At 63.7% G+C, this 114,441-nt stretch carries 109 protein-coding genes (1 of these 109 only partly in view); 85 read left to right on the top strand and 24 right to left on the bottom strand.

Going from position 1 to position 114,441, the window contains the following annotated elements:
* The 27 genes from EN874_RS19560 to EN874_RS19430 all read left to right on the top strand — a co-directional run.
* On the top strand, nt 1-31 hold the 3' portion of the coding sequence (locus tag EN874_RS19560; protein WP_127426646.1) for a hypothetical protein. Its footprint begins 404 nt before the window's first position; the window shows 31 of its 435 coding nt (coding positions 405-435); the start codon falls outside the window, past its left edge; its stop codon occupies nt 29-31.
* Complete coding sequence (locus EN874_RS19555; RefSeq protein ID WP_128261492.1) at nt 28-693, top strand: DUF6362 family protein; 666 nt, start codon at nt 28-30, stop codon at nt 691-693. The genes EN874_RS19560 and EN874_RS19555 overlap by 4 nt, the downstream gene beginning before the upstream one ends.
* Nucleotides 694-1,333: 640 nt before the next feature.
* Entirely contained in the window at nt 1,334-1,567 is a 234-nt protein-coding gene (locus EN874_RS19545; protein ID WP_127426649.1) for a hypothetical protein, read from the top strand.
* Nucleotides 1,568-1,711: 144 nt separating this feature from the next.
* Nucleotides 1,712-2,170, top strand: coding sequence for a hypothetical protein (locus tag EN874_RS19540; RefSeq protein ID WP_127426650.1), 459 nt, complete (start codon nt 1,712-1,714; stop codon nt 2,168-2,170).
* Nucleotides 2,170-3,870, top strand: coding sequence for a terminase large subunit (locus EN874_RS19535; protein WP_127426651.1), 1,701 nt, complete (start codon nt 2,170-2,172; stop codon nt 3,868-3,870). Before EN874_RS19540 ends, EN874_RS19535 begins: the two co-directional genes overlap by 1 nt.
* Before the next feature lie 13 nt (nt 3,871-3,883).
* Nucleotides 3,884-5,653: a phage portal protein gene (locus EN874_RS19530; protein WP_127426652.1), complete on the top strand. Its 1,770-nt coding sequence runs from the start codon at nt 3,884-3,886 to the stop codon at nt 5,651-5,653.
* Nucleotides 5,654-5,659: 6 nt separating this feature from the next.
* Nucleotides 5,660-6,385 (top strand): HK97 family phage prohead protease, encoded by a 726-nt coding sequence (locus EN874_RS19525; RefSeq protein WP_127426653.1) that lies wholly within the window; start codon nt 5,660-5,662, stop codon nt 6,383-6,385.
* Between the two features lie 12 nt (nt 6,386-6,397).
* Nucleotides 6,398-7,693: a phage major capsid protein gene (locus EN874_RS19520; RefSeq protein WP_127426654.1), complete on the top strand. Its 1,296-nt coding sequence runs from the start codon at nt 6,398-6,400 to the stop codon at nt 7,691-7,693.
* Between the two features lie 366 nt (nt 7,694-8,059).
* The gene (locus EN874_RS19515) at nt 8,060-9,418 is read left to right on the top strand and encodes an SGNH/GDSL hydrolase family protein (protein WP_145971766.1); all 1,359 of its coding nucleotides are present in this window, start codon (nt 8,060-8,062) and stop codon (nt 9,416-9,418) included.
* 122 nt (nt 9,419-9,540) lie between these two features.
* Nucleotides 9,541-9,966, top strand: coding sequence for a hypothetical protein (locus EN874_RS33745; protein ID WP_168247685.1), 426 nt, complete (start codon nt 9,541-9,543; stop codon nt 9,964-9,966).
* A 68-nt stretch (nt 9,967-10,034) separates the two neighbouring features.
* Complete coding sequence (locus EN874_RS33740) at nt 10,035-11,420, top strand: class I SAM-dependent methyltransferase (protein ID WP_168247686.1); 1,386 nt, start codon at nt 10,035-10,037, stop codon at nt 11,418-11,420.
* Between the two features lie 2 nt (nt 11,421-11,422).
* A complete protein-coding gene (locus tag EN874_RS19505) occupies nt 11,423-12,094 on the top strand; it encodes a hypothetical protein (protein WP_127426657.1) in 672 nt (223 codons plus the stop codon).
* A 15-nt stretch (nt 12,095-12,109) separates the two neighbouring features.
* Nucleotides 12,110-12,613 (top strand): hypothetical protein, encoded by a 504-nt coding sequence (locus EN874_RS19500; protein WP_127426658.1) that lies wholly within the window; start codon nt 12,110-12,112, stop codon nt 12,611-12,613.
* Nucleotides 12,614-12,622: 9 nt separating this feature from the next.
* The gene (locus EN874_RS19495) at nt 12,623-13,267 is read left to right on the top strand and encodes a hypothetical protein (protein WP_127426659.1); all 645 of its coding nucleotides are present in this window, start codon (nt 12,623-12,625) and stop codon (nt 13,265-13,267) included.
* A gap of 2 nt (nt 13,268-13,269) precedes the next feature.
* Nucleotides 13,270-13,611 carry a hypothetical protein gene (locus tag EN874_RS19490; RefSeq protein WP_127426660.1) on the top strand — a complete coding sequence of 114 codons (342 nt, stop codon included), beginning with the start codon at nt 13,270-13,272 and terminating at the stop codon, nt 13,609-13,611.
* Complete coding sequence (locus EN874_RS19485) at nt 13,611-14,282, top strand: hypothetical protein (protein ID WP_245513800.1); 672 nt, start codon at nt 13,611-13,613, stop codon at nt 14,280-14,282. The genes EN874_RS19490 and EN874_RS19485 overlap by 1 nt, the downstream gene beginning before the upstream one ends.
* Nucleotides 14,282-14,698: a phage tail terminator-like protein gene (locus tag EN874_RS19480; protein ID WP_127426662.1), complete on the top strand. Its 417-nt coding sequence runs from the start codon at nt 14,282-14,284 to the stop codon at nt 14,696-14,698. The genes EN874_RS19485 and EN874_RS19480 overlap by 1 nt, the downstream gene beginning before the upstream one ends.
* The gene (locus EN874_RS19475) at nt 14,695-14,886 is read left to right on the top strand and encodes a hypothetical protein (RefSeq protein ID WP_127426663.1); all 192 of its coding nucleotides are present in this window, start codon (nt 14,695-14,697) and stop codon (nt 14,884-14,886) included. Before EN874_RS19480 ends, EN874_RS19475 begins: the two co-directional genes overlap by 4 nt.
* Entirely contained in the window at nt 14,879-16,345 is a 1,467-nt protein-coding gene (locus EN874_RS19470; RefSeq protein ID WP_127426664.1) for a phage tail tube protein, read from the top strand. The genes EN874_RS19475 and EN874_RS19470 overlap by 8 nt, the downstream gene beginning before the upstream one ends.
* Before the next feature lie 94 nt (nt 16,346-16,439).
* The gene (locus EN874_RS19465; RefSeq protein ID WP_127426665.1) at nt 16,440-16,859 is read left to right on the top strand and encodes a hypothetical protein; all 420 of its coding nucleotides are present in this window, start codon (nt 16,440-16,442) and stop codon (nt 16,857-16,859) included.
* Nucleotides 16,856-17,179 carry a hypothetical protein gene (locus EN874_RS19460; RefSeq protein ID WP_127426666.1) on the top strand — a complete coding sequence of 108 codons (324 nt, stop codon included), beginning with the start codon at nt 16,856-16,858 and terminating at the stop codon, nt 17,177-17,179. The genes EN874_RS19465 and EN874_RS19460 overlap by 4 nt, the downstream gene beginning before the upstream one ends.
* Entirely contained in the window at nt 17,176-20,922 is a 3,747-nt protein-coding gene (locus EN874_RS19455) for a phage tail tip lysozyme (RefSeq protein ID WP_127426667.1), read from the top strand. Before EN874_RS19460 ends, EN874_RS19455 begins: the two co-directional genes overlap by 4 nt.
* A complete protein-coding gene (locus EN874_RS19450; RefSeq protein ID WP_127426668.1) occupies nt 20,923-21,294 on the top strand; it encodes a hypothetical protein in 372 nt (123 codons plus the stop codon).
* Nucleotides 21,294-22,574, top strand: a complete 1,281-nt coding sequence (locus tag EN874_RS19445) for a hypothetical protein (protein ID WP_127426669.1) — start codon at nt 21,294-21,296, stop codon at nt 22,572-22,574. Before EN874_RS19450 ends, EN874_RS19445 begins: the two co-directional genes overlap by 1 nt.
* Nucleotides 22,571-23,389, top strand: coding sequence for a DUF2163 domain-containing protein (locus EN874_RS19440; protein WP_127426670.1), 819 nt, complete (start codon nt 22,571-22,573; stop codon nt 23,387-23,389). Before EN874_RS19445 ends, EN874_RS19440 begins: the two co-directional genes overlap by 4 nt.
* Before the next feature lie 13 nt (nt 23,390-23,402).
* Nucleotides 23,403-23,816, top strand: coding sequence for a hypothetical protein (locus EN874_RS19435; RefSeq protein WP_127426671.1), 414 nt, complete (start codon nt 23,403-23,405; stop codon nt 23,814-23,816).
* Between the two features lie 33 nt (nt 23,817-23,849).
* Nucleotides 23,850-27,872, top strand: coding sequence for a VWA domain-containing protein (locus EN874_RS19430; RefSeq protein ID WP_168247687.1), 4,023 nt, complete (start codon nt 23,850-23,852; stop codon nt 27,870-27,872).
* Nucleotides 27,873-27,999: 127 nt separating this feature from the next.
* Here the strand turns inward: EN874_RS19430 and EN874_RS19425 are convergent, their stop codons facing one another.
* Entirely contained in the window at nt 28,000-28,260 is a 261-nt protein-coding gene (locus EN874_RS19425) for a Flp family type IVb pilin (RefSeq protein WP_245513802.1), read from the bottom strand.
* 243 nt (nt 28,261-28,503) lie between these two features.
* Here EN874_RS19425 and EN874_RS19420 point away from each other — a divergent pair, with 243 nt between their 5' ends.
* The 5 genes from EN874_RS19420 (at nt 28,504) to EN874_RS19400 (ending at nt 30,843) form a co-directional block, all read left to right on the top strand.
* The gene (locus tag EN874_RS19420) at nt 28,504-28,737 is read left to right on the top strand and encodes a hypothetical protein (protein WP_127426673.1); all 234 of its coding nucleotides are present in this window, start codon (nt 28,504-28,506) and stop codon (nt 28,735-28,737) included.
* Entirely contained in the window at nt 28,724-29,308 is a 585-nt protein-coding gene (locus EN874_RS19415) for a lysozyme (protein ID WP_127426674.1), read from the top strand. Before EN874_RS19420 ends, EN874_RS19415 begins: the two co-directional genes overlap by 14 nt.
* Entirely contained in the window at nt 29,308-29,640 is a 333-nt protein-coding gene (locus tag EN874_RS19410) for a DUF6527 family protein (RefSeq protein ID WP_127426675.1), read from the top strand. The genes EN874_RS19415 and EN874_RS19410 overlap by 1 nt, the downstream gene beginning before the upstream one ends.
* 109 nt (nt 29,641-29,749) lie before the next feature.
* The gene (locus EN874_RS19405; RefSeq protein ID WP_127426676.1) at nt 29,750-30,265 is read left to right on the top strand and encodes a hypothetical protein; all 516 of its coding nucleotides are present in this window, start codon (nt 29,750-29,752) and stop codon (nt 30,263-30,265) included.
* Nucleotides 30,266-30,495: 230 nt separating this feature from the next.
* Complete coding sequence (locus EN874_RS19400; protein WP_245513804.1) at nt 30,496-30,843, top strand: hypothetical protein; 348 nt, start codon at nt 30,496-30,498, stop codon at nt 30,841-30,843.
* 190 nt (nt 30,844-31,033) lie between these two features.
* Here EN874_RS19400 and EN874_RS19395 read toward each other — a convergent pair whose 3' ends face one another.
* Complete coding sequence (locus EN874_RS19395) at nt 31,034-31,321, bottom strand: hypothetical protein (RefSeq protein ID WP_127426678.1); 288 nt, start codon at nt 31,319-31,321, stop codon at nt 31,034-31,036.
* A gap of 46 nt (nt 31,322-31,367) precedes the next feature.
* On the opposite strand from EN874_RS19395, the gene EN874_RS19390 reads away from it, so the two are divergent.
* The 3 genes from EN874_RS19390 to fixJ all read left to right on the top strand — a co-directional run bounded on the left by EN874_RS19390 (nt 31,368) and on the right by fixJ (nt 34,539).
* The gene (locus tag EN874_RS19390; RefSeq protein WP_127426679.1) at nt 31,368-31,703 is read left to right on the top strand and encodes a hypothetical protein; all 336 of its coding nucleotides are present in this window, start codon (nt 31,368-31,370) and stop codon (nt 31,701-31,703) included.
* A 753-nt stretch (nt 31,704-32,456) separates the two neighbouring features.
* Nucleotides 32,457-33,944, top strand: coding sequence for a PAS domain-containing sensor histidine kinase (locus EN874_RS19385; RefSeq protein ID WP_127426752.1), 1,488 nt, complete (start codon nt 32,457-32,459; stop codon nt 33,942-33,944).
* Nucleotides 33,934-34,539, top strand: a complete 606-nt coding sequence (gene fixJ, locus EN874_RS19380) for a response regulator FixJ (protein ID WP_126085865.1) — start codon at nt 33,934-33,936, stop codon at nt 34,537-34,539. Before EN874_RS19385 ends, fixJ begins: the two co-directional genes overlap by 11 nt.
* A gap of 36 nt (nt 34,540-34,575) precedes the next feature.
* Here fixJ and EN874_RS19375 read toward each other — a convergent pair whose 3' ends face one another.
* Nucleotides 34,576-34,890: a hypothetical protein gene (locus tag EN874_RS19375; RefSeq protein WP_348631755.1), complete on the bottom strand. Its 315-nt coding sequence runs from the start codon at nt 34,888-34,890 to the stop codon at nt 34,576-34,578.
* A gap of 103 nt (nt 34,891-34,993) precedes the next feature.
* Between EN874_RS19375 and hemA (EN874_RS19370) the strand changes: the two genes are divergently transcribed.
* From hemA (EN874_RS19370) to EN874_RS19350, 5 genes are all read left to right on the top strand, one after another.
* Nucleotides 34,994-36,271, top strand: a complete 1,278-nt coding sequence (hemA, locus tag EN874_RS19370; RefSeq protein WP_127426680.1) for a 5-aminolevulinate synthase — start codon at nt 34,994-34,996, stop codon at nt 36,269-36,271.
* A gap of 169 nt (nt 36,272-36,440) precedes the next feature.
* A complete protein-coding gene (locus EN874_RS19365) occupies nt 36,441-36,827 on the top strand; it encodes a hypothetical protein (protein ID WP_127426681.1) in 387 nt (128 codons plus the stop codon).
* Between the two features lie 33 nt (nt 36,828-36,860).
* A complete protein-coding gene (locus EN874_RS19360) occupies nt 36,861-37,412 on the top strand; it encodes an NAD(P)H-dependent oxidoreductase (protein ID WP_127426682.1) in 552 nt (183 codons plus the stop codon).
* Nucleotides 37,413-37,674: 262 nt separating this feature from the next.
* Nucleotides 37,675-38,322 (top strand): helix-turn-helix domain-containing protein, encoded by a 648-nt coding sequence (locus EN874_RS19355; RefSeq protein ID WP_127426683.1) that lies wholly within the window; start codon nt 37,675-37,677, stop codon nt 38,320-38,322.
* A 49-nt stretch (nt 38,323-38,371) separates the two neighbouring features.
* A complete protein-coding gene (locus EN874_RS19350; protein WP_127426684.1) occupies nt 38,372-38,887 on the top strand; it encodes a GNAT family N-acetyltransferase in 516 nt (171 codons plus the stop codon).
* A gap of 23 nt (nt 38,888-38,910) precedes the next feature.
* On the opposite strand, the gene EN874_RS19345 is transcribed toward EN874_RS19350, so the two are convergent.
* Entirely contained in the window at nt 38,911-40,086 is a 1,176-nt protein-coding gene (locus EN874_RS19345) for an acetate/propionate family kinase (RefSeq protein ID WP_127426685.1), read from the bottom strand.
* A gap of 62 nt (nt 40,087-40,148) precedes the next feature.
* Nucleotides 40,149-42,530 (bottom strand): phosphoketolase family protein, encoded by a 2,382-nt coding sequence (locus tag EN874_RS19340; RefSeq protein WP_127426686.1) that lies wholly within the window; start codon nt 42,528-42,530, stop codon nt 40,149-40,151.
* Between the two features lie 293 nt (nt 42,531-42,823).
* Here EN874_RS19340 and EN874_RS19335 point away from each other — a divergent pair, with 293 nt between their 5' ends.
* A complete protein-coding gene (locus EN874_RS19335) occupies nt 42,824-43,039 on the top strand; it encodes a DUF1858 domain-containing protein (RefSeq protein ID WP_127426687.1) in 216 nt (71 codons plus the stop codon).
* 98 nt (nt 43,040-43,137) lie between these two features.
* Here EN874_RS19335 and EN874_RS19330 read toward each other — a convergent pair whose 3' ends face one another.
* On the bottom strand, nt 43,138-43,842 hold the full coding sequence (locus tag EN874_RS19330; RefSeq protein WP_127426688.1) for a Crp/Fnr family transcriptional regulator: 705 nt from the start codon (nt 43,840-43,842) through the stop codon (nt 43,138-43,140).
* 201 nt (nt 43,843-44,043) lie between these two features.
* Between EN874_RS19330 and EN874_RS19325 the strand changes: the two genes are divergently transcribed.
* The 6 genes from EN874_RS19325 (at nt 44,044) to EN874_RS19300 (ending at nt 49,100) form a co-directional block, all read left to right on the top strand.
* Complete coding sequence (locus tag EN874_RS19325) at nt 44,044-45,243, top strand: NnrS family protein (protein WP_127426689.1); 1,200 nt, start codon at nt 44,044-44,046, stop codon at nt 45,241-45,243.
* Between the two features lie 127 nt (nt 45,244-45,370).
* Complete coding sequence (locus tag EN874_RS19320) at nt 45,371-45,817, top strand: pseudoazurin (protein ID WP_127426690.1); 447 nt, start codon at nt 45,371-45,373, stop codon at nt 45,815-45,817.
* A gap of 257 nt (nt 45,818-46,074) precedes the next feature.
* Complete coding sequence (nirK, locus tag EN874_RS19315; RefSeq protein WP_127426691.1) at nt 46,075-47,178, top strand: copper-containing nitrite reductase; 1,104 nt, start codon at nt 46,075-46,077, stop codon at nt 47,176-47,178.
* Nucleotides 47,179-47,249: 71 nt separating this feature from the next.
* Entirely contained in the window at nt 47,250-48,116 is an 867-nt protein-coding gene (locus EN874_RS19310; protein ID WP_127426692.1) for an SUMF1/EgtB/PvdO family nonheme iron enzyme, read from the top strand.
* Nucleotides 48,117-48,332: 216 nt separating this feature from the next.
* Nucleotides 48,333-48,590: a group III truncated hemoglobin gene (locus EN874_RS34935; RefSeq protein WP_348631754.1), complete on the top strand. Its 258-nt coding sequence runs from the start codon at nt 48,333-48,335 to the stop codon at nt 48,588-48,590.
* Nucleotides 48,591-48,668: 78 nt separating this feature from the next.
* Nucleotides 48,669-49,100, top strand: a complete 432-nt coding sequence (locus tag EN874_RS19300; RefSeq protein ID WP_126085879.1) for a potassium channel family protein — start codon at nt 48,669-48,671, stop codon at nt 49,098-49,100.
* A 21-nt stretch (nt 49,101-49,121) separates the two neighbouring features.
* Here EN874_RS19300 and hemN read toward each other — a convergent pair whose 3' ends face one another.
* Nucleotides 49,122-50,501: an oxygen-independent coproporphyrinogen III oxidase gene (gene hemN / locus EN874_RS19295; RefSeq protein ID WP_127426694.1), complete on the bottom strand. Its 1,380-nt coding sequence runs from the start codon at nt 50,499-50,501 to the stop codon at nt 49,122-49,124.
* A gap of 108 nt (nt 50,502-50,609) precedes the next feature.
* Here hemN and EN874_RS19290 point away from each other — a divergent pair, with 108 nt between their 5' ends.
* The 19 genes from EN874_RS19290 (at nt 50,610) to EN874_RS19200 (ending at nt 70,208) form a co-directional block, all read left to right on the top strand.
* A complete protein-coding gene (locus EN874_RS19290; protein ID WP_127426695.1) occupies nt 50,610-51,323 on the top strand; it encodes a Crp/Fnr family transcriptional regulator in 714 nt (237 codons plus the stop codon).
* Nucleotides 51,324-51,570: 247 nt separating this feature from the next.
* Nucleotides 51,571-53,178 (top strand): cytochrome-c oxidase, cbb3-type subunit I, encoded by a 1,608-nt coding sequence (gene ccoN / locus EN874_RS19285; protein WP_126085882.1) that lies wholly within the window; start codon nt 51,571-51,573, stop codon nt 53,176-53,178.
* Between the two features lie 10 nt (nt 53,179-53,188).
* Nucleotides 53,189-53,920 (top strand): cytochrome-c oxidase, cbb3-type subunit II, encoded by a 732-nt coding sequence (gene ccoO, locus EN874_RS19280; protein ID WP_127426696.1) that lies wholly within the window; start codon nt 53,189-53,191, stop codon nt 53,918-53,920.
* Nucleotides 53,921-53,932: 12 nt separating this feature from the next.
* Nucleotides 53,933-54,082, top strand: coding sequence for a cbb3-type cytochrome c oxidase subunit 3 (locus EN874_RS19275; RefSeq protein WP_127426697.1), 150 nt, complete (start codon nt 53,933-53,935; stop codon nt 54,080-54,082).
* Nucleotides 54,083-54,084: 2 nt separating this feature from the next.
* Nucleotides 54,085-54,948, top strand: coding sequence for a cytochrome-c oxidase, cbb3-type subunit III (gene ccoP / locus EN874_RS19270; protein WP_127426698.1), 864 nt, complete (start codon nt 54,085-54,087; stop codon nt 54,946-54,948).
* A gap of 171 nt (nt 54,949-55,119) precedes the next feature.
* Nucleotides 55,120-56,679, top strand: a complete 1,560-nt coding sequence (gene ccoG / locus EN874_RS19265) for a cytochrome c oxidase accessory protein CcoG (RefSeq protein WP_127426699.1) — start codon at nt 55,120-55,122, stop codon at nt 56,677-56,679.
* The gene (locus tag EN874_RS19260) at nt 56,676-57,191 is read left to right on the top strand and encodes a FixH family protein (RefSeq protein ID WP_127426700.1); all 516 of its coding nucleotides are present in this window, start codon (nt 56,676-56,678) and stop codon (nt 57,189-57,191) included. The genes ccoG and EN874_RS19260 overlap by 4 nt, the downstream gene beginning before the upstream one ends.
* Nucleotides 57,188-59,473: a cation-translocating P-type ATPase gene (locus tag EN874_RS19255; RefSeq protein ID WP_127426701.1), complete on the top strand. Its 2,286-nt coding sequence runs from the start codon at nt 57,188-57,190 to the stop codon at nt 59,471-59,473. The genes EN874_RS19260 and EN874_RS19255 overlap by 4 nt, the downstream gene beginning before the upstream one ends.
* On the top strand, nt 59,470-59,640 hold the full coding sequence (gene ccoS / locus EN874_RS19250; protein WP_126085889.1) for a cbb3-type cytochrome oxidase assembly protein CcoS: 171 nt from the start codon (nt 59,470-59,472) through the stop codon (nt 59,638-59,640). Before EN874_RS19255 ends, ccoS begins: the two co-directional genes overlap by 4 nt.
* A gap of 61 nt (nt 59,641-59,701) precedes the next feature.
* A complete protein-coding gene (locus EN874_RS19245; RefSeq protein ID WP_127426702.1) occupies nt 59,702-60,400 on the top strand; it encodes a CBS domain-containing protein in 699 nt (232 codons plus the stop codon).
* Nucleotides 60,401-60,647: 247 nt separating this feature from the next.
* Entirely contained in the window at nt 60,648-61,616 is a 969-nt protein-coding gene (locus tag EN874_RS19240; RefSeq protein ID WP_127426703.1) for a hypothetical protein, read from the top strand.
* A gap of 66 nt (nt 61,617-61,682) precedes the next feature.
* Entirely contained in the window at nt 61,683-62,657 is a 975-nt protein-coding gene (gene nadA, locus EN874_RS19235; protein ID WP_127426704.1) for a quinolinate synthase NadA, read from the top strand.
* On the top strand, nt 62,654-64,195 hold the full coding sequence (locus EN874_RS19230) for an L-aspartate oxidase (RefSeq protein WP_127426705.1): 1,542 nt from the start codon (nt 62,654-62,656) through the stop codon (nt 64,193-64,195). Before nadA ends, EN874_RS19230 begins: the two co-directional genes overlap by 4 nt.
* 2 nt (nt 64,196-64,197) lie before the next feature.
* On the top strand, nt 64,198-65,046 hold the full coding sequence (gene nadC / locus EN874_RS19225) for a carboxylating nicotinate-nucleotide diphosphorylase (RefSeq protein WP_127426706.1): 849 nt from the start codon (nt 64,198-64,200) through the stop codon (nt 65,044-65,046).
* A gap of 141 nt (nt 65,047-65,187) precedes the next feature.
* Nucleotides 65,188-66,180: a biotin synthase BioB gene (bioB, locus tag EN874_RS19220; RefSeq protein WP_127426707.1), complete on the top strand. Its 993-nt coding sequence runs from the start codon at nt 65,188-65,190 to the stop codon at nt 66,178-66,180.
* Between the two features lie 8 nt (nt 66,181-66,188).
* Nucleotides 66,189-67,331 carry an 8-amino-7-oxononanoate synthase gene (locus tag EN874_RS19215; protein ID WP_127426753.1) on the top strand — a complete coding sequence of 381 codons (1,143 nt, stop codon included), beginning with the start codon at nt 66,189-66,191 and terminating at the stop codon, nt 67,329-67,331.
* A complete protein-coding gene (gene bioD / locus EN874_RS19210) occupies nt 67,328-67,966 on the top strand; it encodes a dethiobiotin synthase (RefSeq protein WP_127426708.1) in 639 nt (212 codons plus the stop codon). Before EN874_RS19215 ends, bioD begins: the two co-directional genes overlap by 4 nt.
* On the top strand, nt 67,963-69,228 hold the full coding sequence (locus EN874_RS19205; RefSeq protein ID WP_127426709.1) for an adenosylmethionine--8-amino-7-oxononanoate transaminase: 1,266 nt from the start codon (nt 67,963-67,965) through the stop codon (nt 69,226-69,228). Before bioD ends, EN874_RS19205 begins: the two co-directional genes overlap by 4 nt.
* Nucleotides 69,225-70,208: a beta-ketoacyl-ACP synthase III gene (locus tag EN874_RS19200; RefSeq protein WP_127426710.1), complete on the top strand. Its 984-nt coding sequence runs from the start codon at nt 69,225-69,227 to the stop codon at nt 70,206-70,208. Before EN874_RS19205 ends, EN874_RS19200 begins: the two co-directional genes overlap by 4 nt.
* A gap of 408 nt (nt 70,209-70,616) precedes the next feature.
* Here EN874_RS19200 and EN874_RS19195 read toward each other — a convergent pair whose 3' ends face one another.
* The 3 genes from EN874_RS19195 to EN874_RS19185 form a co-directional block, all read right to left on the bottom strand.
* A complete protein-coding gene (locus tag EN874_RS19195) occupies nt 70,617-71,525 on the bottom strand; it encodes a formylglycine-generating enzyme family protein (RefSeq protein ID WP_127426754.1) in 909 nt (302 codons plus the stop codon).
* An 80-nt stretch (nt 71,526-71,605) separates the two neighbouring features.
* On the bottom strand, nt 71,606-73,111 hold the full coding sequence (locus EN874_RS19190; RefSeq protein ID WP_127426711.1) for an arylsulfatase: 1,506 nt from the start codon (nt 73,109-73,111) through the stop codon (nt 71,606-71,608).
* Between the two features lie 646 nt (nt 73,112-73,757).
* On the bottom strand, nt 73,758-74,546 hold the full coding sequence (locus EN874_RS19185) for a hypothetical protein (protein WP_127426712.1): 789 nt from the start codon (nt 74,544-74,546) through the stop codon (nt 73,758-73,760).
* A gap of 310 nt (nt 74,547-74,856) precedes the next feature.
* On the opposite strand from EN874_RS19185, the gene EN874_RS19180 reads away from it, so the two are divergent.
* From EN874_RS19180 to EN874_RS19160, 4 genes are all read left to right on the top strand, one after another.
* Nucleotides 74,857-75,747: a helix-turn-helix domain-containing protein gene (locus tag EN874_RS19180; RefSeq protein ID WP_127426713.1), complete on the top strand. Its 891-nt coding sequence runs from the start codon at nt 74,857-74,859 to the stop codon at nt 75,745-75,747.
* Nucleotides 75,748-76,030: 283 nt separating this feature from the next.
* Entirely contained in the window at nt 76,031-76,294 is a 264-nt protein-coding gene (locus tag EN874_RS19175; RefSeq protein ID WP_245468298.1) for a hypothetical protein, read from the top strand.
* Nucleotides 76,295-76,316: 22 nt separating this feature from the next.
* On the top strand, nt 76,317-78,398 hold the full coding sequence (locus EN874_RS19170; protein WP_127426714.1) for a mechanosensitive ion channel family protein: 2,082 nt from the start codon (nt 76,317-76,319) through the stop codon (nt 78,396-78,398).
* Nucleotides 78,399-78,784: 386 nt separating this feature from the next.
* Entirely contained in the window at nt 78,785-79,846 is a 1,062-nt protein-coding gene (locus EN874_RS19160) for a maleylacetate reductase (RefSeq protein WP_127426716.1), read from the top strand.
* A gap of 194 nt (nt 79,847-80,040) precedes the next feature.
* Here EN874_RS19160 and EN874_RS19150 read toward each other — a convergent pair whose 3' ends face one another.
* From EN874_RS19150 to EN874_RS19125, 6 genes are all read right to left on the bottom strand, one after another.
* Nucleotides 80,041-80,622 carry a TetR/AcrR family transcriptional regulator gene (locus EN874_RS19150; RefSeq protein ID WP_245513754.1) on the bottom strand — a complete coding sequence of 194 codons (582 nt, stop codon included), beginning with the start codon at nt 80,620-80,622 and terminating at the stop codon, nt 80,041-80,043.
* Nucleotides 80,623-80,755: 133 nt separating this feature from the next.
* Complete coding sequence (locus EN874_RS19145; RefSeq protein ID WP_127426719.1) at nt 80,756-81,280, bottom strand: hypothetical protein; 525 nt, start codon at nt 81,278-81,280, stop codon at nt 80,756-80,758.
* Nucleotides 81,273-84,155, bottom strand: coding sequence for a sarcosine oxidase subunit alpha family protein (locus EN874_RS19140; protein WP_127426720.1), 2,883 nt, complete (start codon nt 84,153-84,155; stop codon nt 81,273-81,275). The genes EN874_RS19145 and EN874_RS19140 overlap by 8 nt, the downstream gene beginning before the upstream one ends.
* Nucleotides 84,152-84,418 carry a sarcosine oxidase subunit delta gene (locus EN874_RS19135; RefSeq protein WP_127426721.1) on the bottom strand — a complete coding sequence of 89 codons (267 nt, stop codon included), beginning with the start codon at nt 84,416-84,418 and terminating at the stop codon, nt 84,152-84,154. Before EN874_RS19135 ends, EN874_RS19140 begins: the two co-directional genes overlap by 4 nt.
* Nucleotides 84,419-84,432: 14 nt before the next feature.
* Nucleotides 84,433-85,686, bottom strand: coding sequence for a sarcosine oxidase subunit beta family protein (locus EN874_RS19130; protein WP_127426722.1), 1,254 nt, complete (start codon nt 85,684-85,686; stop codon nt 84,433-84,435).
* Nucleotides 85,687-85,968: 282 nt separating this feature from the next.
* Nucleotides 85,969-87,132, bottom strand: a complete 1,164-nt coding sequence (locus EN874_RS19125; protein ID WP_245513752.1) for a helix-turn-helix transcriptional regulator — start codon at nt 87,130-87,132, stop codon at nt 85,969-85,971.
* Between the two features lie 138 nt (nt 87,133-87,270).
* Between EN874_RS19125 and EN874_RS19120 the strand changes: the two genes are divergently transcribed.
* The 3 genes from EN874_RS19120 (at nt 87,271) to EN874_RS19110 (ending at nt 89,338) form a co-directional block, all read left to right on the top strand.
* A complete protein-coding gene (locus EN874_RS19120; protein WP_126085906.1) occupies nt 87,271-87,711 on the top strand; it encodes a hypothetical protein in 441 nt (146 codons plus the stop codon).
* 108 nt (nt 87,712-87,819) lie between these two features.
* Complete coding sequence (locus tag EN874_RS19115) at nt 87,820-88,305, top strand: hypothetical protein (RefSeq protein WP_245513750.1); 486 nt, start codon at nt 87,820-87,822, stop codon at nt 88,303-88,305.
* 271 nt (nt 88,306-88,576) lie between these two features.
* Nucleotides 88,577-89,338 (top strand): pseudouridine synthase, encoded by a 762-nt coding sequence (locus EN874_RS19110; RefSeq protein ID WP_127426724.1) that lies wholly within the window; start codon nt 88,577-88,579, stop codon nt 89,336-89,338.
* 16 nt (nt 89,339-89,354) lie between these two features.
* Here the strand turns inward: EN874_RS19110 and EN874_RS19105 are convergent, their stop codons facing one another.
* Together EN874_RS19105 and EN874_RS19100 are read right to left on the bottom strand one after the other, a co-directional pair.
* Nucleotides 89,355-89,936: a histidine phosphatase family protein gene (locus EN874_RS19105; protein WP_127426725.1), complete on the bottom strand. Its 582-nt coding sequence runs from the start codon at nt 89,934-89,936 to the stop codon at nt 89,355-89,357.
* Nucleotides 89,937-90,113: 177 nt separating this feature from the next.
* Entirely contained in the window at nt 90,114-91,451 is a 1,338-nt protein-coding gene (locus EN874_RS19100) for a dicarboxylate/amino acid:cation symporter (protein WP_126085909.1), read from the bottom strand.
* Between the two features lie 234 nt (nt 91,452-91,685).
* On the opposite strand from EN874_RS19100, the gene EN874_RS19095 reads away from it, so the two are divergent.
* The 3 genes from EN874_RS19095 to EN874_RS19085 all read left to right on the top strand — a co-directional run bounded on the left by EN874_RS19095 (nt 91,686) and on the right by EN874_RS19085 (nt 95,403).
* Nucleotides 91,686-93,551, top strand: coding sequence for a sensor histidine kinase (locus EN874_RS19095; RefSeq protein WP_127426726.1), 1,866 nt, complete (start codon nt 91,686-91,688; stop codon nt 93,549-93,551).
* Nucleotides 93,548-94,897, top strand: a complete 1,350-nt coding sequence (locus EN874_RS19090) for a sigma-54 dependent transcriptional regulator (protein ID WP_127426727.1) — start codon at nt 93,548-93,550, stop codon at nt 94,895-94,897. Before EN874_RS19095 ends, EN874_RS19090 begins: the two co-directional genes overlap by 4 nt.
* A 158-nt stretch (nt 94,898-95,055) precedes the next feature.
* A complete protein-coding gene (locus tag EN874_RS19085; RefSeq protein ID WP_168247663.1) occupies nt 95,056-95,403 on the top strand; it encodes a hypothetical protein in 348 nt (115 codons plus the stop codon).
* A 190-nt stretch (nt 95,404-95,593) separates the two neighbouring features.
* Here the strand turns inward: EN874_RS19085 and ggt are convergent, their stop codons facing one another.
* Together ggt and EN874_RS19075 are read right to left on the bottom strand one after the other, a co-directional pair.
* Nucleotides 95,594-97,333 carry a gamma-glutamyltransferase gene (gene ggt / locus EN874_RS19080; protein WP_127426728.1) on the bottom strand — a complete coding sequence of 580 codons (1,740 nt, stop codon included), beginning with the start codon at nt 97,331-97,333 and terminating at the stop codon, nt 95,594-95,596.
* A gap of 140 nt (nt 97,334-97,473) precedes the next feature.
* Nucleotides 97,474-98,175 carry an alpha/beta hydrolase gene (locus EN874_RS19075; protein WP_127426729.1) on the bottom strand — a complete coding sequence of 234 codons (702 nt, stop codon included), beginning with the start codon at nt 98,173-98,175 and terminating at the stop codon, nt 97,474-97,476.
* Between the two features lie 107 nt (nt 98,176-98,282).
* Here EN874_RS19075 and EN874_RS19070 point away from each other — a divergent pair, with 107 nt between their 5' ends.
* On the top strand, nt 98,283-99,209 hold the full coding sequence (locus EN874_RS19070; protein WP_127426730.1) for a LysR family transcriptional regulator: 927 nt from the start codon (nt 98,283-98,285) through the stop codon (nt 99,207-99,209).
* Between the two features lie 210 nt (nt 99,210-99,419).
* Here EN874_RS19070 and rhaI read toward each other — a convergent pair whose 3' ends face one another.
* Together rhaI and EN874_RS19060 are read right to left on the bottom strand one after the other, a co-directional pair.
* On the bottom strand, nt 99,420-100,712 hold the full coding sequence (gene rhaI, locus EN874_RS19065; RefSeq protein WP_127426731.1) for an L-rhamnose catabolism isomerase: 1,293 nt from the start codon (nt 100,710-100,712) through the stop codon (nt 99,420-99,422).
* Nucleotides 100,713-100,798: 86 nt separating this feature from the next.
* The gene (locus EN874_RS19060; protein ID WP_127426732.1) at nt 100,799-102,901 is read right to left on the bottom strand and encodes a bifunctional rhamnulose-1-phosphate aldolase/short-chain dehydrogenase; all 2,103 of its coding nucleotides are present in this window, start codon (nt 102,899-102,901) and stop codon (nt 100,799-100,801) included.
* A 185-nt stretch (nt 102,902-103,086) separates the two neighbouring features.
* Here EN874_RS19060 and EN874_RS19055 point away from each other — a divergent pair, with 185 nt between their 5' ends.
* The 7 genes from EN874_RS19055 to EN874_RS19025 all read left to right on the top strand — a co-directional run bounded on the left by EN874_RS19055 (nt 103,087) and on the right by EN874_RS19025 (nt 110,232).
* Nucleotides 103,087-103,896 (top strand): DeoR/GlpR family DNA-binding transcription regulator, encoded by an 810-nt coding sequence (locus EN874_RS19055; RefSeq protein ID WP_126085918.1) that lies wholly within the window; start codon nt 103,087-103,089, stop codon nt 103,894-103,896.
* 55 nt (nt 103,897-103,951) lie between these two features.
* Complete coding sequence (gene rhaS, locus EN874_RS19050; protein ID WP_124996133.1) at nt 103,952-104,947, top strand: rhamnose ABC transporter substrate-binding protein; 996 nt, start codon at nt 103,952-103,954, stop codon at nt 104,945-104,947.
* An 84-nt stretch (nt 104,948-105,031) separates the two neighbouring features.
* Nucleotides 105,032-106,591: a sugar ABC transporter ATP-binding protein gene (locus EN874_RS19045; RefSeq protein ID WP_127426733.1), complete on the top strand. Its 1,560-nt coding sequence runs from the start codon at nt 105,032-105,034 to the stop codon at nt 106,589-106,591.
* Nucleotides 106,588-107,565 carry an ABC transporter permease gene (locus EN874_RS19040; RefSeq protein WP_127426734.1) on the top strand — a complete coding sequence of 326 codons (978 nt, stop codon included), beginning with the start codon at nt 106,588-106,590 and terminating at the stop codon, nt 107,563-107,565. Before EN874_RS19045 ends, EN874_RS19040 begins: the two co-directional genes overlap by 4 nt.
* Nucleotides 107,562-108,563, top strand: coding sequence for an ABC transporter permease (locus tag EN874_RS19035; protein WP_127426735.1), 1,002 nt, complete (start codon nt 107,562-107,564; stop codon nt 108,561-108,563). Before EN874_RS19040 ends, EN874_RS19035 begins: the two co-directional genes overlap by 4 nt.
* Nucleotides 108,563-108,877, top strand: a complete 315-nt coding sequence (gene rhaM / locus EN874_RS19030; protein WP_189394145.1) for an L-rhamnose mutarotase — start codon at nt 108,563-108,565, stop codon at nt 108,875-108,877. The genes EN874_RS19035 and rhaM overlap by 1 nt, the downstream gene beginning before the upstream one ends.
* A complete protein-coding gene (locus tag EN874_RS19025; protein ID WP_127426737.1) occupies nt 108,874-110,232 on the top strand; it encodes an FGGY-family carbohydrate kinase in 1,359 nt (452 codons plus the stop codon). The genes rhaM and EN874_RS19025 overlap by 4 nt, the downstream gene beginning before the upstream one ends.
* A gap of 222 nt (nt 110,233-110,454) precedes the next feature.
* Here the strand turns inward: EN874_RS19025 and EN874_RS19015 are convergent, their stop codons facing one another.
* Together EN874_RS19015 and galE are read right to left on the bottom strand one after the other, a co-directional pair.
* Nucleotides 110,455-111,711, bottom strand: a complete 1,257-nt coding sequence (locus EN874_RS19015) for a D-amino acid dehydrogenase (RefSeq protein ID WP_127426738.1) — start codon at nt 111,709-111,711, stop codon at nt 110,455-110,457.
* Between the two features lie 215 nt (nt 111,712-111,926).
* Nucleotides 111,927-112,922 (bottom strand): UDP-glucose 4-epimerase GalE, encoded by a 996-nt coding sequence (gene galE / locus EN874_RS19010; protein ID WP_127426739.1) that lies wholly within the window; start codon nt 112,920-112,922, stop codon nt 111,927-111,929.
* A 335-nt stretch (nt 112,923-113,257) separates the two neighbouring features.
* On the opposite strand from galE, the gene hemA (EN874_RS19005) reads away from it, so the two are divergent.
* A partial coding sequence (gene hemA / locus EN874_RS19005) for a 5-aminolevulinate synthase (protein WP_127426756.1) occupies nt 113,258-114,441 on the top strand: 1,184 nt, incomplete at its 3' end.

Raw genomic sequence — 114,441 nt, 5'->3', positions numbered from 1 at the left:
TATTGCACGGGATCGGGGTTCGGCGGCATGACGGTAGCAGCAGAGGCGTGGTGGACAGCGAAGACGGTTGAGCTCAGGGTGCTCGAAGCCGCCGAAACACTGATGCTTTGCCCGAACCACCGCGGAGGTGGCAGCACCTTCTGGCCCGATGTCGTGCAATCGAGAGAGGATGCTTACGGCTACACCGATGCCCGCTACAAGCGCATGCCGTCGCCCGGCGCGATATCCAGGATGACGACGACATGGGGTTGGATCAACGCGCATCCGATTGAATCGGAGCGCAAGCTGCTTTACGCCTGGGCCTGGCAGAAGACCAAAAAGGGTCGTTTTCTCAACGATTTCGCCTCCCGTGAGGGTATCAATTCCCGAACGCTTCGGCGCGCCATAACCGCGATCTGCCAAGCCATTGCGGATCGGCTAAACCAGCAGAAAGTTGCATGGCTGGGCGACCGCGTTGACGCGGTGTCCGAAATCGAGCCAGAAATCGCGCCAATCAAGGTACCTTCGCAGAAGCATGCCAGCCACTTCATGGAGCTTGGTGCGAAGCCTCGGTACCCCACTCCGGCCGAGATCAAGGCGCTGAAGAAGCGGCTGGAAAAGGCGAACCGGAAGCGGGCGCAGCGCAAGGTGAAGCCGTCCGAATCAAGCCAAGAACCGGCACAGGCGAAGAAGCCGTCAAGGAAAACCGGCTGATCGCTGCGGGACGTCGGCGGGACGAAGCCGGGACAGATCTCCTCGCGGACCGCGCAAAACCGCTGTCCCCTCGGGACATCCGCCACAGTGAAAAACTTGTGATTTGCGCATCGACGCAGATTTCGTGTTCTCTTCGCGTCTTCCCTCCTCGCGTAGACGCCAAGTTCTGATAAGCGCAGACCACGAAGGCGAGCCCAAGCGAGCATTCGCCTTCGTAGAGCTCTACGACTGCAGGTTAGCACTATATCCTGAAACCTCCAGAATCGAGATCGCTCGCTTTGACAGCGAGCTCTCGTCGGTACGCTCCTCATATGGCGAAGCAGATCAGACCAGGGCTCCGCACCGTCGATCTCAGAGCAGCTCGACCGATAGAGAAGAAGGCGGATCCAGAGCTGCTCACACCAGAGCATCGAGCATGGCGTGACCGTGTCCTGCAGCGTGCTGGCTATCGGTGCCAGGCCGTTGATGATGGTCGGCGCTGTGCCGTCTCATATCCATCACGTCTCTTCGCCGACCACATCGTGGAACGAAAGGATGGTGGTGCACCACTCGACCTCGACAACGGCCAATGCCTCTGCGGAAAGCACCACACCCTCAAGACGGCCGCTGCTCGAGCCGAACGGATGAGACAGGCGTTCTGATGAAGAACACATTCAAGATCAAGGTTGGTGAGACGCCAGCCCTGTGCAGCATCGAGATGAACGGTGCTCCGCTCCAAGGCGTCACCCGCGTCTCCTTCGACCTCGATGGTCAGAGGAAACCAAACGTTCTCCGACTCGAGATCATCGGCGAGATCCAGGTCGAAGGCGAATTCCATGACCGTGTCATCGCGTCGACTGAACCTCACGATCCAGAGCAGTCTGGCCCACGCTGAACCGGGGGGGGTCTCGATCTCTGGGGCGAACCGGGGGTCGAACCGCCCGGGGCTCATGTTCACAAAATTTTTTAGCCACCCTGAAAAACGGGATTGTGGCGCTCAAAACCCGAAAATAATCGGCGGTTTGTCGATCGAGCCAGCATGAAGACACCCAAGCGCGGCCGCGGTCGGCCGGCGTTCCAGCCAACCGCCGCGATGCGCCGCACCGTCGAACTGATGGTCTCCTGTGGCGACAGCAAAGAGACGGTGGCCCGGGCGATCGGTTGCTCCGTTCCAACGCTCGAGCTCCATTTCGACGAGGAGCTGAAGAACGGTTACGCCAAGAAGCGCCGCGAGATCCTGACCTGGATGGAGCGCGGCGCCCGGAAGGGCAACGCCACGCTGATCAAGCGGCTCGAGGAGATGACCAGGGTCACCGGCGCCGCGGCGGACTTCGAAGCCCAGCAGAAGGATGGTGCCTCACCAGCGCCTGTCGCTGGACCGGCGCGCGCGGCGAAGCGAGGCAAGAAGGAAGTTCAGCGCGAGGACGCCTTCAACGCCGGCGTGAATTCTGAATGGGGTGACGATCTCGCGCCGCTGCCGGGCACGAAGCCGAACTGATGCAAGGCTGGTCGACGGCTTGCTTAGACTGGGAGGCCCGCATCATCGCCGGCCGCAGTCTGATCCCAGATGGCCTGCCGATCGACCGCGCCCGCGCCGAGAAAGCGCTGCGCATCTTCAAGCGGCTGAAGGTGAAGGACATCATCGGCAAGCCGACGCTCGGCGAGGTCTGCCCGCAATGGATCTTCGATCTCGTCTGGGTGGTGTTCGGCGCCCATGACAGCGCGGCGAAACGACAGCTGATCCGGGAATTTCTCGTCCTGATCAGCAAGAAGAACGCGAAGTCGACCATCGCGGCTGGCATCATGGTGACGGCGCTCATCATGAACCAGCGCGCCATGGGCGAATATCTGATCCTGGCGCCGACGAAGGACGTCGCCGACAACAGCTTTCTGCCCGCCCACGGGATGATCACCGAGGACAACGCCCTCTTCAAGCGGTTCAAGCCGAGCGACACCACGCGCGAGATCATCAATCGGCTCGATGATAGCGTGCTGGCGGTGAAATCGGCAGACGCCGATGTCGTCGGCGGCCAGAAGGCGATCTGCTCCTTCATCGACGAGCTCTGGCTCTTCGGTAAGAAGGCGTCCTCGGCGAACGTGCTTTCCGAGGTCACCGGATCGCAGGCGTCGCGGCCGGAAGGATTCACGATTTACGCGACGACGCAGAGTGACGATCCGCCGACCGGCGTCTTCGCGCAGAAGCTGCTCTATCACCGCGGCGTCCGCGACGGGAAGATCGAGGATCCCACCTCCCTTCCCCTGATCTATGAATATCCGCCGCAAATGGCGAAGGACCAGGCGTGGCGCGATCCGAAGACCTGGCACATCCCGAATCCGAGCATCGGACATTCGGTCGACGTGCAGTGGCTGACGACCGAGCTCCGCAAGAAGGAGCTCGAGGGCACCGCATCGCTCAGCCTGTTCGTCTCGAAGCACTTCAACATCGAGGCGGGCCTCGGGCTCAAGTCGGGCAGCTGGGCCGGCGCTGAATTCTGGCTTGGCAATCCGAAGACCGGCGCTTCCAATGTCGATCGAACGCTGACGCTGAAGGAAGTGATCCGTCGATCCGACGTCATCGTGATCGGGATCGATGGCGGCGGCCTCGACGACCTGCTCGGCCTTGCCGTCCTCGGCCGCGAGGAACCCACGGGCAAGCTCCTACTGTGGTCACACGCCTGGGCGCACGAGATCGTGAAGGAGCGCCGCACCGATATCGCCTCGAAACTCGAGGAGCTTTCGGATCTCGGCGAGCTCACCTTCGTCGACCTCCCCGGCGAGGACGTCGAGCAGCTCGCCGAGATCGTCTTCGAGATCGAGGCCTCCGGCAAGCTTGCCGCGGAGAACTCCATCGGCGTCGATTCCTTCGGTGTCGCCGCGATCACCAAGGCCCTTACTGGCGAGGAAAGCCCGATCGAGAAGGACCGCATCGTCGGGATCTCGCAGGGCTGGAAGCTCAACGGCGCAATCAAGGACACCGAGCGGGATCTCGCCGGCGGCGTCATCGAACATGACGGCGGCGCGTTGATGAGATTTGCCGTCGGGAACGCCAAGGTGGTGCCGCGCGGCAACGCGATCTCGATCGACAAGCAGGAATCCGGTTCCGCCAAGATCGACCCGCTCATGGCCGCCCTTCACGCCAAGGTCCTGATGGGCCTCAATCCGGAGGCCGCCGGAACAGCTGAAATCCTCGCAATCTGAGAGGCGCGACTATATGCGATCGGTACCGCTGGTCCCGCGCCGGAAGGACGCGGCGCCCGTCTCTGCTGGCGAAGATGAAGCCAAGGCGGTGGATTTCTCGCCGGAACTGTGGGCGGCAATAAACGGGGGCTGGGGCCTGCCGACGAAGTCGGGCGTTCAGGTCTCGACATCGGCGGCGCTTCAGGTAACCCCGTTTCATCGGGGCATCCTGGTCATAGCCGAGGGCATCGCCCAGCTGCCGATCGAGATCCATAAGCGGAGCTCGAAAGGAACGGAGCCGGCCATCGACCATCCGGCTTATGACGTCCTACTGCATCGCGCCAACAACCTGCAGGACGCCTTCCAGTTCTGGCGCACCACTCTGATGCATGCCGCCGGCGCGGGCGACGGCATCTCCTACAAGGTGATGGTAGGCGGCCAGCTGAAGGAGCTGATCCCGATCCGGCCGGAATGCGCCGCGGTCAACCTGCCCAACCAGTATAATTTCGTGACCTATGACCTCACCTTCGAGGGAGGCGGGTTCGCGACGGTTGGTTCCGACCAGGTCCTGCACATCAAGGGCCCGTCGTGGTCGACCTACAAGGGGCTCGATCCGGCCGTCATCGGTCGCGAAGCGATCGGGCTCGCGAAGTCGACAGAGGAAACCCACGCCCAGTTGCATCGCAACGGGGCGAGACCGAGCGGCGCGCTGGAATCCGACCAGAAGCTGACCAAAGCGCAAATCGACAACCTTCGCTCGCAGTGGCAGGAAAGCTTCGGAGGCGTCGCCAACACCGGGAAGACGCCGGTTCTCTCCGGCGGCTTGAAGTGGCACCAGATCACCCAATCCGGTGTCGATGCCGAGCACATCGACACCCGCAAGCTCCAGATCGAGGAAATCGCCCGGTTGCTCGGCGTTTTCCCGATCATGCTGGGGCATGCCGGCGACCAGTCACCGACTTTCGCCAGCGCTGATGCATTCCTCGAGGCGCACGTCCGTTACACGCTGCAGCCGTGGATCAAATCGGTGCGCTCCGCGGTGGAGACACAGATCCTCACCAAGGAGGAGCGTGCCGCCGGCTATTACTGTCGCTGCGACACCTCGGAGCTGCTGCGCGGTTCGTTGAAGGACCGCACCGAGTATTACAAGGCGGCCCTGGGAACCAATTCGTCCCCTGGCTGGCTGCGGCCGAATGAAGTCCGCGAGGATGACGGCTGGAATCCGGACGACGAACCGAAGATGGACGAGGTTTGGCAGCCCGCCACGATGGCGCCGGCCGGCCAGGAGCCGAAGCCCGGTCAGGCTGAGACGAAGGCGACGCCGCGCTCGCTCTATGTCTGCCGCAAGCTGCTCAACACCGACGCGTTCCTGAAATGGGCGCATGGTCAGGGCTTCAAGAACACGCTTCCGGCCGACGAGCTGCACGTCACGATCGCTTACAGCCGAGCCCGGATCGATTGGCTGACCGTGGGCGAGAACTGGGTGCAGAACCCAAAGGGGACGCTGACCATCGCGCCTGGCGGCCCGCGTGTCGTTGAAGCTCTCGGCAAGGATGGCGCCGCGATCGCGCTGCTCTTCGCGTCGACGGATCTGTCCTGGAGGCACATGGCAATTCGTGAGGCCGGGGCGTCATGGGATTGGCCGGAATACCAGCCTCACGTGACGATCACGATGGATGCGGCCGGCGTCGATCTCGACAAGGTTGAACCCTACCGCGGCGAGCTCGTCTTCGGCCCTGAAATCTTCGAGGAAGTCGACCCAAACCCGCAAGACCGCGCCGACAGCGGCTCAGCTACGGAGTGATCTGACATGAAAATCGGCTGCATCGGCGCGCCGTTCGAATTCAAGTTCGCGGACAACGGCAGCGCTCCTCGCGGATCCTTTGAGGGATACGGCGCGGTTTTCGGCAACATCGATAGCCACGGCGATGTCATTGAGCCAGGCGCCTTCGCGAAGTCACTCCTCGACCGCCAGCGCGAGGGCCGTCCGTTGCCGCCGATGTACAAGATGCACGGCGCCATGACCGGAAACCGCCAGGAGCCGGTCGGGGTCTGGGACGCGATGTCCGAAGATGCGAATGGCCTGCATGTGAAGGGCCGCCTCATCGGCTTGGATACCGAACAAGGCAAGTGGAATGAGGCCCAGGCGCGCGAAGGCGGCTTGAAAGGGCTCTCCATCGGCTATCGCGTACCGCCGAACGGCTCCAGGAAGGGAAGTGACCGGCCAGGGGAGGCGAAACGCTTCATCAAGACCGCAACGTTGCGTGAAGTCTCACTCGTCGACGATCCTTCAAATGCGCTCGCCAGGATCTACGCCATGAAGGCGGCTGCCGGCGAGGACAACTTCGCCGACGAGATCAAGACCATTCGTGAATTCGAGGACTTCCTACGGGATGTAGGCGGTTTCTCGCATGCTGCCGCCAAAGCGATCGCCGCTGGCGGCTTCAAGGCAAAGCCGGACCCTCGGGATGAGGACGGGATTGGCGATCACATCCGGGCGCGCCTCGGCGAGCTCGCAAACCTCATCCGCAAATAGGAGTGTTCCGCAATGGAACTGACCGAAATCAAGACTGAGATCGACAAGGCGATCGAGCCTGTCATGACCGCCTGGACGCAGTTCCAGGCGACCAACGATGCCCGTTTGAAGGAAATCGAAAAGAAGGGCTCTGCCGACGTTCTGCTCGGCGAAAAGCTCGGGAAGATCGAGACCACCCTTCAGCAGTACGAAGGCATCAACCAGAAGCTGACCCTCGCCGAGCAGCAGGCAAAGGCCGCCAAGGATGCTGCGGAGCGCGTCGAGATCGCCCTCGCCCGCATCCCCAACGACGCCCGCGCCCGCAAGGACAAAGACGAAGCCAAGGTGATGTTCAACAACTGGGCCAAGGCTGTCGTCCGCGCCCACGCTGTTGGTGTCGTCAACCTCAGCGCCGACGAACAGAAGATCCTGTCCGACGTCACCAATGAGGCGAAGGCGCTCAACGTCTCGACCGACACCGCCGGCGGTTATCTCGCTCCGACGGAGTACGTCGCCGAGATCATCAAGGCGGTCACGCTCTCCAGCCCGGCCCGCGGCATCGTCCGCATTCGCAACACCGCGAACAAGGCGATCCAGATCCCGAAGCGCACGGGCCAGTTCGCTGCCCGCCGCGTCACGGAAAACGGCACCAAGAGCGAGACCACCGGTCTCACCTACGGCCTCGAGGAACTCAACGCTCCCGAGATGTATGCCCTCATCGACATCTCCAATCAGATGCTCGAGGACGCCGCCTTCGACATGGAGGCGGAGATCCGCGAGGAATCCGCGGAGCAATTCGCCGTCAAGGAAGGCGCCGAGTTTGTCTCCGGCACCGGCGTCGGCGAATACGAAGGCATTCTGACCAACGGCTCCGTCGCTGAGACGGTGTCGGGTACCGCGGCCACGATCGCTGACGCGGACGGCCAAGCCAACGGCCTGCTCACCCTGAAGCACGCCATCAAGACGGCCTATGCCGCGAACGCGACCTGGATCTTGAACCGCACCACCATCGGCGCGGTCCGCAAGCTGAAGGACGCCCAGAAGAACTACATCTGGATGCCGGGCATCGCCATGGGCAAGCCGAACACGATCGACGGCGACCCCTATGCGGAGTTCCCCGACATGCCTTCCGAGGGCGCCGGCCTCTACCCAATCGCCTATGGCGACTTCCGCCGGGCATTCACCATCGTCGACCGCGTCGCGATGGAAATGCTGCGCGATCCGTACACCCAGGCAACCAGCGGCAACATCCGCTTCATCTTCCGTCGGCGCACCGGCGGCCGCGTCGTCCTCGCCGAGGCGATCCGCAAGCTGAAGTGCTCGACCTGATCCTAGTCACTGGCGGGCGGCCCTTTGTGGCCGCCCATCATTTTTGGCCGCGAGCTGATGGCCGGGGACGATCATGGCAACTCAAAAGGACGACGCGGGCGCCTACAATGTTGTAGGTTCCCTGACTTCTACAGCGCCGTCGCTTTTGATTTCCGCGCCTGGCACTTACCGCTTCTCTCGCGTTGCTGGTGCTGCGTGCGGAGTGTTCAGTGGCTAGGCTGTTTGATCGGCTCTTCGGGCCGCTGACACAGCCTGCTCTGGCTGGCGGAGGCGCGATCCCAGAGGCGGCCGGAGCAGATCTCGTATTGCCCGCGCCTGGCGCAGGCGGCGCTATCTACTCGACCAACGCCATCTCAGGTTCAGCGCTTGCCTGCTGCCGCATCGTGCAGCACCTCCGACAGCGCCGAGATGGACATCGGCTTCCGCACCATCAGCCGCAAGATCGACATCGCCACCGCCATGGCGTTCAAGCAGTCGGCGTCCGATACCATCTTGGTCAAAACATGGTACGACCAGAGCGGCAACGGAAACCACGCGACGCAGACCACGCAAGCCAATATGCCGCGGCTGCTGGCGGGCCGCAACGCCATAGTCGCCGGCACGCGCCGCGCCGACAATACGCAAGCCAACGCAATTCCGCGGTACTTCAATATCCCTGCCGGCGTTGCATTCGATCGCCTTGGCAATACCAAGCTCATGGTGTTCGCCTCCTCGGTGTCGCTCCAAGGCATGACGCCCTACGAGTTCCCGAACAACGCTCAGTCCGACGCGCTGCTGCTCTCACAAAGCAACGCAATGTCGATTCGCTGGTATCCTGGCGCGGTCAACGACAAGACGCCGGCGGCCAAGGACGTGCTCGAGTTCTACGGCATGGGGACCGGCGCAACCGGATCCGGCATCTTCCGCACCACCGGCAGCAAGAGCACCATCACCGCGCCGACGACGCTGGCTATCGCAGGCGGATATCTCGGGTTCAGCTCTGTCGCGAGCGCCTGGAACAAGGCGGCGCGGCAGGATTATTGCCTATTCGCCATCTACCCGTCGCAGTTGACTGACACGCAGATCACGGATGCCCGCACGGCAGCGATTGCCGCTTTCGGCATTCCGACGTCGTTCGACAACAACCTGGTCTTCGTCGGCGACAGCATCACCGAAGGCGTCTACACCGACGACTGCAAGACTTTGCCGCGCCTTGCGTCTGCTGCCGTCTCGGCTTCGAATAAGCAGATATGGAATCTCGGCATTGCCGGTCAAACCATGGCGACGATCGCCACCAATCAGGCCGCCAGGGAGGGGACGCTCTACAGCGGTTCGATTAGCGGCAAGAATGTCTTCCATTTGTGGGCCGGTACCAATGACATCCTCGCCGGCACGGGCGTCGCATCGACCATCATGGGCCAGATCCAGACATGGGTTGCCAACCGGAAAGCGCAGGGCTCAAGTGTGCGCTGTGTGGTGGGTACGTGTTTGCCAAGAACTGGTTTTGGTGCCGCAGGAAGCGCAAAAGACCTAGACCGGCAAGACCTGAATACGCAGATACGCAATAATGCTTCCGTAAACGGGTACACCGTGGCCGATTTTGCTGCGGATGCCGTACTGGGCCTGGTCGCCACGACTGCGGACACGTCCATTTATCCAGACGGCACACACCTCTCGACTGCAGCCTACGAGCAATACGCAGCACCAATCAGCGCCGCGGCAATCATCGCCGCGCTGGCAGCCTAATCAACCTAACCTAATGGAGGTCGCATTTGGCCGATCTCGCCTGAACCGACCTTTGGCGGGGCCCGATCGCGGGCTCCGCGCTCAGCTCACCCTTCCCTGCAACCCAACTACGGGAGACCGAAATGGACGACCTTTATTCCAGCTACAACGTGCAGCGGGCGATTTCCCCCGTTGCCGTCGGCACCACCGGCACCGGCCAGACCGGCAAGATCATCGACCGCAAGGGCTATATCGGCCCGGTCCTGTTCGACATCGGCTACGGTTCCATCACCGCGACCAACGCGACGCTGACCGTCACCGTGAAGGAAGGCGACGTCACCGGCACGATGACCTCCGCAGCCGACGCCGATTTGATCGGCACAGAAACGGCCGCCGGCGTCGCCGCAGCGGCAACCCGCACCTCCGGCACGTCGAAAAACGTGTCGAAGAAGATCGGCTACAAGGGCGGCAAGCGCTACGTGCAGTGCAACGTCAAATCGACGGTTACCGCGGGCACGCTGATCTCCGCCAACGCGATCCAGCGCGCTGCGTCGCAGCCCGCCTCGTAAGCTTTTTCTGGCGCGCCGGCCTTCGACAAGCCGGCGCGTACTCTCCTGCTCGACAACAGGAAGCCCTCATGAACATGCATATCTATCCGGAGCTCGACAACGGAGAGCGCCAGGTGGCGCCGACGATCGGCGGCATCCGCCGTGATCATGTGGCGCGGTACGAATTCGCGGCGAAGCTGCTCGGCAAGCGCAAGAAGCGCGTCGTCGATCTCGCCTGCGGCATCGGATATGGGGGCGCCGTGCTCGCTGACGCCGGCCACGACGTCATCGGCATCGATCGTAGCGCAGCCGCCATAGATTATGGCAAGGCGCATTTCGGGCGCCGCAAGGTCGCGCTGCGCGCCGGCGATGTCATGGAAATCGCCGGGTACGAGCGCGGCGCCTTCGACGCCGCGGTCTGCTTCGAGACCATCGAGCACCTCGCGGATCCGCTGCCGATGCTGCGCGAGCTGCGCAAGGTCGCCGGCATCCTGATCGCCAGCGTGCCGAACGAGGCGGTGTTCCCCTTCAAGGGATACCGGTTCCACCACCGCCATTACACCCGGGTCCAGTTCGCCGCCCTGCTCCAGGAAGCCGGCTTCGAGGTCACAGGCTGGTATGGGCAGCTCGGGCCAGATTCCGAGGTGGAACCAAACGTTGAGGGTCGCACCCTCGTGGTGACAGCGAAGCGGTCGAACCGCTCGGTGAAGCCTATCACCGCGGCCGCACCGCCGCCGGCCGTCGAAACGGCGCCGGCGCACGTCTGCATTCTCGGCCTCGGTCCCTCGCTCGAGGCCTATGTCGACATCGTGAAGCGGCTGGGCGGCCGTCACGCTTTCTGCGACGAGGTCTGGGGCATCAACGGTGTCGCCGGCGTCGTGCAGTGCGACCGCGTCTTCCATATGGATGACGTCCGCGTCCAGGAGGTCCGCGCCGCAGCCCGTCCGGACAGCAACATCGCCCGGATGCTGGAATGGATGCGCAAGCACCCCGGCCCGATCTACACCAGCCAGGCGCACCCCGGCTACCCGGGCCTGGTCGCATATCCCCTCGAGGAGGTAATCAACTCCTGCGGTTGGGCATACTTCAACAGCACGGCGGCCTATGCCGTGGCCTACGCCGTGCACATCGGGGTGAAGAAGATCAGCTGCTGGGGCTTCGACTTCACCTATGCGAATTCGCACCTCGCCGAGAAGGGCCGCGCCTGCGTCGAATTCCATCTCGGCATCGCGGCGGAGCGAGGGATCGAGATTGGGTTCCCGGCGGTGAGCTCGCTGATGGATGCCAACGCCCCGATCCGCGACCGCCTCTATGGCTACGACATGGTCGACCTCGCCTTCCAGGACACCGGGGAACGCCACGTCGTCACGATGACGCCGCACGCCAGGCTCCCCACCGCTGACGAGATCGAGGGGCGTTACGACCATTCGAAACCAACTGTGCCAGCAAATCTCCTGGCAAGGTCGGCGGGCTGATTATGGGACGCCCGATAGTCGACCTGACCGGAGAGCGCTTCGGTTCGCTCATCGCGGTGGAAGTGCAGGCTCGATCAGGCCGCCGGCCAAGCTGGAAGTGCCGGTGCGATTGCGGCGAGTTCACATTCGCAACCAACGGAGAGCTTCGCAGCGGGCGCAAGCCTAGTTGCGGCGCCTGTGCAGCCATTCGGGTGAAGGCGGCACAAGAATCGCACGGTTTTGGCGTCAAGGGCGAGGCCTGCGTAAACCATAAACATGGCCACGCCGCACGCGGTTGCCATACGAAAGAATATCGAGCTTGGGCCTCTATGATCGCGCGATGCGAATTGCCGTCGCAGAGGAGCTATCCCGAATATGGCGGACGCGGGATCCGAGTTTGCGACCGTTGGCACGCCAGCTTCGAAGCTTTCCTCGACGATGTCGGGCCAGCTCCTAGCTCTGGCCACACCATGGATAGGCGCGACAACGACAAGGGTTATGAGCCCGGCAACGTTCGTTGGGCGACGGCATCGGCGCAAGCCAACAACAAACGCGGATCAGTGAAGATTTCGTACGACGGCGAAACCAAGACCGTCGCGGAATGGGCCCAAGCGATCGGCGTAAAATACGCAACTCTCTGGGCACGCATCTTTGTCCACGAGTGGCCACTCGACCGAGCGCTCGCATTACCCTGAAAAAGGAGAAATCCCATGAGCATGAAGGCAGTCAACGTTCTGCAGACCGTCCGCGTCGCCGACGGCGGCAATATCCACGGCCGCGAGATCGTCAAGGGCACCGAAGATGAGGTTCCGGAGGAGCTCTTCGAAGGCCTGGAGAAGGCCGGATACGTCGAGGCTGTCGGCCGGAAGAAGGGCAAGGCCGCGCTGCCGGATGACGGCCCGACCATCGCTGAATATATCGCTGCCGGGTATCCTGCATCGAGCTATCCGCCCGCAGGCTACACTTCGCGCAGCACGGAAGAGGAAATCGCGACGGCCGTGAAGGCAGAAGAGGACGCGGCCGCCAAGGCAAAGGCCGACGAAAAGGCGGCGAAAGCTCTGGCGAAGAAGCGCGACGCCATGCTCGCCGACCTCGCCGTGCTGTCCGACGACGACCTCGCCAAGATCGTCGAGACCGAGAAGGTCGCAGTCGATGCCGCCGACGGCCGCGACATCATCATCGGCAAAATCGCCGACGCCCGTCTCGCCGCATAAGGCCGCCCCTTGCGCTCCTTCCTGACGGTCACCACCCCTGCCAGTGACCGCACACTCCTCACGATCGAGGAGATGCGGGCCGCCGCCGGCGTCACTGGCGGCGCCTCTGACTCTGATCTGCAGGCGATGGAGGCGCAGAACGCGGCCTCGATCATGACGGAGTGCAATATTGCCGTCGGCGCTGGAGCGCCGCCGACGCTGAAAAAAGAGACCCTGACGGAAACGATCTATCAGGCCTACGGCGAGAACCTGATCCTCTCCCGCCGGCATGAGATCAATGTCGCCAGCCTCGTCGAGGATGGCGTCACGCTTCTCAACACCGATTTCCAGGTCGACCCGGAATCGGCGATCGTCATCAAGCTCTGCGACGATTACCCGGTCTGCTGGTCGGCGAAGAAGATCGTCGTCGTCTACGAAGCCGGTTTTGCCACAGTGCCCGGCGATCTCAAAAAGGTGGCAACCGACTTTCTGCGTTCGACCTGGCTGGAGAAGTCCCGCGATCCGCTGGTGAAGAGCGAGCGCGTCAAGGTCGAAGGCGTCGACGAGACGGAGAAGCAATTCTGGGTCGGGTCGGTGCCCGGTCAGTCCAATGAAGGTGCCGTTCCCGACATCGTTGCGGGCCAGCTCACGCGGTTCCGAAACTACCAGGTGTGACGGTGGCCGATCTCTCCGATACCCCGGCCGGGATGATCTCCAGGCTGGACGAATCGCTGCAGAAGCACGGTGAGGACGCCACGCTGAAGCGCGGCGCCACCAGCGTGGCGGTTCGCGCCTCGGTGCGTCCGATCCGGCCGGAACAGCTCGCCGGTGACATCGACGAGACCTTCAACAATGTCATCCTGAGCCCGACGCAGCTGAACGCGGCGGCGTGGACGTTCCCGGTGAAGAAGGGCGATAAGTTCGTCGAGGCCTCCGGCAAGGAGCGCAACGTCGAGTTCCCGAAGCATATTCGCGTCGGCAACACGCTGGTGCGGATCGAGCTCCTCGTCGGCGGCTGATGCCATTCGAGACCTTCGAGCGCGATCTGCGGCTCGCCACCGCCGGCCTCCAGCCGGCCGAGATCGACAAGATGCTCGCCGCCTTCGCGCGCAGCGAGCTCGCCGAGGTCATCGCCTCCGGAGAAGGCACGAAGAACTACGATCGTTTCGTCAATGGCCGCAGAGGCGCGGCCGAGGAGACCGTGCGGGCACCGGGCCCGATCCTCTACGTCTTCAATTGGTGGGACGACGTCATCAATGCCGCTTTCGAGGAGCTCGAAAAGCGGTCACCCCGCAAGACTGGCAGATATGCGGGATCATTCATCGTGATCAGCAACGGCCAGCTCGTCACCGACTACTCTGGCCTACGCGGCGACACCGAGGTCATCATCACCAACTTCCAGCCTTACGTCCGCAAGATCGAGGCGCGGGACAAGAAGGTATTCGCCGGTGCGAAGCTCGCGTTGGCGCGCCGCTTCGGCAACTCATACCGCGTCGAGATCCGCTTCTTGAGCATCGCTGCCGGTGTTCACCCGTCGATCCCGTATATTCTGAAGGGCGAATACGCCCGCCTGCGGAATGCCCGCATCGCCAATCCCGCTCGTTTTCCTGGCCAGAGCTTCCCTCGCCGCAAGGACCAGGAGCCCGGCCAACCGATCACCTATCCCGCCCTCATCATAAACGCGCTCTGATGTCATCCGTCGCCGCCTTCGACACCATTTCGCAGCGTCTGACTGCAAATTGGACGTCGACTCCGCTCGTTTTCGAAAACGATCACTATGACCTGCCGAATGCGGCGGCGGCGTTCGTCTATGTCGAGATCTGGGCGATCCCCGGCGGGTTCGATCAGGCGTCGATCGGTGCCGGTGCCCGCGACGACAATCTCTGGCGCGAACACGGCACGCTCGACATGCACGTCATGGTGCCGAAGGGGACCGGAAGCCGAGACGGTCGCGACAAAGCTGGACAGCTGATCGACCTGTTCAGAGGGCAAGACCTTAGCGGCCTCACCTTTCTCGAGGCTTCAATCGGAGAAGGCCAACCCGGGCGGCCCTTCGCCAACTACTGGGCAATGACAGCATCCATCTCTTGGAGACGCGACCAATGATCACCGTGAAGAAGCCGTTCAACACCCCTCTGCGGCGCTGGAAAGAAGGCGACACCTTTGAAGCCGGCGAGGTCGATCTCGCCCCTCACACGCTCGATTCCCTGAAGGCCGGCCAGTTCATCGCCGTCCCTGCAACCAAGGCAAAGGCGGACGCCGCGCCTGCACTTCCGGAGAACAGCAATGACTGACGCAAATCGCCTCCGCCTCTCGCATGTGCGCGAGGTGACGCTGGGCACCACGCCCGGTACTCCGCGTATGCGAAAGGCGCGCATCACCGGCGAGAACATCCGCTTTGCGCCGACCTATGTGAGCTCGCTGGAACTGCGGTCAGACCGCATGAACAGCGACCCGATCGAGGTCAACATCACCAATCAGGGCGCGATCAACGGCGAGCTCTCCTTCCCGGTCGACGATTCGCCGTTCTCTGACTGGCTGGAAAGCCTGTTCTACAACTCGTGGAGCAATCAGCCCTTCCGCGACAATGACGGCGCCGCTGACAGCGTCATCACGGCGGTGACGACAACCAACACGGAAGTGACGCACACCACTGGCGCCGCCTTCGTCGCCAGCCAGCTGGTGCGCTTCACCGGTTTTGGCGTCGCCAACAACAACGGCGTGTTCAAGTGCACGACCGGCGGCACCACGACCTCTCGCTATGTCGGTTCCGGCATCACCGATGAGGCCGCCCCAGCCGCTGCGGCACGCATGAAGGTCGTCGGCTTCCAGGGTTCCTCCGGCGACATCACGGCGACTTCGACGGGGATCGGTTCGACCACTCTCGATTTCACCACGCTCGGCCTCACCGTCGGCCAATGGATCAAGATCGGCGGTATCGCGGCCGGCGAGCAGTTTGCTACCGCGGCGCTGAACACCTTCGCCCGCATCACCGCCATCGCCGCCAATGCTCTCACGCTCGACAATCTGCCGGCGGCATGGACCACCGATACCGGCACCGGCAAGACCCTCTCGGTCTGGGTCGGAGATCAGCTGAAGAACGGCACCACCCAGCTCGGCCAGACGCTGGAGCGCGGCTTCCTCGGCCAGGACACCCCGAACTACCTGATCTCGCGCGGCATGGTCGCCGGCCAGGCCACCTTCAACTTCGTCACCGAGCAGATCGCCACCTGGTCAATCACCTTCCAGGGTCTCACCGGCGAGCAGACCACGACGTCGCTCGATGCCTCGCCCGACGACGAGACCACCAACGCCATCATGGCGGCGGCGGTAAATGTCGGCCGCATCGCGGAAAACGGCGTCATCATCGCCAACAAGAACTACATCCGCTCCTGCACCTTCACGATCAATAACAACCTCCGCAACATTGGCGGCATCCGCTCCGACGGCCTCGTCGGGCCGGAGGCGATCGGAACCGGATCCTGCGATGTCGGCGTCGCGATCGAGACCTATTTCGGTTCCAGCACGCTGCTGACGAAGCTTTTCAACAACACGGCAACCAACATCAATGTCCGCATCGCCAAGAACAGCCAGGCCATGATCTGGGCGGTGCCGCGTGTCACCTTCACCGACGGTTCCCCGAACGCCACGGCGAAGAATACGGACGTCATGCTCTCGCTGCAGAGCCAGGCGTCGAAGGACACGTTGACCGCGGCCCACGTCCTCCTCGACCGGTTCGAATACTACCAGTGATCCGAGTTCCCGCGCCGACACGCGGGCTGAGTTCGTGCACGAAACGTGGGCGCGGTTTGTCGGGCCGCGCCCACACCCCGACAAAGGTTCCGACATGACCGTCAAACTCTCCTCCCTGAAGGCCGACCTCGCCCGCGAAACCAAGGGCGACTGGGTGCCTTCCCTCGACATCCCTGGTGTCGAATTCAACGTCTCCTCCCTCCTTTTGCCGGCCTTCCGCACCGACCGCAGCCTTATGGAACAGCGGCTGGCCCGCCAGCACAAAGGCAAGCCAGTTCCATCCGATATTGTCGACGTGGAGGTAGGAAAACTCCTCCACAAGCACATCCTGCACGACTGGAAGGGGTTCGACGTGCCATACAGCCGCGCCGCGGCCGAGGAGATGCTTTGCCAGCCCGAGGGACGGCCGTTCATCTCGGCGGTCCAGAATGCCGCGGCTACGCTCGCCATCCCGGACATCGAATTCGTCGAGGAACAGGAAAAAAACTCCGAGCGGCCTTCCGGTGGCGATTGAGCCATCAGGACGGCCTTTCCGGCTTCAAGCAGAAACTCGCCGACGAAAACCCTGAAGACGGGATAGAACTCGACGAGCGCCCTGACGAGGCAGAGCCTCAACCCTGGCAAGAGTTCTATTTCGAGGCATGGGACGCGCTTCGATACGATCGGCTCTACGTCATGGGCGGCGAGATGCCGATCCCGTACACCGCGATGAGCCGCTACGCCCACGACCACGACATCACCGGCGAAGATTTCGACATCTTCCAGCAGATGCTGAGCGCCATCGACGCCGAATGGCTCGATCACGTCGTCAAGAGAAAGGAGGCTGAGAAATGACCGTTCAACTTTCCAGCCTCCGCGTCTCTGCCGAGATGGACGCCAGCAAGTATGTCGCCGGAGCGCAGCAGAAGGTAGCCGCCGATCAGGCGATGACCGCGTCGTCGCAAGGCGTCGGCAACGCCGTCACGGTCAGCCAGCAGAAGATCAGCCAGTCCGGTGACGTGCTCGCGCGCCTCTCCCGTCAGTACATCGACGGTTATGCCGCCGCACAGCGCATGGAGAGCGCGCTCAACCAGCTTTCGCGCGGTGTCGATGCCGGCAAGATCAAGATGGAGCAGGCCGCGGCCATCCTCGACGGCATCTACCGCAAGTACAACATGGCGGCCGATGCCTCGATGTTCCTCGCGCGCGGCCAGAACGAGCTCGCCGCAGCGGTGACCAATGCCAACGCGAAGCTGGCGCAGCAGCGCGTGCCGGCCGCAAATCAGAATGCTCGTCTCTCGGGCGGCCAGCTGCAGGGCCTCGGCTATCAGGCCAACGACATCGTCACCATGGCATTGCTCGGCGCGTCACCGGGTCAGATCGCGTTCTCTCAGGGCGGCCAGATCCTGCAAACCCTGCAGATGGGCGAAGGCGGTATCGCCGGCTCGCTCAATGCCATCAAGGGCAGCGCGGCAGCAGCCGGGACGGCACTCGTCGGCACGCTCGGCACGGTCGGGTTGATCGCGACTGGGTTCGGCGTTGCCGCGGTGGCGGCCGGTGCCTTCTACCTTCTGACAAGAGAGAAAACCAAGGACCTCAACGATTCCCTGAAGGAACAGCGGCAGGCCATTCTTGATGTGGCGAGCGCCTATGATCTCGCAAAGATCAGCGCTGACAACTACAACAAGTCGCGCGGCATCTATGCGGGTGCCGCCGCTCGGCAAGGTCAGCGCGATCTTGGCACGGCTGCACGTTCCGAAGACATCGACGTCCTTAATGACCTCGCCCGCTTCGTTGTGCCCGGCTACCATCAGGCCGGCTTTTACCAGGCTCGCTCGCAGTTTTCAGCCTTCAATGGTCCTATCAGCGCGTTCTCGAAGGACTTCGACTACGACGAATTGGCGAAGGGCGTACGCGATATCACGGCGCAGAACCCGGCTCTGCAGGAAACCGGCGACAAGATCCTCAATCTAGCGAAGGTAGGCCATGAGGCGGCGGCGGCTTTCAGGGAGGGTGCCGACAACCTTGCGCGCATCAATGCTCGCGCCCCGAGCCTTACCGACGCTCAGCTTGGACAGGCTTACCGCGACCAGAACGACGCTACGCTCTTCTGGCTGCGGCAGCAGCGCGATGCCGCAATGGGGGGAATTGGCGCGCTATCGCCGTCTCAGCGCAGTGAAGCTGCTAAGGCAGCGGAGCGCGCGCGTCCCAGCGCCGAGGGAGAGAGTGCGGACGTCAAGGACTTCCGGGTCGAAACCGCCGGTGCCCTCGCCTACGCGCAGGCCATCCATGCGATCACCGAAGCGAACGAGCAGCGCCGCCGCTCGATGGAGCAGACGCTCGACTCGGCTCGTCTTGACGTTGCTCTCGTTGGACAATCCGCGGCAGCGGTCCAGACCGCGAGGATGGAAAACCAGCAACTCGCCCAAGTGCGTGAGGAAGCCGCGCGCAATGGCATCAAGGATGAGGCCGAGTTTCAGCGTGTCTATGGCCAGACGATTGCCCTCATCAAGCAGCAATCGGCTGAGTACGGTAAACAGATCGCGCTGGAACAGGCCCGCACCGCAATCCACGGCCTCGACCAGAACCTTGAATTGTTGCAGGCAGAGGTCGGGCTCGTCGGCAAGAGCCGCCTTGAACATGATCGCGCCATCGCCTCGATCAAGGTCGAGCAGCAAATTCGCGAGATGGGCATCCCGCTGTATGGCAAGGAAGCCGAGTTGCTGCGCCAGAAGACGGCTCAGCAGGCCGCCTACAATGAGGTTCTTGCCAAGGCCAAGGTCCAAGAAGACCTTCTGTTCGATCTCCGGCAGATGGGGCGATCTCAGGCCGATCAGTCGGTAGCTTCACAGCTTCGTTCCGCCGGTCTTCCCGACGACCTCGATTCCGACATCGCCAAGGTCATCAAGATGCGGGATGAAGTCGCCCGCATGAAGGACACCTGGGAAGAGGTGTTTCAGACCGCGCGCGATGGCATCGACGGCGTGGTCGACGCGCTGTTCTCCGGCGGCTCGATCGAGGATGCGCTGAAGAAGGCTGGCCAACAGCTCGCCCGCACGATGTTCGATCTGGCGGTGACCAACCCGCTGAAGAACTGGCTCACCGGATCGAACCTCAACACCATCGCCGATCTCGGCATTTTCGGCAACGGAGCGACCAGCGGGCGCGGTGGCGGCTTCGGTGGCGTGCTGGGCAATCTGCTTGGAGCCCAGAAGGCCGTCGCCTCGATGCAAGTGCAGGCGGCAAGCGTCTTCATCAATGGCGCACCGCTGGGTGTTCCGGGCATCCCCGGTCTTCCAGGGCTTTCAAACCCGCTGGCCAATGACAATTTCGCGCCGAACACGACGCTCACCGACGTCCTGACTGGCGGCGATGTCAATTCGAGCCAAGGCTATATCTCGCAGCGCATCAATTCCGCATTTGGCACGCTCTTCAGCCAGGATCAAATCCAGTCTCGGATTTCGTCGGCGTTCGGCGATGCAGCCGGTCTCGGCGGCATCTTCACTCCGGCGGGCGGCTTTGCCAATGTGCTCGGCGGCAGCGGCGCCAGCATGGCACGCGGCGGTGGTGTCGCCGGCCAGATCTGGAACTTCTTCGCGGGCAAGGGCCTCGCGCCGCACCAGATCGCCGGCATCCTGGGCAACGTCAGCGCGGAGAGCGCATTCAATCCTTTGGCGGTTGGTGATCGGGGCAACGCCCTCGGCCTTTTCCAGTGGAATGACCGCGCTCCGTCGATGCTCAGCGCCATCGGCGGTCGCGGCAACCTTGGCGATGTCGGATCGCAGTTGAATTTCGCATGGAAGGAGCTCCAGACCTCGGAAAGCGGGGTATTGAAGCGGCTTCTGGGAACGACCGACGTTCGCGGTGCGACGGCAGCATTTGCCGGTTTCGAGCGTCCAGAGGGCTTTAGCTGGGCCAACCCCGAGGGCGCACATAACTTCCTCGGCCGTCTCAGCGGCGCGCAGGACGCGCTGTCGAAATTCGGCAGTACGGCCAGCAACGCCACCAGCGCGGTTGGTCAACTCGGCGGTGCATCGTCCAGTGCGCTTTCGAGCCTTGTCTCGTCGACTGGCAACGCGGCCGGCGGTCTCAACGCTCTCGGCTCAGGCGCGGGCAAGCTTGGCAGCATGCTCGGTCAGTTCCCTGCCGCTCCTGGCGGTGGCGGTGGCGGCGGTTTCGGCGGCCTCTTCAATATGTTCGGCAGCCTGTTCGGCGGAGGCGGTCTCAACCCAGCCTTCTCCGGCACGGCGGCTTACAGCTTCCTCTCGGCGAACCCTGGCGGCTTCATCGGCCTCTATGCCGACGGCACGGAAAGCGCGCCTCCCGGCTGGGCATGGGTCGGTGAGAAGGGCCCGGAGCTCCGCAAGCTGCGGGCCGGAGACGTCATCCGCAGCAACCCGCGCTCCGTCGAGATGATGAAGCAGGCCTCGGCCGGCTCCAATGACAATTTCGAGGGTACGCTTCGGAAGCTGGCGCCGCTTTTCCGGAGCAACAACAAGATCATCAACGTCTTCGACCCGTCGGTCGTCGGCGACTATCTCCGCACCGAGGAAGGCCAGCAGGTGCTCATCAACGAGATGCGCAGGAACGGGAAATAGATGGCCGCCTACCTCAACGACCGCGTGCTCGACAACGGGCTCTCCGTCCTCGATACCGAGGCGAACGTGCTGCACTATTGCTCGAGCCTGCCGACCGACTATGCCACCACGTTGACGGCCTCCCTCGGCAGCAAGACGGGCCTTTCGGTAGGCTCGCCGGCCGCGCGCTCACCATCCGGGCGCAAGGTGACGGTCGCGGCGGTCACCAATGGCGCCGCCACAGCCAATGGTACCATCACGCATTACGCGCTGGTCGACAGCGTCAATTCGCGTCTCCTGGCCGCGCAGACGGTCGCCGTGTCCAAGGTGGTGAACAATGGCGACACCATCACCTCGCCGGCCTTCGATATCGGAATACCTGGGCCTGCCTGATGGCAACGGTCGACGTCTCGCCGGATGGGTTCGCTGCCGGCGCGCCGGTGCTGGATAGCCCGGCGATCGTGCTCATTGTCAACATCGTGCCGAACCCGCTGGTAATGGGTGCTCCCGTCTTGGCGAGCCCCGATCTGCTGATCCTCTACCAGCTTTGGCCGTTCCGCCCGGAGATCCCGGCGCAGGAAACGCTGGAGTGGTTCACCGACATTCTGAGCAGCCGCACCGGCGAGCAGCGCATCGCCCTCCGCTCGGCGCCGCGACAGATTTTCGCCTATTCGTTCAGGCTGAAGCCGCCGATGCTTGGAAAGGCCAAGGCATTCGCGCAGCGCCGGATCGGGGCGCCGCTCAGTATTCCGGTCTGGATCGAGCAGCAGGATGTCGGCGACATCGGCAGCGCCGATACAACGATCGCCTGCGACACCACATGGGGCGACTGGCGCGTCGGTGTCGGCGTCATGATCTGGTCGGACTATGAGACCTTCACCACGGCCATCATCACGGGGATGACCGACAACCAGTTGACGCTGCTCGGCCCGGTCGGGCAGTCGTTCACCAAGCCGGTAATTGCGCCGATCCGCACGGCGCTGGCGATCGAAGGCTTTCAGGTCCGCCGCGACACCACCTATGCGGACGCCTCGGCGAAGTTCCAGTCGCAGGACAACATTTTCTTGGATGGCGATGCCGGCTACCCGACCTACCTCGGCCTCGATGTCCTCACCGAAACACCGAAGCTGATTGCCGACATCTCGGAATCCATCGTCCGCGCCGCCGAGTATGTCGACAACGGGTACGGCCCGGTCGCGGTCGAGACGCTGTTCACCTATGCCGATTTCGGCCAGACGCTCGGTTTCCACGAGAACCGCGGCGCCAGGCTGTGGCGCCGGCGTGTCTGGCTGCACTCGCTCATGGGCAAGCAGAAGGCTTTCTGGCTGCCCAGCTTCAACATGGATCTCGCCCTACAGGCCACCATTGGCGCATCGGATACCGTCGTCACCGTGAAAAGCCTCGGCCCGCCGAGCTTCTACGCGGGCAAGCAGATCGCGATCTTTCTGAAGAATGGCACGACGCTTTTCCGCCAGATCAACAGCGCTGTGGTGAACGGTGCTAACGACGATCTGACCATTTCCTCGAGCCTCGGCCAGTCAGTCGCGGCCTCCGATATCGGAGTGTTCTGTTTCATGTCGAAGGTCCGGCTCAATGCGGATGCCGTGACCCTCGATCATCAGTTTGAGGACGCCTCGACGGTGTCGGTTGCGGTTACCGAGGTGCCGGCATGAGCTACGACACACCGGAAAGCTCGGTTGACCAGGGCCAGCCGTATTTTCTCTACCTGCTCGACAATGGCGTGTCGCCTGTGCGGCTCACCTCCGATCCGGACTTCCTGACCCGCATGGGCGAGGTCTGGACGCCGTCGCCGATCGCCCACGCCGACATCGAGCAGACCGGCAACATCGAAAAGAACTCAGTCGAGCTCACCTTCCCGCTCTCCGACATCTATGCCAAGACGCTGCTGACGCCAGCGAACGAAGTGACCACGGTCACGGTCTGGCGCGGGCATCACACCGACCTCTCGGAAGAACTGCGCGTCGTCTGGAAAGGCCGCGTCGTCGATGCGAAATCGGCCAAGCAGAACATCAAGGTTTCGGTCGAAAGCGTCTTCACCTCGATGCGCCGGCCGGGATGTCGGGCGCGCTACCAGCGCACCTGCAGGCACGCGCTATACTTCCCCGGCTGCAACATCGATGTCGACGACTTCAAGGTCGCTGGCACCGTCACCGCGGTCTCCGGGCTTGCCCTGACGGTCGCCGAAGCCGCCTTGCAGACCGACCAGTATTACAAGGCCGGGCTCGTCATCTTCAATGATCTCTTCGGCTGGATCGGCGATCATATCGGCAGCACGCTCACGCTCATCGGGGCGATCGACGGACTTGCGGAGTACGTCACCGCCCACGGCTCAGCCTCGGTCTTCATCGCGCCTGGTTGCGATCTCTCCACCGGTCCCAACGGCTGCGCCAAGTTCAGCAATTTCCTGAACATGGGGGGCTTTGAGTTCATGTCGGACAACAACCCCTTCTCCCAAAGCATCACCTGAAAGGCATCTGAGCATGGCCGCTTTCAACAAGTTCCAATCCTTCGTCGAGGCGCTGGCGGAGAAGATTCACAATCTCGGTTCCGACCAGATCAAGGTCGCCCTCTGCGCCGCCGCCAACGCGCCGGTCAACACCAACACGCAACTCTCGAACCTTACCGAGATCAGCTACACGAATTGCTCCTCGCGCAACGTCACGACGACGAGCTCGGCCCAAACCAGCGGCACCTACAAGCTTGTCCTCGCCGATCTGGTGCTCACGGCCTCCGGTACCGTCGGCCCGTTCCGCTATGTCGTCCTCTACAACGACACCGCCACGAACAAAGAGCTGATCGGCTGGTACGACTACGGCTCCGATCTGACGATGGCGAGCGGCAACACCTTCACCATCGACTTCGATGGCTCCGCCGGCGCGCTTACCATCGCCTGATCTCCCTTCATTTCTCAGTCCTGACAGGCCGCGATGTTCTGGAACATCATCATCGGCATTTTGTCGTATGCGCTGCAGATCGCGCTTACGCCAAAGCCGCAGAACGCCAAGGCCAAGAGTCTCGAGGACTTTCAGGCTCCGACGGCCGAGGAAGGCCGCGAGATCCCGGTCGTCTTCGGCACCGCGGATATCGCCGATCCGAATGTCACCTGGTATGGCGACCTTAAGCGCAGCGCCATCAAGGGACCGCGCCGCTACGGTTTGTTCGGCCCGCGCCAGATCCTCGGGTACAAATATTCACTCGGCATGCAGATGGCGCTCTGCCATGGACCGGCCGACGATCTCATGCGGATCACTGTCGGCGACAAGATGGCCTGGAAAGGTCATGCCGCCGATACCCGGATCACCATCAACAAGCCAAAGCTGTTCGGCGGCGATCAGAGCGAAGGCGGCATCAAGGGCGACGTCGACGTCTGCATGGGTGCCCCGACCCAGTTGCAGAACGATTACCTGGTAGCGAAGCTCGACGCCAACATCTCGGCCTTCCGCGGCATCGTCACCATTGTTCTGCGGCAGGTCTATCTCGGTACATCGAACTACATCAAGCCGTGGGAGTTCCGCCTTCAGCGCATCCTTAAGCGCTCAGACGGTTCTGACCAGTGGTATCCCGAGAAGGCCAAGATCCAGGCCGAGGCGACGTCAACCGACGATCTCGCGTTCTATGTGGCTCTCGATACCTCGTCCTCCATCGTCGGCTCGCGTTTGCAGGCGGTCAAGGCCGCAGCGCTCTTCATCACCGACTGGATGCGCACCAACACCGACGTCAAGTATGACGTGCGCTTCGTCTCTTGGTCCGACTCGGTCAAGTCGAGCAAGCAGTATCGCAAGGTCACGTCCGACAACATCGATTCGCTCGAGGTGTGGATCGGCGATCTTACGTCCGGTGGATTGTCGACGAACTTCGGCGCCGCGCTCTCGCAGGCCGAGGCCTTCTTCGAAGGCACCGACCCGAAGAAGACGCAGGTCATCATCGTCGTTTCGGACAACGCAAACACGCTGGCCGACCCGATCTCTGGCGTGTCCGATGCGGTCGACACCATCGACGCGCTCGGCGACGTGCAGGTGTTCTGCTATCGCGCCTTCGGCGTTGGCGGCTCTGCATGGACCAACGCGCTCGAGCAGCTCGACAACACGCCGCAGGACAACCACGCGTCAGGGTCGGCCGGCGACGACACGCCGGGCGAGGTGCCGATCGTCCACTTCGGAAGCGCCGACCTGAGCGCGGCGATGACGCCCAGCGCGGTTATCCGCTACTACGACATGAACCCCGCCCACATCATCAGGGAATGCCTGACCGATGCGGTCTGGGGTATGGGCTACAACGACAGCGACATCGATGACATCGCCTTCACGGCTTGCGCCGACACCTTTTACACCGAGGGTTTCGGCCTGTCGCTGCGCTGGAGCCGAGAGGAGGAAATTCAGGAGTTCGTCTCGACGGTCCTTGCCCACATCGACGCCTATCTCTATGTCTCCCGCTCTACCGGCAAGTTCGTCCTGAAGGCGATCCGCAACGACTACGACATCGACACCATCCCGGTCCTGACCGAAGATGACGTCGTCGAATGGACAGAGGTCAGCCACCGCCAGCCCTCGGAAGCGGTAAGCTCGGTCCTCGTGACCTTCTATCTGCGGGAAAAGCGGAAGCAGGGCGCGCACCGCGTTACCAACATCGCGCAGTCGATGCAGGCGACGAAGGTGCTGTCTGCCTCGCGAGACTATCCTGGTATCACGCAGAGCGCGCTGGCGATCCGCGTGGCCACCAGGGACGTGATCGCGCTCGGGTCAGGCTTGACCTCCGGCCGCTTCGTGGCGAAGCGGACCATCGAAAGCATGAACCCTGGCGATCCCTTCCGGCTCGTCTCGTCGCGACATGAGCTTTCGGGCGAGGTCATGCGCGTTGCCGATCTTGGCTTCGGCGACGGCCGGCAAAACAAGATCGGCATGAAGTTCTTCCAGGATGTCTTCAACCTGGATGCCGCGGTTCTGGTTGACGACAGCGAAAGCCCGTGGGAGCCGCCGTCGAGCGATCCTGAGGTGGTGAGCCCGCGCCTGGTCTGGGAGATGCCCTACCGCGAGGCTCGCCAGATGATCGGTGATGCCGATCTGGCCACCACGCTTGCGGGTGATGCCGGGGCCGGTCTGCTTCAGGTCGCCGGCGCGTCACCAACGCCTGATGCGGTGAATGCCGATCTCAAGGTCGACGCAGGCTCCGGCTTCGATGGCACGGAGCTGATGGACTTCGCGCCTGGCGGCTTCCTGAACGATGATCTGGCGATCGATGCGACGACGGTGACGCTACTGACCGGCAGCGGCATCGACGACACGGCGATCGGCTTGCTTGCTACGATAGGAGATGGCTCGCGCACCGGCACCGAGGTGGTACGCATCGATGGCGTCACCGGAGACGTGCTGACGATCGCACGCGGCTTTCTCGATACCGTTCCGCTGGCGCACGCCGATGGTGCCTCGTTCGTCCTGTTTGACGATCTCTCGATCAGCGACTTCGAGCAATACACCGACGCGCATAGCATCGACGTCAAGCTCCTGACCAACACTGGCGCCGGCCAGTTGGACGAGGCGGCGGCACCCACCGACACGGTTGTGTTCGCCAGTCGCTGGTCCCGTCCTTATCGGCCGGCCGACGTGCGCGTGAACATCATCCCTTTCGGGCTTGTCACGAGCGATGGCGTCACCGCTCTCGCCACCTCTTGGGCGCAGCGCAACCGTCTGACCGAGAGCGTCGATGCGCCGCTGACCTGGACCGATGCCGACCAGACGCCTGAGAGTGGTCAGACCACCATCATCGAGGTGCTCGATCCGACGGCGACGACTGTCGTCACTACGCATAGCGGCTTGACGGGAACGTCCTTCAATGTCCCGGCGGCTTCCTTCGGCGGCAACTCGTCGGGCTGGGTACGGGTCGGTTCCGAGCGCGACGGCTACCGCGAATGGAAGGCCCACAAGATCCAGGTCGTCTTCACGCTGCTCCAATCGGCAGGCTATATCCTGACCGGCAACGCGGCGAACATCGGTCCGAAGGTCGATGCCGGCACCGGCGCATTCTCGCTCTCCGCCTCGCCTGTCGTCATGGGCCTCTCGTTCGGCCTCGGCACCGGCGCCTTCACGCTGACTGGCGTCGATGTCGCGCTTGTCCTGGCAAACGGTTTTGCGGCCGATCCCGGCTCTTTCGCGCTGACTGGCAACGCCGCGCACCTGAACGTCTCGATGCCGGCCGATGCTGGCTCGTTCGTGCTCACCGGCAACAGCGTCATCTTTGGGGAAGGCATCGCGCCGGCCGTTGGGGCGTTCACGCTGACCGGCAATGCTGCGACCCTGACGTTCAACTCGGGCATGGTTTACAGCTACGAAGGCGCGACCGTCGATAACTCGAACGCCTCGTCCTACACCTTCACCAACAAGAATATCGGCGCCGCCGGTGCAGGTCGCGTGATCGCGGTCGGCGTGGCAGTGAACGTCTCCAACGTAGGCACGCCTCGAAGCATAACTGGCGTCACGGCCAATGGCACGGCAATGACGGCCGGCGCCTCCCTCACAGGAGGCTCTACGGGTCACGGTTCGGTTGCGTGGTTCTACCTAACGATAGCATCAGGAACGACGGCAACGTTCGTCGTCACCACATCCAGCGGCGTCACGAACTGCACAATCGTCACCTACAGGCTGTTCCCCGTCAGCAGCTCCCACATCGATACTGTTGCGTCGTCAGATGCAGGTAACTCTGCAGTCGTAACGGACCTTGAGGTGAAGACCGGCGGTTTGGCCCTGATTGTTTCAAACGATACGACCGGGACGCCGACATCCGGCGCTTGGACCGGTGTCGATACACCAGTGCACGATGAGACAGATCTGACGAACGATCGACCCGGCCCGACAAACGCTTGGTCGATACCAACCACCGAAAACGACACGACGCGGGACTTCACCGTCACTCAGACGGGGTCGACGATCCGAGCGGTCGGCATCTCGTTCCAATAGAAAAAGGAGCCGGTGCGACGAACACCGGCTCCCGTAGGCCGACAATACCCCCCTCAAGCAAAGCTCATGAAAAACCCGAGGCGTTTACTGCCGCATTGCGCCGTGGGTTCTTCGGCGCGCGTGGATATTAGCTGCCGGAACCTGAAACGCAAGTGCCGCCGCCCTGGCCATTCAGTGCCGAGCAAAGACCAGCGAAACGGCCCGTGACCCAGCCGCCGATGCCGATGATGAACCCGATGGCGGTGACTGCGATGATGCCGATGAGGATCGAGTACTCGACCATGGCAGCGCCGTTCTCATCGTCGCGGAACTGTTCATAAAGCTTCTTCATGAGGATTTCCCCTGTTACCCAATACCCGGACAGAGGTGCTCCTGAAAGAATGCTCATCCCCCGGTCCCAGAGTGATCCTGTTACCGGCAGGCTGTTGATGTCAAAGGAATTTTAGGAACTTGTTAACTGCGATGTACTTTGGCTGCAGCGCTTTAAAGGTTCAAGTGCCTGATCGATAAGGCGAATCGTCGAAATTAACTATTCCACGAACATCTTGGCCACCCGGTCCAGTGATGACCGCCGAAGGTCTGATCGCAATATATCCCGTTATTCATCACACATATCGGAGCGTGCATTCCCATGCGTCTCGTCGACAACTGGCGGGCGGTGCTCAAGCACGCCTGGACGGTGCGGATCGCCATCTTTGCAGCGCTGCTCAACGGCATCGCGGTCACCGTCGCCATCATCACCGGTGCGATGCCGTTCCCTCCGATCTGGCTGGCGATCGTCAACGGCGTGCTGACCGCGGCGGTGCCGATCGTGCGCCTCATTCCACAAAAACCGATCTCAGGAGATCCTGATGCCGATGAATAAGATCCGGCCGACCGGCCGGGCTGGGAAGGCTATTGCGGCCGTTCTGGCGATGGTGGCCGTCACCATCGGTGGCGTGCGTTACATCAACGGCACACCGGATGACGTCGTGCTGGCCTCGGACTATCTCGTCAACCCGTGGGAAGGCGAAGTGCTGAAGGCCTATCTCGATCGCGTCGCGGATCCACCGATCTGGACCATCTGCGCCGGCGACACTCAGAACGTGAAGCCCGGCATGGTCGAGACGCCAGCCGGCTGCAAGGCCAGGCTGGAGCGACGGATGACGAAGGAATTTCGCCCGGCGCTGGTGAAATGCATTCCCGGCTTCAACGGCAAGCCGATCTCGTGGCGCGCCATGATGGACAGCCTAGCTTGGAACATCGGTTCCCGGGCGGCGTGCAATTCGCGGGCTGCCGCCTTCGGTGCCGCCGGCAAGTACCATGAGAGCTGCATCGCCGCGACAGCGTTCAACAAGGCTGGCGGCCGGGTCATCATCGGCCTGGTGAAGCGCCGGGAGATGGGCGACGCCAGCCGAATCGGGGAGGCCGAGCTCTGCGTCTCGGGGCTGGACTGATGGCGGCGCGCGGCGTTCTCAGAACCGTCGAAGGCGGTCGGCTGATGTTCTGGTGCCCAGGCTGCGACGAAGCTCACGTCGTCGGCCCGAGCTGGACCTTCAACGGCGACTACGATCGACCAACCTTCCAACCGTCGGTCTTGGTGACCGGCGTCCAGAAGCTCACCGAAGACGAGTACGAACGCGTCATGGCGGGCGAGAAGATCGAGCCGCGCCCGCTGAGGTGCCACTCCTTCGTCACGGACGGCCAGATCCAGTTTCTGTCGGACTGCACACATGCGCTTGCCGGGCAGACCGTCGCGCTGCACGTCTTCGACGAGGAGGCCGAGTGATGGAAGGCCTTTCCAGTGTCGTGACCGCTTGGCTGCGCGAGGCGTGGCGCCGCTCATGGCCCTACGCACTCATCCTGGCCGTGATGCTGCTTATTTGGATGGTGCGCTGATGATCGCCCTCCTCGCCCCGCTGCTGGCTCCCCTCGCCCCGGTTCTCGTCATCCTTGGCCCGATCTGGCAGTTCGCGACCTCACGCGTCGGGCTTCCCATCGTCGTCGCCGGCGCCGTCATCCTCTTCTACGAGGGCGTCCCACTCGGCCCGGTGCGCGACATCCCCTATGTCGGGCCCGCGCTGTCCGGCATCGTCGATGGCCGCGTCGATCGAGAATACGCGGCAGGGCAGCTCAACGAGCGCCTCGTCTGGCAGGAGAAGCAGTGGCGCGCCGAGATCGCCAACGCCGCCAAGGTGAAGGCCCAGCAAGTCGACATCGACGCCGCGGCGCAGCAGCTCGCCGACAACAAGCGCGCCGACACGCTCCGCATCGCCGATCTCGAGGACCGCATCAGGCAACAGAAGGACGAAGACAATGATCCGAAAGCGGCTGGTGACGCTCCTGGCGCTTGCAAACCTCGCCACGGCATTCCTGCAAGGCTGTCAGTCGGCATCGACGCCGTGGGCCGGTGATCCGCTGAAACCGCACGTCGATCCCAGTGTGATGAGCGAGTGTGGCGACCTCGTCGATGTCCCTCACCGCTTCGTCCCGGCCGACGAGGCAAGTCGCCTTTGGGCGCAGGATCGATCCAATTTCGGTGACTGCCGACGGCTCAACCATGCCAAGGGCGCCACGATCAGGGCGCTCGTGAAATAGCAGCAGTGCATGAAAGGGTGACGGGGCAGAAATGGCGGAAGAAAGCATGGACGTTCAGATTGTGCGCCTCGAGGAGAGGCTGAAATCGATCGAGGGAATGCTGACAGCGATAGCCGACGAACAGAAAGCGGCCTCGGAAGGGCGCCGGCGCGGGTATGAAGCCCAGGAACGCGCGGAACGCGAGATGATCGGCATCAATTTCCGCCTCAGTGCCGTTGAGAAGTCCGTCGAAGCGATCCGGCCGACGACGGCGGAACTGGAGAAGGTGCGTGATCGCGTCGTGTTCGCCGGCTCTCTGGGTCGGGTGCTGTGGGGTGTCGGCAAAGCGCTGATCTCTGCGGCCGCTGGCGCCGCCGCGGTCTACTATTCGATGACCGGCAGGCCGCCGCCCTGACGGTTTTCCACAGCCACGACCTCGATCGGTAAAAGTCGATCGATCCGATTAATCTCCCGGTCAGCAGCGGCCTCGCACGATCGCCCCGTTGCCTAGAGAGGCGAATCGGTAGCTGCACCGCTTTGCCTCGCCCATCCCGTCGCTGCCCCGCTGGCTTCGCGCCGGCGGGGCTTTTTTGCTTGTTGCGCCGTCAATCCGGGATATCGACCGGCGGTTTGTAGGCGGTGACCACCCTGACCCTGTCGGCGTTAACGGTCACCGGGACGCCAAGATCGATTGTCACCCTGCCCTCATCGATATGGGTGACATCGCCGGTCAACTCAACCGGCTGGCCCCGCTTCACCTTCGAAGTTCGGTCGACGATCGAATGCGGGAAGCCGTAGGTCGGGATCGAGACGCTGACACGGTCTTCGGTGACGCGCCGACGCACCGTCGCGGTGATCGCGACCTCGTCGCCGACCTTGATGCCCCTTGCCATCTCCCGATTCTGGCGCGCTGTTGGCGGCCGTCAAGCCGCTGCTTATATGCGCTTGATGTTCAGGCTGCCCGAGATCACCTACCCTCTGACGATCGACACCATCGGCAAGATGCTGGCGTTGGGTCACGAAATGACGGCGCATTGCCTCAACATCGGGTGCGGTCAGCACAGCCGCGTCAACCTGATCGCGCTAGGCCACCGCGTCGGCTTCGAGCACTCCTGCCTGGAGCAGGATCTGCGGCGCCACTTCTATTGCCCGAAATGTCGCGCCGCCGGGCGCGACGACAAGCGCGTCGGCTTCACCCACCATACCCAGACGGATCCATATTCGGAGTGGCCGCGCGAGCGTGAGACCGCCCGGAGGCGGGTCGGCCGGCGGTGAGCCGTTTTCACGGCTGGACACTTTTCCAAAAAACCTAATGATTACGTGGGAAGCAAAAGTGTCCAGAGATTCGGCAAGCCTCTGATTTCGCTCACTTCATGCAGTCCGCCTCTGGGCACCATCCCCTCTTGGTCCGTTCCGGACACATAGGTTACCATGTGATGGTGTCAACGCCGGAGACTCCCTTCGGCGGCGTCAACGAATAGGGCTAGGGGTCGGAGTCCGGGATCAAGGGGTTGGACGCCTGTCTGCGGACCAAATTTGTCGCGGAGATGTAGGGGCGCTGCGCGACGGATGATCGGTGACGCAGCGCCTTGGGTTTGACCCTGAGCGCGGCTGGTTCGGGTCGGATGCGGACATGCAGTTTCTGCTCACGAATCTTCAAGCGTGGACGACACGCTTTGAAGTGCTGCGCGAGTCCCGCCGCGAGCTCCTCATATTGGGCCGGAATCTGCGTTCACGGCAGCGTCGACGGCGAGTGCCTTGTAAGGACACGCGCCCTTCGCTCGGAAGGCTGGAATGCTCGCATCGCATTGTTCAGGCCCGCGACGTCTTGCTGCCGGTCAAAAATCATCGCGGCGACCGTTTGGTGCCCAGAGGGATGAATGCTAAATCAGCAACCACCCTTGGTCCTGCGCCCAGGGGCCTGCTCGGAGCTGGAAGAGGCGAGCCTTGTCGGATTCTGTTGCCAAGACGCCGCACGGTGGCGTGATCGAGCGGGACCACTTGGCCGAATATGAGCTTTTGGCGCTGATGTTCGAGCAGGCTCCGGGCTTCATGACCCTGCTCGGCGAGCCGGGCCATGTTTTCCAATTGACCAATGCCGCCTATCAGAAGCTGATCGGCGAGCGGCCGGTGATCGGCAAATCGGTTCGGCAGGCCTTGCCGGAACTGGAGGGCCAGGAATTCTTCGAACGGCTGGACCGTGTCTACGAAACCGGCGAGCCCTATGTGGGCCGAGGCGTAAAAGTCATCTACCGCAACGCCGAATCCGGAGCGGCGGAGGAACATATCCTCGACTTCGTCTATCAGCCGATCAGGGCGAAGGACGGCCGGATCACGGGCATATTCGTGCAAGGCACGGATGTCAGCGATCTGTCTTTCGCCAACGCCTCGCTGCAATTGCGCGAGGATCATCTGCGCTCGATCCTGGCGACTGTTCCCGACGCGATGATCGTCATCGACGAGAGCGGTCTTATCCAATCCTTCAGCGCGGCGGCCGAGACCCTGTTTGGCTACAAGTCCGCCGAGGTCATCGGCCAGAACGTCAAGCTTCTGATGCCTTCGCCGTACCGGCAGGAGCACGACAACTACATGCAGCGCTACCTGACGACGGGAGAGCGCCGCATCATCGGCCTTGGCCGCACCGTCACTGGGATGCGCAAGGATGGCTCGACCTTCCCGATGGAACTCGCGGTCGGCGAGATGCACCCCGGAACGGGCCGCTTCTTCACCGGCTTCTGCCGCGATCTGACCGAGCGCCACCGAACCGAAGCCAGGATGCAGGAGCAGCAGCAGGAACTGCTGCATATGGCGCGGTTCACCGCGCTCGGCGAGATGGCCTCGACATTGGCGCATGAGATAAACCAGCCGCTGACCGCCATCACCAACTATCTCAAAGGCAGCCGGCGCCTGCTGGAGAAGAGCCAGGACGAAAATGCCGTCATCCTGCGCGAAGCCGTCGAAAAGGCGGCCGATCAAGCCTTGCGCGCCGGCGATGTCATCCGTCGGCTGCGGGATTTCGTCGCCAGGGGCGAGAGCGAGCGTCAGGTGGAACGCCTCCCGACCCTCATCGAGGACGCCTCCTCGCTCGCACTGGTCGGCGCCAGGGAAGCGGATGTGCGCGTCACATATGAGCTCGACCCGGCAGCCGAACTGGTACTCACCGACCGCATCCAGATCCAGCAGGTGTTGCTGAACCTGATGAGGAACGCAGTTGAGGCCATGCAGGGCCAGCCCCGCCGCGAGTTGCGCATCGCCACCGCGGCGCGGCACGATGGCATGGCGGAGGTCAGTGTCGTGGACACCGGCCCGGGGTTGGCCCCCGAAGTGTCCGCGCAGCTGTTCCAGCCGTTTGTCACGACCAAGAAACAGGGGATGGGCGTCGGCTTGTCCATTTGTCGCACTATCATTGAATCGCATGGCGGTCATATCTGGGCAGAGCCTGCGCTCGGCGGAGGAACCTCGTTTCGCTTCACCTTGCGTGCCGTGGAAAAGGAAGAGGTCGCCAGTGGCCGGTGATGTCGTGCATGTGGTCGACGACGATGTCGATGTTCGCAAGTCGCTGGGCTTCCTTCTGGCGACCGCGGATTTTGCCATACGCCTGCATGAATCGGCCACCGCGTTCCTGGCGGCGCAGTCCAAGGAAGTCGAAGGCTGTATCGTCACGGACGTGCGCATGCCCGGCATCGACGGCATCGAATTCCTGAGGCAATTGAGGTCCCGCGGTCTCAGGGTGCCGGTGATCGTAATGACGGGGCACGCGGACGTCGCCCTGGCTGTCCAGGCGATGAAGGAGGGTGCCGTCGATTTCATCGAAAAGCCGTTCGACGATCAGCTCCTCATCGACGCAATCCGTTCCGCCCTGGACAACCGCACGCAGGCGATCACCACACACCCGCAGTCGAGCGAGATCCGCAAGAACCTTGCCACGCTGTCGGAACGGGAGCGTCAGGTGCTCGACGGGCTCGTCTCCGGCTTGCCGAACAAAACCATCGCCTATGATCTTGGGATCAGCCCGCGCACGGTCGAAATCCATCGCGCCAACGTGATGAGCAAGATGGGCGCCGGCAGCCTGTCGCATCTTGTGCGCATGGCATTGATCGCCGACCATTGAGACCTTGGAACCGGTCCAGGTGATGCGCCACAAGCGTCAAGACAGATCTTGAAGCAGGCCCGCCTGATCCTTTTGGAGCTCCCAGTCCCGCCAGTGGGTCGGCCTGATGTCGATACGCAATCCGCTGACGGCGTGCAGCCAGCCTTCCCGGCTCTTCTCGCAGGGAAATACAAGCGCATGCAGGCCATCCTCGTCCAGAACGGCTAGTTCGAGGTTTCGGCCAAACGGAGCGCTTGCAATCGGATTCCACATCCGATCAGCGTGTGCCGAAAAGTTATCCGGCGCTTTGATTTGAATCAGTTTTGGACGGTTTGCGCCGAAAGCCTGTCCGCCGGGAAACGCTGCAGGCATCCTGCAATTTGACATAGCTCAAAGCAGCGCCCGTGCCCGGTCCGTAAGTTGCCTCCAGCCGCCGCAACCTGCGGCGCCGCTTCTTGGAACAGGAAACTTCGACATGAATTACCAGCGGTTCTTCGAAGACGCGATCGACCAGCTCCATGCGGAGCGGCGCTACCGCGTTTTCGCCGACCTCGAGCGCATGGTGGGCAAGTTCCCGCGCGCCATCTGGCGCTCAGGCGGCCGCGCCCAGGAAATCACCGTCTGGTGCTCCAACGACTATCTCGGCATGGGCCAGAACCCGGACGTGATTGCCGCCTTGCAGACCGCGGCCGGCAAGATGGGCTCGGGCGCCGGTGGCACCCGCAACATCTCCGGCACCTCCAACCCGCTGGTCGAGCTCGAGCATGAGCTGGCCGACCTGCACGACAAGGAAGCAGCGCTTGTCTTCACCTCCGGCTTCGTCTCCAACGAGGCCTCGATCTCGACCATCGCCAGGCTGTTGCCCAACTGCCTGGTGCTCTCGGACGAATTGAACCACGCCTCGATGATCGAGGGCGTGCGGCGCTCGGGCGCCGAAAAGAAGATCTTCCGCCACAACGACGTCGCGCATCTGGAAAGCCTGCTGCAGGCGGCGGGGCGCGAGCGCGCCAAGCTGATCGTCTTCGAAAGCGTCTATTCGATGGACGGCGACATCGCGCCGATCAGGCAGATCGTCGAGCTCGCCGAGCGCTACAACGCCATGACCTATATCGACGAGGTGCATGCGGTGGGCATGTACGGCGCGCGCGGCGGCGGCATCACCGAGCGCGAAGGGCTGGCCGACCGCATCGACATCATCGAGGGCACCTTGGCCAAGGCCTTCGGCACGCTGGGCGGCTACATCACCGGCGCCAGCGCCGTGATCGACGCGGTGCGCTCCTACGCGCCGGGCTTCATCTTCACCACCGCGCTGCCGCCGGCGATCGCGGCGGCCGCCACCACCTCGATCCGGCATCTGAAGCGCTCGCAGGCCGAGCGCGAGGCGCAGCAGCGCCAGGCGGCCAGGACCAAGCAGGTGCTTGCCGCGGCCGGCCTGCCGGTGATGGAATCGGCCACCCATATCGTGCCGGTGCTGGTCGGCGATCCCGAGCTTTGCAAGATGGCCAGCGACCGCCTGCTCGGCGTCCACGGCATCTACATCCAGCCGATCAACTATCCGACGGTGCCGCGCGGCACCGAGCGGCTGCGCATCACGCCGACGCCGTTCCATTCCGACGCGCTGATCGCCGAACTGCAGGATGCGCTGGTCGAGACCTGGGACGCGCTCGGCATCCCCTATGCCACCTCCGGTCGGCCGGCCGTCGCCAAGAGCGACCGCATCATTCCCCTACTGGTGCAACAGGCGGGCGGATAAAAAGCCGGCGCGGTGCGCGCATGTCGGGCGCGCCCAGCAGATCGTCAGCTGGTTCGTGGCAACCTGCCGGCAGACGCGAGCTGAGTCTCCCGCCGAGCCGGGACTCGTTTGACTCTGATCAAGGCCGCACCCGAGCGCCGCGCTAGGAATGGCGGCGAAGGAGTTTGCCATGATCAGCTTGCACGACCTCACACCGAAATTCAGGAGCATCCGCCTGCTTCTCGCTCGCGAGAAAGGTCATCCGGAAGGAGACCGGGAAGAAGGCTATGATGTGCTGGCGCCACTCACCGACGAGGGACGGCTGGATGCGGAGGAATGGAAAACGCACCGGGCCGTCTGTCGCGTCCGCCGTTTTCGCACCGGCGAAGAGGACCTCGTCGGTCGCCTGCGCCGCAAACCTGGCGGACAATGGTTTTTCGACTACGCCGAGGGCGACCGTGACGACGAGGTGGGGTTTCATCTCGGTGAGGAGCGTTTTGTGACCGGTGAATATGTCTCCATAAAACGCAATGGGGCCATGCACACCTATCAGGTCGCCCGCGTCGAACAGCCGTAGCAAATCTTGTCGAAAGCGGGTCGGAGCCAGGCGATGCCACGCCGCATACTCATTGTCATCGGCCATCCCGACCCTTCTCCCGAGCGACTCTGCCGCGCCTTGGCCGCCTCCTATGCCGAAGGCGCGGAACGGGCTGGCCATGCCGTGCGCAAGATCGACCTGGCCTTGCTGGAGTTTCCGATGCTTCGAACAATGCAGGAGTTCGAGCACGGGGCGATCCCCGACAATCTCAAGGAAGCGGCCGAGGCGGTCGTCTGGGCAGAGCATATCGTGTTTGTCTTTCCGCTTTGGCTGGGGACCGTGCCGGCCATGCTCAAGGCATTCCTGGAGCAGGTCATGCGGCCGGGCACGGCATTCGCCTACCCGCAAAAGGGTGAGGGTTTCGCCAAATCCTTGCTGCGCGGCCGCTCCGCGCGCCTGGTCGTGACGATGGGCATGCCCGCGCCGGTCTATCGGCTCTGGTTCCTCGGCCATGGGCTTGCCGGCATGCGGCGCAGCATCCTTAACTTCGTCGGCATCAAGCCGGTGCGCGAGACCTTGTTCGGCATGGTCGCGACCGCCAGCGACGCGAAACGAATTGGCTGACTCAAGCAGATCCAACGGTTGGGCGAACGCGCGATCTAGTCGCCGAGGCCCTCACGGCTGCAGGACGGCGGCGCCGCTCAGCCTGCGATCGGCAAATAGTCGAGCCCCTGGTTGCCGGCCTTGATCGCGGTCAATCGCGCAAGCGGCGCGCTCGGGCGATTTCGGCTCTGCTCTAAGTAGTTTCCCGTAGGGACATAACCGAATTTCGGCATGGCGGGATTTGGGCGACTGCTGTTGTCACGGATCAACCGGGACCCCAGCCATGTACGCTCAAGCTACCGCCAAGATCGAACTGCCGTCCTATCTCCCTCAGCAGAGCCCCTCGCCGGTATTCGAAGGGGCGGCGGTGCAGCCGGTCAGCTTTTTCCCGGCAGGCGCCGAGATCTACGCTCAAGGCGAAAAGGCGGGCGCCCTCTACCAGGTCGAATTCGGCGCGGTCCGCATCTACCGCCTACTTGCCGACGGGCGCAGACAGATCAGCGCATTCCATCTGGCGGGAGAGACATTCGGCTTCGAGGCCGACGCTACCCATCATTTCTTCGCCGAAGCGATCAACGCAACCGGCGTCCGGGTCTATCGCACTCCCTCGGGCATGGACGTGTCCCGCCAGCTCCTGCCTCTCGCCCTGAAAGGCCTGACCCGGGCGCAGGAACATCTTCTGGTGCTTGGCCGCCAGAACGCGATCGAGCGCGTCGCGGCCTTCCTGGTCGAGATGTCGGACCGTCAGGGCGGGTTGCGGCAGGTGGAACTGCCGATGTCGCGGATCGACATCGGCGACTATCTCGGCCTCACCATCGAAACCGTGTCGCGCGTCTTCACCCGCCTGAAGGAGAAGGGCGTCATCCGCCTGCTCAGCCTGCGCAGCATCGAAATCCTCAAGCGAGACACGCTGCTGGCGATGGGAGAATGAGGCCCATTGCGAGCCAATCACCGCTCCCAATCTGCCGGAAGGAACGACAATGAAAAGCACGCTTACCACGCACACCGGATTTCGTTTCGAAGTGCGCCGCGCGCGCGCCGAAGATGAACCGATCGTCGCCGAGTTCTTCACCCATGTGACACCGCAGGATCTGCGCTTCCGCTTCCTCGGATCCGTGAAGGATGTTTCGCATGAGCGGCTGGTAGCGATGACCCGCTCCGACGACCCGCACATCCATAACTTCCTCGCCTTCTCGACCGAGGGAATGCTGATCGCGGTGGCGACGCTTGCCAACGACCCGGCCGACCGGCGTGGCGAAGTCGCCATCTGCATTCGCGAGGACCGCAAGCATCTCGGCGTCAGCTGGGAGTTTCTAGGCTATATCGCACGATATGCCGACGAGCACGGTATCGAGACGATCGAGTCGATCGAGAGCCGCGAAAATCGCGCAGCGATCGAGCTCGAGCGCGATATGGGCTTCACCGTCGCGACGGACCCCGACGACCCGACGCTGGTCCTGGTTCGGCGCAAGCTCGGCGCTAAATTGCCAGGCTAAACCCTGCCCTGCCACGGCGCAGATCAGGCCGTTTCGAGGTCGAGGAGTTCCGTGGCCACCGCGCGTTCCTCGTCGGCCGGAATGACGAGAACGTCGGCGCGGGAATCCGGGGCGCTGACCAGTGCTTCACCGCCGTCGTTCAAACCGTTTTCGAGAACGACGCCCAGCCACGCGGCGGCCTCGCAGATCCTTTGCCGGATTTGCGGCGCATGCTCGCCGATGCCCGCGGTGAACACCAGCGTGTCGAGGCCTCCCAGTGCTGCGGCAAGAGAGCCGATCTCGCGCCCGACACGGTAGACGAAGAGATCGACGGCGCGGGCCGCCGCCGGCTCGCTCGAGCCAAGCAGCGTCTGCATGTCCCCGGAAATGCCGGATACGCCGAGCAGGCCGGATTGCTCGTAGAGCAATTCGGTCAATCGATCGGCCGGCAGCTTGCGGTCCTGCAGAAGATAAAGGATCACGCCAGGATCGATGGCGCCGCAACGCGTGCTCATGAGAAGACCATCGAGCGTCGAGAAGCCCATGGTGGTGGCCTGACTAACGCCAGCCTTCATCGCGCACAGGCTCGCGCCGCTGCCAAGATGGGCGACAATCGTTCGGCCGCCGGCACCGTCGCCGTAACGCTCGCGGAGCTTCGCGGCGATATGGCTGTAGGAAAGCCCGTGGAAGCCATAGGAGACGATGCCCTGCTCCGACATCTCGCGCGGCAAGCCATAGAGCCTGGCGAGTTCCGGCCGCGCCATGTGAAAGGCCGTGTCGAAGCAGCCGACCTGTCGGGCTTCGGGCAAAAGCCGACCGGCCAGGTGGACGATCTCAAGGTTGATCGCCTGATGGATCGGGGCGAGCGGCTCTAGCCGATGCAGTGCATCGAGCGCACGCTTGTCGAGCAGGGTCGCATGGGCGAATTCCTGCCCGCCATGGACGACGCGGTGCCCGACCGCGCCGATCCGGCGCAAAAGAGCGCTGTCGGCAAGATGGGACGCGACGGCTTCGAATGCCTTGGCGATATCGATCGGCCCGTCCCCCAGGCTCCTGTCGATTTCGGGCGAGAAAGCCGAAGGCGCGATGTGCAATCGCGGAGAGTGCCCGATCGACGAGACGCTGCCACGCACCGAAAGGTGAAGCTCGTCGCGCTGCTGAAACACGGCGAACTTCAGGCTCGAGGAGCCGCCGTTGAGGACGAGGATCGCGTCGGTCATGGCCGGCCGGTCCCGGCCACTTTTGCGGCGTTTGTCCGCGCAGCCCGGCGCTTCCGCATCGGCTATTGCTCCCATTTCCAGCCGAGGATCTCCGGCATGTCCTGCCCGTGCTCGCGGATATAGGCCCGGTGCTCGATCAGCTTGCCTTCCATGGCCTGTTTCAGCTGGATGTGCGCACCTGCTGGCTCGGGAATACGGTCGAGCACGCCGAGCACGAGATGGTAGCGGTCAAGCCCGTTGAGCACGGTCATGTCGAAGGGCGTCGTTGTCGTCCCTTCCTCGTTGTAGCCGCGCACGTGGATGTTGTCGTGATTGGTCCGCCGGTAGGTCAGGCGATGGATGGTCCATGGATAGCCATGGTAGGCGAAGATGACGGGCTTGTCCTTGGTGAACAGCGCATCGAACTCGCGATCCGACAGGCCGTGCGGATGGTGTTCCTTTGGCTGCAGGGTCATCAGGTCGACGATGTTGACCAGCCGGATCTTGAGGTCTGGACTATGGCGTTTCAGAATTTGGACGGCGGCCAGCGTCTCGAGCGTCGGCACGTCGCCGGCGCAGGCCATCACCACATCCGGCTCGGCGGCGCGGTCGGTCGATGCCCACTCCCATATGCCGATGCCGGCGTTGCAGTGGATCTTCGCCTCGTCGACGGACAGCCACTGCCAGGAATTGGCTTTGCCGGCGACGATGACGTTGATGCGGTTCCAAGTCCGCAGGACATGGTCGGTCACGCAAAGCAGGCTGTTGGCATCCGCCGGCAGGTAGACGCGCACGACATCCGCCTTCTTGTTCAGAGCCACGTCGATGAAGCCTGGATCCTGATGGCTGAAGCCGTTGTGCTCCTGCTGCCAGACGTGGCTGGACAACAGATAGTTCAGCGACGCGATCGGCCGCCGCCACGGCAACTTGCGGCAGGCGTCCAGCCATTTCGCATGTTGGTTGAACATGGAATCGACGATATGCGTGAAGGCCTCGTAGCAGGAGAACAGGCCGTGGCGGCCGGTAAGAAGATAGCCTTCCAGCCAGCCCTGACAGGTATGTTCGGACAGGATCTCCAGAACCCTGCCTTCGCGGCCGAGATGCACGTCCTCGGGCAGGATCTCCTCCATCCAGGCACGCTCCGTCACCTCGAAGACATCCTGCAGCCGGTTCGATGCCGTTTCGTCGGGACCGACGATGCGGAAATTTCGGGAGCTCTGGTTAAGCGCCATGACATCGCGCAGGAAGGCGCCCATGGCTCTGGTCGATTCGGCCTTCACTTGTCCCGGGCGCTCGACCGGAATCGCGTGCTCATTCAGGTCCGGCAGGTCGAGAGACCGTCGCAGCAAGCCGCCATTGGCATGCGGGTTGGCGCTCATGCGCCTGACGCCTTTCGGCGCGGTGGCTCGGATCGTGGACGAAGGCGCGCCCGCTGCATCGAAGAGTTCTTCGGGCCGGTAGCTCCTCAGCCATTCCTCGAGCATCTTGAGATGCGCAGGGTTTTCGGCGAGGCCGGAGAGCGGAACCTGATGGGCGCGCCAGAACCCCTCCGTCTTCAGCCCGTCGACCTCCTTGGGGCCTGTCCAGCCCTTCGGGCTTCGCAGTATGATCATCGGCCACTTCGGACGGGGCTGCGCGGTCTTCGCGCCGCAGCGCGCCGCCTGCTGAATCGCCCGGATGCGGTCCAGCGCATCGTCGAGCACTGTCGCCATCCGCTCATGCATCAAGACCGGATCATCACCCTCGACCAACAGCGGCTCGTAGCCATAGCCGACAAACAGCGCGCGCAGTTCTTCTTCAGGGATGCGGGCGAGAATGGTGGGATTGGCGATCTTGTAGCCGTTGAGATGGAGGATCGGCAGCACCGCGCCGTCATGGGTCGGGTTCAGGAACTTGCTGGAGTGCCAGGACGTTGCCAGCGGCCCGGTTTCCGCCTCGCCGTCGCCGACGACGCAGGCGACGATCAGATCCGGGTTGTCGAAGGCCGCGCCAAAGGCATGCGAGAGCGCGTAGCCGAGCTCGCCACCTTCGTGGATCGAGCCGGGCACATCGGGAGCGGCATGGCTTGGGATGCCGCCCGGGAAGGAAAACTGCCGGAAGAGCTTCTTCATTCCGGCCTCGTCCAGCGAGACATCCGGATTGATCTCGCTGTAGGTGCCCTCGAGGTAGGTGTTGGCGACCATGGCAGGTCCGCCGTGGCCAGGGCCGCAGACATAGATGACGTTGGCATCGCGCAGCCTGATCGCGCGGTTGAGATGCGCGTAGATGAAGCTGAGCCCCGGCGAGGTTCCCCAATGGCCGAGCAGCCTGGGCTTGACGTGCTCCAGCCGAAGCGGCTCGCGAAGCAGCGGATTGTCGAGCAGGTAGATCTGCCCGATGGTCAGGTAGTTGGCGGCACGCCAGTAGGCGTCGATGTCGCGCAGTTCCTGCGCGGACAGGCGATTGGTGCTGGAATGCTCGGTCATTTCCGACTCCTTCGCTGGTTCCAAACCGACCCGGCTGAGACACAACGCATGGACGCTGCCACCGGTTCATGACCGGTCGGTGTCAAGACCGGCGGCCATCGATCTACCCGGCGATGAACGGTCGAGCTTTGATCCATCGCAAATGCCAGGCCAGGGTGCAGGCCAGTTCCAAAACACCGGGGCAGGCTGCGGCTTCGGCCGAGGAGCAAGAGAGAGCGCCGTCTTTGCTTCAGAGCAACGAACGCGACGGAAAGGTCAGGCAGGATATCTGTTAGCAAATGCGGACAAAAAGCATGAAACGCAAATTGAACGACGACACGACGATGGACCAGATCATGCGCGAGACGCCGCCGGCGATCCGCGTCGTTCTCCAGCATGGGATGCTCTGCGTCGGCTGCCCGATCGCTTCCTTTCACACGATTTCTGAAGCCGCGCGCGAGCATGACCTTGACGAGGACCAGCTCCGCCGTGACCTGCAGGCGGCTATCGACGAGGGCGGCGCGGACTAGAACGTTTCAGCGATTCATAGAATCGCCGAACCGCTCTAAGTATCTGTTTTTACGCAATTCCGGACGAAAAACCGTTATACACTTTTCCTGGAATCGCTCTAGCTCTTTGCCGCGCGGCCTTCGGCAATGACAAGCAGCCGATGCGGCTCGACCACGACGACCCTCTGGCGTCCGCTCTTGACCAGCCCTTGGTCCTCCCAGGCCGAAAGCAGCCGGCTTACGGTGTGGAGCGTGGTGCCCGTCATTTCCGCGACGTCCTGGCGTGAGATCGGGAAGTCGATCAGAATCCCTTCCTCGGTCTTTTTCCCCGACTGCTTGATCAGCTTGAGCAACGCATGCGCGACGCGCTGCTCGACCTGCTCCGTGGACATCTCGATGACGCGCGTGTGCGCGTCCTGCAGCCTGGTTCCCACGGTCTTGTAGGTGTTGGAGCCGAAGGTTGGAAAGCTCGTCGCGAATGTGGGCCAGAGCTGGCTTGGCCAGGCAAGCACCACGCAATCGACGGCCGCGATTGCATTTGCAGGATAGGTCGTCCGGCCCAGCGCGCTGGCGATCCCCATCAACTCGCCCGGACTGATGTATCGCACGGTCACCTCCTGCCCGTCCGGGGTCGATTTCACCACGCGCACATGGCCGTCGAGCAGTAGGAAAAAGGAATGGGCCTCCTGTTCCTGCTCGAAGACCGGCTGATCCTTCGCGATCCGAACAGACCTCGCCTGCCCGACAATGCGGTCGAGATCCGCGGCGGCGATCCCCTCGAAAAGGGACAGCCCGGCAATCAGTGATCGATCAAGGCTTGCCAACCGCCTTCCTCCCCAACTTCAACGGTGCAAACGCGCTCAGTTCCCCTGACCGGACTGTGTCACGGACGACCGCCTGTCGACAAGTGAAGCCTCTGGCGCTGTCAATCACTCGCTTGTTTGCGCTGAGGCAAATTCCATCCGTCAGCGCCGGGATAAAAGAGCCCAAACGGGCAACCTGCCCGGTTTCCAATGAGGCATGTCATGGCAATTCCACGGACGCGGCCAAGCGCCTATCCGGCAATTCTCTCCTACGGGTTTCGACCCTTCTTCCTGCTTGGCTCGCTGCAAGCCGCTACCGCGATACTTTTGTGGCTGCCTCTCTATTATGGCAAGCTTGGAACCTTCAGCACATTCCTGCCCGTAGACTGGCATATCCACGAATTGCTCTTTGGTTATCTGCCGGCGGTCGTGACGGGCTTTCTGCTGACCGCAATTCCGAATTGGACCGGGCGGCTGCCGGTTCAGGATTTTCGTCTGCTGGCGCTGGTGCTGCTCTGGATCGCGGGCCGGGTGGTCGTGTTCTTTTCGGCGGAAACAGGCTGGCTCCCGACTGCTGTCATAGACTGCTCCTTGCTTCTCGCGGTCGTGGCCGCGGCCGCAACGGAAATCGTTGCCGGGCGAAACTGGCGAAACCTCAAAGTACTCCTGCCGGTCGCGACGCTCTTTGCGGCAAACGTCACGTTTCATGCGGAAGCGCATTACCAGGGCGTCTCCGACATGAGCCGGCGCCTGGGTCTCGGGGCGATTGTCGTCCTCATCATGATCATCGGCGGGCGCATAATTCCGAGCTTCACCCGCAATTGGCTGGTCCGCGAGAAGCCGGGGCGGCTCCCGGCATCGTTCGGCAGGTTCGACATCGGGACGATCGCGCTGTCCGCTGTCGGACTCGCTGCGTGGACCTTCTTCCCCGACGCCGTTGCAACCGGCGTGTTGCTGATCACCGCCGCGGTCTTCAATGCCGCCCGGCTTGGTCGCTGGGCCGGCGACCGAACGCTCTCCGATCCGTTGGTCTTGATCCTGCATGTTGCATTCGCCTTCGTGCCGCTCGGCCTGCTGCTTGCCGGACTCGCCATCTTCGCTCCAGGAGGAATCCCACCGGCTGCCGGCGTTCACGCCTTTGCAGTGGGAGCGATCGCCTGCATGACACTTGCCGTCATGACACGGGCCACCCTCGGTCACACTGGCCGCGAGTTGAAGGCAAGCGCCGGAACATGTGCGGTTTTCGTTGCGATCCTCGTTGCCGCCGTTCTGCGCGTGGCCGCCGCAATCGCGCCGGCCGAGGCAATTCTCCTCCACATGTCGGCGGCGTTCTGGATTACCGCTTTCGCCGGCTATGCGGTGCTGTTTGGCGGGTTTCTCACGCGCCCCCGCCTGCGCGCACGTGCCGCCAATCCTTCCTAAAGAACGGGCGGGCGCAGCCGCTCATTTTCGTCGGGCAATTTGCGCCAGCGCAAATCGCCAGCTGGTGCGGCGATCTACAAGGACGCAACGGTTGATGCCGTGGTGAAACAAAGAAAGGAACTCTCCAATGAAACTGCCCCTGATTGCCGCGGCTGTCGCCCTGCTCTCAATTGCCGGCGCTGCAAATGCCGAAGAACATGTTGTCCAGATGCTGAACAAGGGCGAGAAAGGCGCGATGGTCTTTCAGCCCGACTTCGTCCGGGCCGCACCCGGCGACACCATCAAGTTCGTGCCGACCGACAAGAGCCACAATGCAGAGATCATCAAGGGAATGATCCCGGATGGCGCTCAAGCCTTCAAAGGCAAGCCGAGCGAGGAGATCACGGTCGCCCTTACCAAAGAGGGCGTCTACGGAGTGAAGTGCACGCCCCACTACGGCATGGGCATGGTGGCCCTGATCGTCGTCGGCAAGCCTGTCAACCTGGAAGCGGCGGAAGCCGTCAAGCAGATCGGCAAGGCAAAGCCTGTCTTTGCCGAGCTGTTCGCCGAAGCGACCAAGACCGCTTCGAACTGATCAGGCAGCTTGTGAGACTGCCTCCGGCGATGGCGAGCCGGAAGCAATGGCCGGACAGACCTGGGGAGAGGTCTGATCCGGCCATTTTCATTTTGCGATTTGGCCACCGCCACAATCATTATCTCGCGACGCGGGTGCTTTCGGAAAATCCCTGCCGAAGTCAAAATTCAATGATTCTGATTTGCGCAAACGCAAAGACGCTCCGCGCAAAGATATTATCCTGGTTTCATCGAGACGTTGAAGTCTAGGAGATGAAAATGCTAACGAGACGTGAAGCATTGCTCGGTTCTGTTCTTACCGCCGCCGCCGTTGCCACCATCGGCTCGGCACCGGTGATAGCGGCCGCGAAGGACGTGGCCGGACTGCCGCGCGAAAAGGTGACCCTGATCGCGCCGCCTTTCGTGCACGCTCACGAACAGGCGGCCAAGGACGGCCCCAAGGTGGTCGAGTTCACCATGAAGATCGAAGAAAAGCCGATGGTCATCGATGCCGACGGCACGCAGCTCAACGCCATGACCTACAACGGCTCCATCCCGGGTCCCCTGATGGTCGTGCATGAAGGCGACTATCTCGAGCTGACGCTCGTCAATCCCGATACCAACACGCTCGCTCACAACATCGACTTCCATGCGGCGACCGGCGCGCTGGGCGGCGGCGGGCTGACGCTGGTCAATCCGGGCGAGCAGGTGACGCTGCGCTTCAAGGCGACCCGGCCGGGGACGTTCGTCTACCACTGCGCGCCCGGCGGAGCGATGATCCCCTGGCATGTCGTGTCGGGGATGAGCGGCGCGGTGATGGTGCTGCCGCGTGACGGCCTGAAGGACGAGAAGGGCAAGCCCGTCCGCTATGACCGCATCTTCTATATCGGCGAGAACGACTTCTACATCCCGCGCGACGAGCAGGGAAAGTTCAAGAAGTACGATTCTGCCGGCGACAATTACGACGACACCGTGAAGGTGATGCGCGGCCTGATCCCGACCCATGTCGTGTTCAACGGCAAGGCAGGATCGCTGACCGGCGAGAACGCCATGAAGGCGAAGGTCGGCGAAACGATCCTGATCGTCCATTCCCAGGCCAACCGCGACACCCGCCCGCATCTGATCGGTGGCCATGGCGATTTCGTCTGGGAAGGCGGCAAGTTCGCGAACCCGCCCGCCAAGGACATGGAGACCTGGTTCATCCGCGGCGGATCGGCGGGTGCGGCGCTCTATAGGTTCCGGCAGCCGGGGATCTACGCCTACGTCAATCACAATCTGATCGAAGCAGTCGAGCTCGGCGCGACCGCGCATTTCATGGTCGACGGAAGCTGGGACGACGATCTGATGATGCAGATCGAAGCTCCCAAGGCAATCGCTTCGTAGGCGGGGAGGCGGATCGCATTGCAACCCGCCGACGGTGTCGACGGGTTGCCTCGGCGGTCGGGGTTTTCGGCATGTCCTTCGATCCTGTCTTCACATTTGGAGCCGTCGGTGCTGCCGTCCTCATCGGACTAGGCGTCAGCCATGCGCTGGATGGTATGTCCTTGCGCGCTGGAAACTCATCTGTGGTGAGCGAGTTGGTGACGCTGCCACCCGGCTCATTCGACCACGCCCAGCCCGGCGAATTCCTCAGGGACAACCATCCCGCGCCGGCACCTATAGTGAGGGAAACGATCGACACGCCGCTGGAAATCATGAAGTTCCAGGTGACCGCATCGGACTACGACCGTTGCGTCTCTGATGGCGCCTGCAAGCCCGCCGACTCGCGCCTTGCCGGCAACGTTCCGGCGACGGGCGTCAGCTTCCTCGATGCGCAGGCCTATGCGAGCTGGCTGTCGGCGAAGACAGGTGAAGCGTGGCGGCTGCCGACCGATGTGGAATGGGCTTACGCCGCGGGTGAGCGATTTCGGGCCGACATAGAAGGCGGCGAAGGCGATCCGGCCGATCCTGCCAAGCGATGGCTCACGCAGTACCGCAACGAGACCGCGCTCGGTCGCAAACCAGATCCGGAACCGAGAGCATGCGGGTCGTTTGGCCTCAACTCAAAGGGTGTTGCGGATATTGCCGGCAATGTCTGGGAGTGGACCTCGACCTGCTATGCGCACGCGACGATGTCCGGCGGCGGCGTCGCCAGCTCGATCGGCAATTGCGGCGTGCATGTTGTGGAGGGTTTCCACAGGACCTACATGTCGAACTTCATCCGCGACGGCAAAAGCGGCGGTTGCGCGGTCGGCACGCCGCCCGACAATCTTGGCTTCCGCCTCGTCCACGACCGCGGTGGCTTCCTGCAGGCCGCGCTTCGTCGCCTGGGCCTGACCTGATCGCCTAGACAACAAGGAATATGAATGATCTCGAAGTCAGTCTTGCCTGATAGGATTCGTCCTGCCGCCGAACAGCCCCTGATCCGCCCTGGCGTCGATCGGACATCGATCGGGGTGCTGGTCCGCAAATTCTATTCCAGGGTGAGAAAAGATGAGCGCCTCGGCCCCATTTTCGCTCGCGAGATCACCGGTGATTGGGATCCTCACCTGGAGAAGATGACGGACTTCTGGTGCTCCGTCATACTGAAAAGCGGCGTCTATCAGGGACGGCCGGTGCCGGCGCATTTGAAGCTCGAGGACCTCACCGAAGCCGACTTCGAGATCTGGCTGGCGCTCTTTCGCGAGACAGCGGCGGAGCTGTTCGCGCCGGAAACCGCGGCGGTGTTCGTCGAGCGGGCGGAACGAATAGCAGCGAGCCTGAAGCTCGCCATGTTCTTTCGCCTCGACCGTGCCGCGCCCGCGGGCGGCCGATAAGGCGCGCCTTCAGAACAGCCAATCGGCAGGTTTGATCTTGCGCAAGGAATACGGTTCTTCGGGCCGTAGTGTCCCGGGATGATCCTCAATCTTTTCGTCGGCACGATCGTCATCAGCCTGACGGTCCTGATCCACACTTTCGGCCTTATCGCCGTCACGCATGCGATGACACGCCTTGTGGCGCTCTTCCGCATGCACGGCCGCCGCAGCCGGGTCCTCGCCATGATCACGGTCGTGATGGGCCTGTTTGCGGTCATGACGGCGGAGGTCTGGCTATGGGCGGGAATGTACACGCTGCTCGGAGTTCTTAACGACTTCGAGACCGCGCTTTACTTTTCGACCATCACTTTTTCGACGGTCGGCTACGGAGACGTGGTGCCCGCCCATCGGTGGCGCGTGCTGGCGGCTCTGGAAGGCGTCAACGGGTTCCTGCTGATCGGCTGGTCGACCGCTTACCTGATCGCCGCCGGCACCCGGGTCGGCCCGTTCCGGGTCGGCGAACACTTCTGATCCCCGGCTTCGGGTGGTCGCTCAGACCGCTGCCGAATGCCTGGCGGTTCCGCTCCTGAGGTATTTGTCGAATTTCGCCGCCACCGTCCTGACCAGCGGGCGGCTTGCCTCCGGCACGACGAAGTTTTCGGCTTCGAGCCGCAGAAGCCGGCCAGCATCGCCGATTGCGAGCCGGCTCGCCTCGCAGAGTATCCTTTGGCCGACATTCCCAAAACGTTCGACAAGCTCTATCGCCGAGAACGCGAAGTTGCACATCAGACGCTCGATGACCCAGCCCCGCGCCTGATCGTCAACACTGAACTCGATGCCGCGCGCTATCGCCAACTGTCCGGAATTGACGGCCCGCTCATACTCGCCGGTGGCAACGATGTTCTGGGCGTAGCCCTGGCGGTACCGACTGATCGAGGACGGGCCAAGACCGATCAAGGTCTCGCACTGGTCCTCGGTGTAGCCCTGGAAATTGCGGCGGATCTTGCCAGCGCGCGCAGCGACCGCCAGGGCATCCTGCGGCTTTGCGAAATGATCCAAACCCAAGGCCTCATAGCCGGCGCCGACAATCGTTCGCGCGGCAAGCTGCGATTGCGCCAGGCGTGCGGTGGAGTCGGGCAGCCAGGCCTCATCGATCATCGTTTGGTGCTTCTTGAACCATGGCACATGCGCATAGCCAAAAATCGCAAGCCTGTCCGGCGCCAGCGTCAGCGCCTGGCCGACAGTCGCCGCAACGCTCTCGCAGGTCTGATGCGGCAAGCCATAGAGGAGGTCCAGGTTGACGGAAGCGACGCCCCGCGCGCGCACCGCATCGACGATGCTTTTGGTCAGCGCGAAACTCTGCTCGCGATTGATCGCCTTCTGAACCTTGGGATCGAAGTCCTGGACGCCGAGGCTCGCTCTCGTCATGCCGATCGCGGCGAAGGCATCGAGCCGGCCCTCGTCCATGTCGTTGGGGTCGATTTCGACGCTGAGACTGGCATTGTCGAGGACGTCGAATCGATCCCGCAACGCTTTTCCAAGCAAGAGGATGTCGTCGGGCTTCAGCATTGTCGGGGAACCGCCGCCGAAATGAATGGCGCGGACCCTGCCCCGGCCGCTCAGCAGCCCGCCGACCGTTTCGATTTCCCTGTGCAGCGAGCGCAGGAAGGCGGCCACGGGCGCGTAGTGCCGGGTCTGCTTGGTATGGCAGGCGCAGAACCAGCACAGCCTGTCGCAATAGGGGATGTGCAGGTACAGCGATATCTCGTCATCGCCCTCCAACGCATCGATCCAACCGCGAACCGTTACCGCGTCGACGCCCGGGTGAAAGTGCGGCGCCGTCGGATAGCTCGTATAGCGAGGCACGCTATCACCAAGGCCTGCGCTGGGCGTTGGGCGCGTTTCGCGGATGGTGGCGGTTGCGTTGCTCATGGCAAGCAAACTGCCGAAACTACCCCGGCCAAGCCTTGATTTCGATCAAGGCGGCACGGGCCGCAACCGGCGCAAATTGCGTCCCCTATTCTTGTTGCGAGCATCGTGATGGCCGTCAAACTGGATGCCGAACGGGCCGACGTTCCCGCGACTTGCGGATCCTGCGAGGCGCGGCGAGGCGGATTGTGCGGCGCCCTCGACACCGGCCAACTCGCCGAGCTGGCGAAGGCCTCGTCAAGGCATGAGGTTCTGGCGGAGACGGAACTGTCCGACGATGAAACCTACTCGAACGTGCTTTCCGGCGTTGTCAAGCTGACGAGAAACCTGTCGGACGGTCGTCAGCAGATTGTCGGCTTCCATTTCGCGCCCGACTTTCTGGGCCGGCCGTTCGAGGCAAAATGGCCGATCAAGGCCGAAGCCTTGACGAAGGTGGCGCTCTGCTCGTTTCCAAGCACACTCATCGAGCGAATGACGAACGATGCCCCGGAGCTTGGCCACAGGCTGCTCGAGCACGCGCTGAACGAGCTCGACGAGGCGCGCGACTGGATGGCGGCGCTGGGCCGCAAGACTGCGTCCGAAAAAGTCGCAAGCTTCCTTCTCATGGTCGCCAGAAACATCGATCGTGCCAACCATCCGGCTGGCCCGACGAGCTTCGACCTGCCGCTCACGCGCGCCGATATCGCGGATTTTCTTGGGCTGACCATCGAGACGGTTAGCCGCGAATTGTCCAGGCTGCGATCGGAGGGCGTAATCCAGATTGTCAACAAGCGGCATGTCAGCCTTGCAAGCCCGAGTGAGCTCGAGGAACGTTGCGGGGACTGAATAGCGACCGGCATTCTGCCAAACAGTATCGAGCTTGGCCTCGCCGAACCGGTCACGTGTCGGCCCGCTTCTTTGCGGTCTCTGCATGTCGCCCCGCCGCGCGCGCACTCGTGGCGACACGAATGCCTCCCAACAAAAAGCAATATGCGTTTGACCTGAATCAAGGCCCGAGAATCGAAAATCCCGAAATGGTGCCGCGAGCGGTGAGCTTCCGCGGAAATTTTCGAGACGAGATCGGGGACTTGCGATGAGATTTGGCACGGAGATCGTCCTTCTAAGCCTGTTTGCCTTTGCCGCCCTCGTGGCGGCCGGCTTCGGCGCAGATGAACCTTTTCGCCAGCATATGTGGGTTTTGTTCTTCGCCGTGGCCGGCTTCACCGCGATCCTGCTGCGCAACACGGATTTCAAGCCGGCAGCGCCGATAGACCCCACCGCCTACATGGATGGCCCGGTCCGCTACGGAGCCATCGCCACGGTATTCTGGGGCGTCGTCGGCATGCTGGTTGGCGTTATCATCGCTCTCCAGCTCGCCTACCCCGACCTCAATATCGGGCCCTGGCTCAATTTCGGCCGGCTGCGGCCTGTCCATACCTCCGGCGTCGTCTTTGCCTTTGGCGGCAACGCCCTGCTTTGCACATCCCTGTACGTCGTCCAGCGCACATGCAGGGCGCGGCTTTTTGGCGGCAATCTCGCCTGGTTCGTGTTCTGGGGATATCAGCTTTTCATCGTCATGGCCGCGACAGGCTATCTGCTGGGCATCACCGAGAGCCGCGAATATGCCGAGCCGGAATGGTATGTCGACCTCTGGCTGACGATCGTCTGGGTCGCCTACCTGATCCTCTTCCTCGGCACCATCCTGAAGCGCAAGGAACCGCACATCTACGTCGCCAACTGGTTCTACCTGTCCTTCATCGTGACCATTGCGATGCTGCACGTGGTCAACAACCTGTCGATGCCCACGTCATTGCTCGGCTCGAAAAGCTACTCCGCCTTCTCAGGCGTTCAGGATGCGCTGACGCAGTGGTGGTACGGGCACAATGCCGTGGGCTTCTTCCTGACGGCCGGCTTCCTCGGCATGATGTACTATTTCGTGCCGAAACAGGTGAACCGCCCGGTCTACTCCTACCGCCTTTCAATCATCCACTTCTGGGCCCTCATCTTCCTCTACATCTGGGCGGGGCCGCATCACCTTCACTACACCGCCCTGCCCGACTGGGCACAAACGCTCGGCATGGTGTTCTCGGTGATGCTGTGGATGCCTTCCTGGGGCGGCATGATCAACGGCCTCATGACGCTTTCGGGTGCCTGGGACAAGATCCGCACGGATCCGATCGTCCGGATGATGGTCGCCGCCATCGCCTTCTACGGCATGTCAACCTTCGAAGGCCCGATGATGTCGATCAAAACCGTCAACTCGCTGTCCCACTACACCGACTGGACCATCGGCCATGTCCATTCGGGCGCGCTCGGCTGGGTCGGCCTGATCACCTTCGGCGCGATCTACTACATGGTGCCGAAGCTTTGGAACCGTCAACGGCTCTATTCGCTGCGGCTCGTCACCTGGCACTTCTGGCTGGCAACCCTCGGCATCGTCGTCTACGCGGCGGTGATGTGGGTCTCGGGCATCATGCAGGGGCTCATGTGGCGCGAGTACGACGAGCAGGGATTCCTCGTCTACTCCTTCGCCGAAACCGTCGCCGCCATGCATCCCTACTACATCATGCGCGCCGCGGGCGGCGCCATGTACCTCGCCGGCATGCTGATCATGGCCTTCAATGTCGCCATGACCATTCTCGGCTACCAGCGCGAGGAAGAGTCCTCGCCGGCCGCGCCCGCGTTCCAGCCCGCCGAATAAGGAGCCAGACATGGGTTTGATGGATAAACACGCGCTCATCGAGAGGAACGCCACGCTGCTGCTCGTCGGGTCGCTGCTGGTCGTGACAGTCGGCGGCATCGTCGAGATCGCGCCGCTCTTCTATCTCGACAACACGATCGAGAAGGTCGAGGGCATGCGCCCCTACTCGCCGCTGGAGCTCGCCGGGCGCAACATCTATGTGCGCGAGGGATGCTATCTCTGCCACAGCCAGATGATCAGGCCGTTCCGCGACGAGGTGGAACGCTATGGCCATTACAGCCTGGCGGCCGAGTCGATGTACGACCATCCGTTCCAATGGGGATCCAAGCGCACAGGCCCCGATCTCGCCCGCGTCGGCGACCGCTACTCCAACAGCTGGCACGTCCAGCATCTTACCGACCCGCGTTCCGTCGTGCCGGAAACCATCATGCCGAGCTATGCCTTCCTGAAGGACACGCCGATCGAGGTGAAGGACTTCTCGACGCACCTCGTCGCCAATCGACGTGTCGGCGTCCCTTACTCAGATGACATGATCGCCAATGCCAACGCCGATCTGATGGCGCAGGCCGACCCCAATGCCGACACGTCTGGCCTGGAAAAGCGCTATCCGAAGGCCAAAGTCGGCGACTTCGACGGCAATCCGCAACAAGTCACCGAGATGGATGCCCTCGTGGCCTATCTCCAGATGCTCGGCACGCTGGTCGATTTCAAGAACTACGACGAAGCCGCCGGCTATCGCTGAGGAGGGCAAACGATGGACTACAACCTGATGCGCGAGTTCGCGGACAGCTGGGGGCTGCTTGCCATGGCCCTGTTCTTCGTCGGCTGCGTGGCCTTCGCGCTTCGCCCTGGCGGCAGGGCGCATGCCGACCAGGCTGCACAGATCCCACTCAAGGACGATTGATCATGAGCAACGAGCATATCGACGAAATCTCGGGCGTCACGACGACCGGCCATGAATGGGATGGGATCAAGGAGCTCAACAACCCCCTGCCGCGCTGGTGGGTGATCACCTTCTACGTCACCATAGCATGGGCGCTCGCCTACACGATCGCCTACCCTGCCTGGCCGATGCTGAGCTCGGCCACCAGCGGCGTCCTGGGCTTTTCCAGTCGCAACGACGTCAAGAACGAACTGGCTGCCGCGGAAGCCGCCAGGGCCAAGTATGTCGCCGCCATACAGTCCAAGAGCGTTGCCGAAATCGCCGGCGACGACGCGCTGCGCGAGTTTGCCGTCGCGGCCGGCGGCGCGGCATTCAAGGTCAACTGCGTGCAATGCCACGGATCCGGTGCATTGGGGTCGAAAGGATTCCCGAACCTCAACGATGACGATTGGCTCTGGGGTGGAAAGACGGAGGAGATTCATCAGACCATCACCCACGGAATTCGTTTTGCCGCGGATGCCGATACCCGCCAGTCGGAGATGACTGCTTTCGTCGACGTGCTTAAGCCGGAGCAGATCGCCCAGGTCAGCGCCTATGTGGCGAGCCTTTCCGGACCGGTGCAAGACAAAAGCCTGATCGAGCCCGGCGCCAAGGTTTTTGCGGACAATTGCGCCGCCTGCCATGGCGAGAACGCAAAAGGCAACAGGGAACTCGGGGCTCCCGACTTGACCGACGCGATCTGGCTCTACGGCTCCGGCGAGGCGGCAATCGCCGCACAGGTACGTGGCCCGAAGAACGGGGTGATGCCCGCCTGGGGCGGCCGCCTCGGCGAGACGACGGTCAAGGAGCTGGCTGTCTATGTCCATTCGCTTGGCGGCGGAGAATAGGAAGCGGGGCCTATTCTCGGCCCTCGGCCGTTCAAGCGACGAGGCCCGGCCCTGCCGGGCCTCGATTTGTTTTTGATGGCTCAATTTGACCTGCATCAACGCGGTGCGGCGTGAGTGATTGCAAGACTGCCGGACAGAGGCGGCAGCACTTCGCCGCGATTGGAGACCATCGTGCTGGATCAGATGCAGGTAGAACGGCTCGAGGCCGAGGCGGTCAACTCCGCCAAGACGCGACAGCCGCTCTACGCGGCTCGCAAGAAGATCTTTCCGAAGCGTGCCTCGGGCCGTTTCCGCCAGTTCAAATGGCTGGTGATGGCGATCACGCTCGGCATCTATTATCTGACGCCCTGGCTGCGCTGGGATCGCGGAGCCTTCGCACCCGACCAGGCTGTGCTCCTCGATCTGGCGAACCGGCGCTTCTATTGCTTTTTCGTCGAGATCTGGCCGCAGGAATTCTACTACGTTGCCGGCCTGCTCATGATGGCGGGCGTCGGTCTATTCCTGATCACATCGACGGTCGGGCGCGCCTGGTGCGGTTATGCCTGCCCACAAACCGTCTGGGTCGACCTCTTCCTTGTCGTGGAACGCGCGATCGAAGGCGACCGCAATGCCCGCATCAAGCTCGACGCCGCTCCCTGGAGCGCTCGCAAGCTGTTCTTGCGCGTATCCAAGCATGCCATCTGGATCGCCATCGCGGTTGCCACGGGCGGCGCCTGGATCTTCTATTTCGCCGATGCGCCGACGTTGCTCGGCGAAGTCGTCACCGGCGCGGCGGCGCCCGTCGCCTATGTCACGGTTCTTGTCCTGACCGGCACCACCTACGTTTTCGGCGGACTGATGCGCGAGCAGGTCTGCACTTACATGTGCCCGTGGCCGCGCATCCAGGCCGCGATGCTCGACGAGAATTCGTTGACGGTGACGTATAACGACTGGCGCGGCGAACCGCGGTCACGGCATGCCAAGAAGGCCACGGCCGCCGGGCAATCGGTCGGCGACTGCGTCGACTGCAACGCCTGCGTCGCCGTCTGCCCGATGGGGATCGATATCCGTGACGGCCAGCAGCTGGAATGCATCACCTGCGCGCTCTGCATCGACGCTTGCGACAGCGTCATGGACAAGCTCGGCCGCGAACGCGGGCTGATCTCCTATGCAACGCTGGCCGACTACAACGCCAACATGGCGGTGGCGACTTCGGGCGGCACCAGCCCGGTCGATCCGGCGCGCGTGAGAACGGCGAGCGGCAACTTCGTCGATGGCCTGGCACATTTCCACCTGGGCAAGATCTTCCGGCTGCGGACCTACATCTATCTCGGCGTATGGTCGGCGATCGGACTGGTGCTCGTCTATTCGCTGCTGACGCGCGAGAGGCTGGAGCTGAATGTCCTGCATGACAGAAATCCGCAATTCGTGACGCTTTCGGACGGCTCGATCCGCAACGGCTACACCGTCAAGCTGCTCAACATGATCCCCGAGCCGAGAACGATCGAGGTGAGGCTGGAGGGTCTCGACGGCGGTGAGATGAGCGTCGTCGGCATCGACCAGCCTCCGAGCCGCTCGTTTCCCATTTCGGTCGAACCTGACCGGCTGAAGACGCTGAAGGTCTTCGTCCGGCAGCCCGCGGGCCAGATCAAGAAGCCGATTCAAAGCTTCGAATTCCGCATCGCCGACCGGGCGGGTTCCGAATCCGCCGCCTACACCGCCAGTTTCAACGCGCCGGAGAACAGCAAATGAGCACCGATACGCAAAAGCCGCGCGAGTTCACCGGCAGGCACATGCTGATCTCCATCCTCGCCTTCTTCGCGGTGGTGATCGGGGTCAACGTCACCATGGCCACGCTCGCGCGCAGGAGTTGGACCGGCCTCGTCGTCGAGAACACCTATGTTGCCAGCCAGCAGTTCAACGAAGAAGCAAGGAAAGGAAGGGCGCAGGCGGCGCTCGGCTGGACGGGCAAGCTGATCATCGCCTCCGGTGTGGTCCATTACAGCCTTGTCGACAGCCGGGGCAAACCGGTGCCGCTGGACGGCGTCAGAATGCTGTTCCGCCACCCGGCCTACCAGGCCGAGGATGAAGCGGTGACGCTCGCCGCGGCCGTCGGCACCTCTCCCGGCAATACGCAGGAGTTTGCCGCCCGGCACACACCGAAGGACGGCGTATGGATCGTGGAGATCGATGCCGATGCCGGACTGACGCTGCCGTTCCGCGATGTTCGTCGCATCATGATCGCGAAGGGAACCCTGCAATGAGCTGCTGCGCGCCGGGTGCCGAAATGGCGTTGGAGGTCGCCGCCACGGTGTCCGCTACGCCGTCGAGCGATGAGATCAAGCTCGCCAGCCGCAGCCTGGGCGGCGACCTTCACCAGACCGAGTTGTCGGTGCCGATGGTTCATTGCGGCGCCTGCATTCAGGCGATCGAGGCTGCGCTCGGCAAGGTCGAGAACGTTGAAGCCGCTCGCGTCAACCTGTCGACGAAGCGCGTGTCGATTCGCTGGCACGGAGACAGCGTCCCGCCATTCTTTGCCGTGCTCGGTCGGCTGGGCTACCAGGCGCATCTGTTCGACCCGGAAATTCACGAGAAGGACAAGACGCTTTCGGAGTTGATCCGCGCCGTCGCTGTGGCAGGCTTCGCGGCCGGCAACATCATGCTGCTGTCGGTGTCGGTCTGGTCGGGCGCCGAAGGTCCGACGCGGGATCTGTTTCATTGGCTGTCCGCGCTGATCGCCATTCCGGCTCTCGCCTTTGCCGGCGGCATCTATTTCCGCTCCGCGGCGAACGCATTGCGCCATGGCCGGATGAACATGGACGTGCCGATCGCGGTGGGCGTCTCCCTGGCTTACGCCATGAGCCTCTATGAGACCGTCAATCACGGTGAGCATGCCTATTTCGATGCCTCGGTATCGCTGCTCTTCTTCCTGCTGATCGGCCGCACGCTGGACCATGTCATGCGCGAGCGGGCCCGGACAGCCGTCAACGGCCTTTCGCGACTTGCGGCGCGTGGGGCGGTGGTTCTGCGGGACGACGGCACGCGCGAATACGTGCCCGTCGCCGAACTCATGCCGGGAATGCGCCTGCTCATCGCGGCCGGAGAACGGATACCGGTCGACGGAGACATAACCAGCGGGAATTCCGACCTCGACTGCTCGATCGTCTCCGGCGAGAGCGCGCCCAAGGCCGTGAGCGCCGGAACATACGTCCAGGCCGGCATACTCAACCTCACGGGCCCGCTGACGATGCGGGCAACCGCCGCCGCGAAGGACTCCTTCCTGGCGGAAATGGTTCGCCTGATGGAAGCCGCGGAAGGCGGCCGCTCGCACTATCGGCGCATCGCCGACCGGGTATCGGCGCTCTACGCGCCCGTGGTCCACCTGGCGGCCTTTGTGGCATTCCTCGGCTGGATGGTCGCGTCCGGCGATTGGCACCGGGCTATGACCATCGCCATCGCCGTGCTCATCATCACATGTCCCTGCGCGCTCGGCCTCGCTGTGCCGATCGTCCAGGTGGTGGCGGCCCGGCGCCTGTTCGAAGCCGGCGTCATGGTCAAGGACGGCTCGGCGATGGAGCGTCTCGCGGCGATCGACACGGCTGTGTTCGACAAGACCGGAACGCTGACCATGGGGCAGCCGAGGCTCATCAACGCGTCCGAGATCGATCCGACCATGCTCGCGATGGCGGCTGACATGGCAGCCCATTCGCGGCACCCGTTTTCAAAGGCCATTGCCGCCTATGCGGGCTTTGCCGGTGAGCCCAAGCTCGACTTCGTGCGCGAAGAACCCGGCTTCGGCATCGAAGCGACCGCCGGGGATGACATTTGGCGCCTGGGCCGGCGCGGATGGGCCGGGTGGAAGGCTCGCACCGGCGGCGAGGGCAAGATCGGCGGCTATGGCGGCACGGTGCTTTCGAAGAATGGGAGCATCGTCGCATGCTTCGCCTTCGAGGACGCGCCCCGATCGGACGCCAGGGCGGCTATCCGGCAATTGAAGGACGCCGGCGTGTCGGTCGATATGTTGTCCGGCGATACCGAGAAGGCTTGCAGTGAAGTTGCCGGCACATTGGGGATCGAGAATTTCGTGCCGGCGGTGCTGCCCTCGGGCAAGGTTGAGTGGATCGAATCGCTGACGCGTGCGGGGCATAAGGTGCTGATGGTGGGCGACGGTCTCAACGACACGCCGGCGCTGCGCGCGGCGCATGTCTCGATCGCTCCGGCAAGCGCGGCCGACATTGGCCGCAAGGCCGCGGACTTCGTCTTCCTGCGCGAAAGCCTCCTCGCGGTCCCTCTTGCCATGGAAGTTTCGCGCAAGGCCGGCCGGCTCATTCGCCAGAACATCGCCATCGCGATCGTCTACAACGCTTTTGCCGTTCCGATCGCCATCCTCGGACATGTGACCCCGCTCATCGCCGCGGTCGCCATGTCCGCTTCATCGTTGATCGTGATCGCAAATGCGATGCGCCTGCAGGCCACGGCGAATGCGATTCCCGAAGTAACTCCGACGAGGCGCCGTTCCGATGTGGTGGGAGTGGCCCGCCCATGACCACGCTCGTCTATCTCATTCCCGTCGCCCTGTTCCTGGGAGCGCTCGGCCTGTCGGGCTTCCTTTGGGCGCTGCGCAGCGGCCAATACGAGGATCTCGATGGAGCCGCCGAGCGGATACTGATCGATCAGGACGACACCGGGAAGGATATCGGGCGCCGAAAATGAGCCAGGTCAGGGCGCGGCGGCCGGAGTATCTCATAAACATCCGAGAAGGGTGGAGGCGGACATGCAGGCCAGTGCCATAATGACGACCCCGGTGATCACGATCGATGCGGCTGCCTCGATCGCCGATGCGGTCGAACTGATGTTGTCGATGAAGATCGGCTGCCTGCCGGTCACGCGCGCCGATGGCACGATGGCCGGCATCCTCAGCGAGGGTGATTTCCTGCGGCGGGCGGAGCTCGGCACGGAGCTTACGCGACCGCGCTGGCTCGAATTCCTGGCCGGCCCCGGCAAGATCGCCGACGAATATGCTCGCGCCAACGGCCGGCGGGTCGACGAGGTGATGACGACCGAAGTCGTGTCTGCGCCGCCCGCCGCTTCGCTGCCCGAGATTGTCGCTTTGATGGCCCGCCACGACATCAAGAACGTGCCGATCGTCGAGGCGGAGAAGCCTGTCGGCATCATCGCCCGAACCGACCTGCTGCGCGCCCTGCTGCGGATGATCCCGAAATCCAGCGCGACGACCTGCGACGACGAACTGATCCGCGATACCATCCTGACCGAGCTTCGGAGCCAGCCGTGGAGCGGCGGCGATTTGATCGGCGTCGTCGTCGACAACGGGGTTGTCGAATTGACCGGCGCGATCTTCGACGAACGTCAGCGAAAGGCGGCGATTGTCGCCGCCGAGAACGTCGCCAGCGTCAGGAAAGTGATCGACAAGCTCTTCTGCGCCGGACCGTTCTCGGTCGTGCTCGTGTCCTAGAGCGTTTCACCGTTTCACGGAAACGGCGAAACGCACTATCTCCTTGTTTTTACGCAATTCCGGACGGAAAACCGCTCACACTTTTCCTGGAATTGCTCTCGAGACCTGGCCGCGTTCTTCCGGCCTTGCAAATCCCATGCCCGGTGCGGACTCCCCGGCGCCGTTGACGGGTGAGCGGCCGCAGTCCACCTTCGCAGCAATCCGATTCAGCTTCCAAAATCGTCTCTGATCGACGCGCTCGTGAATCATGCAGGACCAAGCAGCAGCAACCAACAGAGGACGACCTTCAAGCAACGTCCAGGACGCCAGCGTGGATCTGATCGCAGTGGTCGTGGCGGTCACCGATCAGGGGCCGAGCGTTCTGACCGTCGGGCCAGGTAGTGGCCTGCCCTCGGGCCCCTTCGAGCTCGGCCATCGGTCCCTGCAGTCCGGCCTCAGGGCATGGGTGGAACAGCAGACCGGCCACCAGCTCGGCTATATCGAGCAACTCTACACTTTTGCCGACAGCGACCGGATCGGCGAGCGACGTCAGCAGCGCGTGATCTCGATCAGCTATCTCGCCCTGACCCGCGTCGAACCAGCCGCTGGATCGGGCAAGCGGGCCTGGCGGGGCTGGTACGACTACTTCCCTTGGGAAGATCACCGCTCCGGCGTGCCCTCGATCGCGACGGACATTCTGCAGCCGCGCCTGCTCGCCTGGGCGGACGGCGCCGGCCAAGACCAGATGAAGCGCGAGCGCCGGCAGCGCGCCGCAATCGCCTTTGGCTTCGACGGCCGCGACTGGAATGAAGAGCTTGTCCTGCAGCGCTATGAGCTGCTCTACGAGGCGGCCCTGATCGAGGAAGCGATTCGCGGGCCGCGGCCTGGCGCATCCCCGCCTGTCCCCGGCGTCCCGATGACAGCCGACCATCGGCGCATCCTGGCCACGGGGATCGCGCGGCTGCGCTCCAAGATCAAATACCGGCCTGTCGTGTTCGAGCTGATGCCGCCGGTCTTTACCCTGCTTCAGCTGCAACGCACCGTGGAGGCGCTGTCCGGAAGGCTGCTCCACAAGCCGAACTTCCGGCGTCTCATCGAGCAGCAGGAACTGGTCGAGGAGACGGGAGAGACAACCGCCGACACGGTCGGCCGGCCGGCGAAACTCTTCCGCTTCCGCCACGCCGTCCTGGACGAGCGGGTTGTCGCGGGGACGAAATTGCCACTATCGCGCCCTTGACAACCATTATTCTCAAAGTAAGTATATATCCAGATTATACTCACATAGAGAATAATTTGAGCGCCGATGCCAACCCCGCTTTCGACCGCCGCGTCCCTTTACGATCGTGTCCGCCGCGTGATCCCGCCGATCGAATGGCCGATCTTCGCCGACGACATCGAAGCCATCCTGGCGCTGAAGCGAAAGCGCAATGCCGTCATCCTGGCGCACAACTACCAGACGCCCGAGATCTTCCATTGCGTGGCCGACATCGTCGGTGACAGCCTTGCGCTCGCCCGCAAGGCGATGACCGTCGATGCCGACGTCATCGTGCTCGCCGGCGTGCATTTCATGGCCGAGACGGCCAAGCTCCTCAACCCGGGCAAGACCGTACTCATTCCGGACCTCGGCGCCGGCTGCTCGCTGGCCGATTCCATCACCGCATCCGACGTGCGCCTGATGCGGCAGCGCTATCCCGGCGTGCCGGTCGTGACCTACGTCAACACCTCTGCGGCGGTGAAGGCAGAATCCGACATCTGCTGCACCTCGGGCAATGCGCTAGCGGTGGTGGAATCGCTCGGCGGGCCACGGGTGATCATGCTACCCGACGAATATCTGGCGAAGAACGTCGCGGCGCAGACGAAGGTCGAGATCATCGCCTGGAAGGGCCATTGCGAGGTGCACGAGCGCTTCAGCCCCGCTGACATACGCGAACTGCGCGAGGCCCATCCCGGGGTGACGGTGCTTGCCCATCCCGAGTGCCCGCCGGAGGTTGTCGCGGAAGCGGACTTCGCCGGCTCGACGGCGGCGATGTCCGACTATGTCGGGCGCCACAAGCCAGCGCGCGTCGTGCTGATGACCGAATGCTCGATGAGCGACAACGTCGCCGTCGAGCATCCTGATGTCGACTTCGTGCGCCCCTGCAACCTCTGCCCGCACATGAAGCGCATCACGCTTCCCAACATCCGCGCGGCACTCGAGGAGAACCGCCACGTCGTCACCATCGACCCGGATGTCGCTGACCGCGCGCGCCGGGCGGTGGAGCGGATGCTCGCCGTATGACCATGCACCACCTCCACGGAATGCCTGTCATCATCGGCGGCGGCATTGCCGGCCTGGCGACGGCGCTCCATCTCGCCCCTGAGCCGGTTGTCATCATCTCCAAAACCTATCTTGGGGACGAAGCCTCCAGCCTACTTGCACAAGGTGGGATTGCAGCGAGCCTCGGCAGCGATGATAGCCCGGACCTGCATCTTGCCGACACGCTCGCGGCCGGCGACGGACTTTGCGATGAGAAGGCGGCAAGGCGCGTCGTCGAGGCGGCACCGCGAGCGATCGAACATCTCGAGCAGCTGGGCGTCCGCTTCGACCGTGCGCCCGACGGCGCGTTGCTGCTCGGGCTCGAAGCCGCGCATTCGCGCCGGCGCATCGTCCATGCCGGCGGCGATGCCACCGGCCGGGAACTGGTTCGCACGCTCGCAGCCGCCGCGCGGCGCACACCTTCGATAGCGATCCTCGAAGGCGTCGAAGCCCGGCGCCTGTTCGTCGAGGACGGCGAAATCACGGGCGTGCTGGTGGTTGGAGACGGCGACGCGATCTCGCTTCCCACTGGCCGCGTGGTGCTCGCGACCGGCGGCTTTGGCGGGCTGTTCGATCACACGACCAACCCGCTTGGCTCGTTCGGCCAGGGCCTGGCGCTGGCTGCGCGCGCCGGCGCGGAGCTCGCCGATCTCGAATTCGTCCAGTTCCATCCGACCGCGCTCGACGGCGCGCGCCAGCCGATGCCGCTGGTCAGCGAGGCGGTACGTGGCGAAGGCGCGGTGCTCGTCGACGAGCACGGCCGGCGCTTCCTTGGCGACACACCGGGCGGCGAGCTCGCGCCGCGCGATGTCGTGGCACGCGGCGTGTGGCGCGAGCTTCGCGCGGGGCATCGCGTCTTCCTCGATGCCCGACAGTGTCTCGGGCCGAGATTCGCCGAACGCTTTCCGGCGATCGCATCGCTTTGCCGCGAGGCCGGCATCGATCCTGCCTTGCAGCCGATCCCCGTGCGTCCCGCCGCCCACTATCACATGGGCGGCGTGGCGGTGGATGCCGGGGGCCGAACCTCGCTGCGCGGCCTATGGGCCTGTGGCGAGGTCGCCCGGACCGGCCTGCACGGCGCCAACCGGCTTGCCAGCAACTCGCTCGTCGAAGCGGTGGTCTGCGCCGCCTGGGTCGCGGCAAGCGTCGCCGCCGCCTCTCCGGGCATGCCGAGACGACTGAAGCCCGCGATTGTTCCGCCGCGAGCCGATGCTTCGCGCATCCGCCCGATCGTCTCGCACGCGCTCGGCATCGAGCGTGACGGCAAAACGCTGCGCGAAGCGGCGAGGATACTGGGGCCGATTGCCGAGGGTCGCGATTGCGCGTCCGATCCCGCGCTGGTTGCGCTGATGATCACAATCTCCGCCCTTCGTCGCGAGGAAAGCCGGGGGGCGCACTTCCGCAGCGATTTTCCCCGTCGCGATGCTCAATCGAAATCGCTGCGGTTGACGCTCGACCAGGCGCTTGCGGCGGCAGCATCCCTTTCCGACGCCGCCGCACCGCTCGGCAGAAGGGCCTGATCATGACGCTGACACCGCTGCCGCGCGTGATGGTGGAGCCGCTAGTACGCTCGGTCCTGCTCGAGGATGTGGGACGCGCCGGCGATCTCACCACCGATGCGATTGTTCCAGCGGACGCCATCGCGACGATGGTGCTCGCTGCAAGACAGCCTGGCGTGATCGCCGGCATCGAAGTCGCCGCTCTCGCCTTCGAGCTGATCGACCCGAGAGTCAAAGTCACCGTGATCCATCCGGACGGCGCCGCCGTCTCGGCCGGCGATGCGATCGCGACCGTGCATGGACCCGCCCGCGCGCTGCTGACGGCCGAACGGACGGCGCTCAACTTGCTCTGCCATCTGAGCGGCATCGCCACGCAGACCGCGGCGGTCGTCGATGCCGTGCGGAACCACAAAGCCACGATCGTGTGCACGCGCAAGACGACGCCTGGCCTTCGCGCGCTGGAGAAATATGCCGTACGCGCCGGCGGCGGCGCCAATCACCGCTTCGGCCTCGACGACGCCGTGCTCATCAAGGACAACCACATCGCGATCGCCGGTGACATCCGTACCGCCATCGAGCGGGCGCGGGCGCGTGCCGGCCACATGGTGAAGATCGAGGTCGAGGTCGACACGCTCGAGCAACTCGACCTGGCGCTCGCGGCCGGGGTCGACGCGGTCCTCTTGGACAACATGTCGGTCGAGCAGCTCACCGAGGCGGTGGCGATGGTCGGCGGCCGCGCCATCACCGAGGCATCCGGCCGCGTGACCGCGCAGACGGCGCGCGTGATCGCGGCAATCGGCGTGGACCTGATTTCGGTCGGCTGGATCACACATAGCGCGCCGATCCTTGATATTGGGCTGGATTGCCGGTAGCGAAGCGTGTCGTTGATCAACGCGCGTGACCTTTGAACAGAAACCGGCGCTCATGAGCCGGCATAAATGTCCAGTTTGGCCAATAGAAGCTCCGTTCACCGGAATTCGGTCGCGAATGAACATCCAAACGATGGAGATGGCATGAACGTCGAACTGAATGCCGCCTTGGGCTCGACTCAAGGAGCGTCCAGCCAGTGGGGCCGAGAAGCGGCACAGGCAGTCTACGATCTGCCGTTCAACGACCTGCTGTTCCGAGCCCAGATGATCCATCGCCAGAATTTCGATCCCAACCGGGTGCAGCTGTCGCGCCTGCTTTCGATCAAGACCGGCGGATGTCCGGAGGATTGCGGCTACTGCAGCCAGTCCTCGCATCATCAGTCCGGGCTCAAGGCCTCGAAGCTGATGGAGGTCAAACGCGTCATCGCCGAGGCGACGAAGGCACGCGACGCAGGCGCCACGCGCTACTGCATGGGGGCCGCCTGGCGCAGCCCCAAGGAACGCGACATGGACGCCGTGGTCGCCATGGTCGAGGGCGTGAAGGCGCTTGGTATGGAAACCTGCATGACGCTCGGCATGCTCGACGTCGGCCAGGCACAGCGGCTCAAGCAGGCCGGCCTCGACTACTACAACCACAACATCGACACTTCCGAGCGCTACTATAGCGAGGTCATCTCGACGCGGACCTTCGCAGACCGGCTGGATACGCTGGCCAATGTCCGCGACAGCGGCATCAAGGTCTGCTGCGGCGGCATCGTCGGGATGGGCGAGGAGAAGGCAGACCGCATCGACATGCTGGTCACGCTGGCCAACCTGCCGGAGCCGCCCGACAGCGTGCCGATCAATATGCTGATCCCCATCGAGGGCACGCCGCTCGGCGAGGCCGAGCCGATCGAGCCGATCGAATTCGTGCGCACGATCGCGCTTGCCCGCATCATGATGCCGAAATCGCATGTGCGGCTTTCGGCCGGCCGCACGGCGATGAGCGACGAGATGCAGGCGCTGTGCTTCTTCGCCGGCGCCAATTCCATCTTCGTCGGCGACACCTTGCTGACCGCAGAGAACCCCGGAGAGGACAAGGACAGCGCTTTGTTCCGCCGGCTGGGCATCAAGCCGATGGAGCGCGACGCCCAGTGAACGGGCGGGTGAACGGCCGAGCGCTGCTCGACCGCTACGAGGCCAGCTTGCGCGGGCTGGCCCGCAAGGACCGCTTGCGGAACCTCAGCGCCCGTGCGGGCACCGACTTGGCCTCCAACGACTATCTCGGCCTCGCGCGCTCCAGCCGCCTGGCTGATGCGGTTGCTGCTGCGCTAGCCGCCGGCACCCCCGTCGGGGCGACCGGCTCGCGGCTGCTGCGCGGCAATGACCCGGAACACGAGGCGCTCGAAGCCAAGGCAGCCGGCTTCTTCGGCGCCGAGCGCGCCCTTTTCTTCGGCGGCGGCTATGTCGCCAATTTCGCGGTGCTCACGACCTTGCCCCAGAAGGGTGACCTGGTGGTGCTGGACGAGCTCATCCATGCCAGCGCCCATGAGGGGGCGCGGGCCGGTCGCGCCGAAGTGGCGGAAGCCGCGCACAACGACGCGAATGCCGTGGACGATGCAATCCGAACCTGGCGCGCGAGAGGCGGCGCCGGCCGACCCTGGATCGTGGTCGAGAGCCTCTACAGCATGGATGGCGACCGGGCGCCGCTCGCTGAACTGATCGCGGTCGCGGACCACCACGATGCATTCCTGTTTGTCGACGAGGCGCATGCCACCGGCGTCCACGGCGCGGACGGGCGCGGGCTCGCGCACGACTTCGAAGGCCGCGACAATGTCGTGGTGCTGCACACCTGCGGCAAGGCGCTGGGCGCGTCCGGCGCGCTGGTCACCGCTCCGGCGGTGCTGTGCGACTATCTCGTAAACCGCTGCCGTCCCTTCATCTACGCCACGGCGCCCTCGCCGCTTATGGCGGTGGCAGCGGCGGCGGCCCTCGACATCGTCGCCCAGGAGCCCGATCGTCGCGAGCGTTTGGCCCAGTTGGTCACGCTTGCGGGCAAGAGGACCGAGGAGCTCGGCTTGCCTGCGAGCGGCTCGCAGATCCTGCCGATCATCGTCGGCGACAACGCGCGCGCCATGGCGCTGGCTGAGGCCTTGCAGTCGCGCGGCTTCGATGTGCGCGGCATCCGCCCGCCAACCGTGCCCGAGGGCACGGCGAGGCTGCGCATCTCGTTGACGTTGAATGTCGGCGAGGCCGATGTTTCGGCACTGTTCGATGCTCTTGCCGAGGAATGGGAGCGCTGGCAATGACGGCACGGATCGTCGTGACCGGCACCGACACCGGTGTCGGCAAGACTGTTTTTTCGGCTGGCCTCGCGGGCCTGCTCGACGGCTTCTATTGGAAGCCGGTTCAATCGGGTCTCGACGAGGAGACCGACAGCGAAGTCGTTGCCCGCCTCTCCGGCTTGCCCGCGGGGCGTGTCGTGCCGGAAGTGTACCGTCTGAAGATGCCTCTATCGCCACATCGGTCGGCCGAAATTGACGGCGTCGCGATCGAGGCGGCAAAGCTCTCGCTTCCAGAATTGCCGGGCACGCTCATCATCGAAGGTGCCGGCGGGCTGATGGTGCCGCTCAATCGGCAGACGAGGTTCATCGATATTTTCCGGGACTGGCAACTGCCCGTCATTCTTTGCGCGCGCACGGCGCTCGGCACCATCAACCACACCCTGCTTTCGTTGGAAGGTCTGCGTGCCCGCTCCATACCGCTGCTCGGCATCGCATTCATCGGCGACGAGATGGCCGATACGCAAAAGACGATCGCCGAGATGGGCAAGGTGCGCATTCTCGGTCGCCTGCCCCGCGTCGACCCGCTGACGTCGGAGGCGCTCTTCGCGGCCATGCGGGCTTCGTTCAACGCGACCGACTTCACGGAGGGCCGGTCATGAGTGGCACCGCGGTCTGGCATCCCTTCACCCAGCATGCCACCGAGCCGGTACCGCCGACGATCGCGCGCACCGAAGGCGCCTATGTCGAGACGCGCGAGGGCAACCGCATACTCGATGCAATCTCCTCGTGGTGGGTCATCACCCATGGCCATCGCCACCCGAAGATCATGGAGGCGATCCGCGACGCAGCTGAGACATTGGACCAGGTGATCTTCGCCGGTCTCAGCCACGAGCCGGCCGAGCAATTGGCTTCGGCGCTGGTCGACATGGCCCCGGCGGGCCTCGACTGGGTTTTCTATTCCGACAGCGGCTCGACCAGCGTCGAGGTGGCGCTGAAAATGGCGCTGGGCTATCATCGCAACAACGGCGCCCCGCGCTCGCGCATCGTCGTCATGGAACACGGCTATCATGGCGACACCATCGGCACGATGAGCGTCGGCGCGCGCGGCGTCTTCAATGCCGCATACGAGCCCCTGCTGTTCGAGGTCGACACCATCCCATTTCCCGCCGCGGGCCGGGAGCAGGAAACGCTCGACGCCTTCGAACGGCTGGCACGCGGCGGCGAGGCTGCCGCATTGATCGTCGAGCCGCTGGTGCTCGGCGCCGGCGGCATGCTGATGTATCCGGCTTCAGTTCTCGCCGAACTCAAGCGCATTGCCGAGCGCTCCGAAACGCTTTTCATCGCCGACGAGGTCATGACCGGCTGGGGCCGCGCTGGGTCCATCTTCGCCTGTGAGCAGGCAGCAATCGCGCCCGATATATTGTGCACGTCCAAGGGACTGACAGGCGGCTCATTGCCGCTTGCGGCGACACTTGCCACCGATGCGATCTTTCGTGCGCATTACTCAAAGGACCGAGCCAGGACCTTTTTCCATTCGAGCTCCTACACGGCGAACCCGATCGCCTGCGCGGCGGCACTTGCGAATGTCGGCATCTGGAACGACGAGCCTGTGGCGGAGCGCGTTGTCGCGTTGTCGCGGATGCAGGCCGAGAAGATTGCGCGGTTCAAGGGGGACGCGCGTTTCGAGAATGTTCGCACGACCGGCACCATTGCCGCGCTCGACCTCAGCGTCGGCAACGCAGGCTATCTCGCTGAGGTCGGCCCAAGGCTGCGCGCCTTCTTCCTCGATCGCGGATTGCTGGTCCGGCCGCTCGGCAACGTCATCTACCTGCTGCCGCCTTATTGCGTAACGTCCGACGAGCTCGACCGCCTCTATGATGCTGTCGACGAGGCGGCCGGCCTTGCGAGCGGAAAGAGATGAACCGCACGGTGCGCATCATAGGCCTTGGCCATCACGTGCCTGCCCGAAAACTCGGCAATGCCGAGATCGAGGCAGGTCTTGGGCTGGAGGCAGGCTGGATCGAGGGGCGCACCGGCATCCGCTCGCGTTTCTGGGCGGAGCCCGGCGACACGCTTTCGGGACTGGCGGCCAAGGCGGGCGGCATCGCTCTGGAGGCAGCCGGGATCGATCGCCAGGAGATCGGCCTGCTTTTGCTGGCGACTTCGACGCCTGACCATCTGCTGCCGCCGAGCGCGCCGCTGGTGGCGCACAGGCTCGGTCTCGAAAAGGCTGGCGGGGTCGACCTGGCGGGCGCCTGCGCGGGATTCATCTATGCCTTGACCTTCGCCGACGGCTTCGTGCGCCTGCACAACAAGCCGGCCATCGTCATCGCCGCCAACATTCTGAGCCGTCGGATCAATCCGGCCGAGCGGGCGAGCGCCGTGCTGTTCGCCGATGCCGCTGGCGCCGTGGTGCTCGCCCCCTCAAGCGATCCCCACCACGGCATCCTCGGCTCCTCTTTCGCCTCGGACGGCTCCGCCTACGACCTGATCCACATCCCGGCGGGTGGCAGCAACCGTCTGTTCTCCGACGAAATCGACATCGCCGAAACCCGCATGACGATCGCCAACGGCCGCGAAGTCTTCGCCAAGGCTGTGGAGATGATGAGCCGCTGTTCCGCGGAGGCGCTGGCTTCAGCCGGCCTTTCGGCGCCCGACGTCACCCGCTTCGTGCCGCACCAGGCCAATGCCCGCATCTTCAACGCCGTCGGCAAGTCGCTCGGCATCGAGGATGAGCGGATCGTCAAGACCATCACCGACTATGGCAACTCGTCAGCCGCGACGATACCTCTGTCATTGTCGGTTGCTCACAGCGCCAATCCCTTTCGACCGGGCGAGAAATTGCTGTTCGCAGCGGCCGGTGCCGGGTTGACCGGCGGGGCGCTGGTGGTTGGCGTTTAGCCTGGCGTGATATTCAGGAACCGAACCAAGCCACAGCAATATTTCGTTGGTCGCCGTTACCACTGCGCAATCCTCAACTAAGTGAAAATAAAACCAGATTTCGTCTACTTGGATTCCGGCTCTGGCAGCATCCCCTCTTCGCCCGACATGCCCTCTCGCCGGAGCCTCTATGCTTCAGTCTCCGCAAGCAGCTGAATTGTTTGTCTTTCGACACGGAAGTCGTGCTTCGGCGAATTTCATCGCGGTTCGGCAAACTTCGTCCAACGGGCCGAGGCGTTGGTATTTTCGGTGGTATCGGCGGGCCTGAAACTGAGCCGGTATCGTTGCGTCAACCTGCCCACGCATTTGCCCGGACTCGCAGTTCGGACTTTCTGCGCGCAATGGCACCTGCCGAGCGCAGGACAGCCATCAGGCTGGACGCATGATGCAACGGAAGCCGAGGTGACAGGTCGATGTGTCCACCGGCTGCGCCATGCGAGCCGCCGGGCGGTAGCGGCGGCAGTAGCTGGGGGCGCACAGGAAGGACCCGCCCTTGGTGACCTTTCGCGGAATCCTGATGTCGGGCGTCAGCGGATCGTAGCTCGCGTCGCGCTCGCCGCCGCGCGGATTTTCCATCGTGCAGCAGGGGCTCTCGATGCGGCGGTGCTCCTGGTACCAGTCCGTGGTCCACTGCCAGACGTTGCCGGCCATGTCATGGAGCCCGTAGCCGTTTGCCGGGAACGAGCCGACCGGCGCGGTCCATTCGTAGCCGTCTTCGCAATCGTTGCGGAATGGAAATTCGCCCTGATAGGTGTTCGCCATATGCCGACCACCTGGGGTCAGTTCGTCGCCCCACACGAATTCGGCGCCGTCCAGCCCGCCGCGCGCGGCGAACTCCCACTCGGCCTCGGTCGGCAGTGCCTTTCCGGCCCAGTTCGCATAAGCTTGTGCGTCTTCATATGCGACGTGCACGACAGGGTGGGTGTCGAGCTTCTTGATGCTGCTGGCAGGCCCGCGCGGATGCCGCCAATTGGCGCCGCGCACGTAAGCCCACCAGTTGTAGTGATTGTTGCGATCAATCCCGCGCGAGGGCCTGACGAACAAGGCTGATGCCGGCGCCAAGGCTTCCGCGCCGGCTCCAGGATAATCCGCCGCATTTGCCGGACGCTCGGCCAGCGTGACGTAACCTGTGGCCTCGACAAAGCGTCTGAACTCAGCATTCGTGACGGTCGTGCGATCCATCCAGAAGCCGCCGACGACAACGCGGTGCGCCGGCGCCTCTTCTGGATAGTGGCTGTTCGAGCCCATCAGGAATTGGCCGCCGGGGATCCACAGCATGTCGCTAACCGTTACAGGCTTTGCAGCACGTACGTCATCCACCGGGCGGCCTCGTCTGAACGGCAGAACCCATCCGCCTATCAATCCCCCGCGGCGAACATTTCTTCCGGGCTTGGTGTCACCAGCGGTGTGAAGTACGTCAACCGCACCGCTTCCATCAGCAACAGCGGAGGCTTCATCTGGCTCGCAAGTTCCGTGATTCTTGCCTGCATATCCTTGACCTTGTCAGGATTCTTGTCGGCCAGATTGGTGGTTTCGGATTTGTCCTCGGCCAAATTGAATAGCTCCACCCTTTGCGGCAACGTTGCCGACCATACCAACTTCCAATCGCCCTCGCGTACCGCGCCGGCCATCGGATCAACGTTGTAGACAATCTCAGTGCGCGGCGAAGGTTTCCCCTCGCTGATGGCCGGCCACATATCCATGCCGTCCAGCGGTTTGTCCTTGCCAGGCTTGGCACCAGCCAGCCCGGCCAGTGTCGGCAACATGTCAACGACGTGCATGAGGCCATTGAAGACGCCGGGCTTGATCTTGCCTGGCCAGTTCATGAAGGCGACCGAGCGGGTGCCGCCCTCATAGAGGGTGCCCTTGCCGTCGCGATAGGGGCCATTATTGGCGGGAAGCTTGCCCTCCACCTTCGAGTCACCCGTAAACATCGAGTTGATGACGCCGCCATTGTCGCTCATGAAAACGATCAGGGTGTTGTCGCGAATCTTCTTCTTCTCGAGGGCGGCCACGACATTTCCTATCTCGTCATCGATCACCGAGATCATGGCGGCATAGGTCCTCCGGTTCTCGTCGGCGATGTTGCTATACCGCTCGAGATATTCCTTCGGAGCCTGGAAGGGCGTGTGGGGCGCGGTGAAGGCGAGGTAGAGAAAGAGCGGCTTCTTCTGATCGTGAGCGTTGATGACCCGGACGGCCTCCTGACCGAACAGGGTGTTGTCGAAGCCCGGCTCCTTGATCGGCTTGTTGTTCCTGTACCAATCCGCGATACCATGCGACGCATGCTTGAAATGGTCGATCTCGCCGACCGTTGCCCCGTAGAATGAATCAAATCCACGTTGTTTCGGCCAGTAGTCCGTCTTGGCATGGCCGAGATGCCATTTGCCGCTCATCGCCGTCTGATAGCCCGCTTCTCTGAGGATTTGCGGAAGAAGCCTCTCGTCGAGCGGAAGGCCATAGGTCCCTGCTGCGGGGACGACGCCAACCTGCATGCCGTAGCGTAGCGGGTAGCGGCCGGTCATGAGGGCGCAACGCGTTGGCGTGCACATCGGCTGCACGTAATATTCTTCGAGCTTCGCCCCCTCCGCGGCAAGCTTGTCGATGTTGGGCGTCTTGATGTCCGAGCCGTGGTAGCCGACGTCTTTCCAACCCTGATCGTCCGCAACGATGAAGACGATGTTCGGCTGCGCGGGCTGAGCTGCCGCATCCTGGACGCCGGCGAGGCCGGCGAGCGCCCCTGAAAGGCCGGCAGGGGCGGCAAATCGTGAAACGGCAGCGGCCGTTCCGGCCATCAATGCCTCGCGGCGCGTGATTGTGTTGGTTACACCGGCTTTAGCCGGGAAGTCTTGATCGTTTCTCATGCTGTGCCCCTGCTCTGCTGACTCATGCCGTTCCATTCAAAACAATGGCGGTCTAGCGCTCTGACGCGCCGGTCGTTTCCCGGAGCCGAAGAGGCAGCGCAGCGGGGTCGGCGGCGACCTCGGCCGCCGGCTCGCCGCGAGATCTCCTGGACTGCCAAAGAACATGTCAGCACCGTCATGGCCTCTTCGGGAAGCCGGCGGCTCCACAAGGCACGATTGCCTCAGGCGCTAGATGCCCCTGCGCGCGTGCCTCTGAAAATGGTCCTGCCTGTTCATGCTCCCCGCTCGCCGTGCGTCGGCGATATTCCTGCGCTATTTGACTCGCGCAATTCGAGCTTAAGCTATACCTAATACAACCGTCCTGCTATCCACTTTGCGCAAAGGATGTATTTTTTCGTCCCTGGCCCGTATCGCTTTCGCACGGCGAAGCGCCGTTCGACCTAGAAAGCCTGCCGACGCGCCCATCAAGGCATCCCAGGCCACCGCCGATGATGAGATCGGTATTTCGATGATTGTGGCAGCGCAGACGCTCTTCCCTGGCGCGAGTCAGTGCGTCAGTTCAGCCATGGGAACGGAAGCATTCCGGAACCAAACGCGGGCGCTGCCGCGAACAATCAGTTCCGGTCAATCCTCTATTGGGTGGCCTCTATTGGGTGGCCGAGAATTGATAGGTGAACCCCAACATCGGACCCTGCTGGGTGAGTTTGTTCACGAAGCCGTCGTGGCTATAATTGTCGTGCACGGCCCGATAGCCGACGAACATCGACATCTTGTCGTTGAACTGATAGCCGGCGCCGCCCATCACGTCCCACATGGATTTGGATCCTGCGCCGAAACCACCCACAAGGCCCCAGCCGGCGAGGTAGATTCCATTGCCGACATCGGCCTTGAATTTTGCGCCGATCACCGGATCGACCCAGGTATCGCCGTCACTGGCTGAGCCGCCATCAAGCGCACCGCCATGGAAGTCGAAACTGTTGTCGACCGACCAGAGGCGGGCGCCGGCCACGAGGTCGAAATTCGTCGCATCCTGATAGTAAACGCTGTAACCACCGAGCGCTGTCCCCATGAAAGTGCTCACCGTCGCATCAATGTTGGAGGCGAGGATACCCTTCGGGGTGCCTATGTTGGCGTCGAGCTTGGCGTAAACTATGTCCGTGCTGATGGTGAAAGGCCCGTTGCGAGCCTCCGTAAGCCCCATGAACCCGAATTTGAGGTGGTTCAGCACGTCGCTGAAACTCACATCGACATCCTGAGGCGGGAATCCGAAGATCCCGCTTTCGCCTTTGATACCCGACGCCCAGAGATATGGGGCGACCGTGAAGGTCCAGCCTTCATCCTTTTGCTTGGTGACGTCTGCCGCAAAGGCATTGGCCGCACCAAATACCAATGCTCCCGCCATTGCAAAGCCGGCCAAACGAATTTTTTTCATCATCGTCCCCACTTGTCGTCTTTGCAGCCCCGCCTCGGCCGAGCCGAGACTCGGGCCTCGATGCTGAATGAACCCTCACTTTGCGCGCTCCGTCAATTTGGCCGCACGCGATATCCCCACTGAGCCGTTCGCCGGCGATATTGAGCGCGAATTGACCTCGCGCAATTTGCGCTTAAGCTATAACTAATACAATCGTCCTGCTATCCACTTTGCGCAAAGGACGCCTTGCTTGACCACGTGGCCTTCATCGCCTTCATACAGGGATGTGTTACTTGGTCCTGACGACCTTACCAGCGCCGCCTCCGGCCTGCCCGTGAAGGTCGACAGGCTTTCGGCCGGCTGGCTTCCCTCGCGCATCCGGCAAATCCAGTCCCCCGGCAAGTGGGCGCTCGACCTGCCGGAATTCAATTGCGCCTTCCGCGCCCGCGGCGGTTTCGATCAAGACTCCGTGGCGCTGGTGGCCATCGAGCGAGCTTGTGGGTCGACGATATGCGGCATCCCGCTCGAAGACGACTTGATCCTGGCAATCCCTGCCGGCACGAGCGTTACGGCGACGGTCCGGCCCGGCCTCAATTACGCAGTCGCCATCGTTCCGACCGCGACTTGGATGGAAATCCAGTCGATTGCCGCGGGTATGGTTCTCGAACAGATCAACAATCACCCCGCGGCAGTTCGGCTCGCCACCGACGAAGCGCAAAGAATCCGACGCCAGATCAAGTCGATGGCAGACCATCTCGGGACAGTTGCAGGCGATTCGGCCCTGCTGGAGCAGCCTCCGGGCGCCTTCTTGGACTATCTGGGGGCGGCGGCCGACGCGTTCGCGGGCGCAGACAGTCGTGAGACCGGGACAGCCGGTTCCGCGAGCCGCCATTTCGGACAAGCGTCGGCGGCGGAGGATTTCATTCGCACTCACATCTGGGAAGACATACCCATTGTTCGACTGTGCAAGGAAATCGGCGTCAGCCGTCGACAGCTGGAGTACGCCTTTCGCACCACATTCGCTGCAACCCCGCTCGAATTCATCAGAGCGCTGCGCCTCAACGAAGCCAGACGGCTCCTTACCACCGCACGTGCAAACGGCTTGAGCGTTACAACAGTCGCCATGGATGTGGGGGTCAACCATCTGGGCCGTTTCGCCGCGAGCTATCGCCTGTTCTTCGGCGAGTCTCCCAAGCAAACACTTCAGCGTGCCGGGAGAACGTGACCAGGGCGTAGCGCGCCGAGAATTGCGCCACGTATCATTGCAAGCAGTTTCGATGGATTTTGCGCAATCCGGATAGAAGTCGCTCTCGATAATTAGTATATTCTAAAATGCTAACAAAAAACTGCCTCTGGCATGCGGGGGCCAGGGAGCGGGCGCAGGCTTGTAACGGGCGCGTGGTCATATCGGCCGCGAAACGCACGGAGTGGTGAGCTTTTGGGAGGATGCAAAAATGACAAGACCTAGCTTGAAGTCGACCGGCGCTGCCGGATTCGCCGTCGCCCTGATGTTTGCAGGGCTCGTCGAGACCCCCTTCGCCTCTTTCGTCGGCGACGCGCAGGCGAAAGTCGGCCGCCCGCTCACGCCAGGCAGTGTCGCGGGGGTTGCGAGGCGCACCACACGCCGGACGATTCGCCGCTCGACCATTTACGTCACCAGGCTGCCCGCGGGGTGTGTGAGGAGCTCGATCAACGGCACTGTGCTGTGGCACTGCGGCGGCACCTATTATCAGCCCTATGGCGGACGCTACGTGGTCGTGCACGTGCATTGAGCGGAAGTGACCGGAGCGCTCGATGAGCAACGCACTGCCCACTCGAATTGGCATTCTGCTGTCGGCCGTCGTCGTGACTTGCTTCTGGGGGCTGCTTGGGGCCTCCTGGGCCCAGCAGCCTCCCGCCGGCATGCCGCCTGAAAAGGCACGGCAGTTCCTCGACCTGCTGTCCGACCCGGAGGTGAAGGTATGGCTCGAAGGAAAGATACCGCCGGCCGCCCAGGAGCCGGCTGCCGCATCGCTGGCCGACGCGATCTCGAGCTGGGAGGCAGCCGTTCGCGCGCGTGTCGCCGCGCTCGCCGATGCCGTTCCCCGCATCCCGCAGGAGCTCGCTAGCGCCGCCGGCGTCGTCTCGCGCGACGTGAATTCAGGCAGGCCCGGCCTGGTGATCCTGATCCTGTCGGTCCTGATTGTCGTCGGCTCTGGCGCCGAGTGGCTGGTCCGCCGGGCTTTGGCGCTCGGCCGTTCCGAGGGAACAGTTGACCCCGGGCAGGCGACCCTGTCCGAGGTCGCTGCCTTGCTGACGTTTGCCCTGGCCAGCATCAGTTCGTTCCTCGTGTTCGAATGGCCGCCCTTGCTGCGCCGCATCGTGCTGACCTCGCTGCTCGCCTTCATCGCCGTGCGTGTCGTGCGCGCAATCGTCAGGTGGCTGTTTGGACTTGCCGGCACGGGAAGCAGAACGTCCGATGCGACGCCGACGCCAATTTCCGTCGCAAGCGACATCGCGCAGCGTTTCTGGCTCCCACGCGTGAGCCTCATCGCCGGCTTTCTGCTGTTTGGCTGGGCCTTGGTCAGCCTCATGCCCAGCATCGGTTTCTCCATCGACGTGACGCGGGTGGTTGCCCTGTTTTGCGGCCTGGGCATGTTGGCCATCGGCATCGAAATCGTCTGGCGGCGGCCGGCCACGACAGCATCCGCTGCCAGGCAATCGCTGCTGACACTCTATCTGATCGCGCTCTGGCTGGCCTGGGTGGCAGGACTGCTCGGCGTGCTGTGGCTCGGCCTCTATGCGTTGCTGTTGCCGGCGGCGGTGCGTGGGGTTGGCAACGTCGCACAGGCCATCGCCGGCAGAGCGGAGCGCAGCGGTGCCTTGGGCATCATGCTGGACGTGCTGATCGTCAGGGGTGCCAGAGCAGCGGTGATTGGCGCCGCGGTCGCCTGGCTCGCCTATATCTGGCGTGTCAGGGCCGCAGCCCTTGCCGGCAGCGAGACCGGCGCGCTCGTGATTTCAGGCCTGCTCAACAGCATCATCGTGCTCCTCGTTGCGGATCTGCTTTGGCAGCTGGCGAAAGCCTTGATCGCTTATCGGATGGAGCTTGCGCCAAAGGACGGGTCCAATGCCGACGACCTTGCCCGCAGCGGCCGGCTGCGCACATTGCTGCCGATATTCCGCAATGCGCTCGCCGTCTTGATCGGAGTCGTCAGCGTGCTGACAATCTTGTCTGGGCTCGGCGTGCAGATCGCACCGTTGATCGCCGGCGCGGGCATTTTCGGCGTGGCCATCGGCTTCGGCTCGCAGACACTGGTCAAGGACGTGCTGAGCGGCGTCTTCTATATGCTCGACGATGCCTTCCGCGTCGGCGAGTATATCCAGAGCGGCAGCTATAAGGGCACTGTTGAATCGTTCAGCCTGCGGTCGGTCAGGCTGCGGCATCACCGCGGTCCAATTTTCACCGTGCCGTTCGGCGAGCTCGGCGCCATCCAGAACATGAGCCGTGACTGGGTGATGGACAAGATGGCTCTCAGCATAACCTACGATTCTGACGTGGACCTCGCTCGCAGGCTCATCAAGAAGATCGGTCAGGAGCTGGCCGCGGATCCCGAGTTCGCGGCCGACACGATCGAGCCGCTGAAAATGCAAGGCGTCGACAGCTTTGGCGACTCCGGGATCGATCTCAGGATGAAGCTGATGACCAAGCCGGGAGGTCAGTTCGGCATCAAGCGGCGAGCGTTCATGATGATCAAGAAGGCATTCGACGAGAACGGCATCAAGCTCGCCGTTCCCACCGTGCATGTGGAGAGTGGCGGCGACAACGCGGCCGCCGCGCAGCAACTGCTCAAGATGAAGCAGGCTGCCGAGCTGGCGGCAAACTCCGGCACCTGACGGCACTCGGTCGGTCACGGCGCTGCAGCCCCATGGGGGCGAGGTGCTGGTAAGAGCCTTGGCTCAGCTACGGACGCAATCCCGGCGAATAGCGCGGGGTTGCAGTGTCACGAGCCGAGGCGATAGGCGAGTTGCGGACGAGACAGGCCGAGAAGACGTGACGCCGCCGCGGGATTTCCACCGGCCAGGTCAACGGCGGCTTGATAGACCGCGCGCTCCAAGTCCCTCAACGAAACCCTATTTCTTTCCATCAGCTCAATCACATGGCAGCCTGATGACGGTGGAATTGATCCAGGCTTCGGCGCATGCTTCACCAAGCAGGATGCCCACTGGTCGCTCGACATCACCTTCGTGATGGTGCGGGCGAAGAAAGAGCGGAGGGAGGCATGACGCGCAACTTCACCTACCAGGGCAGCAGCGCGCGCATCATCTTCGGCAACGGTGCGTCGATGCAAACCGCCGAGCACGTCGAGGCGCTGAACTGCCGCCGCGCCCTGGTGCTGTCGACGCCGCAGCAGGCGACGGACGCCGAGGCGCTGGCGGAACGGCTCGGTGCGCTTTGTGTCGGCACTTTCTCCGGCGCCACCATGCACACGCCGGTCGAGGTCACCGAACGCGCGGTCGCCGAGGCCGCCAAATTCAGAGCCGACTGTGTTGTGTCGCTCGGCGGCGGATCGACGACCGGGCTCGGCAAGGCGATCGCCTACCGCACCGACATCGCCCAGGTCGTCATCCCGACGACCTATGCCGGTTCGGAAGTGACGCCAATCCTCGGGCAGACCGAAGGCGGCGCCAAAACCACATTGCGCAGCCCCAAGGTGCTGCCCGAACTGGTGATCTACGATCCGGAGCTGACGCTTGGCCTGCCGGTCGGCATCAGCGTGACAAGCGGCCTCAACGCCATCGCGCATGCCGCCGAAGGCCTCTATGCCGAGGACCGCAACCCGATCACCTCGATGATGGCGACCGAGGGCATGCGCGCGCTGAAGGAAGCGTTGCCGGTGATCGTCGTCAGCCCTCGCGAAGCGGATGCACGCGCCAAGGCGCTCTACGGCGCATGGCTTTGCGGCACCGTGCTCGGGCAGGTCGCCATGGCGCTGCACCACAAGATCTGCCACACGCTGGGCGGCAGTTTCGACACGCCGCATGCCGAGACGCATGCGATCATGCTGCCGTACACGATCGGCTTCAACGCGGCTGCCGTGCCCGACCTGCTGCGGCCGGTGGCGGACATCTTCGGCGGCTCGCCCGGACAGGCATTCTACGATTTCGCCAAGACCATCGGCGCGCCGCAGGCACTGAAGGATTTCGGGTTGAAGGAGAGCGACCTCGACCGCGCGGCCGAGATCGCCACCAAAAGCCCCTACCCCAATCCGCGGCCATTCGATCGCGCGTCCATCCGCTCGCTGCTGCAGAGCGCATGGCAAGGAGACCGTCCGCCACATTGAGTTCTGTCGGGGGAGATGATTACCAGACGTGAATTGCTGAAGACCGCCGCCGCCACCGGCCTGCTCGCCGGCACAAGCGGGCTGCCATGCCGGCTCGTCGCGCGCCGGTGGCGAGGTCGTTGTCGATCGCGAAGAGGTCAAGGAATTTCCGCGCGATCCGAATTGAGGAGAAGTACGCCGGGAGCGCGCGCCGCTCAATCGCGGGCCCGCGGCAGCATCTTTTCGGCGAAGGCCTCGACCTCGCCCTGGCGAGGTTCCTTGCCGGTGTGCGTGAGCAGGTAGGCCGGCGTCAGGAAGAGACGGTTGCTGACCGGCTCGACGATCTCCAGCGAGTAATAGCCGATCTGCGTGAAGTACAGCACGCGCGCCCGCACGAAGGCTTCCGTGTCCGCGTAACCGTGCCGCAAAAACATCGCCCGGATGGCGTCGACCCGCGCGTCGTCCTCCTCGGTCACGATCCGATGCACTTCGGCCGACTGGCGCGACCAGGCGCGCACGGCGAAATCCAGCCGCGGATTGAACAGCGATTCATCCAGCCAGCACTCGAAGACATTGAGCACGGCCTGCGTTATCGACGCGGCGGCCCGCCCGGCCTGCTCGACGATGAAACGGGTGTTGTTGTTGCGCCAAAAATCTAGAAGTTGATCCAGCAGGTCCTGGCGGCTCTTGAAATACCAGTAGAAGCTCGAGCGGGAGACGTTCAACTTCTGCCCGAGCGCAAGCACGCGCACCGCCTCGACGCCCTCGGAAATCAGCGTCTCCAGCGCGAGCTTCATCCAGTCATCGCGCGTCACCTTGGTGTTTCCGGTCAGACCGGACCGTCGCACGACTTCATCAGCACTGGAATCGGAAAGCATAGCGAACCGGCCAAGGTTTAGACGCCGGCTAGATAGACGCGAAACCGTGCCACTACAATGCTGATGAGTTTTTGAGCCATTCCCAGAGGTAAGGCGCCAAACCGCGATCGACGTGGAGTCGGGTCCGGTCAGGGCTGCCGAACCGGTAGAACAAGACGTTGACGCCGGCAAAAAGCACCGAGGCCGAGCGGCTTGCCTGGCCCGGATCGAACGCCGTGCCCCTGGCAACGAGACTGGCCAGGCCCGGCCCCTCGAGCTCGAACAGGTGCAACCCGGCATCCATGACCGAGACCGCGAAGCCGGCCGCATGCCAGCCGGCCGCAATGGGGAATGGCCGTTCGCCGACGGCAAGGATGCGATCGCGCGCAATGCGCACCACGTAGCTGTCGCCGCTCGCAACCGCGCCGGCTCCGACGCCCTCGCCCGCGAGGCCCGAAGCTTTCGCCCAGGCCGTCAGGTTGCCGCTGACCAGGAGCTGGCTCATCCCGCACAGCGTTCGCACACCGACGCCCTCCTCGTTCAGCGTCGTTGTGGCCCAGTCGGGCGCTGCCGGCCATTTTTCGGCAAGGTTACGCATGCAGGCGGCTCCCTTCCGGATCGAAGGCGCAGGGCGCCACTATGGTGGCCTGCCGCACGACGCCGAGATGTTGAACGTCGATCGTCTCCCCGTGTCGCGCGGCACCGCGTTCGATGAGCGCCAGGGCGACCGGGCGCCCCAGGGTCGGGCTTTGATAGCTGGAGGTGACGAAGCCGATGCTTCTGAGGCGGCCCCCGCTTTTCTCCACGCCATGCGCGCCGGTCGCCAGCGGCGCCTCGCCGTCGCGGACAGCAAGGCCGACGAGCTGATTGCGATCGGTTCGGTTCGCCGCTTCGGTGAAAAGCGAGCGCCGGCCGACGAACTCACCTTTGCGTTTGGTGCGCGGTCCCGCCACGCCCAGGTCATGCGGCATGATGTTGCCGTCGGTGTCCTTGCCGATAACGATGTAGCCCTTCTCGGCGCGCAGGATCATCAGGGATTCCAGCCCGAGCAACACAGCGTCGAACGCGCGACCCTCCTGCCGCATCCTTGCCCACAGCGCCTCGGCCCGATCGGCGCGGATGGAGACTTCGTAGCTTCGATCGCCGGTGAAGGAGACCCGGACGATACGCACCTCGTCGCCGGCAAAGCGGCCGGCCGCGACCGCCATATGCGGCAGGCTGGCATCGTCCAGCGCGGCACCGAGATCGAGCGCCTCCATCAGCCGGCGCGCGTTCGGACCCGAAACGGTCAAGGTGGCGTATTGCGCGGTGGCGTTGTGGATATAGATGGCATCGCGGCCGAAACGATCCTGCCGCCACTCTTCGAGCCGGGCATGGACGGCGGCGACATGCGACGACGAGCAGGAGACGATGAAGCGGTGTTCGTCCAGTCGAACCAGCACGCCGTCGTCGAAGACGACGCCATTTTCCGACAGCATGAAACCGTAGCGGCAATGGCCTGGCTTCAAGGTCGACATGGTGTTGTAATAGATGAAGTCGACGAATTCGGCCGCGCGCGGGCCGATGACCTCGATCTTGCCGAGCGTCGAGCCGTCGAAGAGCGCGACGGACTGCCGGGCGCGCCGCGCCTCCTCCTGGATCGCGGCTCCGGCTTCGCCGCTTCCGTAGAAGGCCGGCCTCAGCCAGCCGCCATATTCCTGGAACACGCCACCCGCGGAGCGATGCTGCGCTTCTAGCGGCAGGCGGCGAACCGGAGCGTGCTTGCTGCCGCGGCGCGCTCCCGCCAGGCTGGCAAACGGCACCGGCGTGAATGGCGGCCGGTAGGTCGTGGTGCAGACCTCGGAGATGGCGCGGCCGGTGACATCGGCCAGCAGCGCGAGACCGTTCAGGTTCGACGTCTTGCCCTGGTCGGTCGCCATGCCGAGCGTCGTGTAGCGCTTCAGGTGCTCGACGGAGACGAAATTCTCCCGCGCTGCAAGCTCGACGTCCTTGGCGGTGACGTCGCTCTGGTAGTCGATCCAGACGCGGCCCTTGGCCTTGGGCTTCGGCCACAAGCCGACAACACCCAGCGTTGCTTCCGCTCCCGTGCCGCGGGGAGCCGGCGAAGACGAGGAGCCGAACGCATCGAGCGCCGCCACGCCGCCGGCCAAGGTCTCGGAAAGCGACACCGTGCCGGCCATGGCGCCGGCCACGCCGATGCCGTCCACAGCCGCCCCCGGAACGAAGGCCGCCAGTTGATCGCTCCAGGCAAGCTTGCCCTTTGCCTGCGAGAACAGGTGCACGGTGGGCGTCCAGCCGCCGGAGACGAGCACGCAATCGGCCGCCAGACGCGTGCCGTCATCGAGCAGGACGCCCTGGACGGCATCGTGCCCGCGCGCGGCTGCCACCAAACGCCCCGCCAGGACGCGAACACCGGTCCTTGCCTGCGCGCGGCGCTCGCGCCGGCAATCGACCACCGTTACCGAGGCGCCGTCCGCGGCGAGCGCCGAAGCCGGCTCGTAGGCGCTGTCGTTGTTGGTCGCGACCACGATCTGCCGGCCGACAAGCACGCCATGCCGGCGCAGATAGGCAAGTGCGGCGTCGGCGGAGAGTATGCCCGGTAGATCGTTGTTGGCGAACGGAACCGGCCGTTCGATCGCCCCCGTTGCCAGCACGATGCGGCGCGGGCGCACGCGCCACAGCGTGTCGGGCCGGCCGTCGCGATGCCGCTGGTTGAGCGCGACCAGATTGTGATCGTAGAGGCCGAAGGCGGTCGTTTCCGTGAGCACGATATGGCCGCCGCTCTTCAGCTTGGCCACGATCGCATTGGCCCATTCGGTGCCCTCCACACCATCGATTTCGCCCGCGCGGTGGCGCAGCGATCCGCCGGGATGCGTCCGGTCATCGACGAGAACCACCGAGTGTCCGGCCGCCGCAGCGCCGGCGGCCGCGGCGAGGCCCGCCGGTCCGGCGCCGACCACCAGAACGTCGCAGTGATGGTTGATCTGGTCCGCGACCCGGCGCGGCTTCCAATCGCGGTCGACGACACCAAGTCCCGCCATGGCGCGGATGCGCGGCTCGAACAGATGCCAGTCCGGCCACATGAAGGTCTTGTAGTAGAAGGCAGCGGGCAGGAAGCGGGCAAAACGGTCGAGCACCGCATTACGGTCGGCCATGGCCGTCGGCGACGCGTTGACGCTCCTCACCACGATGCCGTCGCTCGCCGGCACGGTCGTCGCCCGCGCATTCGGCACGCGGCCGTCGGCGCTCTCGACATCGACCAGCGCGTTGGGCTCCTCTGCGCCGGAGCCCCAGATGCCGCGCGGCCGGTGATATTTGAAACTGCGGCCGACGACCGACTGGCCGCTCGCCAGCAACGCGGAGGCGATCGTGTCGCCGGCAAAACCCTCGACGCGCCTGCCGTCGAAGGTGAAGGTCAGCGGGCCGGCGCGGTCGATGTCGCTGCCGCCATCGGCGAGACGGAACGCTCTCATGCGCCGTGCTCCGTTTCGCCGAGCATGGAGGAACCCGAGACCTCGTGGTTGACGCTGTCGCGGCTCATCGCGAAGAACTCGCCACAGGTCAGGTGCATCCAGATCTCGCGGGTCGGCCCCTTCGGATTGTCGCGCATGTGGAGATAGCCGGCCCAGCGCTCGGCCCTGACATCGCCGTCGGGCCTCAGATTGCCGGCCTCGCCGCCATAGTGAAATTCGCTTTCTTCGCGCGGCCCGCAGAATGGGCAGGGAAAGAGCTGCATCTTTTTCTACACCTTCAATGGGCAATGCCGGAGCCGGCGGCCTCGTCGATCAGCCGGCCGCGGTCGAAGCGGTCGAGATCGAAAGGCCGGCTGATGTCGTGGTGCTGGCCGGTCGCAAGCAGATGGGCAAGCAGCGTGCCGCCGGCCGGGATCGCCTTGAAGCCGCCGGTGCCCCAGCCGCAATTGAGGAAGAGGCCGGGCAGCGGCGATTCACCGATGATGGGCGAGGAGTCCGGGACGACATCGACGATGCCGGCCCATTGCCGCATCATCTTGAGCTGGCCGAAGATCGGGTACATGTCGAGCATGCCGGCGATCACGCCTTCCAGCACCGGCAGGTTACCGCGCTGGCCGTAGGACGGGATGCGGTCGAGCGCGCCGCCGATGACCAGTTCGCCCTTGTCCGACTGGCTGACATAGACGCCGGTGTCCGGCGAGATCACCACCGTGTCGAGGATCGGCTTGACCGGCTCGGACACGCAGGCCTGCAGCGCGTAGGAATTGACCGGCAGCCGGAACCCCGCCTTCGCCGCCAGCACCGACGAATGGCCGGCCACCGCCATCCCGGTACGCTCGGCGCGGATTTCGCCGCGCGAGGTGACGACGCCGCGGCAGCGCCCGTTCTCGATGATGAAGTCGGAAATCTCGCAGTTCTGGATAATGTCGACGCCAAGACGGCTTGCCGCGCGCGCGTAGCCCCAGGCAACGGCGTCGTGGCGGGCGGTGCCGCCGCTCGGCTGCCAGGTACCGCCATAGACCGGGTAACGGGCGTCCGGGCTGAAATGGTAGATCGGCACGACGCGGCGCACGTCCTCGACCGAGAACAATTCGCAGTCGATGCCGTTGATCTGGATTGCGTTGACGGAGCGCGCGGCGGTTTCCATTGCCGCTTCGCTGTGCGCGAGGGTGAGGATGCCGCGCGCGGAAAACATCACATTGTAGTTCAAATCCCTCGACAGCGTCTTGTAGAGGCTGTGCGCCAGCCCGTAGATCGCCGCGCTTTCGGGGTAGAAGTAGTTGGAGCGCACCACGGTGGTGTTGCGGCCGGTGTTGCCGCCGCCGATCCAGCCCTTCTCCAGCAAGGCCACTTTGGCGAGGCCGTGGTTCTTGGCGAGATAGTAGGCCGTGGCGAGGCCGTGGCCGCCGCCGCCGACGATGATGGCGTCATAGCGCGGCTTCGGATCGGGCGAGCGCCAGGCCTTTTCCCAGCCGGTCTGGCCGGCGATGCCTTCCTTGAAGAGCGAAAGCGCGGAATAGTGTCTTGTCATGAACTCAAGCCCGCATCATCACGCGACCGATCCCTGCAACGGTGCGAAGGAACGTCGAGACGCCCATATCGGTGGCGCAATATCGAACTGACTCAATCGACTGGCCCCCTCGAAAATCCATGACCCATTCCGTTCCCGCCGCGGATCGACGAAGGCCCATCAACGTTCGCGCGGCGCGAACTTAGCTTGAATGGACACCTGTGTCCATTAGGTGCGGACATAATCCGCAATCCCCTGCGGCCGCTACGAATGACGGGCCGAGACGCGCTCGACGGCTGCCGATCACCGCGCCTGCGACACCAGCGGCTGCATCGTCTTCAGCATGGCGACGAGCTGGCTCTGCTGGTGGGTGCCGGTTTTCTGGAAGACGCGCTCGAGATAGGTGCGGGCGGACTTGACGGTGACGCCGTGCCGGCTCGCGGACTGAGCCAGCGTGAGGCCGGCCGCCAGATCGGTTGCAAGCCGCGCTTCCGCCGGCGTCAGGTCGAACAAGGCGTTGAGAAGGCTCGCCGACGGCACAAGCGCGCTGGGTTTGACCGGCGTCGCCATCACCAGCATGTCGGCGTTGCCGAAGATGTCGTGCGCGGCGCGCCGCAGCGGCAGGAGGTGGATGACGAAGGGAGCCTCGTCGCCGATCTTCGGCACGGGGATGGACCCGACCGCATTTCCGGACCGGCTCATACCGGTGACGGCCTCCTGAAACAGCCGGTTGGCGTCACGGTCGGCGATCGCCAGTCCGCCATGGGCCACAGGCAGGAACGCCGCGTCCAGCCGGTCGAGGTGCGGGTTCGTCGCCACGACCCGCCCGTTCGACGAAAGCACGGCGGCCGGCAGGCCGAGCAGGTTGAGCGCCGAGGCCGTCGCTTCCGCGCGCTCGACCCTCAATCGCCCGGCCACCAGGCTGGCCCTGGCCAGATGAGGCCTCAGCCCATCGAGCCGATCGACCTCGCCATGCTCGTAACCGCCATCTTTGATCCACTTCTGGAACACGAATGTCGCGAGCTCGCCGGTCGGCATGGGAATGGCGGTGCACAGATGGGCGCCGATACCGAATTGCCTCAGCATGATGCGGGCCGGGTCCCGCTCGATCTCCTGCTGGCTCATGAAGTCGTCGACGCGCACGAAGCTTGCCGGCTGCAGACTGCACATCTTCTGGACACTGTCGCAGAATTTCCAGAAATCGCCCTTGACGAACTCGTCGAACAACGCCCGCAGATTGTCCAGCGTCGTTCCGCGCGGCGGGCTGTCATCGCTGAAGAAGAAAACCTGCGCGCTGGCCGAGTTCGACAGCTCGCTCGCCTTCTGGAGCACGTGGTTCCACCGCTCTGGAACGAAGGCAGCCTCGTAGATGAGTTCAATCAGGTCGATCATGATTGCCGTGGGGATCGATATGAGCGCGAAGGTGCAGACAGCGGCCAGTATCTGTCGCCGGCGTCGCGATCTCAAGCCGGAGCGCCGCATGAGCGCGGTACTGGGCCTCGGCGATGAAATGCATTTGCGCGCATCGGGCCGATGGCGGATTTCATTTGCTTGGTGATCCCCCTTCGATAGGGCAAACTGCCTGCCGGGCTGTCAGGAGGAGAAATGAGAGCACGCGCAGCGACGGTCGGAGACCTCGAGGATGTTTTCCGCAGCCTGTCCAAGCGAATGTCGGACGAGTACCTGGCGGCCGGCAAGGACAGCAAAGCCGCCTACGACAATCTGATGATGAACCTGAAGGAAGGCCGGGCGCATGCGCTGGTCGAGGACGACAAGGCCGTCGCCATTGTCGCCTGGCATGAGCACGGCGACGCGGCCGACACGTTTTTTGCGGCACAGGAGGATTTCTTCAGAGCGGCAACCGTTCGCTTCTGCAGGCGTCACATCCGCCATATCCAGGCACTCGCCGGCAACCTGCCCGTACACTCGCGCAGCTGGCTCCATGGACCGGACGTCGCAAAATGGTTCCGGGTCATCGGCTATGTCGACCAAGGGCGGCTGAGCGGCGCTACCCTGTTCGAGCTGCCGCCAGCGCCCAATGGCTGAGACCGGTTATTCCCGCGGCGGCTTGCACCGCACACGAATTGGCGGGATGGTATGGAAGGCAGCCGGGGGCGCTGGCACGCCGGAGGTTGATGGCTGCTGGAAATCGAAATGGTGCGCGCTTGTTTGGCCTTCGTCGCCCTTGTTGCCCTGATGGGGCCGACAGACGCAGGCGAGCGGCTGGTTCATCTCATCGACAATTCCGGTCTTGCGGCAGCCTACTTGGGTGAATCCGACCTTGTGACCGCCTATACAACCGGGATGGCCCGCTACCGTCTTCAGCTCATGGCGCGCACCGGCACGGGCAACCTCGCCGCTCCTCTCGAACCCCTGACTTTGCGGCCGGAATTTCGCCAGCGGACATGGCGCTCCGCCGATGGCAGCCTGCTGCAAGGCTTCGCCGGCAAGGGCGGCTTCCGCCTGACCGTCGGCAACTGCCTTGCCCGCATTTGTGCGGCCAGCGAATGCAGCGAGGCCGGCTGGCCGGTCTATGCCTGCAGCGACGGCCGCAAGCGCAAGATGTCGGTCGAGAGCTTCGTGGCGGCAACCTTCGACGGCATTCCCTACCGGCGGCTGAGCGCTCCGCCGGAACCATGACGCCGCAACGCGTCGACTGCCCTGCTCGCTTCAACGTCACCGAAACGCCTGCGTGGCGCGCGGAAGGTTCTGGCGCGAAGCCAGCAAGATCATGATTGCGCGTCACGATCCCGCTACTGCTCCAGCATGCCAATTTTCGAAATCCTTCTCGATTCCCGGCCAACTAGAGCAATTCCAGGAAAAGCGATCAGCGATTCTGCGAAAGCTGAACGCTCCGGGTGTGAAGCTGTCAGGTTGCGCACGCGCCGCGCCGCATGGCATCTGTCGGCCGATGACACGCAAGCCCGCACGACAGCTCCCCGAACCGCCGCGACGACCGCTCGCGGGGAAAGTCAGTCTCACCCGGGCGCTGTCGAAGCTTGGATTCTGCTCTCGCAAGCAGGCCGAACTGATGATCGCCGAGGGGCGCGTGCGCGTTGCCGGCAAGGTAGCGCGCGACCCGTCGCTGCGTGTCGATCCCGACCGCGATCGCATCACAGTCGATGGCGCGCAGGTCGCCGCGGAACGGAAAATCTACCTGATGGTCAACAAGCCGCGCGGGCTGGTCACCACGCGCGACGATCCTGAAGGGCGAGGCACCGTCTATGACTGCCTTGCCGATCTCGAGCTGCCTTTCGTGTCGCCGATCGGCCGCCTCGACAAGGCGAGCGAAGGCCTGCTTTTGATGACCAACGACACGCGCTGGGCGAACGCGCTGCTCGACCCGGCCTCGCATGTCGCCAAGACCTACCATGTGCAGATCGCTTCCGCCCCTGAGGAGGCGATGCTGGGGCGGTTCCGCCAGGGAGCTGTCGTCGATGGCGAACTGCTGACCGCAAGCTCGATCGAGCTCTTGCGCAGCGGCGGGCGCACGGCGTGGCTGGAGATCGTGCTCGACGAGGGCCGCAACCGCCAGATCCGCCGCCTGCTCGGCGCCTTCGACATCGAGGTGCTGAGACTGGTCCGCGTCGCGATCGGGCGCTTGCAGCTCGGCGATCTGGCGAAGGGCAAGGCGCGGCATCTGACCGCCGAGGAATTGGCGAACCTTGCCTAGTGACCTCGGTGTGGAATTACCGTTGGTTCCAGCGGCGAACGACCGGCTCGGTCAGGTCGTGCTCGTAGCCGAGGACGCTGAGGCTTGCGGTATCGAGCACGAAATGCGCGCCGCCCTCGGGAGGAAGGGTGACCCAGCGCGCGGCAAGCACGCGCAGGAAATGCGCGCTGGAAAAGATCAGCACATTGCCGGCGACGGCGCGGAGTCCGGCGATGATGGCATCGGCCCTGGCGCCGACATCGACAGCCTGCTCGCCGCCCGGGCAGCCGTCGCGAAACACGTTCCAGCCGGGACGTCCGGCGACGATCTCCTTCGTCGTCACGCCTTCATAGGCGCCGTAGTCCCATTCCTGCAGGTCGGCTTTCTTCACCACGCGCTCGCCGAAGCCGGCAAGCCGGCAGGTGTCGAAGGCGCGTTGCGACGGGCTCGACCAGACGGCCTCGAAGGTCAGGCCCTTGAGGCGCTCCGCCACGCCGCGCGCGGCCTCCTCGCCTTTCGCGGTCAGCGGAATGTCGGTGCGGCCGGTATGCTTGCCGGACGCGCTCCATTGCGTCTCGCCATGGCGGACGAGGTAGATTTCGGGAAACGCGCTGCTCATGGACCGCCCTCACGGTTGACTGCTCGGCCGGGAATCCGGCGCGCGCAGCCTATGCGGCGGCCGACAAAAAGAACAGGCCACGGCTTAGCCGTGGCCTGCATAGCTTGGGAGGATGCCTTCTTTTTGTCGCGCAATTCCGGACCAAAACCGCTGGGCGGTTTCGCGGAATTGTTTTGATCACTCCGCGGGCTGGAGACCGCCCGACAGCGCCAGGTCTGCCTCTTCCGGCAGCTGGCCGGCCATGGCGGCGGCGAACTGCTTCTGGTCGAGCTCGCCTTCCCAGCGCGCCACGACGATGGTCGCAACCGCGTTGCCGACGAAGTTGGTGAGCGCGCGGCATTCCGACATGAAGCGGTCGACGCCGAGGATCAGCGCCATGCCGGCGACCGGCACCGAAGGCACGACCGAGAGCGTGGCGGCCAACGTGATGAAGCCGGCGCCGGTGATGCCGGCCGCACCCTTGGAGCTCAGCATGGCGACGAGCAAAAGCAGGATCTGGTCGCCGAAGGTGAGCGGCGTGTCGGTGGCCTGGGCGATGAAGAGCGCAGCCAGCGTCATGTAGATGTTGGTGCCGTCGAGATTGAAGGAATAGCCGGTCGGGATGACCAGGCCGACCACCGAGCGGTTGCAGCCGGCGCGTTCCATCTTGGCCATAAGGCCCGGAAGCGCAGCCTCCGACGACGAGGTGCCGAGCACCAGCAGCAGCTCTTCCTTGATGTAGCGGATCAGCGCCAGGATGGAGAAGCCGTTGTACCATGCGACCGCGCCCAGCACGACCAGCACAAAAAGCAGCGACGTCAGGTAGAAGGTGCCGATGAGGAAGGCGAGGTTGGCGATCGTGCCGATGCCGTATTTGCCGACGGTGAAGGCCATGGCGCCGAAAGCGCCGATCGGAGCCGCCTTCATCAGGATGGCGACAAGGCGGAAGATCGGCGCGGTCAGCGCCTGCAGGAAATCGACGACCGGGCGGCCGCGTTCGCCGACCAGCGCCAGCGCCACGCCGAACAGCACCGAGAAGAACAGCACCTGCAGGATATCGCCCTGCGCGAAGGCGCCGGTGATGGTGTCGGGGATGATGTTCATCAGGAAGCCGACGATGGTCGTGTCGTGCGCCTTCTCGGTGAAGGTCGAGATCTTCGAGGCGTCGAGCGTCGCCGGATTGATGTGCATGCCGGCGCCGGGCTGGACCACGTTGGAGACGACGAGGCCGACGACGAGCGCCAGCGTCGAGAAGACGAGGAAATAGATCATCGCCTTGCCGGCGACGCGGCCGACCTTATGCAGGTCGGAGACGCCGGCGATGCCGGTCGCGACGGTGAGGAAGATCACCGGCGCGATCACCATCTTGACCAGCTTGATGAAGGCGTCGCCAAGCGGCTTCAACGAGGCGCCGATGTCGGGATAGAAATGGCCGAGCAGGATGCCGGCCGCGATGGCCGCCAGGACCTGCACGTAGAGATGCCGGTAAAAGGGTATTTTGCCGCGCGGTTCCGCGGCGGCGATTGCCGTCTGCATCGTATCCTCCATTCAGCCCCGATCGAGAAACTCGACCTCCCGGGGCGGTTGACCTCCACAGCCTCGCGGCTGCTGCGGATTCATCTGCAACCGACGTGCCAGATTCCGTTTCGACGCTCCAATTATTGATTCTGCTGATTTTTTTGGCCTGGCGATCGGTATTTTTCGCGCCCGCCGTGCGGCGACCCGCATAGGTCGAATTGTGCTTTGTGCGAAATCATGCACAAATGCGGCATGCTGCAACGCCCTGCCGCTGCCTTATCCCCGACGCCCGAGTTGCTTGCCGGGCGGGCGCGGCGCGCCTGGCTCCTGTTTGCGGCAGTGGCGCTCGCGATTGTCGCTGCAGCGCTCTACGGCGCCGGGCTCTACGGCCGCTCGACCGAGGTCGAGGCGCTGGCGGCGCAAGGGCGCACGGATGCCAATCTCAAGGTCGCGCTGCTGCGCGCGGTGCTGGAGAATCCGCGCGCACTGCCGCTGCTCCTGTCCGAAGACCAGCAGGTGCGTGACGCGCTGACCGAGCACAGCCCCGCCTCCATCGACGTGCTCAACCGCAAGCTCGAAGGGCTGGTTTCCGGCACCAAGGCCTCGGTGCTTTACGTCACCGGCACCGACGGCTTGGCGATCGCTTCGAGCAACTGGCGCGAGCCGGTGAGCTTCGTCGGCAGCGACTACAGTTTTCGCGCCTATTTTTCCGGAGCGATGCAAGCGGGCACCGCCGAATATTTCGCGCTCGGCAATGTCAGCAAGCGTCCGGGCCTCTACATTTCGCGCCGCGTCGACGGCGCTTCCGCACCCCTCGGCGTCGTCGTCGTCAAGATGGAATTCGACCAGCTCGAGGCCGACTGGCACGAGGCGAACCGTCCGGCCTATGTCAGCGACGAGCACGGCGTGGTGCTGATCACCAGCGTGCCCTCCTGGCGCTTCATGACAACGGCGCCGCTGGCCGCCCCGGTGCTGGCCGGCATCCGCGCCAGCCAGCAGTTCGCCGAAGCGCCGCTGGTGCCCTTGCCGATCACCAAGCCACAAGCGCTCAGTGCCGATGTCGCGCTTGTCCACGCCATCACGCCGGGCGGCAGCGACGCGGAATATCTGCGGCTGTCCACGGCCGTGCCTTCGACGCCTTGGCGGCTCGACTATCTCGTCCCCGCGGAAGCGCCGATCGCCTCGGCGCAGCGCGAGATGCGGCTCCTGGCGCTCGGCGTCCTCGTTCCGCTACTCGCCCTAGCCGCCTATCTGTTGTGGCGCAGGCAGTCCGCCCAGATGCGCATCGCCGCCGAGCAGGCGGCGCGCGCCGAGCTCGAGCGCCGTGTTGTCGAGCGCACGCGGGACCTCAGCCTCGCACGCGACCGGCTGCAGGCCGAGATCGCCGACCATCGCAGCACCGAGGCGAAGCTGCAGGTCATGCAGCAGGAGCTGGTGCAGGCGAACCGCCTTGCGACCCTCGGTCAGGTCGCCGCCGGCGTCGCGCATGAGATCAACCAGCCGGTGGCGACCATCCGCGCCTATGCCGACAACGCGCGCGTCTTCCTGGAGCGCAAGCAGACGGCGCCGGCCGAGGAAAACCTCGGCGCCATTGCCGCGCTGACGGAGCGCATCGGCTCGATCACCGAAGAGCTGAAAGCCTTCGCCCGCAAGGGCCGCACCGCGGCCGAGCCGGTCGAATTGCGCGGCGTCATCGAAGGCGCGGTCGTATTGCTCAGAAGCCGCTTCGCTGGCCGGCTGGAGGCGCTGGCGATCACGCTGCCGCCGCCGGCGCTGAAAGTAATGGGCAGCCGGCTGCGGCTGGAACAGGTGCTGATCAACCTGTTCCAGAACGCGCTGGAAGCGCTGGAAGGCCGCGACGACGCGCGGGTCGAGGTATCCGCCGCGGAAACCGCCGACGGCGTTGCGCTGATCGTGTCCGACAACGGACCGGGCATTCCGCCGGCGATCCTGAAATCGCTGTTCACCCCGTTCAACACCTCGAAGGAAAGGGGGCTCGGGCTTGGCCTCGTCATCTCGAAGGATATCGTCGCCGACTATGGCGGACGCATCGAGGTGGCGAGCAGCGAGAGCGGCACCCGCTTCACCATCCATCTCTCGAAGGCCGACCCGACATGACCAACGGCAATCCGGTCATCCTGATCGATGACGACGGCGACCTGCTCAAGGCGACGAAACAGACGCTGGAGCTCGCCGGTTTTGCCGTGTCCGCCTATGCCTCGGCAAGCGAGGCACTTGCGGGCCTCGATGCCGGCTTCGCCGGCGTGGTGGTGTCGGACATCCGCATGCCCGAAATGGATGGCCTGCAGCTCTTCGACCGCGTGGTCGATCTCGACCCGGACATCCCCGTCATCCTCGTCACCGGGCACGGCGACATCGCCATGGCGGTCAAGGCGATCAAGGATGGCGCCTATGATTTCATCACCAAGCCTTTCGCCGCCGACCGGCTGGCGCAAAGTGTATGGCGCGCGGCGGAGAAGCGCCGGCTGGTGATGGAGAACCGCGCCCTGCGCGAAGCGGCCGAGCAGGCGCAGGAGGGTTTGCCGCTGATCGGCCAGACGCCGGCGATGGAGCGGCTGCGCCGCACGCTCAGACAGATCGCCGACACCGATGTCGACGTGCTGGTGACAGGCGAGACCGGCTCCGGCAAGGAAGTGGTGGCGAGCCTGCTGCACCGCTGGAGCCGCCGCGCCCAGGGCAATTTCGTGGCGCTCAATTGCGGCACGCTGCCGGAGACCGTGATCGAGAGCGAGTTGTTCGGCCATGAGGCCGGCGCCTTCACCGGCGCGCAGAAGAAGCGCGTCGGCCGCATCGAGCATTCGAGCGGCGGCACGCTGTTCCTCGACGAGATCGAAAGCATGCCTGCCTCGACGCAGGTGCAGATGCTGCGGGTGCTGGAAATGCGCGAGGTGACGCCGCTTGGCACCAACGAGGTCCGGCCGGTCGACCTGCGCGTCGTTGCCGCCGCCAAGGTCGATCTCGGCGACGCGAGCCAGCGCGGCGCCTTCCGCGAGGACCTCTACTATCGGCTCAACGTGGTGACGCTTTCGATCCCGCCGCTGCGCGAGCGCCGGGACGACGTGCCGCTGCTGTTCGGTTATTTCGCAGAGCGCGCCGCGGCCCGCTTCCACCGCCCTGTGCCCGCGGTTCCGTTCGCGGTCCAGCGACATCTCAGAGAGCATGACTGGCCCGGCAATGTCCGCGAGCTCGCGCATTTCGCCGAGCGCTTCGTCCTCGGATTGGAGGAGACCGGCGGCAGCCCTTCGCCTCAGCCGGCCGATTCGGACGCCGCCCTGCCCCTGCCGGAACGGCTCGAGCGCTACGAGGCCGAGATCATCCGCGAGACACTTGGCCGCAACGACGGCGACGTCCGGCGCACGATCGAGGCGCTCGGCATCCCGCGCAAGACCTTCTACGACAAGCTGCAGCGGCACGGCATCGTGCGCAGCGATTTTTCCAGGTAGATCAAGCTTGTGGAACCCGATCCAACCCCAGACCGTTGAGCCTGTCCAGGAAACCGTGGCACGTCGGCACCAGCCGTGCGGCGAACGCATGAGCGCGATGGCGTTGCCGGTTGCACTTGGCAAGCGTTGATGGTTTGTTGCCGCTCAGCGGAGAACGAATGATGCGCGAATCCCTCGGTCAAGACGAATACGGCTCGGCCAGCCCCTTCGATCCGGACGACCTGCCGAATCTCAACGCCATGGGGCCGGCGATGGGCAGCGGCAACGATTTCGAGAAATACGCCGTCGCCGTCATCATCGTGTTCGGCGCGCTGATCATCGGCGGCCTGATGGCCGCGTCGATGGCTTTCGGTCACCGCAACGGCTTCCTATTCGCGCTCGGCGGCGCCACCGCCGCCTGGATTTCCGGCAATGCGCTGCTGCTCGACCGGCCGCGCATCTATGCGCTGTTCGTCGGCATCGCAGCCGTGCTGCTCATCGCCTCGACCATCACGCTGGTCGCGTAATTTCATCTGAGCCTGAGCACGATCTTTTCCAGAAACCGGTCCGCCCTTTTTCCGGACGGAAAGCCGCGCACACCTTTCCTGGAATTGCTTGAGAGCGGTTCAGCGATTCATAGAATCGCCGAACCGCCCTAAGTATTTGTTTTTATGCAATTCCCGACGGAAAGCCGCGCACACCTTTCCTGGAATTGCTTTAGTAGCCCAGCGCCTCGCCGGAAGCGGCGCGGCTGTCGATGGCGCCGTTGTAGCGTGCGCCGCCGCCTTTCTCGATCTCCGCAAGGCTCTTGCCGCCGACCAGTATGCCGGCCGCCTGGCCCCAGGTCTGGTCGCTGAGATCGAGGTGATAGCCCATGCCGGCGAGCAGCCTTTCGGTGTCGGGCGAAAGCCCGAACGGTTCGACATAGACGGTATCGGGCAGCCACTGATGGTGGATGCGCGGCGCGTCGATCGCCTCCTGGATGTTCATGCCGTGGTCGACGACGTTGACGATCGCCTCCAGAGTGATGGTGATGATGCGCGAGCCGCCCGGGCTGCCGATGACCATGAACGGCTTGCCGTCCTTGGTGACCACGGTCGGGCTCATCGAGGATAAAGGCGTCTTCTTCGGCTGGATGGCATTGGCCTCGCCCTGGACCAGCCCGTAGAGGTTGGGCACGCCGGGCTTCTGGGTGAAATCGTCCATCTCGTTGTTGAGCAGGATGCCGGTGCCGTCGGCGACGACGCCGGCGCCGAAGGAGCCGTTCAACGTATAGGTGACGGCGACCGCGTTGCCGTCCTTGTCGATGATCGAATAGTGCGTTGTCTCCTTCGACTCGCCGAAACCTTTCGGCATCAGGTCTTTCGAGACGCCGGCACGGAACGGATCGACCTTGTCGCGGATGTCCTTGGCGTAGCCCTTGTCGAGAAGCTTCGAGACCGGATTGTCGACGAAATCCGGATCGCCCAGCGCCGAGTTGCGGTCGACATAGGCATGACGCATGGCCTCGATCATGACATGGACCGTCTCGGCCGAGCCGGCGCCGAGATAGGACAGCGGATAGCCCTCGAGCACGTTCAGGATCTCGCAGATGATGACGCCGCCCGAGCTCGGCGGCGGCGAGGAGATGATCTCGTAGCCGCGATAGGAGCAGGTCACCGGCTTCAGCTCGCGCACCGCGTACTGCTCGAAATCACCCTTGGCGAGGATGCCGGCCTTGGCGCCGCTTGCCTTGACGATGGCGTCGGCAATGGCGCCTTTGTAGAAGGCGTCCGGGCCTTTTTCCGAGATCGCCGCAAGCGAGGCGGCGAGGTCCGGCTGGACGAGCCGCTCGCCAATCCCGTACGACTTGCCGTCGGGCTTGAGGAAGATGGCGGCCGCGGCCGGATCCTTCGCCAGCCGCGCCGCGCCGCCGGCAAAGGAAGCGGCGTCGCCCTGGTTGAGGACGAAGCCGTCCTTGGCGTAGGCGACGGCCGGGGCCATCAGATCCTGCCTGGACAAGGTGCCGTATTTCTCGCGCGCCATCTCGAAGCCGGCCACCGAGCCCGGCACGCCGACTGCCAGATAGCCGTCGAGGCTGGCGCCCTTGATCGGCTTGCCGTCCTTGTCGAGATACATGGTCTTGGTTGCCGCAAGCGGCGCGCGCTCGCGGAAATCGATGAAGGTCGAGCGGCCGTCCTTCAAGCGGATGGTCATGAAGCCGCCGCCGCCGATATTGCCGGCGTTGGGGTAGACGACGGCGAGCGCATAACCGACGGCGACAGCCGCATCGACGGCGTTGCCGCCCTTCTTCAGCACCTCGACGCCGACCTCCGTCGCGAGATGCTGGGCGGTCACCACCATGCCATGCTCGCCCTTGGCGGGCGCTGGCGAGGCAGCGAAGACGGCTGCCGATGGCAAGAAGGCGAGCGTGAGCGAAAGACTGACGGCGATCAGCGTCCGGCGGGTGAGATGCATGGCGGGGACTCCTGGGCGTGGGGGACGCCTAGGAAAGGCCTTTGAGGTTGGTACGTCCAGCCAATAATGACGCTTCGGACGAGGCAAGAGAGACCGCCCTGCAGCGGTCTCATCAAATCCATCGGACGGCTGGGCCATTCTCAGCAGTTTTGAACAGCGGCCACAGCCTTTCGGATTGCATCGATGACGACGGTGGGCTGGGAGAGCATCGGCACATGGCTGCTCGCCACCTCGGTGACGGTCGCTCCCATGCGCTTCGAAACCCAGCGCTGGAGCTCGGGATGCACGGTGTGGTCCTTCGTAGCCAGCACGTACCAGCTCGGCTTGCTCCGCCAGGCGACCTGGCCGGCGGTGAGCTTCTGCTCATTGAACAAGTCGGCATGCAGGGGGAAGTGCGTAGCCCACACCAGCTTCTGCTCGTCTTCCGGCAGGTCGCCCGCGAAGAATTCGGTGCCGGAGGGGAGCAGCCAGACCAGATTGTCGGCGACCTCCACGTGGCTGAAGATGTCGGTCGGGTACTTGTCGAGCTGATCCTGCACGGTCTCGCCCGCGTCGGGCGCGACCGCCGCGATGTAGACGAGGCCGACGACGCGATCGTCCGTGCCCGCGCCGGTGATGGTAGCGCCGCCGTAAGAGTGGCCAACGAGCAATACCGGACTGCCGACGCGGTTGAGCGTCCGCTTCACGGTAGCCAGATCCTCCTCGTAGGACTCGAGGCTGTACTGTACCGCGATGACCTCGTGACCATCCGCCTGCAGCGCCGGGATCACCTTGCTGAAGCACGAGCCATCGGCCCAGACGCCGTGGCAGAACACGATCGTAGGCTTGGACGCTGTAGACATTCTGCATTCTCCTTCTTTGATCTCTGCGAGACGGTAAATCTCCCTTCTACCGGCGACAAATACCTTGTAGGTTCGACCTATGCCTCGAAGGCATAGCGAGTGGATCGATGGAACTGCGGCATCTGCGTTATTTCATTGCGGTCGCGGAGGAAGGCGGCTTGTTGACCGCCGCCCAGCGGAGGCTCAATACCTCGCAGCCGTCCTTGAGCCGGCAGATTCGCGATCTGGAAGCCGAAGTCGGTGTGAAGCTGCTGGAGCGGCAGGCGCGCGGCGTGGCGCTCACTCCCGCTGGGCGTGTCTTCCTCGATCACGCACGGTTGGCGCTGCTGCAGGTCGATGCCGCGACTGATGCCGCCCGGCGGGCCGCAGAGCCGGAAAGGCCTGTACTTGCAATGGGCTTTCTGGTTGGACTGGAGGTCATGTGGCTACCCCACTTATTGCGCATCATCCGCCAGGAAGCACCGGAGACCGAAGTTACGCTGTGTAGCCTGTCCTCCCCGGAACTCGCCCTTGCGCTAATGCGCGGGAAGCTGGACTTAGCGTTCCTTCGCCCCGAGAAACAGAGCTTGGGTCTATCCTTCAAATTGTTGGCGAAGGAGCCTCTGATCGCCGTGCTGCCGGCAGGCCACCCCTTGGCATCGCGCAAGAAAATTCGGCCGCAGGATCTGGCCCACGAAGTTTACGTCAGCTCGTCGAGAACATCTCCGATATTACAATCTGTGATCCAGGATTACGCATCAAGGACCGGGATCACGCTGAAGGCAAAGTACGAAGGCGAGAATATATCGTCGGCAATGTCGCTCGTCGCATCCACAGGCGGAGTCACTCTTGTCCCGCTTTATGCGCAAAACATGCTGGCGCCAAACGTTGTTGCCAGGGCGCTGGAGGGTGAGCCTCCGACCGTTGATCTCACCTTGGGATACAGCGAGGCAAATTCGTCGCCCTTGCTCCGCCGACTACTATCTCGCGCAGATGAATTGGTCGAAAGCGTTCAAAATCAGAGTATCATCCGATACGCTGATGCTCTTTCATAGAGTTCTCGGTACAACGCGCCCGGCCCCCGGGATAGCTCTCCGTTGGCACTGCGAAATGGCGCGATATCCGCCCTCGCCTCCGTCGAATCGACGGAAGAGTCGAATTAGTGCGTTTTACCGTTTCACGGAAACGGCGAAACGCCTATCTCCGTGTTTTTACGGAATTCCGGACGGAAAACCGCTCACACTTTTCCTGGAATGGTCTAGGCCTCAGACAATCCCGCCACCACCGCCGGCCACCGCCGGCCGCTCCGCCGCGACCTTCGCCCGGTAGCCGGCCTCGCGATAGGCGGCGACCGGATCGATGGCGCCGCCGGTGCGCAATCGCGCCATGGCGAGGATCGGCTCGACATCGGTGCGGTAGGCGGCTTTCAGAGTCTGTGTCGCCATCAGCGCGTCGTTCGCCTCCTGGAAGCCTTCAAGCGCCTTGCGGTCGACCAGCAGCGCCTGCGCATAGGCGCGCTGCACCTCCACCGCCGACAGCATCAGGCTCTCGATCGGGTCGGTGACGTTGTGGCTCTGGTCGAGCATATGCGCGGGATTGAAATCCTTGGCGCCGGTCAGCTCGGCATCGACCAGCTCGTTGAAGACCAGGAACAGCCGGTAGGGATCGATCGAGCCGGCATCGAGATCGTCGTCGCCATATTTGGAATCGTTGAAGTGGAAGCCGCCGAGCTTGCCGAACTGGATCAGCCGCGACACGATCATCTCGATGTTGACGTTCGGTGCGTGATGGCCGAGGTCGACCAGGCAGTAAGCCTTGTCGCCGAGTTCTTTCGCGATGAGGTAGTTGGTGCCCCAGTCCTGCACGACAGTCGAATAGAAGGCCGGTTCGTACATCTTGTGCTCGGTGAACAGCCGCCAGTCGTCCGGCAGCCCGGCATAGATGTCTCGCATGGCGTCTAGGTAGCGCTCGAAGGCCCTGGCGAAATTAACCTGGCCGGGGAAATTCGAGCCGTCGCCGATCCACACCGTCAGCGCCTTCGAGCCGAGCGTTCTGCCGATCTCGATGCATTCGAGATTGTGCTCGACGGCCTGGCGTCGAGTGCCGGCGTCGGCATGCGACAGCGAGCCGAACTTGTAGGAGAGCTTCTGGTCCTCGGCGTCGGAGAAGGTGTTCGAGTTCATGGCGTCGAAGCCGAGGCCGAAGCGTGAGGCCGCCTGCTTCAGCCGCTTCGGATCGGCCTTGTCCCACGGGATGTGCAGCGAGACGGTCGGCGTCGCCTGCGTCAGCTGGCTGATGACGGCGCAGTCCTCGATCTTGTCAAATATGTCGCGCGGCTCGCCGAGACCGGGGAAGCGGGCAAAGCGCGTGCCGCCGGTGCCGACGCCCCAGGACGGGATCGCCACGGCGAATTTTTCGATCCTGTCGCGGATGGCGTCGATGGCGATCCCGCGCCGGTCGAGGCGCTCGCCGAGCGAGGTGTAGTCGCGCTTGAGATCGGCCTTGCGCGCGGCGTTGCTCTTTTCGACAAGGTCGGCCGAGATGATCAATTCGGACACTGTAGTTTCCTCCCAGTACTCGTCGGCTGGCGCCGCCCCTCATCCGCCCTCGGGCACCTTCTCCCCGTGAACGGGGAGAAGGGAGCTTAGCGCGTAAAGCTCTGCGCGTTCCCGGCGTCGACGTTGATGATGTTGCCGGTCGACTTGGCCGACATGTCGGAGGCGAAGAAGTAGATCGCTTCCGCAATATCCTCCGGGAAGACCGAGCGCTTCAGCATCGAGCGCGAGCGGTAGTGCTCCTCGAGGTCGTCGGTCGACATCTTGTAGGCGGCGGCGCGCTGCTCCTTCCATTCGCCGCTCCATATCTTGGAGCCGCGCAGCACGGCGTCCGGATTGACGACGTTGACCCTGATCTGCGCCTCCGCGCCTTCCAGCGCGAGGCAACGCGCGAGGTGGATCTCAGCCGCCTTGGCGGTGCAATAGGCGGCGGCGTTGGGCGAGGCGGCGAGGCCGTTCTTGGAGGCGACGAAGACGACGTTGCCGCCGATCTTCTGGGCGCGGAACAGCCGGAAGGCCTCGCGCGAGACGAGGAAATAGCCCGTGGACAGGATGTCCATGTTCCGGTTCCACAGCGAGAGTGTCGTTTCCTCGATCGGCGCCGAGGAGGCAAGGCCTGCGTTGGAGACCAGGATGTCGATGCCCCCGAATTCGACTGCGGTCTCGGCAAAGCCGGAGGCCACCTGGTCTTCGGATGTCACGTCGATCCGAACCGACCGGACGACGTCTTTGCCGTAGGCTTTCGACAGTTCATTGTTGGCGGTTCCAAGCGCCGCCTCATCGATATCGGCGAGCACGACGCAAGCGCCTTCGCGCAGCAGCCGGTCAGCGGTGGCCCGGCCGATGCCGCCGGCGCCGCCGGTGACGAGCGCGATCTGGCCGGCGAGCGCCTTGGGCTTCGGCAGGCGTTGGAGCTTGGCTTCCTCGAGCTGCCAGTACTCGATGTCGAAGGCTTCTTGCGCCGGCAGGCCGACATAGGACGAGACGGTCGAAGCGCCGCGCATGACGTTAATGGCATTGACGTAGAACTCGCCGGAGATGCGGGCCGTTGCCTTGTCGCCGGCGAAAGTGAACATGCCGACGCCAGGCATCAGATAGACAACGGCATTGGGATCGCGGATGGCGGGCGAGTCCGGGTGCTTGCAGCTGTCGTAGTAGGCCTGGTAGCCGACACGATATTCGGCGATGTCGTCGGCGAGACGCGCAATAACGGCGTCGACGTCAGGTTTCGCCGGGTCGAATTCGATCACCAGCGGGCGGATCTTGGTGCGCAGGAAATGGTCAGGGCATGAGGTGCCCAGTGCTGCCAGCGGCCGCAAATCCCTCGAATTGACGAATTCGAGCACGGCGGGCTGGTCGTCGAAATGGCCGAGCTTGTGGCTCTTCTCCGAGATCAGGCCGCGGATCCACGGCATCAGCTTCGCGGCGATGGCGCGCCGCGCCGTTGCGTCCAGCGACTTGACCACCTCGCCGCCGAAAATAGCCACGCCCTCGGACCGACGCTCGAACCACTCGATCGCCTGGTTGATCACCGAGATCGTCGTCTCGTAGCACTCCTTCGGCGTGTCGCCCCAGGTGAACAGGCCATGGCTTTCGAGGACGACACCCTTGGCGTCCGGGTTTTCGAGGCAGAATTTCTCCAGCCAGACACCGAGCTCGAAGCCCGGCCGCTTCCACGGCAGCCAGCCGATGGCATCGCCGAAGACCTCTTTCGTGATCGCCCTGGAATCCTTGGCGGCGGCAATGGCGATGATGGCGTCGGGATGCATGTGATCGACGCACGGCTTCGGCACGAAGGCGTGCAGCGGCGTGTCGATCGAGGCCGCGCGCGGATTGAGATTGAACGTGCAGTGGGGAAGATAACCCACCATCTCGTCTTCATGCGCGAGGCCGCGATAGAGGCCTTTCAGGGCGCGCAGCTTGTCCATGTAGAGCGTGGCAAAGCCGTCTTTTTTGATCGAGGCGCTGTCGCCGCCCGAGCCCTTGACCCACAGAACCTCGACTTCCTCGCCGGTCAGCGGATCCTTCTGCCAGACCTTGGACGAGGTGTTGCCGCCGCCATAGTTGGTGACGCGCTTGTCGGAGCCCAGCGTGTTCGAGCGATAGACCAGGAGCTCGGGGCCGCTCATCCCTTCGGCTTTTGCATCGTCCCACAGATTGGCGAGGCGCGAGCCGGAGCGCTTTTCGAGCATAGGTATCCTCCCTTGGGACGCAAAAAGGCGCAGTCCTTTTCGCCGGGAATGTCTACGCAACGGGCGCGCTTGTCAATCACAAACGATCAATATCGATCATATTGCACTGCACAATGAAAATCTTTGATCGGAAATGATTGACACTGCGCGTTTTCTGGTGCCTGATGGCTAGGCAGGGAGGAACCATGCACGAAAAAGAGCGCCACAGGATCATTCTGTCCGCCGTCCAGGAAAAGCCTGTGGTGACGGTGCAGGAAATGGTCGACCTGACGGACTCCTCCGAGGCGACGATCCGGCGCGACATTGCGGCGCTGCATGTGCAGAAGCGCCTGCGCCGGGTGCGCGGCGGCGCCGAGGCGATCTCGCCGCCGCAGTTCATCGGCCTGGCCGGGCGGCCCTTCTCGGTCAACGAGACGCTGAACGCCGCGCAGAAGCGGGCTATCGCGCGGGAAGCGGTGAACCTCTGCCAGGACGGCGAGCCGATCATCATCAATGGCGGCACCACCACTTTCCAGATGGTGCATTACCTGACCGGCCGCCGCATGCCGATTTTCACCAACTCCTTCCCGATCGCCGAGCATCTGCTCAAGCACTCGAAGAACACGGTGATGCTGTCGGGCGGCACGATCTATCGCGAGCAGAACATCATCCTGTCGCCCTTCGACAATGATGTGACGCGCAATTTCTACGCGCGGCGCATGTTCATGGGCGCGCAAGGCCTGGGGCCGCTCGGCCTGATGGAAGGCGATCCGCTGCTGATCCAGGCCGAGCAGAAGCTGATCGACCAGGCCGACGAGTTGGTGGTGCTTGTCGATTCCTCGAAATTCCGCATGCGCTCCAGCCTGATCCTGTGCGGGCTGTCGCGCATCGCGACCGTGATCACCGACGACGGCATCGAGGACCGCGAAGCCAAGATGCTGGAGACAGCAGGCGTGACGCTGGTGGTCGCCCGTAAGCCGTCAAGCGACAAGGAAGAATCTTCACTGCAGGCCTGAGGAAAACTCGCGCCCGCAGCGGCGATGGAATGCAACGCTCAAGGGAGGATATTCGATGAGCTTTTTGAAGAAACTGCTGGTCACGGCGGCCTTTTCCGCCGCCATGTTCGTGAATGCCGCCTATGCCGAGAACGTCAAGATCGCACTGGTGGTGAAGTCGCTCGGCAACGGCTTCTTCGACGCCGCCAACAAGGGCGCCGAGGAAGCGGCCAAGGAGCTGGGCGATGTCGACGTCATCTATACCGGCCCGACCAAGGCTACCGCCGAAGCGCAGATCGAGGTGATCAACTCGCTGATCGCGCAGAAGGTCAACGCGATCGCCGTTTCGGCCAATGACGCCGACGCGCTGGTGCCGGTGCTGAAGAAGGCGATGGATCGCGGCATCACCGTGATCTCGTGGGATTCCGGCGTCGCCAAGGAAGGCCGCCAGCTCCACCTCAACCCGTCCGACACCAACCTGATCGGCGAGACCATCATCAAGCTCGCCGCCGACTACCTGCCGGAAGGCGGCGATGTCGCCATCCTGTCGGCATCCTCGACCGCGACCAACCAGAACGCCTGGATCGAGGCGGCGAAGAAAGTGCTGCCGGAGAAGTTCCCGAAGATCAAGCTCGTCGCCACCGTCTATGGCGATGACGACTCGGCCAAGAGCACCGACGAAGCCAAGGGCCTGTTGAAGTCCTATCCGAACCTCAAGGCGATCATCGCGCCGACCACCGTCGGCGTCGTTGCCGCCGCGCAGGTCGTCACCGACGAGAACCTGATCGGGAAGGTCAACGTCACCGGCCTGGCGCTGCCTTCGGAGTTCAAGAAGTTCATCGACAATGGAGCCAGCCAGGCGGTGGCGCTGTGGAACCCGATCGACCTCGGCTACTCGGCGATCTACCTCGCCCATGATCTTGCGGTGAAGAAGGAAGAGGCCAAGCCCGGCGCCACACTATCGATCGGCCGCGTCGGCAAGGTGACGCTCGACGACACCAACTCGGCTGCGATGGCTCCGCCGTTCCAGTTCGACAAGACCAACATCGAGAAGTTCTCCAAGATCTATTGATCCCGGTCGACTTCAAGCTCATGCGGCGGGACAATTGTCCCGCCGCATCTTCAAACGGACCTTCTCTCAGGGCCTGACACGGATATGGACACGACAGCCCAGCACAAAGTGGAGACGGAGCGGCCCGAGCCTTCGGTTCCGGCCCAGATCGTCAGCCCCCGCCTGACGCTTTCCGGCATCTCCAAAAGCTTCCCTGGCGTGCGCGCGCTGCACAATGTCAGCCTTTCGCTCTATCCGGGACAGGTCACCGCATTGATCGGCGAGAACGGCGCCGGCAAGTCGACGCTGGTCAAGATCATGACCGGCATCTACCAGCCCGATGCCGGCGACATCAGCATCGACGGCCAGGCAACGACATTGCACAGCGCACATGCCGCCTTCGGCCACGGCATTACCGCCATCCATCAGGAAACCGTGCTGTTCGACGACCTCTCGGTCGCCGAGAACATCTTCCTCGGCCACGCGCCGCGCACCCGCTTCGGCACCATCGACTGGCGCACCATGCGGAAAAATGCGCGCGAGGTGCTGGACACGATGCGCGCCGGCCATATCGACGCCGACGCGCGGCTGAAGGACCTCGGCATCGCCAACAAGCATCTCGTAGCCGTTGCCCGCGCGATGTCGATCGATGCGCGCATCGTCATCATGGACGAGCCGACCGCCGCGCTCTCGATGAAGGAGATCGAGGAGCTTTTCCTGCTGATCGAATTCCTGAAGACCGACGGCAAGGCGGTGCTCTTCATCAGCCACAAGTTCGACGAGATCTACCGCATCGCCGACCGCTACACAGTCTTCCGCGACGGCGAGATGGTTGGGGAAGGCCTGCTCAAGGACACCGGCCAGAACGAGATCGTGCGCATGATGGTCGGCCGCAACGTCGACCACATTTTCCCTGAGCGCAACCCGAAGATCGGCGCGCCGGTGCTTACCGTGTCCGGCCTGTCGCATCCGACCGAATTCGACGACATCGGCTTCGAATTGCGCAAGGGCGAAATCCTCGGCTTCTACGGCCTGGTCGGCGCCGGGCGCAGCGAGGTCATGCAGGCGATTGCCGGCATAACCCGCACGAGCCGAGGCACCATTTCGCTCGACGGCCAGACGATCGCACCGAAATCGGCCGCCGATTCCATCGAAGCCGGCATCGTCTATGTGCCGGAGGAGCGCGGCAAGCAGGGCGTGGTCATCGGCCTGCCGATCTTCCAGAACGTTTCTCTGCCCTCACTCGCGCGCACCTCGAAATCCGGCGTGCTGCGGCTGGCGGAAGAGTTCTCGCTCGCCCGCTCCTACACCGAGCGGCTGGATCTCAGAGCCTCATCGCTCAGCCAGGATGTCGGCACGCTCTCCGGTGGCAACCAGCAGAAGGTGGTCATCGCCAAATGGCTGGCGACGGCGCCCAAGGTGATCATCCTCGACGAGCCGACCAAGGGCATCGACATCGGCTCCAAGGCCGCCGTGCACGGCTTCATGGCCGAGCTGGTCGCGCAAGGCCTGTCGGTGATCATGGTCTCGTCCGAGCTGCCCGAGATCCTCGGCATGTCGGACCGCGTCGTGGTCATGCGCGAGGGCCGCATCGCGGCCACCTACGACAACAAGGGCCTGGATGCCGAAACGTTGGTCAGGACGGCAGCGGGGATCGCGGCATGAAGAATTTCCTCAAATACCGCGAAATCTGGCTGCTGGCCGGCATCGTCGTGCTGATTGGCCTGATCTCGACCCGTTTTCCCGGCTTCGCCGATCCGGCCAATCTGCGCCAGGTGTTCAACGACACCTCGATCCTGATGATCCTGGCGCTCGGCCAGATGGTGGTGATCCTGACGCGCTCGATCGATCTCTCGATGGCCTCCAACCTCTGCTTCACCGGCATGGTGGTGGCGATGCTCAACGCCGCGCATCCGGCGATCCCGATCCCGGCACTGATCGTCATCGCGCTTCTGGTCGGGCTGGTGCTCGGGGCCATCAACGGCTTGCTGGTGTGGCGGCTGAACATCCCCTCGATCGTGGTGACGCTCGGCACGCTCACCATCTATCGCGGCGCGACCTTCGTCGTTTCCGGCGGCGCCTGGGTCAACGCCGACCAGATGAGCCCGGACTTCATCAATTTCCAGCGCGTCGCCTTGCTCGGCCTGCCGATGCTGTCGTGGATCGCGCTTTTGGTGATCGCGCTGTTCTTCCTGGTGATGACGCGCACGCAGATCGGCCGCTCGATCCACGCCATCGGCGTCAATCCGACCGCGTCGGTCTATGCCGGCATCGATGTCGGCCGCACCAAGTTCATCGTCTTCTGCATTTCCGGCATGATCGGCGGGCTCGCCGGCTATCTCTGGATCTCGCGCTACGTGATCGCCTCGGTCGAGGTCGCCAACGGCTATGAGCTCAACATCATCGCCGCCTGCGTCATCGGCGGCATCTCGATCGCCGGCGGCATAGGCTCGGTCGGCGGCGCGGTGCTCGGCGCGCTGTTCCTCGGCATCATCTCCAACGCGCTGCCGGTCATCAACATCTCGCCCTTCTGGCAGATGGCGATCTCGGGCAGCGCCATCATCCTGGCCGTGGTGCTCAACGCGCGCGGCGAGCGCCGGCAGGGCCGCATCATCCTCAGAAAGGCGGAAGCGGCATGACCGACGCCCCTCACCCGCGCCGCATCCCCGACCGGCTCGACAAACCGCTTTCCTCGGCGATCTTTTCCTGGGAGGCTCTGCTCGTCGTCATCGCGGTTCTCATCTTCGCGGTGAACAGCTTCGCCTCGCCTTATTTCCTCGACCCGTGGTCGCTGTCGGACCTGACCTTCAACTTCACCGAAAAGGGCCTGATCGCGCTCGCCATGGCGCTGCTGATCATCTCGGGCGAGATCGACCTGTCGGTCGCCGCGATCGTGGCGCTCGCCTCGACGATGATGGGCATGGCAGTGCAGGCCGGCGCCGGAACGCCGGTGCTGGTTGCCATCGGCATCGTTGTCGGGCTCGGCTGCGGCGCCTTCAACGGGCTGCTGGTCACGCGCCTCGGCCTGCCGTCCATCGTCGTCACCATCGGCACGATGAGCCTGTTCCGCGGCATCGCCTTCATCATCCTCGGCGACCAGGCCTACAAAGGCTATCCGGAAAGTTTCGCCTTCTTCGGCCAGGGCTATGTCTGGTGGGTTTTCTCGTTCGAGCTGGCGCTGTTCCTTGTCGCGGCGCTGATCTACTGGTTCGTCCTGCATCGCACGAGTTTTGGGCGGAAGGTGTTCGCCATCGGCAACAATCCGGTCGCCTGCCAGTTCTCCGGCGTGCGTGTCGGCCGCATCAAGTTCATCCTCTTCTGCCTGACCGGGCTGATGTCCGGCATCGCCTCCGTGCTGATCACCTCGCGGCTCGGTTCGACACGGCCATCGATCGCGCAGGGCTATGAACTGGAAGCCATCACCATGGTGGTGCTTGGGGGTGTGTCGATCCTCGGCGGCGCCGGCAGCATCCTCGGCGTCGTGCTCGCCGCCTTCATCATGGGGCTGGTGACTTTTGGGCTCGGGCTGCTCAACGTGCCGGGCATCGTCATGTCGATCTTCATCGGCCTCCTGCTGATCATCGTGATTGCGCTGCCCATCGTCTGGCGGCGGCTGCGCGAAGGACGCTTCGCCTGATGGAAAAATACGCCTTCAAGATGAAGCTCAATCCCGGCATGAAGGCCGAGTACAAGCGCCGCCATGACGAGATCTGGCCATCGCTGGTCGCGCTGCTTAAAGACGCCGGCATTTCCGACTATTCGATCCATCTCGACGAGGAGACCAATATCCTGTTCGGGGTGCTGTGGCGGCGTGACGACCACGGCATGGCCGAGCTACCCAGCCATCCGGTGATGCAGCGCTGGTGGGCGCACATGGCCGATGTGATGGAAACCAGGGCCGATAACGAGCCGGTGGCGGTGCCGCTGGAAACAATGTTCCATATGGCATGATCGTCGCCGTCACCGATATCGGCAAGACCAACGCCAAGGTGGCGCTGGTCGACCTCGCCGCCATGCAAGAGGTGGCGCTGCGCCGCACGGCCAACGCCGTCGTCGCGGACGGCCCCTACCCGCATCACGACGTCGAGCGCCTGTGGACGTTCATCCTGGATAGCCTCGCGGAGCTGAACCGCGAGCGGGCCATCGACGCCGTCTCGATCACCACCCATGGCGCGACCGCAGTGCTGGTCTATGCCGAAGGCGGACTGGCGCTGCCGGTGATCGACTACGAGTTCGCCGGGATCGATGAACTGGCGCAGGACTATGATGCCGCCCGCCCTCCCTTTGCCGAGACCGGCACGCCGCGCCTGCCGGCCGGCCTGAACATCGGAGCGCAGCTCTTCTTTCAGCAGAAGCGCTTTCCCGCCGAGTTCGTCAAGGCGGATGCTATCCTGATGTATGCGCAGTACTGGGCCTTGCGATTGACAGGTATCGCCGCCAATGAGGTGACGTCGCTTGGTTGCCACACCGACCTCTGGAACCCGTGGAAGTCCGACTACTCGACGCTGGTGGACGAGATGGGCTGGCGCCGGCTGATGGCGCCGGTGCGGCCGGCGAAGGACCGGCTCGGCCCGATCCTGCCCGCGCTCGCCCGATTGACCGGTCTCGACCCGCAGACGCCGGTGTTCTGCGGGCTGCACGATTCCAACGCCTCGCTGCTGCCGCATCTGTTGTCCGATGCGCCGCCCTTGTCCGTTGTCTCGACCGGCACCTGGGTGGTGTCGATGGCCGTCGGCGGCCAGAAGGTCGCGCTCGACCCAGGCCGCGATACGCTGGTCAACGTCAACGCGCTCGGCGATCCCGTGCCTTCGGCGCGCTTCATGGGCGGGCGCGAGTTCTCGCTGCTGACCGACGGTCAGCCGCAGGACTGGAGCGAGGACGATGTCGCCGTCGTGCTCGCGCAGAAAGCCTCACTGTTGCCTTCCACTCAGCAAGGTTCCGGGCCATTCCCGCATCGCGACGCACAGTGGGTCAATGCCGACGACTTGAGTTCCGGCCAGCGCTTCGCCGCCATCTCGTTCTATCTGGCGCTGATGACCGCGACCTGCCTGGATCTGATCGGTGGCGACGGGCCGACGACCGTCGAGGGACCCTTCGCGCAGAACCGGCTTTTTATCCGCATGCTGGCGGCAGCGACGGGACGACCAGTCGTTGCGTCAGAGACCTCGACCGGGACCAGCATTGGCGCGGCGCTGCTGGCGTCCGAAGGCATTGAGACAGCAAGCAAGGGCGAACAAACGGAACCACCAGCGGAGCCGGTCTGGGGCGACTACGCAGAGGCATGGCGGCTGGCCGTCCGGACGTAGCCCTTTTTTCTGACAGGTCAGCTCCCGCCCCTCATTGCCCTGCCGGGCATTTCTCCCCGTATAGTGACGGGGAGAAAGAGGCTGTCGCCGGCGGTTTCGCCAATTATCCGCGTTGCAGGAATGAGCGCCGGCGTGGCCGTAGCTCTCTTCTCCCCGTTCAACGGGGAGAAGGTGCCGGCAGGCGGATGAGGGGCAGCGCCGGCGTCGACAATCAGGCACGTTTCAGCGTGCCGTCCCGTAAAGCAATCCCTGCGGATCGATCTGCGGCTTTCTGCCGGCGACCACATCCGACAAGAACTGCGCCGAGCCGCAGGCCATGGTCCAGCCGACATGGCCGTGGCCGGTATCGAGATAGAGGTTGCGGTATTTCGCCTGGCCGATGACCGGCACCGAGTTCGGCATCATCGGCCTCAGGCCTGCCCACAGCACAGCCTTTTTCTCGTCGAAGGCGCCAGGGAAAAGGTCCTTGCCGGTTTCCAGGATGGTTCTGAAATCGCGCGGCTTGAACGAACGGTCGAAGCCGGTGAACTCGGCCGTCGAGGACATGCGCAGGCGGTTGCCGAGCCTGGAATAGCCGATCAGCCGGTCCTCGTCGGCGCCGCCCATGGTCGGCCCCTTGCTTTCGTCCTCCAGCGGAATGGTCGCGGTGTAGCCTTTGACCGGGTAGACGGGCAGGTCGATGCCGTAGCGGCGGCCGAGCAGACCGCTTTCCGGACCCATGGAGATGACTACCGCGTCACCGGTGACCGGACCGGCCGAGGTCATCACCGCGCGCACCCGGTCGCCCTCGATGTCGAGGCCCTCGACCGTCGTGCCGAACAGGAATTTGACGCCGAGCTTCTCGGCCGCATGGGCGGCGAGCCTGTCGGTGAATTGCTTGGAATCGCCGGTCTGGTCGATCGGCGAATAGACGCCGCCGGCGATCTTGTCCTTCACGCCGGCGAGCCCAGGCTCCAGCTCGACCAGACGGTCGCGGCCGACGATCTCGATCGGCAGGCCTTGCTCGCCGAGATAGCGGTAATTGTCGGTGCCGGTGTCAAAGCTTTTCTGGGAGCGGAAGAAGTAGAGGATGCCCCGCTTGCGCTCGTCGTAATGGATGCCGGTTGCGTCCGAGAGCGCATTGATGCAGTCGCGCGAATAGAGCGCCAGCCTGAGCTTGATGTCGGTGTTGGCGCGCAGACGCGCCACCGTGCATTCGCGCAGGAAGCGCAGGCTCCAGACATAAAAATAGGGATCGAGACGCAGCCTGACCTTGATGCCGAGATCGTGGTTCCAAAGCGCGCGCAGGAAGGTCTTCAGCGCCGCAGGCGAGGCCCAGGCGGTGGCGTCGCCCGGCGAGACCAGTCCCGCATTCGACTGGCTGGTGCCGCGCGCCGCCGCTTCATGGCGCTCGACGACCGTTACCTCATGGCCATCATTGGCCAGATAGTAGGCGGCCGCCGTGCCAACAACGCCGGCCCCGAGCACCACAATTTTCATGCCGCCCCCTCAAGGATCGCAACCAGACGACGCGCCTCCACGCGCCGCCTTTCAGACCCTCAATAGCGCGTCGCGGCACGCCGGACGAGCCCTTGGCCCAACAGCTTGCCGCGCCTAGAGCGGTTCACCGTTTCACGGAAACGGCGAACCGCTCTATTTCCTTGTTTTGACGCAATTCCGGACGGAAAACCGCTCACACTTTTCCTGGAATTGCTCTAGCTCCGTGCCGAGTTCTTGCCGGTCAGGATGCGCTCCCAGGCCAGCGCATCCTTGACGATCTGGTCGAGATCGTCGCGTTGCGGCGTCCAGCCGAACTCCTTGCGGGCGAGGTCGGAATTGGCGACGACGGCGGCCGCGTCGCCCGGGCGGCGCTCGCCCATGCGGACGTCGAATTCATGGCCGAAGGCGCGGCGCACGCTGTCGATCACTTCGAGCACCGAATAGCCGTGGCTGTAGCCGCAATTGGCGACGAGGCTCTCGCCGCCCTGACGCAGCCGCTGCAGCGCCAGCCGGTGCGCCGCCGCGAGATCGCTGACATGGATATAGTCGCGTATGCAGGTGCCGTCCGGTGTCGGATAGTCCTTGCCGAACACCTGCATGAAGGGCCGCTTGCCGAGCGCAGTCTCGCAGGCGACCTTGATCAGATGCGTGGCGCCGGGCGTCGACTGTCCCGTGCGGCCCTTTGGATCGGCGCCGGCGACGTTGAAATAACGCAGCGCCGTGTAGCGGATATCGTGCGCGAGGCCGGCGTCGCGCAGCATACACTCGCTCATCAGCTTGGAGAGGCCGTAAGGCGATTCCGGCGCCAGCCGCGCATCCTCGCGCACCGGCTCCAGCCCGGCGCCGCCATAGACGGCGGCGGTGGAAGAGAAGATGAAATGCGGCACGCCCTCGCGCACGGCGGTTTCGATCAGCGTGCGGGTCTTGCAGGTGTTGTTCTCATAGTAGCCGAGCGGATCGGAGACCGATTCGGGCACGACGATCGAGCCGGCGAAATGGATGATGGCGTCGACCTTGTTTTCGCGGATGATCCGGCCGACCAGCTCACGGTCGGCGACGTCGCCGACGACGAGTTTCGCTTCCGGCGCCACCGCCCATTCGAAGCCAGTGGAAAGCCGGTCGAGCACGACGACGCTTTCGCCGGCGTCGAGAAGCTCCCAGACCATGTGGCTGCCGATATAACCGGCACCGCCTGTAACCAAAACCGCCATCTGATACCTCGCTGATCAAGATTTATCGGAAACTGTCTCAACAGCCACCGTGCTGGAAACCCCGCCGCAAGCCGGTATTGCTTGATGCATGTCGTCCTCCCAAAACCGCTGCGCACTTTTGGGCGACATGCATTACCCTCCTGCAGTGTTAAGTCCGTAACAGTTCCTCCCGTCCGAGGCATCGTACTGAAACAAAAACGCATCAAACAGTCGGGAATAGGCCACGATCCGGCGTCGTTAGGAACAGGCCCAGGGCGTGGCATTTTGACCGTTGGGGCGCGGTGGACGTGCACAGGACCAATGACTATGATCCGCGGCAAAATTGGGAAGCCGACATGAATTACCAGCGGTTCTTCGAAGACGCGATCGACCAGCTCCATGCGGAGCGGCGCTACCGCGTTTTCGCCGACCTCGAGCGCATTGTGGGCAAGTTCCCGCGCGCCATCTGGCGCTCAGGCGGCCGCGCCCAGGAAATCACCGTCTGGTGCTCCAACGACTATCTCGGCATGGGCCAGAACCCGGACGTGATTGCCGCCTTCCAGACCGCGGCCGGCAAGATGGGCTCGGGCGCCGGCGGCACCCGCAACATCTCCGGCACCTCCAACCCGCTGGTCGAGCTCGAGCATGAGCTGGCCGACCTGCACGACAAGGAAGCAGCGCTTGTCTTCACCTCCGGCTTCGTCTCCAACGAGGCCTCGATCTCGACCATCGCCAGGCTGTTGCCCAACTGCCTGGTGCTCTCGGACGAATTGAACCACGCCTCGATGATCGAGGGCGTGCGGCGCTCGGGCGCCGAAAAGAAGATCTTCCGCCACAACGACGTCGCGCATCTGGAAAGCCTGCTGCAGGCGGCGGGGCGCGAGCGCGCCAAGCTGATCGTCTTCGAAAGCGTCTATTCGATGGACGGCGACATCGCGCCGATCAGGCAGATCGTCGAGCTCGCCGAGCGCTACAACGCCATGACCTATATCGACGAGGTGCATGCGGTGGGCATGTACGGCGCGCGCGGCGGCGGCATCACCGAGCGCGAGGGGCTGGCCGACCGCATCGACATCATCGAGGGCACCTTGGCCAAGGCCTTCGGCACGCTGGGCGGCTACATCACCGGCGCCAGCGCCGTGATCGACGCGGTGCGCTCCTACGCGCCGGGCTTCATCTTCACCACCGCGCTGCCGCCGGCGATCGCGGCGGCCGCCACCACCTCGATCCGGCATCTGAAGCGCTCGCAGGCCGAGCGCGAGGCGCAGCAGCGCCAGGCGGCCAGGACCAAGCAGGTGCTTGCCGCGGCCGGCCTGCCGGTGATGGAATCGGCCACCCATATCGTGCCGGTGCTGGTCGGCGATCCCGAGCTTTGCAAGATGGCCAGCGACCGCCTGCTCGGCGTCCACGGCATCTACATCCAGCCGATCAACTATCCGACGGTGCCGCGCGGCACCGAGCGGCTGCGCATCACGCCGACGCCGTTCCATTCCGACGCGCTGATCGCCGAACTGCAGGATGCGCTGGTCGAGACCTGGGA

Origin of the sequence: Mesorhizobium sp. M1D.F.Ca.ET.231.01.1.1 (genome assembly GCF_003999155.2) — a bacterium.
In the GTDB taxonomy this organism is placed as follows: Bacteria; Pseudomonadota; Alphaproteobacteria; order Rhizobiales; family Rhizobiaceae; genus Mesorhizobium.
This window is presented reverse-complemented; position numbering and strand designations above follow the sequence as displayed.

Coding starts and splice junctions, on each gene's coding strand:
- EN874_RS19555 (WP_128261492.1), top strand. CDS start 28: ATGACGGTAGCAGCAGAGGCGTGGTGGACAGCGAAGACGGTTGAGCTC.
- EN874_RS19545 (WP_127426649.1), top strand. CDS start 1,334: ATGAAGAACACATTCAAGATCAAGGTTGGTGAGACGCCAGCCCTGTGC.
- EN874_RS19540 (WP_127426650.1), top strand. CDS start 1,712: ATGAAGACACCCAAGCGCGGCCGCGGTCGGCCGGCGTTCCAGCCAACC.
- EN874_RS19535 (WP_127426651.1), top strand. CDS start 2,170: ATGCAAGGCTGGTCGACGGCTTGCTTAGACTGGGAGGCCCGCATCATC.
- EN874_RS19530 (WP_127426652.1), top strand. CDS start 3,884: ATGCGATCGGTACCGCTGGTCCCGCGCCGGAAGGACGCGGCGCCCGTC.
- EN874_RS19525 (WP_127426653.1), top strand. CDS start 5,660: ATGAAAATCGGCTGCATCGGCGCGCCGTTCGAATTCAAGTTCGCGGAC.
- EN874_RS19520 (WP_127426654.1), top strand. CDS start 6,398: ATGGAACTGACCGAAATCAAGACTGAGATCGACAAGGCGATCGAGCCT.
- EN874_RS33745 (WP_168247685.1), top strand. CDS start 9,541: ATGGACGACCTTTATTCCAGCTACAACGTGCAGCGGGCGATTTCCCCC.
- EN874_RS33740 (WP_168247686.1), top strand. CDS start 10,035: ATGAACATGCATATCTATCCGGAGCTCGACAACGGAGAGCGCCAGGTG.
- EN874_RS19505 (WP_127426657.1), top strand. CDS start 11,423: ATGGGACGCCCGATAGTCGACCTGACCGGAGAGCGCTTCGGTTCGCTC.
- EN874_RS19500 (WP_127426658.1), top strand. CDS start 12,110: ATGAGCATGAAGGCAGTCAACGTTCTGCAGACCGTCCGCGTCGCCGAC.
- EN874_RS19485 (WP_245513800.1), top strand. CDS start 13,611: ATGCCATTCGAGACCTTCGAGCGCGATCTGCGGCTCGCCACCGCCGGC.
- EN874_RS19480 (WP_127426662.1), top strand. CDS start 14,282: ATGTCATCCGTCGCCGCCTTCGACACCATTTCGCAGCGTCTGACTGCA.
- EN874_RS19475 (WP_127426663.1), top strand. CDS start 14,695: ATGATCACCGTGAAGAAGCCGTTCAACACCCCTCTGCGGCGCTGGAAA.
- EN874_RS19470 (WP_127426664.1), top strand. CDS start 14,879: ATGACTGACGCAAATCGCCTCCGCCTCTCGCATGTGCGCGAGGTGACG.
- EN874_RS19465 (WP_127426665.1), top strand. CDS start 16,440: ATGACCGTCAAACTCTCCTCCCTGAAGGCCGACCTCGCCCGCGAAACC.
- EN874_RS19455 (WP_127426667.1), top strand. CDS start 17,176: ATGACCGTTCAACTTTCCAGCCTCCGCGTCTCTGCCGAGATGGACGCC.
- EN874_RS19450 (WP_127426668.1), top strand. CDS start 20,923: ATGGCCGCCTACCTCAACGACCGCGTGCTCGACAACGGGCTCTCCGTC.
- EN874_RS19445 (WP_127426669.1), top strand. CDS start 21,294: ATGGCAACGGTCGACGTCTCGCCGGATGGGTTCGCTGCCGGCGCGCCG.
- EN874_RS19440 (WP_127426670.1), top strand. CDS start 22,571: ATGAGCTACGACACACCGGAAAGCTCGGTTGACCAGGGCCAGCCGTAT.
- EN874_RS19435 (WP_127426671.1), top strand. CDS start 23,403: ATGGCCGCTTTCAACAAGTTCCAATCCTTCGTCGAGGCGCTGGCGGAG.
- EN874_RS19430 (WP_168247687.1), top strand. CDS start 23,850: ATGTTCTGGAACATCATCATCGGCATTTTGTCGTATGCGCTGCAGATC.
- EN874_RS19425 (WP_245513802.1), bottom strand. CDS start 28,260: ATGAGCATTCTTTCAGGAGCACCTCTGTCCGGGTATTGGGTAACAGGG.
- EN874_RS19420 (WP_127426673.1), top strand. CDS start 28,504: ATGCGTCTCGTCGACAACTGGCGGGCGGTGCTCAAGCACGCCTGGACG.
- EN874_RS19415 (WP_127426674.1), top strand. CDS start 28,724: ATGCCGATGAATAAGATCCGGCCGACCGGCCGGGCTGGGAAGGCTATT.
- EN874_RS19410 (WP_127426675.1), top strand. CDS start 29,308: ATGGCGGCGCGCGGCGTTCTCAGAACCGTCGAAGGCGGTCGGCTGATG.
- EN874_RS19405 (WP_127426676.1), top strand. CDS start 29,750: ATGATCGCCCTCCTCGCCCCGCTGCTGGCTCCCCTCGCCCCGGTTCTC.
- EN874_RS19400 (WP_245513804.1), top strand. CDS start 30,496: ATGGACGTTCAGATTGTGCGCCTCGAGGAGAGGCTGAAATCGATCGAG.
- EN874_RS19395 (WP_127426678.1), bottom strand. CDS start 31,321: ATGGCAAGGGGCATCAAGGTCGGCGACGAGGTCGCGATCACCGCGACG.
- EN874_RS19390 (WP_127426679.1), top strand. CDS start 31,368: ATGCGCTTGATGTTCAGGCTGCCCGAGATCACCTACCCTCTGACGATC.
- EN874_RS19385 (WP_127426752.1), top strand. CDS start 32,457: ATGTTCGAGCAGGCTCCGGGCTTCATGACCCTGCTCGGCGAGCCGGGC.
- EN874_RS19375 (WP_348631755.1), bottom strand. CDS start 34,890: ATGCCTGCAGCGTTTCCCGGCGGACAGGCTTTCGGCGCAAACCGTCCA.
- hemA (WP_127426680.1), top strand. CDS start 34,994: ATGAATTACCAGCGGTTCTTCGAAGACGCGATCGACCAGCTCCATGCG.
- EN874_RS19365 (WP_127426681.1), top strand. CDS start 36,441: ATGATCAGCTTGCACGACCTCACACCGAAATTCAGGAGCATCCGCCTG.
- EN874_RS19360 (WP_127426682.1), top strand. CDS start 36,861: ATGCCACGCCGCATACTCATTGTCATCGGCCATCCCGACCCTTCTCCC.
- EN874_RS19355 (WP_127426683.1), top strand. CDS start 37,675: ATGTACGCTCAAGCTACCGCCAAGATCGAACTGCCGTCCTATCTCCCT.
- EN874_RS19350 (WP_127426684.1), top strand. CDS start 38,372: ATGAAAAGCACGCTTACCACGCACACCGGATTTCGTTTCGAAGTGCGC.
- EN874_RS19345 (WP_127426685.1), bottom strand. CDS start 40,086: ATGACCGACGCGATCCTCGTCCTCAACGGCGGCTCCTCGAGCCTGAAG.
- EN874_RS19340 (WP_127426686.1), bottom strand. CDS start 42,530: ATGACCGAGCATTCCAGCACCAATCGCCTGTCCGCGCAGGAACTGCGC.
- EN874_RS19335 (WP_127426687.1), top strand. CDS start 42,824: ATGAAACGCAAATTGAACGACGACACGACGATGGACCAGATCATGCGC.
- EN874_RS19325 (WP_127426689.1), top strand. CDS start 44,044: ATGGCAATTCCACGGACGCGGCCAAGCGCCTATCCGGCAATTCTCTCC.
- EN874_RS19320 (WP_127426690.1), top strand. CDS start 45,371: ATGAAACTGCCCCTGATTGCCGCGGCTGTCGCCCTGCTCTCAATTGCC.
- nirK (WP_127426691.1), top strand. CDS start 46,075: ATGCTAACGAGACGTGAAGCATTGCTCGGTTCTGTTCTTACCGCCGCC.
- EN874_RS19310 (WP_127426692.1), top strand. CDS start 47,250: ATGTCCTTCGATCCTGTCTTCACATTTGGAGCCGTCGGTGCTGCCGTC.
- EN874_RS34935 (WP_348631754.1), top strand. CDS start 48,333: ATGACGGACTTCTGGTGCTCCGTCATACTGAAAAGCGGCGTCTATCAG.
- EN874_RS19300 (WP_126085879.1), top strand. CDS start 48,669: ATGATCCTCAATCTTTTCGTCGGCACGATCGTCATCAGCCTGACGGTC.
- hemN (WP_127426694.1), bottom strand. CDS start 50,501: ATGAGCAACGCAACCGCCACCATCCGCGAAACGCGCCCAACGCCCAGC.
- EN874_RS19290 (WP_127426695.1), top strand. CDS start 50,610: ATGGCCGTCAAACTGGATGCCGAACGGGCCGACGTTCCCGCGACTTGC.
- ccoN (WP_126085882.1), top strand. CDS start 51,571: ATGAGATTTGGCACGGAGATCGTCCTTCTAAGCCTGTTTGCCTTTGCC.
- ccoO (WP_127426696.1), top strand. CDS start 53,189: ATGGGTTTGATGGATAAACACGCGCTCATCGAGAGGAACGCCACGCTG.
- EN874_RS19275 (WP_127426697.1), top strand. CDS start 53,933: ATGGACTACAACCTGATGCGCGAGTTCGCGGACAGCTGGGGGCTGCTT.
- ccoP (WP_127426698.1), top strand. CDS start 54,085: ATGAGCAACGAGCATATCGACGAAATCTCGGGCGTCACGACGACCGGC.
- EN874_RS19260 (WP_127426700.1), top strand. CDS start 56,676: ATGAGCACCGATACGCAAAAGCCGCGCGAGTTCACCGGCAGGCACATG.
- EN874_RS19255 (WP_127426701.1), top strand. CDS start 57,188: ATGAGCTGCTGCGCGCCGGGTGCCGAAATGGCGTTGGAGGTCGCCGCC.
- ccoS (WP_126085889.1), top strand. CDS start 59,470: ATGACCACGCTCGTCTATCTCATTCCCGTCGCCCTGTTCCTGGGAGCG.
- EN874_RS19245 (WP_127426702.1), top strand. CDS start 59,702: ATGCAGGCCAGTGCCATAATGACGACCCCGGTGATCACGATCGATGCG.
- EN874_RS19240 (WP_127426703.1), top strand. CDS start 60,648: ATGCAGGACCAAGCAGCAGCAACCAACAGAGGACGACCTTCAAGCAAC.
- nadA (WP_127426704.1), top strand. CDS start 61,683: ATGCCAACCCCGCTTTCGACCGCCGCGTCCCTTTACGATCGTGTCCGC.
- EN874_RS19230 (WP_127426705.1), top strand. CDS start 62,654: ATGACCATGCACCACCTCCACGGAATGCCTGTCATCATCGGCGGCGGC.
- nadC (WP_127426706.1), top strand. CDS start 64,198: ATGACGCTGACACCGCTGCCGCGCGTGATGGTGGAGCCGCTAGTACGC.
- bioB (WP_127426707.1), top strand. CDS start 65,188: ATGAACGTCGAACTGAATGCCGCCTTGGGCTCGACTCAAGGAGCGTCC.
- bioD (WP_127426708.1), top strand. CDS start 67,328: ATGACGGCACGGATCGTCGTGACCGGCACCGACACCGGTGTCGGCAAG.
- EN874_RS19205 (WP_127426709.1), top strand. CDS start 67,963: ATGAGTGGCACCGCGGTCTGGCATCCCTTCACCCAGCATGCCACCGAG.
- EN874_RS19200 (WP_127426710.1), top strand. CDS start 69,225: ATGAACCGCACGGTGCGCATCATAGGCCTTGGCCATCACGTGCCTGCC.
- EN874_RS19195 (WP_127426754.1), bottom strand. CDS start 71,525: ATGCTGTGGATCCCCGGCGGCCAATTCCTGATGGGCTCGAACAGCCAC.
- EN874_RS19190 (WP_127426711.1), bottom strand. CDS start 73,111: ATGAGAAACGATCAAGACTTCCCGGCTAAAGCCGGTGTAACCAACACA.
- EN874_RS19185 (WP_127426712.1), bottom strand. CDS start 74,546: ATGATGAAAAAAATTCGTTTGGCCGGCTTTGCAATGGCGGGAGCATTG.
- EN874_RS19175 (WP_245468298.1), top strand. CDS start 76,031: ATGTTTGCAGGGCTCGTCGAGACCCCCTTCGCCTCTTTCGTCGGCGAC.
- EN874_RS19170 (WP_127426714.1), top strand. CDS start 76,317: ATGAGCAACGCACTGCCCACTCGAATTGGCATTCTGCTGTCGGCCGTC.
- EN874_RS19160 (WP_127426716.1), top strand. CDS start 78,785: ATGACGCGCAACTTCACCTACCAGGGCAGCAGCGCGCGCATCATCTTC.
- EN874_RS19150 (WP_245513754.1), bottom strand. CDS start 80,622: ATGAAGCTCGCGCTGGAGACGCTGATTTCCGAGGGCGTCGAGGCGGTG.
- EN874_RS19145 (WP_127426719.1), bottom strand. CDS start 81,280: ATGCGTAACCTTGCCGAAAAATGGCCGGCAGCGCCCGACTGGGCCACA.
- EN874_RS19140 (WP_127426720.1), bottom strand. CDS start 84,155: ATGAGAGCGTTCCGTCTCGCCGATGGCGGCAGCGACATCGACCGCGCC.
- EN874_RS19135 (WP_127426721.1), bottom strand. CDS start 84,418: ATGCAGCTCTTTCCCTGCCCATTCTGCGGGCCGCGCGAAGAAAGCGAA.
- EN874_RS19130 (WP_127426722.1), bottom strand. CDS start 85,686: ATGACAAGACACTATTCCGCGCTTTCGCTCTTCAAGGAAGGCATCGCC.
- EN874_RS19120 (WP_126085906.1), top strand. CDS start 87,271: ATGAGAGCACGCGCAGCGACGGTCGGAGACCTCGAGGATGTTTTCCGC.
- EN874_RS19115 (WP_245513750.1), top strand. CDS start 87,820: ATGGTGCGCGCTTGTTTGGCCTTCGTCGCCCTTGTTGCCCTGATGGGG.
- EN874_RS19110 (WP_127426724.1), top strand. CDS start 88,577: ATGACACGCAAGCCCGCACGACAGCTCCCCGAACCGCCGCGACGACCG.
- EN874_RS19105 (WP_127426725.1), bottom strand. CDS start 89,936: ATGAGCAGCGCGTTTCCCGAAATCTACCTCGTCCGCCATGGCGAGACG.
- EN874_RS19100 (WP_126085909.1), bottom strand. CDS start 91,451: ATGCAGACGGCAATCGCCGCCGCGGAACCGCGCGGCAAAATACCCTTT.
- EN874_RS19095 (WP_127426726.1), top strand. CDS start 91,686: ATGCTGCAACGCCCTGCCGCTGCCTTATCCCCGACGCCCGAGTTGCTT.
- EN874_RS19090 (WP_127426727.1), top strand. CDS start 93,548: ATGACCAACGGCAATCCGGTCATCCTGATCGATGACGACGGCGACCTG.
- EN874_RS19085 (WP_168247663.1), top strand. CDS start 95,056: ATGATGCGCGAATCCCTCGGTCAAGACGAATACGGCTCGGCCAGCCCC.
- ggt (WP_127426728.1), bottom strand. CDS start 97,333: ATGCATCTCACCCGCCGGACGCTGATCGCCGTCAGTCTTTCGCTCACG.
- EN874_RS19075 (WP_127426729.1), bottom strand. CDS start 98,175: ATGTCTACAGCGTCCAAGCCTACGATCGTGTTCTGCCACGGCGTCTGG.
- EN874_RS19070 (WP_127426730.1), top strand. CDS start 98,283: ATGGAACTGCGGCATCTGCGTTATTTCATTGCGGTCGCGGAGGAAGGC.
- EN874_RS19060 (WP_127426732.1), bottom strand. CDS start 102,901: ATGCTCGAAAAGCGCTCCGGCTCGCGCCTCGCCAATCTGTGGGACGAT.
- EN874_RS19055 (WP_126085918.1), top strand. CDS start 103,087: ATGCACGAAAAAGAGCGCCACAGGATCATTCTGTCCGCCGTCCAGGAA.
- rhaS (WP_124996133.1), top strand. CDS start 103,952: ATGAGCTTTTTGAAGAAACTGCTGGTCACGGCGGCCTTTTCCGCCGCC.
- EN874_RS19045 (WP_127426733.1), top strand. CDS start 105,032: ATGGACACGACAGCCCAGCACAAAGTGGAGACGGAGCGGCCCGAGCCT.
- EN874_RS19040 (WP_127426734.1), top strand. CDS start 106,588: ATGAAGAATTTCCTCAAATACCGCGAAATCTGGCTGCTGGCCGGCATC.
- EN874_RS19035 (WP_127426735.1), top strand. CDS start 107,562: ATGACCGACGCCCCTCACCCGCGCCGCATCCCCGACCGGCTCGACAAA.
- rhaM (WP_189394145.1), top strand. CDS start 108,563: ATGGAAAAATACGCCTTCAAGATGAAGCTCAATCCCGGCATGAAGGCC.
- EN874_RS19025 (WP_127426737.1), top strand. CDS start 108,874: ATGATCGTCGCCGTCACCGATATCGGCAAGACCAACGCCAAGGTGGCG.
- EN874_RS19015 (WP_127426738.1), bottom strand. CDS start 111,711: ATGAAAATTGTGGTGCTCGGGGCCGGCGTTGTTGGCACGGCGGCCGCC.
- galE (WP_127426739.1), bottom strand. CDS start 112,922: ATGGCGGTTTTGGTTACAGGCGGTGCCGGTTATATCGGCAGCCACATG.